Origin of the sequence: Desulfoluna spongiiphila (genome assembly GCF_900101345.1) — a bacterium.
In the GTDB taxonomy this organism is placed as follows: Bacteria; Desulfobacterota; Desulfobacteria; order Desulfobacterales; family Desulfolunaceae; genus Desulfoluna; species Desulfoluna spongiiphila.
The window spans coordinates 57,672-172,098 of record NZ_FMUX01000009.1; the positions used below are offsets into that span (position 1 = coordinate 57,672).

Sequence of the window (114,427 nt, forward strand, 5' to 3'; positions counted from 1 at the left end):
TGTGGGGCCGTCCTTTATCGTGCATGGTGTGCCGGTCCTGTAACCTAAACCAGACCTTTGGCCGCCTGCGCCTGAACGGCGGTGATGGCCACGGTGTTGACGATGTCGGGTACGGTGCAGCCTCGGGACAGGTCGTTGACCGGTTTGTTGAGGCCCTGAAGGACGGGGCCGATGGCAACCACCTGATCGGAGGAGCGTTGTACCGCTTTATAGGTGTTGTTCCCGGTGTTGAGATCAGGGAAGATGAAGACCGTAGCCTGACCTGCAACTTTGCTGTCGGGCAGTTTGGTTCGCGCCACCGAGGGATCGATGGCGGCATCGTACTGAATGGGACCTTCGAGAAGCAGATCGGGGCAACGCTCCTTCGCGATGCGGGTCGCTTCAATCACTTTCTCCACTTCGGCACCTTTGCCGGAAGACCCGGTTGAGTAGGAGAGCATGGCTACCCGGGGATCCACGCCGAAAATTTCGGCGGTCTGGGCGGAGCCAATGGCGACTTCAGCGAGTTGTTCTGCATTGGGGGTGGGGTTGACCGCACAGTCACCAAAGGCCAGGACACGATCCTTCAGGCACATCAGGAAGATGGACGAGACGATGGAGGCGTCGGGCCTGGTTTTGATGATCTGGAATGCGGGCTTGATGGTGTGGGCCGTGGTGTTGACGGAGCCGGAGACCATGCCGTCGGCGTGGCCTTTGTGTACCATCATGGTGGCGAAGTACGTGACGTCGCTGATGAGGTCACGGGCAACGTCCTGGTTCATGCCCTTCTTGTTTTTGCGCATCTCATAGAACTCCGCGACGTACTCTTCGTACAGGGGGCTCTTGGCAGGCTCAACAATGTGGGCGCCGGCAAGGTCGAGGCCGAGCTTGGAGATCTTGGCCTGGATTTCGGACTCTTTGCCGAGGAGGGTCACTTCACAGACGTCGCGACGCAAAAGAATGTCGCAGGCATTTAAGATACGCTCACCGGTGCCTTCGGGAAGAACGATGTGCTGCTTGTTCTTCTTGGCCTTCTGGATGAGGTTGTACTCGAACATCTGGGGCGTGACGTTGACGGATTTGCGCTCGATGAGTTTTCTGCGCATCTCCTGGGTGTCCACATGGGCTTCAAAGAGACCCAGGGCGGACGCGATCTTTTTGGGGTTGTTGGACTCGAGCCGTGCGTGCACGTGGTTCAAGTTTCGCATGGTGGGGTACGTGGGGTCGTTGACGAGAAGGATCGGAACGGGGATCCCTTCCCAGCCTTCCACCAGTCTCTGGATGCTCTCGGACGGGGCGATGCCGCCGGTGAGGAGGATGCCGGAGATGTTGGGGTAGGCATTGGAGAGACGGGACGCCATGGCGCTCAGGATGATGTCCGTCCGGTCCCCTGCGGTGACCACGAGGCTGTCTTCCTTGATGTAGTTCAGGAAGTTGTTGATCTGCATGGCGGCGATGACGTAGCCGTCGATCATCTTGTCCATGGCTTTTTTGCCGTAGATCACATCGGCGCCCAGCCATTTCTGCAGGTCAGCCACCGTGGGCTTCATGAGGTTGCTGTCTTCCGGGATCACGTGGAAGGAGCAGTTCTCCACCTTGATGTCTTTCTGGAGGGTCTCAAGGATCACCTCGGTCTGGGAGGCCTCTGCCCGGTTGACCATGATGCCGAGGATGTCAACTCCCTTGTCCTCGAGATCTTCCATGGCCAGGTGGTTGAGGCTCACAATCTCATCGATGGTGGCGTTGTGCGCGTTGGTGACCACCAGGGCGGGACAGCCCATGTTGGCGGCAACCACGGCGTTGATGTCGAAGGTGAACGCTTCGTTGCCCACCACGAAATCGATGCCTTCGCAGAGAACGAAATCGTACTTCTCTTCAAGCTGCTTGTACTTGTTGAGAATGATCTCGATCATCTGGTTCTGTTTGCCGGCATTTACAAGTTTTTTGGCTTCGTCCAGGGTCATCGCGTAGGTGTCTTCGTATCTCATGCCGAGATAGAAGTGGGAGAGGACCAGATCGGTATCGTAGTCTCGCTCCCCGTCTACGGGGTTGATGATGGGCCTGAAAAAGCCAACGTTTTGCAGATCCCTCAAGAGAAGCTGCATGATACCAAGAACGATGGTTGACTTTCCGCTCCTGGCGTTGGTTGTGCTGATGTAAAGACTCTTTGCCATACGCCTATTTCCTTGATTACTGGTAACGCAACACTATACATGTAAAGGCACGACGTGCCGTATCAATCATATTTTTGCATTGGGAACGGAACCTTAACACGATTGTCCGGGGCGTTTTGACGACGCCGCAAGGGAAAATAGTCTCATACTTCATGTTGTCGAAACAAGCAACAATTTTCCAATGAACTTCCGGTAACTCTCTAAAAAGGCTCGGGATAGTGCGAAAATACGGACACGGAGTCCACCTTTTGGAACACTTTGCAAGCGTTTGTTTCCGTTAATGACAGCCTGATTATTTTTGGCGTCACCGGTAAAGATCTCCGTCGTGTTCGAAAGCCAGGGGGGCTTGCGCAACATGCGGGGAAACGGCATGGAAGCGGTTCTCCACATTAGAGGCAAAGTCCACGCGAGGGGATGCGACCTGCGGATGGTCAACCTGTGGCGCGTTGTGTGCGCTCTACCGGGTCGGCCCAACGGGGGGTTGGGCCGACCCGGTAAAGCAGTCGGGGTCACCTGACGTCACATCCAGCGTCCAAAGGTAAGATATTGAACGTTCGGTAAAATATGCAAATCAGAATCAACCAACGAGGGGCAATTTACCATAAAACGGGGGGATGACCAACCGAAATCGAAGGATAGGGCCCCTTATGCCCGGTGGGGGAACCCGGGGGCGGTTATTGGTGTTTGCGTCGCCGCGCCGGTTGGCATAGAGTGATCGGGGTGCCCTTCTGAAGGAGACGGCGCCTTGAATGTGTATGATCATGATGCCTGCGGACAGGCGCGGGTGGCCCTTTCGGACAGGGGCGAGCCCCGGACGGCAGGGCGAAAGGAGAGGTTGCGGATGAGAGCGATGGTGATTACGACCGGTGAGGAGATACTCAAAGGAGAGGTGGTGGACAGCCACGCGTCCTGGATTTCGGAGCGGCTGTGCGAGCTGGGCGTGGAGGTGGTGCGCCATCTTTCGGTGGGGGATAACCTGGTTTCCCTTAAAGAGGTCTTCTCCCGTGTGGCGGGTGAGTGCGAGGTGGCGGTGGTGACCGGGGGGCTGGGGCCTACCGAAGACGACCTTACCACCCGTGCCGCTGCGGAATCGGCCGGGGTTCCCCTGGTGGAGGACCCCGTGGCTGCAGCTTCCGTTGCCGCATACTTTAAAGGTCGCCATGTGGCTGTCCCTGCGTCAAACCTCAAGCAGGCGCGCCTCCCGAAGGGGGCCACCTGTATCCCCAACCCCGTGGGCACGGCCCCGGCGTTTTGCCTGGAGCTTTCCGGCACCCGGTTCTGGTTTTTGCCCGGCGTGCCCCGTGAGATGCGCTTTCTCATGAACGAGTCCGTGGTTCCGGCCATTGTGGGTCTGCAACCCCGGGGGAGCCGCCTGGTAAAAACCGCCATCACCACTTTTGGCCTCCCCGAGTCCGTGGTGGGGGAGCGGATTGCAGGCATTGAGTCGGGGTTTCCCGGTGTGCATGTGGGCTATCGGGCCTCCTTTCCCGTCATCGAGGTGAAGATCTGGGCCTTTGCCCAGGAGGATGCCGGGGTGGCGAAACGGCAGGAGGCCGCTTCGGCGGAGGCTTTAAAGCGCCTGGAAGGGTATGTGGTCTCGGAGGCCGGTGACTCCATGGCCGAGGCCGTGGCCACCGCCCTGTGCGGGGCCGGGCAGAGCCTTGCCGTGGCCGAGAGCTGCACCGGTGGTCTTATCGGAAACCTGCTTACCGATGTGCCGGGGAGCTCCGACTGGTTTTTGCTTTCGGCCGTCACCTACGCCAACAGCGCCAAGGAGGCGGTACTGGGCGTCTCTGCCGAGACCCTGGAGGCTTGCGGGGCGGTGAGCGGTGAGACCGTTGGGGAGATGGCCCAGGGGGCGCGGCGGGTCTCCGGCGCCGACATCGGCATTGCCACCAGCGGCATCGCCGGGCCCACCGGCGGCACCGATGAAAAACCCGTGGGCACCGTCTGGATCGGCATCTCCACGGAAGGGGGCACCGAGACCCACCGGTTTGTCTCACCCTTAAAAGACCGCCACCAGAACAAGCGGATTTTTGCGTTCAAGGCGTTGGATCTGTTGAGAAGAAAGGTAAAAGTAGGTGATAGGGAAAACGGATGATAGGGAAACCAGGTCATAGGAAAGATTAGGTTATAGGTCATAAGGCCTGGGCGTTCGTTCCCAGGCTCTGCCTCCATGTTTGATATCGTCAGGGTCTGGGAGCGAAAGAACAGGTCATAGGGGAGATGGGCCATAGGAAAAGCAGGTTATAGGGTTTGGGTGTTTGAGCTATGGTCGTGGTGCATTTTGAACGCCGTTGTGCTTTGACCCGAGGCACGAGGGCCAAACGTTTGCCTGATCTTAATCTGAACCATAGGCGAATGTGATTTTCCCTGAGGAACGAAGGGGAAAGCGCATTCGCAATCTGCTTTCGAGGTGGCTCACCTCGCCGTCGGAGGCAAGCTTTTTTCCACCCACTTTAACCATAGAAGGCATGCGTTTTGGCTTTTTCCCGTTTCCAATGGGCCCGGGCTGTGATACAAAAGCGCGTTGTTGTATAGTGAAGACTTCATCTGCCGTGGCCGGGCCATGGTGGTTTTTATGGATGGGGCTTTTTTTAAGGTCCATGCGGACGAGAGGCATCCCGCACAATAAATTCTCCCTCACTGACCGCGCAGCCGGTTGTGGCCCCTTCGCGTAATCCTTTCTTGATACAAGATGGTTTGCCGGGCTCCTATCTGCATGTGTCGCAGTCCCAGTGAAGAAGGTAGCTCATGCTTTCCATTACCAAAGAGTTCCGATTTGACGCAGCCCACAGGCTTTGCCGTCACGATTTTTCCGAAGAAGAGAACAAGGCCCTTTACGGCAAGTGCGCGGCTTTCCATGGCCACACCTACACCCTTCGGGTCACGGTTGCAGGCCCCCTTGATGAGTCGGGGATGATCCTGAATTTCACCGAGCTCAAACGCCTGGTGAAAGAGCGGATCGTGGACCGCTACGACCACGCCAACTTAAACGAGCTTCCCGAGTACGAGAACCTGCCGGTGACAGCCGAGAACATGGTGCTTTATATCTTCAAGACCCTGTCGAGGGCTTCTGAATTCGAGGGCCTGACCTTGAAAGAGGTGCGGCTCTACGAAACCCCGGACTCCTGGGCAACCGTGACGGCCTGATTTTTTCGGGATGGACTCTATGCTGAATCTTCATGAAATGTTTGCCTCCCTCCAGGGAGAAGGTCCCCATACCGGGCGGCCCGCTTTTTTCATCCGGCTGGCAGGGTGCGTGGCCCCCTTGTGCCCCTGGTGCGATACCAAGGGCGCCTGGGAGGACGGCACCGAGGTCTCCGTAGAGAACCTCTTGGACGCGGTGAAAGACAGCGGGCACCGTTTTGTGGTCATCACCGGGGGCGAACCCCTGCGCCAGTGGGACGCGGGCCTTTGCGAGCTGGACACCGCCCTGGCTGAAAGGGGCATCGCCGTGCAGTACGAGACCTCGGGCAAGGTGCCTGTGCCCGAAGGCATCAGGGGGGAGGTGATCCTCTCGCCGAAGTACCTGGACGGCTCCTGGCATGTGGACCGAAAAAGCGTTGCCCGCGCCGGGCACCTCAAGTTCGTTGCCAGTGAAGAGACCCTCCCTGTTATTGACGCCTTTGTGGCGGACCATGCCCTTGAAAAAGAGCGGGTGTGGCTCATGCCCCTGGGCATGACCCGAGACGACCAGATCGAGAACATGCCCGTGGTCTGGGACCACTGCGTCAAGATGGGCTACCGCATGGCAAGCCGCCTTCACATCCTCGCCTTTGATACCAAAAAAGGAATCTGACCCATGTATGAAACCGTTGTGGTCCTCTCCGGCGGCATGGACTCCGCCGTGCTCCTGGCCGATTGCGTCGCCAAAGGCCAGAATTGCGTAGCCATCAGCTTTGACTACGGATCCAAGCACAACGCCAGCGAGCTTCCCATGGCCAAGGCCATGTGCGATCACCTGGGGGTGCCCCACACCCTGGTGCCGCTCCCCTTCATCAACGAGCTCTTTGATTCAAGCCTCCTGCAATCCGGTGACGCGGTGCCCGACGGTGCCTACGACGCCGAGAACATGAAGAGCACCGTGGTCCCCTTCAGAAACGGCATCATGCTCTCCATCGCCGCCGGTTACGCCGAATCCGTGGGCGCACGCCAGGTGGTCCTGGCTTCTCACGCCGGTGACCACGTCATCTACCCGGACTGCCGTCCCGAATTCAACGAGGCCCTTGGCAAGGCCATTCACCTCGGCACCGACGGTCAGGTGGCCATCGCCTTTCCCTTTGCCCGGATGGACAAGCGGGAAATCGGCGATCTGGGCCGCACCCTGGGCGTGGATTTTGCCGCCACCTGGACCTGCTACAAAGGCGGCAGCGCCCACTGCGGCACCTGCGGCGCCTGCGACGAACGCAAGTACGCCCTGCGCTTCGACGAAGGCCTCGATCCGACCACGTACCTGGTATAGCTGAAAAAGATGCCTCCGGCGGCAAGGTGTGCCACCTTGAAAGCAGGTTGCGGATGCGCTTTGTCCCTCGTTCCTCGGGTCAAATCGCATCCGCCTTTAAGATGACATTTGGCCAAGAACGATTCTTGATGCCTGTTTGTTAAACCCGCCTTTATATGATCAGGCAAAAGTTTAGCCCCCGGCAGGGCCGCCGGAGGCTTATTCTGTCCATAATTGGGAGTTTGTATGAGAACGGAAAACCCCTTGGGGAAGAAAATCGGATACACCTTTGCCTACGACCCGTCCCAGCTGTTTCCGGTGGAACGGTCCCTGGGCCGCGGGGCCCTGGGGCTGGACGGAAAGGCGCTCCCCTTTTGCGGGGAGGACATCTGGACGGCCTGGGAACTCTCCTGGCTGGACGGCAAGGGAAAACCCGCCTCTGCGGTGGCTGAAATCAGGTTTCCGGCCACGAGCCGCTGCATCGTGGAGTCCAAGTCCCTGAAGCTCTACTTGAACTCGTTTAATATGAGTCGGTTTGAGAGCCCGGAAAAGGTGAAAGAGGCCATGGTTGCCGATCTCTCCCGGGTTGCGGAGGCGGAGGTGGCGGTCTTGCTGTTCGGATGCGACGACACCGAGGCCTTCAAGGCCCATCGGGCAACGGGCCGTTGCATCGACCACCATGAAGCGGACTCCTATGTCTACGAGGTGGACGCCTCCCTTCTGGCCCACGGGGACGGGGACGTGACGGATGAGACCCTGTGTTCCCATATCCTGCGCACCAACTGCCCGGTGACCGGTCAGCCTGACTGGGCCACGGTGGAGATCACCTACTCCGGGAAGAAGATCGACGAGGCCGCGCTTTTTGCCTATCTCGTCTCCTTTCGGACCCACACCGGCTACCACGAGAACTGTGTGGAGACCCTGTACACGGATATCATGGATCGCCTGGCCCCTGCGGCGCTTACGGTGGTGGGGCGGTTTACCCGACGGGGAGGGCTGGACATCAACCCGTGCCGGAGCAGTGCGCCCACGGCGTTTTCCAACCGTCGTCTTGTGCGACAGTAGGGTGGAAAAACTGCCTTCTATGGTTGAAGTGGGCAGGAAAAGCCTGCATCCGGCGGCCAGGGGATGATCCCCTCTGGCCCCCAGGTTGCGGAAGCCCACCCCCTTCGTTCCTCAGGGTGAGAGCTTCCGCGAAGGTTTCCGTGAAATTGAGCAAGATCTGTTTGTCAAACTTTTTAAACGTTTGGCCCCGGCAGGGCCGCCGGAGGCATCTTTAATTTGGCTGCGGATGTTTTTGTCCCTCATGTCACGGCGTAGCCGCAGGCGAATTCTTCAGGTACGTCATATGTGTTGACGGGATCCCAATACCGACAAAAAAAGGCACCCATCGGAGAACTTCCGGGGGTGCCTTTTGACGTTTGGGGGGTGAATACTTTTCTCACCACGGGGAGACCGCGCCGATGAAGCAGCCGTTGGCGCCGTCCAGGCTGGAGTCTCCGGCATGTTTCCCTGTTATCTTGAGGGCATCATCCTTTACCATGGTAAGGGTCGAGCCGTCTTTGAGGGTGGCCCTCAGGCCGATGTTGTATGTCCCGAGATCCGAGATGGTCACCTCGGCGGTGCCGGTCTCGGTGGTGACGCTGGCTTTGGTCTCGTAGCCCTCATCCAGGGGCCGGAAGACGTCCCATTGCCATCTGATGATATCAAGGACCGCCTCGGATTGATCCGTGAAGGTGACTGTTGCCGAGAGCTTTGCCTCGTTTGGGGTGTGATTAAAATCCAGCACGTCCTCATTAAATACGCGGACGGTGGTTTTGGCGGGTTCCGTGGCGATGCCGGTGAGGGTGACCGTGTTGGTGAATTTCTCTGTGTCCCATGTGGTGTACGGAATAAGGTCTTTGACTTTTCGAAACACCCGGGTCTCGTTATCTTCCGGGTCTGTTTTTACATCGGAAAGGGCCTTGGCGATGTCCGTGGTGGTGGTGATGCCACTGTCCATGGTGAGGGTGACCGTGTTGCTGTCCTCGTTGTAGGCCCATACGGCATGGTTCGTTCCCCCTTCCAGGGTAACGGTTGAGCCGTAGATCTCCATCCATGGGGCTGCGCTGTCTTCGGTGAGGCTGCTGTCCGCTTTAAAAGAGGCTGACGCGATGGTGTCGTTTAAGGTGTTGAGGTGGTCGATGATGGCCTGGATGGTGGTGATGCCGTTACGGATGTGGACAGAGAGCTTATTGCCCAGGGGAGAGAGGGTGGAGGTTACCTCATCCGTGGAGGATGGGCTTATGAGCTTTATTTCAATGTTTCCCTTTTCCCCGGGAGGTGCGGTGATGTCGATGAGGCCGCCGAGCAGGCCCTTTGCAGACTCCGACGCGGGGTCGTCTCCGGCGTCAATGATTTCAACGGTGGTGCCTGTGCCTGTCGTACGGTGTCCGATAATTTTGATCATGCCGTTCAGGTAGGCGACATTTTCCCGGTACACGGTGAGCTTAGGCTCCCAGGTTCCATACCCTTTGAATCGGTGGACGGCAAGGTAATAGGTGTCTCCCGAGGTCTCCTCGTTGATGTAGATGTCCTCGTCGTTGCGTCCCCCTTTGAGCAGGGCGCTGTCGAATCCCTTCGTCGAGACCACCCAGGGGCTGGTGCCGTGGCGGGGGTAGACATACGAGACGGCGTGGCTCTCTTCCAGAAGGGTTTTGATCTGGTTTTGGGTGGTGATCCCGGAGCGAATGGTTACGCGGATGACGTCTTCCGATACATCCACATGGGGCGTACACCCGGAGCAGGGATAGATGCGAAGCTCCCTGTTGCTCTCTTCTCCACCTTCACCGGTGATTTCCAGGGCGGTGTTGGCACCTTCGGGCGTGCTGGAGTAAAGGATGCCGTAGGACGGAACGGGGGCGTTTATGCCATTGTTGAAGACCCATTCGCGTTTCCAGATGTCCCCCAGGGCAAAGTCGTAGAGGATAACCTCATGGGAGGGTGGGTCGTCAGCGCTGATGCCCGTCGGCTGGTCCGCGAGGATGTAGGCGGTGTTGGGATCCTTTTCCGTCATGCGGTACAGGGCGCCCGTGGGGGTGGTCGTGGAATCTGTTGCGAGGTAGGTGGCGGCCAGAAAGCCGTCCGTTGGGACGCTGAGGCCGTTGATGTGGTTCTGTGTGCCCGTGAGCATCTCCTTCCATATGTTCACGTCGGTGTCCAGGTAGTAGGCCTTCCCGTATTCCCCGGCGGCCACGAGGAGTTCATCGTTTCCGGCAATACAAAGGAGGGGAGGGCGCTCATCTTTGTCAATGGCCATGTCCTGCCAGCCATCGGTTTCGTCGTACCGTAAGATGTATCCGTACGTGGCCTCGGCCACAGCATAGAGGGTGCCGCCCGGCTTTTTCCATACACCGCGGAAGTTTACGCCGCTACCAGCAGTTTTAAGAGGCGTGGCCACACGGGAATGGGTGTCCACCTTAACCACAAGTCCTGCGGCACAGGAGACATACGCGCTGGACTCGGAACCCCAGATGGTGTTCATGTTGGGCCACTGGTAGGACGCACCGACAAGGGGGGAGAACGAAGCGCCGTCGTAGGCGAGCAGGATGCCCACCGGCGAGTTGTCGTAGAACGACCGTTTTTTACCTCCGGCCACATAGACGACACCGTTTTCATCCGTCCAGAGACCGGTAAATGAGGACGCAAAGAATTGTGATTCGGGCCCGAACAGCGTGTTGAGTTCTTCCCAGCCTGATCCGTTGTAGCGAAAGATCACGCCGTAGCGGCTCGAGTCGTCGTCGGCATTGATCTGGCCGTCGTTGTCGGAATCAAAGCGGGGGGCGCCAAACCGGAAGCCTGAGGCATAGACGTCTCCTGATGCGGTGCCGTGAACGGCGAAGAGGGCCGCATCGGCAAGGGTGTCGTCGCTGATGTCTTTCCAGGTGCCCCCTTCGTGGCAAAAGGCCGCCCCATTGAACCCCACTGCGTAGGAGGTGGTCCCATCGGACCAGCAGCCCATGAGGGCCGGTGTGGAGTCGGCCGGACGTTCGTAGTTCCAGATCCCAAAGGCGGTTGAGGTATGGAGACAGACGATGGCAGCGATGAACAGGGTGAGGCGTATGTTCACGGATTTTCTCCTTGTCCGATGGGGTTGATACGGAAGCTGTGAAGAAAATCAACTATATAACAATGTTTATTTCAATAAAAGTAGTTTTAGTCCGTGACGGTCGAATTTCCAAGGTTGCTCAAGGGGTTTCCTCGCTTTCATCGGTGACCAGGGTGTCATGGAAGGCTTTGGCGGTGATTCGCGCCACGTGGTACAGGCTTTCACGGTGGGAGGAGGCATCGCTCGACGGATAGTTTCGGAAGGTGATGACGTTGCCGAAAAGGGAGGCAAAGAAGGCGTGGGAGTAGTAGCTCACCGGGTGGGCTTCTCCGGCCCGGGCCAGGGCCCTGTCCAGCATGTCGAGGAAGAGGACCTGGATGACGTTGAACTTGCGAAGGGTCTCCGGGTTTTTTTCGCCCTTGATCATAAAGTGGCTCATCATCTGGAAGATATCTTCGTTGTCCACAAGGAAGTTGACGATGTCGATGGCCATATCGCCAAGCTCGCGACGGCTTTCCCAAAGGCGCGATTTAATCTTGTTGATGTCGTTGGTGAGGATCTCCACGAACAGATCATCCTGGCTGGGAAAGTACTGATAGAGGGAGGCAACAGAGATCCCGGCTTCGTTGGCAATGTCTCTCATACCGATTTCGTGGAATGATTTTTGGCTGAAGAGGGTTTTGGCCGCGTTGATGATCAGTTGTCGTCTGACTTCGCGTTCATGTTCTTTGAGTTGTTTCAGGACAGATTTCGCCATGGTCGGGTTCTCCTGTACCGGTTTCGAATGTACTGACTTTGGTGTCATGTTCTGCAGGTAGGTTTTATCGTCTTTGGTTCGTTATCTCTGGGTTGACCGATTCTTCCAGGTACCCGACACGTTGTCTGCCTTTTGGGGGGGTACCGTCATTGCGGCACTGGGGTGTTGGTGCCGAACCGCTTTATAAGGACGGGATCAGTGGCGGTTGTGATTCACTATATAGGATTCTACGATAGGAAAAAACATAATTATTAAAAACAAACGAAGTAATTTTTCTCAAACACCCTCTGTCCCGGATATGTCATGAGTCGAGTGTACCCATATTCAAGGCCTCGGAGATGCAGAGCCGTGGTTTACCTCAACGCTCTGATAACGCGGAAGATGAGCGCACTCGGCTCGCCCGGAGGGTGAGGGAATCGAGCAGAAAACGGTGAATTGCATTTTGCATTTTTGAAATGTCTAAATAGTTTCGAGCAGCCAGCTGGAATGGGCGCCTATTGATTTGCTCTGGTTGTTTTCTCACGAAATCTCCGGGTTAATCAATAAAGGAAACAGGCTAAGGATGTCAATTGCATTCCCCGGTGGGCTGGCATATAGTACAAAAAGGTCCGCTAATTCGGGGGCCTCCCTACTTATCGACTGATAACCCAACGGGAGAGACAATGGCTGAAGAGACCGTGGTGGTGAAAAAGTACAGCAACAGGCGCCTCTACAACACAAGTGAGAGTACCTACATTACCCTGGAACAACTCGCTGAAATCATCCGCAGCGGACGGGACGTGAAGGTGCTGGAGGCCTGTTCCGGGGATGATGTGACGGCCTACATTCTCACCCAGATCCTCGTAGAGGAGGCAAAAAACAAGAAGTTCTTTCTGCCCGTTCACCTTCTGCACCTGATGCTCCGGTACGGCGACAACATGATGGGCGACTTTTTCGACCTGCACCTGTCCCAGACCATCGACAGCTATGTCAAACAGCGGAAAGCCTTCGACAACCAGTTCAAGAAGGTGCTCCATTTCAGCTCTGAGTTTACGGAGATGGCAAGGCGATCGGTGGACGATCTGGCCAAGGCCTCTCCCTTTCCTTTTTTTCACCCTCCCAGAAAAGATTCCGAGGAGAAGGGGGATTCCTGAAGGGGCATTGCCCGGGCAGCCCGAGAGTGGAGTGATTGCCTATGCAAGGCATGGGGGCTGCAGATGCCGTGGCTCGTCCCAGCGTTCTGATAACGCAGAAGATGGCTGCCCCATCTCTCTTTTCAACCATCTGAAATTATAAATTGTTGCTTTGGACCCATCGCTTTCTCTGACGTACCGGGGCTAAAGAAACCGGCTTTTAACCTTTGCGATGATCCCTTTGATTCCTTCCAGAGGAATCCTGGACAACCTCACGGGATCCGTCTGGCTCCTTGCACCGGACACGGCATCCTGAAGGGATGCGGCAAGGTCCGGGCTCTTTTCAAAGATGTCAGTGCGACCCTTCTGAGGGTTCACCCGGAAGGTGACGTAAAGGGCCTCCACCTGGCCCTGGAACCTCTTGAGCTGTCCGGAAAGCTTCCTTACGTTTTTTTCCCACCGCTTGATCTCCGACGCCACGATTTTTTTCTGTCTGGGGTACGATTTGCCCACCGTCCTGATCCGATCGATCTCATTTTTCATGAGGGCCATCTCCGCGTTGGCGTTGACCATGTGGCGGTAGACCTCAGGCATCTGTGTCCAGGTGAACTTGAGGACGGTTTTATCAAGGTCCACGTAGGCCAGTTTTTCCTTGGGGTAATCGGATTGGAAAAAGGTGGTGTACCCGAACCAGCCCCCTGCGCCGAGCCCCGCAAGGAGCAGCACTCCGGCAGCCAAAAAGAGGATTTTTTTCAGTTTCTTTGGTTTGGGGCTGTCTGTGGTTTCGTTCTGCTCTTCGGCCATGTCTTTTTTTTCCAATGCCTGCGGTTGTCGGTTCGGTTCCCTTTGTTATCATCTCGGCGGGGGAGAGGGCCAGCTTTAGTCCAGAGTTTTTTCCCGGCCTTGTTTCAGCCTGCCATCGACAACCCATCGACCCATAAAACGGCGCCCCCTCCTGCTTTTGGTTTTAGGTCACAGGGCCTGTAGCTTCGTGCGCCCACAGGGGCGCCACAAATCGGGTTGCAGCTTGGATTTTCGGTGGTCGTGGCTTTGAGTGGATGGGTTTGGCTGGTGAGGAGTGCAGTGGATGGTTGACGGGAAGAAAATATATTATGGGTATGGGCCAGACCCTACAGGCCTTTAGGCTGATTGGTAAATCGTGTAACCCACAAATAATATGGGGATTTCATTTTTGCCAAATGTGATAGGTCTGATCCCTTCACTTTCGTACGCGATTAGCAGGTACTTTGAATGAAGCAGTATTCCTCATTTGTAGCGGAAACAGAAAACAGCTGATATCCCATTGATCTGATGATATTTATCGATTTCTTGGTTTCTTTTATGCCAACACCTTCAAATCTATGATGAAATTCCACCAAAAGTTGCACCGGCCGAATATCTGATTTGCAGATATCTTTTATAACGTTGTATTCTGCACCTTCGATATCCATTTTAAGGATGTCTATGTGAGAATGACCTAACTCTTGCATTATAGTACTGAGTTTTTTTACCGGAACCGTTATTGCTTCAGTACTTGTTGATGGCCTATCAAGAATGGTGTGGGAAACATGTTCAGGATTCTCTGGGGGATTAAAAGAAACATTGCCATCAAATGCCGCTATTCCATAATTATACATGGCAAATTTATCCGAAAAATCTTGTCTCTTCACCCAATCAATTGACTTTGGTGTTGGGTCAAAAGCATGGACAGTGAGATTGTATTTTTCAATAAGCGCTGTGTCGAATGATGCATCCTCTCCAACGCCAAATGAGTAAACAACTGAGTTAGAATTCAGATTTGCAGTAACTATATCCCAGCCGCCATAATCTGAACCGAACCTTTCTTTCTTGCAAATTACGTCGTATTTTATAAGTAGTTCCTTACCAAGAGCAACTTTCGTACAGAGTCTTAGTTTTCGAGCAAAACTCATCATGGTTATTTCTCCAGAGAATAATGATTATCCCCATAATTCATGGTTTTTCGGACATCGTGCCATGCTGTTCTGTGTTTTGAAATAACCAGTGTTTCACTCAAAAGTCATAACCCCCCAAAACCGGCAAACCCTGATTATTACTTGGCTGACTATATTTCAGCTATTTATCATCACAGGGTTAAATTTTTACTCTTTGACGCGCATAATTGCAAGGGAGGATGTAAAAGGTCTGGGCAGCAGATATTAAGAATGTGGACCATGCAGGAGGAAGGGGCCCCTTGATCATTTCCGGGCTGCCTGAGGTTGGCACCGGAAACCGAAAGGTGGTTTTGTTGTGACAGAAATCAGTCTTGTGGAATCTGTTGCTCACCGCATAGACATTCATCACGCCCGCCCGAAGCCCATTTTTACCTATCTTTTTTGCAACCCATTCGCCATAGGAGGAGAGGGCTCCATGGAGATCCTGAAGGTCATCAATCCCTCTGGAAAACGTCCGGGAGACGCCAGTTCCTTTCCAGGGGATAGCAGGATACCCCGGCCAGCTCATCTTGGATCATGCCGCGTATCGCCCTGACAAGGTCCAGGGTCATGTTGCCTCCCGAACCTTCAGGAATTTTTCGTACCGCCTGCCAACACCCCAGACCTTACCCATAGCGGTGGCCGCCAGGGCCCGCGCGTGCCAAACCGGGTCGGCGATACCACAAAAGCCGCGAGGGCAGGGCTCCATTGGCAAGGCCGGTGGCCACGTTTTGACGCCCGGGATCGATGACCCTGAGTACCTGCTTTCCATTGTCTCAAAATCGTATGTCCTTGGTTTTATACCAGCTCTTGTGTTATCCTTTAATCATCCCCTTTTATCGCGTTTCTGTCTCTGACGAATCCCCGCTGACTCCGCATGACCGTCAAGCTACCCCATTGTTTCTGGGCGCGCCCGCACTGGTGTCAACGCATACGGGGGACACTTTGGTTAAAAGTGGCTTACAGATGAATATAGATACATTCCAACCGTAACCGACTGTAATGGCGTCTTATTGATATGGCTTGGTCGTTTTCTTATGAAATATTCGGGATAGGGCTCTATCGTGTTGTAAGTTGGAACAATATCACAATATTGTGCGTCTGCTGTAGTGGGGCTTAATCCGCTATGGTTTCCTATGAGGTTTACGATAATATGGATATTTTATCCGATAGCGTCGGAAGACAGGTGAAAACACGGTACTACCGAACACTGGAACTGGCAGCCGTAAAACGCCGCGACTTCGAGCATCTTCAGGAGACGCTCGTCTCGATTCTCTACGATGTGGTGGATATTGATCTCTATCAGGATGTTGCCGAAGATGTGGTGGAGTCCATCGAGGAGTTGATCGAGGGGGTGAAAGGCACCACCCTCCTGCATCGTTACGGTACCCTGCTCGATCCGTCGACCTGCTCCATCCATTCGTTTCGGCCCCTGTGCCGGGAGCTGCTGGAGCTGGTGAACCGGGTGCTGTCCGTGACGCGGGGGAACAAGGGGCAGCGGCGCATGGCCAGGATGCACACCATGGGGATACAGATCATCAAATAGCCGTCCTTCACCCCTCGACACGTGCCACGGGCAAGTGGTATATGGGGGATACGGCTCGTTTTTCTGCTTTGACCCGGACACCGAGAGGTGACGGGTGGTTCGGCCCATGTGGGTGATGAAGGGATAGTGAGGATGAAGATTTCAATTGTCGTTGCGGTGGCGGACAATGGGATTATCGGCAACGGTGCCGATATTCCGTGGCATATCGAAGGGGAGCTTTCCCTGTTCAAGGCGGTGAGCTATCACCACAGCGTGCTCATGGGGCGCAAGACCTGGGAGTCCATCGGGCGGCCCCTGCCGGGCAGGCACATCATTGTCCTGACCCGGAATCCTGCCTACGAGGCGCCGGGATGCACGGTCTGCACCTCCCTTGAGGAGGCCTTTGAGGCGGGCTGCAGAGACGGGCGGCGGCTCATGGTGGCCGGAGGCGGCGAAATTTTTAAAGAGACCTTGCCCTTTGCCGACACCCTGCACATTTCCCACATCCACGCAGAGCCCGAAGGGGACATCCGCATGCCGGAGATCCCCGATACCTTTGCACCGGTTTTTTCCCAGGATTATCCCGCCGAGATACCCTACACCTACACCATCTATGTAAAGGAACCGGGGGCTGCCGGGTCATAACGGGCCCCGGCGTCAAGGTGAGCCACCTTGAAAGCAGGTTACCGCTGCGCTTTACCCCTCGGTCCTCGGGTTAAATCACAGCGGTATTCATGTGTGACGCGTATATTTATTTTATTGTTTGAGCCTTTACCTGCTGGGGATGGCGCGGAGTTCAGCGGTCTGCAAGGGCTCGATGCTGCGATGTTTTGCCGGGTCGATGCCGTCGAAGACGCACTGGAGGATCTGGCCCGGGTCCCCATGGGTAACCAGGATGATGTCCTTCTCGTTGTAGCGTTGCCCGGTGCGCTTTATCACCTCGACCATGCGGGCGGCAACGGCGTTGACGCTCTCCACGCCGAACTCGGTGTGGTCAGGGTTTGTTTCGTCCTGCGTCCAGCCCTTTTCGTACAGCGCGCTCTCCTTCAAATCAAACTCCCCGAAAAATCGCTCCCGCAAATTGCTGTCGGGAAACCGCTCCGCCTTGAGGATTTTTGCGGCGATGGAGGCGGTCTCTAACGCGCGCAGAAAAGGGGAGCAGACCACCACCGGCTTGATCATGGGGTTGAAGAGCCCCTCGTCGGCGGCTCGGGTCATGGACCGGGTCACCTCCTCTTTGCCTGTCTCCGAGAGGCCCCAGTTGCCGATGCCGTGTTCAGGGCTGCTGACAATAAGGCCCTTTTCATTGGCCGTGCTGTGGCCGTGGCGTAAGATGAAATAGCGATTGGTATGAAAGGGAAGGGTGATCATGGGTGTCGCCTTTGTCTTGCGTGATAAAAAGAAGAAGGGCGCGGCACATGGGGTGCCGCGCCCTTGGTGTCTGTGCGTTGGGCCGTGCCTATTTTTCCGAGTCCACCAGGCCCTTGACGAACCAGTTCTGCATGGCCAGGACCACCACGATGGGCGGCAGCATGACGATGAGGGCCCCTGCAAGGGCGATGTTCCACTCGGGGAGGTCGTCGGCCAGGGGGATGAGGTTCTGCAGGCCGATGACCGCCGTCTGCATCTTGGGGTTGGTGGTGATGAGCAGGGGCCAGAGGTACTGGTTCCAGCCGTAGACAAACTCGATGACCACCAGGGCGGCGATGTTGGTCTTGGACAGGGGGAAAAGGACCTTGCGAAAAAAGGTCATGGGCGATGCCCCGTCCATCTTGGCGGCTTCGCAGAGCTCTTCCGGCACGGTGAGAAAAAACTGGCGAAAGAGAAAGGTGCAGGTGGCCGAGGCCACCAGGGGCAGGATCAGGCCCGTGTGGCTGTCCAGAAGACTCCAGTTGAGGGAGACCTCCACATCGTGCCCGGCAAACCAGCTGACCACGATGTTGAGGTGCAGCAGGTCCCAGAGGGGCTGCAGGGGCCCGAATACGTTGGCGGCCATCTCGTAGGTGGGCAGGATGCGCACCTCCACCGGCAGCATCAGGGTGCAAAAGACCGTCACAAAGGCCACGGTGCGAAACCGGTAGTCAAAATAGACGATGGAAAACGCCCCCAGCATGGAGACGGTGATTTTGCCGAAGGTGATGCCCGAGGCCATGATAAAGGAGTTGATGAGCTGGGTGGCCAGGTCCCCCCGGGTCCAGGCCAGCTTCATGTTGACGAGGAATTGATCGCCGGGTACCAGGGGCATGGGCACCAGGGAGACCTTTTCCAGGGGCAGGGAGGCGGCGATGCCCGCATAGAGAATGGGAAAGCCGACGATGATAATGCCCAGGATCAGAAAAACGTAGGTCAGAAAATCAAGTATGGGTGTCTTTTCAACCATGATGTGCCTTTACCCCGCGTATTGAACTCTTTTTTCGATGAATTTGAACTGAAACACGGTGACCCCGACGATGAGGATCATCAGAATCACGGACTGGGCTGCGGACGAGCCCAGGTCCAGCCCCACAAAGCCGTCCTGGTACACCTTGTAGACCAGGGTGTTGGTGGCGCCCCCCGGTCCCCCTTGGGTGACCGCATGGATGACCCCGAAGGTCTCGAAAAAGGCGTAGATGATGTTCATGACGGTAAGAAAAAAGAGGGTGGGTGACAACAGGGGCAGGGTGATGGCAAAAAAACGCCGGAAAGGGGAGGCCCCGTCCATGGATGCCGCTTCAATGAGCGAATGGGGAATGGCCTGGAGCCCGGCCATGAAAAAGACAAAGTTGTAGCTGATCTCTTTCCAGGCGCTGGCGATGATCACCATGGCAAGGGCGTCGTTGCCGTTTAACACCGGGTTCCAGTTGAACCCGAACCATTTTTTGAGGGCCAGGGCAACCACCCCGAAGGAGGGGTGCAGCAGAAAGAGCCAGAGGACGCCAGAGATGGCCGGAGCCACGGCGTAGGGCCAGATCAGCATCGTCCGGATCAGCGCCTTGCACCGCGTGGCCCGGTTGGCCAGGGTGGCGATGATCATCCCCAGGGAGATGGAGACAAAGGCGGTGGTAAGGCTGAAGACGATGGTGATGCCGATGGACTTGAGATAGAGGGGATCGGTAAAGATCGCCACAAAGTTCTCGAACCACACGAAAGTGCTGGACTGGCCGAAGGGATCGCTCAGGAGGAAGGATTGGATCAATCCCTGGGCGGCGGGCCAGTAAAAAAAAGTCAACGTGACCAGAACCTGTGGAAGGATCAGCACGTAGGGCAGGTATTTTGATTTGAAAACCGATCGTTTTTGCATGGGGCCTGTGGCTTTTTTTGTAAAACGTCAACGGATGAACGAGCCGGACCCGGCATGGAGGCCGGGTCCGGCGTGGCAGCCTGTTAAACCGCTGACACGGTTATGAACGTCTTTTGTAGGTTTTGGCAAAGGATTTCAACTTGATGTTGGCGCGTTTAACGGCCGTGTCCAGGGCTTCCTGGGGCGTTTTGTTGCCGTTCCAGACCAGCTCCAGCTCTTCGTTGATGATGTTTCGGATCTGGGTGAAGCTGCCGAGGCGCAGGCCCCGGGAGATTTTGGTGGGATCCCGTCGCTTGAGCTGCTTGATGCCCACTTCCTGCTTGGGATCGGCCTTGTAGTAACCCTTGGCCTTGAGGCTTTCATAGGCGTCGATGGTGGCGGGGAAATAGCCGGTCTGCTTGTGCCAGTACTCCTGGATCTCGTTGGTGGAGATGAACTTCAGGAAGGCGGCCGTGGCCTTGTACTCTTCCGGTGTGTGCCCTTTGAGCACCCAGAGGGAGGCCCCGCCGATGATGCTGTTCTGGGGTGCCTGCATGTCGGCTTCCACGGGAAGGGGAGCAACGCCCCACTCAAACTGGGCCGCTTTCTTCAGCTTGGCGATGCCGCTGATGGAGTCCATGTAGATCCCGGCTTTCTGGGCAAGGAACTCGGCCTTGGGGCCCTGGTACTTCTGACCGGAGTAGACAAATCGGCCGTCTTTGGCCCAGTCCCGGAGGCGGGTGACGTGCTTGACCATCTGGGGGTTGTTGATGGTGAGCTGTACGTCAAGGCCTTCATAGCCGTTGGATTTGGTGGCAAAGGGGATGTTGTGGATGGCGCTGTAGTTCTCCACCTGGACCCAGGACTGCCAGGCGGTGACCATCCCGGCCTTGACGCCTGCGGCACGGAGCTTGCCCGTGGCCACGCCCATGTCGTCCCAGGTGACGGGGACGGTGTCGATGCCCGCTTTTTTGAAGAGCTCTTTGTTGTAGTACATCACAGGGGTCGACGAGTTGAAGGGCATGGAGACCAGGTTGCCGTCGGCGTTCATGTAGTAGGAGAGGATGGGCTGGAGATACCGGGACCAGTCGATGTCGTAGCCGGTGTCCTTCATCAGTTCAAAGACGGGGTAGACCACGCCGGAGAGCATCATGGTCTGGGTGCCCACTTCAAAAACCTGCATGATGTGGGGCTGTTTTTTTGCCCTGAAGGCGGCAATCCCGGCGTTTAAGGTTTCATCGTAGTTCCCCTTGAAGCTGCCCACGACCTGGTACTGGTCCTGGGATTCATTGAACCGCTTGATGATTTCGTTGGCCACCTCGCCGCGAGCAGACCTCATGGCATGCCACCACTGTATGGTGACGGGTTTGGCCATGGCTGCTGCCGGGGCAAGTATCAGCGCCGCAGTGATCGTTGCAAACCATTTTCGAAGAACCATCTCTTCTCCTCCTCATCGTGGATCATTCCAAATAACACCTGATTGATTGTAACCGCTACTGGTTATGACGAGGACAGCCTATGGCGATTTCGGGGGGGCGTCAAGGCATAATCAGTCCCTGAGGGGCCCGGATACCGCAGGGGACGGGTGGCGGCGGCGGGGATTGATTTTAAAATCCGATCCCTTGTTTTGGTGCCCCGGATTTTTCGGCCGCCTGCCCGTTTTTTCGTGGGACCAGGGCCTCAGGCCGCTGAAGCGGCAACCGGCGGAGGGATCGGGGCAGAGCGCGTGATTTTTTTATTGTTTCATTTGCGGCATTCCTGCTAATACCCCTTGGATAGAGATGCGGGATCTCCTTTCCCCATGGCATCGCAGGCCGAGATCGAAGACGCAGGCCACAAGCGGTGAGGGCGACAAGAAACCCCGGCCCGTACGGGGTGCTGACAAAACAGGACAGGATATGGCTCGGCTTCAGATAAACGATGTGGTGAAACGGTATGGCAAGACCGAGGTGGTGCACGGCATCAACCTCGATATCAAGGACAAAGAGTTCGTGGTCTTCGTGGGTCCCTCGGGGTGCGGCAAGTCCACCACCCTGCGCATGATCGCCGGCCTTGAGGAGATCTCGGACGGCACCATGACCATCGGAGACAAGGTGATCAACGAGCTGGCCCCCAAAGACCGGGGCGTGGCCATGGTGTTCCAGAACTATGCCCTTTACCCCCACATGAACGTCTTTGACAACATGTCCTTCGGCCTGAAGATCAAAAAACGGCCCAAGGAGGAGATCAAGCGCCGCGTGGAAGAGGCAGCGGCCATCCTGGGCCTTGAAGAGTTCCTTTACCGCAAGCCCTCCCAGCTCTCCGGCGGCCAGCGCCAGAGGGTCGCCATGGGCCGCGCCATTGTCCGCAGACCCGATATTTTTCTTTTTGACGAGCCCCTCTCCAACCTGGACGCCAAGCTCAGGACCCAGATGCGCATCGAGATGAAAAAGCTCCACCGCCGCGTGGACGCCACCATCATCTACGTGACCCACGACCAGGTGGAAGCCATGACCCTGGGGGACCGCATCGTGGTGATGAAAGACGGGCACATCGTCCAGCAGGGAAAACCCCTGGAGCTTTTTGAAAAACCGGTGAATACCTTTGTGGCAGGCTTTATCGGGAGCCCTCCCATGAACCTTGTCCCCGCCGTGGTCAAAGGCGTTAAAGGGGGCCTTTCCCTGGAGTTTGAAGGGGAGGTCAGCCTGCCCGTCCCCGATAAAGAGGGTGTAGAGATCGCCCCGGGACAGGAGGTGGTTGTGGGCATCCGTGCCGAGGACCTGACCCTTGAAAGCGGAGAGGGCCGCTTCCCCGAAGACTGGAAACTTCCCGGTGTGGTGGACGTGGTTGAACCCCTGGGCAACGAGACCCACGTCCACGTGGACCTGGGCGGTGCCAGGGTCCTTGCAAAATGCGACGGCCGCAGGGTCGTGGCCCCGGGAGATGCCGTCCGCGTGGAGGCCAACCTCAATCAGTTGCATATCTTTGATGCCGAGACCACCATGGCCATTTATTAAAGGGAAAGCAGGTGATTAGGTGAATTAGGTCATAGGTCATAGGTTATAGGGTGCGCCGTGCGCACCGAAGGTGATCCATTATCCGAAACCGCCCGATTTTATGACAACATACCGTTCTGCTTTTGCAATCGACCCCGACGCGCCCCCAGCGCATCGGGGTTTTGTTTTGTGGTGCCACCGAATCAACGCCGGTGGGTTTGCAGAGGGCGGTAGAATGTCCCGAAACCCGGTGGCCCGCGTAGCGAAAACGGTGCGGGAGCCGCACCCTATAAAGCCCGCGAGGCCGGTCGGTGTCCCGTAGGGCGCGCCGTGCGCACCGCAAGCGATTCATTACATGAAATTACGCGATATTATGACAGCATCCCATCCCCCTTTGGGAACCATCCAAACCAAAAAAGCCCCCGGCAGAGCATTCTGCCGGGGGCTTTTGGTTTAAAACGTGGATGTGCTGTCTTTATGCGTCTGCGGGAACGCCCGCTTTTCTGGGGATGAAAAGGGACACCATGGTGCAGATAAAGAGCACCATGCAGTAGTGGACGTTGCCCACCACGGCAAGGGGGGAGATCTTGAAGATGGAGGCGGCCAAAAGGATCTGGGCGCCCCAGGGGATCAGGCCCTGGCAGATGCAGGCGAAGATGTCCAGGGTGCCTGCGGCCCGCTTGGGCTCCACACCGTTGGCCTCGGCGATGTTTTTGGCCACGCTGCCGGTGACGAGGATGGCCACGGTGTTGTTGGCTGTGCAGAGGTTGGTGAGAAAGACAAGGATCCCGATGCCCATCTCGGCGATGGCGGTGCCGCCTTTGCCGGAGGCCACGTTTCGGATGGCGTTGGAGACCACCCGTTCAAGGGCCAGCAGGCCGCCCTGGGCCTTCATGAGTTCCCCTAAGCCACCGATGAAGATGGAGAGGATGAAGATCTCCTGCATGCCGGTGAACCCGTTGTAGATCTCCTTGGCAAAGGTGAGGAGGGTAAAATCCGGGGTGGTCATGAACCCGGCAAGGCCCGCCAGGATGATGCCTGAAAAGAGCACGGCAAAGACGTTGATGCCGGAGACGGCCATCACCAGGATGGCGGCGTAGGGCAGGGCCAGGAGGAAGGAGGCGTCCTTGGCCTCGGCCACGGTGGTCCCCTTGGCCTGGAAGAGGAGCAGCACGATGGTGAAGACGGCTGCCGGAACGGCCACGGCCACGTTGACCCGGAACTTGTCCTTCATCTCGCACCCCTGGGTCCGGGTGGCCGCGATGGTGGTGTCGGAGATGATGGAGAGGTTGTCCCCGAACATGGCACCGCCCGTGACGGCCCCTGCGGTCAGGGCGATGGAGAGGCCCGCTTCACCGGCAACACCCAGGGCAATGGGGGCCAGGGCCGCGATGGTGCCCATGGAGGTTCCCATGGCCGTGGAGATCAGGGCGCCCACCACAAAAAGGCCGGGCAGGAGAAAAGATGCAGGAATCACCGAAATGGCCACCGCCACCACCGCATCCACACCACCGGTTGCCTTGGCCACGGCGCTGAAACCTCCGGCCAGCAGGTAGATCATGCACATGGCCATGATGTTGCTGTGACCGGCGCCTTTTAAAAAGCGTTCAACGGTCTCCGTAAGGCTCTGCCTGGAGAGGAGAACCGACAGGATAATGGCGGGCAGGGCTGCCACCGGAGCTGCCACCTGGTAGAAAGCGAAGCTGGTGCCCACGCTTTGGAAATAGAGCCCGCTTCCCACAAAAATGGCAAGAAAGAGGCCCAGGGGAAGGAGCGCGGAGACGCGCGGCTGGGTGGAGATAATCCTGTTCACTGTCGTTCACCTCGATAACTTCTATATATTTCAGATGATTGCCGTAATTTTAGAAAAAAGACACCTTATCAGCATCGGGAAAGACAGTCAAGGCGTACGGTCAACCAATTTTGCCGATTGGGTTGACAGTCGCGGGGTTGGCCGTGGTTGAAGGCTTTCCGGGTTTGGCTTGGCGATTGACATCCGTCGGTGAATTAGGTATATCGTCAAATTTCTGAGTCCCCTTTTTTACACTTTTAAAGTTTGGGCGGGGGGATATTGAAAGTCTGGATCTGAAAGATGTGCCGTGGATTCGACAGGGCGGGCTTTTTGTTTGACGATACACAATCGATATCCACGACGGAAAAGAGGTTGCATGAAACAGCGAGATCAATGGGGGACCCGTTTGGGGTTTATCCTGGCGGCGGTTGGATCCGCCATCGGCATGGGGAACATCTGGCGTTTCCCTTACATGGTGTACGAAAACGGGGGCGGTGCCTTCCTGATCCCTTACTTTGTGGCGGTCTTTACGGCCGGTATTCCTCTGCTGATCCTTGAGTTCGGGGTGGGGCAGAGACACGCCGGGGCCACCCCGGTGACCTTCCGCTCCCTCAACAAGAGATGGGGGTGGATCGGCTGGTGGCAGCTTCTCGTCTGTTTTGTCATTGCCAGTTATTACGTGGTGATCATTGCCTGGTCCTTCTCTTATTTTACCCTCTCCTTCAACCTCGGTTGGGGCGAGGACACCAGCGCCTTCTTCTTCAAGGAGTACCTGCACCTGTCCGACGGCCCCTTTTCCATGGGCGGCATCCAGTGGCAGATCCTGGCCCCCCTGGCCATGGTCTGGCTTACCTGCTGGGGCGTGCTGATTTGCGGCGTTAAAAAGGGCATCGAAACGGCCAATAAGTTCTTTATGCCCGCCCTGTTTGTCATGGTGATCCTCATCATGGCCCGAGCGGTGACCATGCCCGGCGCGGTGGATGGCCTGAGCTGGCTTTTTAAACCTGATTTTTCCGCCCTTGGAAACATCAAGGTCTGGGCGGCTGCCTTTGGACAGGTCTTCTTCTCCCTGAGCATCGGCTTCGGGATCATGATCACCTACTCCAGCTACCTGTCCGGGGAGTCCGACATCAACAACAACGCCTTCATGACCGCCTTTATCAACTGCGGCTTCTCCATGCTCGCAGGGATCATGATCTTTTCCGTCCTGGGCTACATGGCCGCCCAGAAGGGTGTTCCCATTCAGGACGTGGTCTCCTCCGGCGTGGGCCTGGCCTTTGTCACCATTCCCCAGGCCATTAACTTCATGCCCGGGGCCAGCTTTATCGGTGTGCTCTTCTTTCTCTCCCTGCTCTTTGCCGGGGTAAGCTCCATGATCTCCATCTGTGAGGCCTGTATCGCAGGGATCCTGGAAGGCTTCAAGATCAGCCGCAAGGCAGCCACCACCCTGTTCTGCGGGCTCGGCTTTGTCGTGAGCCTTGTTTACGCCACCGGGGCCGGCCTCTATGTCCTTGATATCGTCGACCACTTCATCAACACCTACGCCGTTCTCCTCGGTGGTCTGATCGAAGTGGTGCTTCTCTCCTGGTTCTTCGACCTGGAGTCCATCAGGGAGCATGTCAACCGCACCTCCGACTTCCTCGTGGGGCAGTGGTGGAGCTTTTGCCTCAAGTTTTTTACCACCTTTGTGGTGGCCTACATGATGGTGATGAAATGCGTTGGTGATATCACCACGCCTTATGAAGGGTACCCCTCAAGCGCTCTGGGGGCCTATGGCTGGGCCGTGGTTGCGGTTCTTCCTGTTCTTGCCATTGTTTTAAGCAAATGCGACTTGCTGGGTCGAAAGGAGTAGCGATATGGAAACATCAGCCGTTTTGATGATGGTCTTCGGGCTGGGGGTTACCTGGGGAGGCGCCTGCTTCTGCATCGGCATTGCCCTGCGAAACCTCAAATAGCATCCCGCTCTATCTCTGTACCTCTTAAAGGGGGCCCTTTCAGGGGCCTCCTGTGGAAAAAAAGTGTGCACCCAACGATCCCGGCCTTGTCCGGTTATCGATTCGCGGTGTAAGATACTCAATGCCGTCGAGGGCTACCCGGCGGCATTGTTTGTTTGATGGTGAGTGTGCACGAATCGCGGGACGCAAGGAAAGGAGACAGGGCATGGAATCGCTTCGAGAGTTATACAGAACAGGGGTCGGACCCTCCAGCAGTCATACCATGGGACCCAGGCTTGCCGCCGAGGTCTTTGCCGGGGACCATCCGGAGGCCGCTTCGTTTCGGGTGACCCTGTTTGCCAGCCTGGCCGCAACGGGCAAGGGGCACCTGACCGATGTGGCGGTGACCGAAGGGTTGGCCCCGGGTTCGGTGGAGATTATCTGGCGCCCTGAAGAGCTCCTTCCCGGCCATCCCAACGGCATGCTCTTCGAAGCCCTGGACAAAGCGGGGAGCACCGAGGCCGAGTGGCTGGTCTACAGCACCGGCGGCGGTGCCATCAGCGAGACCGGGATGCCCCCTGCCAGCTCCCATACCTACGATCTAACCACCATGGAGGCGATCCTCGCCCACTGCCGGAAAGAGGGGATTCCCTTCTGGCAGTATGTGGAGGCCTGCGAAGGGGAAGACATCTGGGACTTCCTGCGGGAAAAACTCCAGGACATGATGGGAGCCCTCGACCATGGCCTTGCAACCGAAGGGGTGCTCCCCGGCGTGCTGGGACTCACCCGAAAAGCCTGGACCTTTCACCAGAAAGCCGTCATGAGCGGCGACCATTTCCGGCGCACAGGCAAGATCAGCGCGTACGCCCTGGCTGTCTCCGAAGAGAACGCCGCGGGCGGCACCATTGTCACCGCCCCCACCTGCGGGGCCTGCGGGGTCCTTCCGGCCGTGGTCCGCTATCTGATGGAGGTGGTGAAGGCCGACGAGATTATTTTCCTAAGGGCCCTTGCCACTGCCGGGCTCATCGGAAACCTCATCAAATTCAACGCCTCCATCTCCGGTGCCGAGGTGGGGTGCCAGGGAGAGGTGGGCACCGCCTGCGCCATGGCCGCCGGAGCCGCCGCCCAGATCCTCGGGGGCACCGTTTTGCAGGTGGAGTACGCCGCCGAGATGGGCCTCGAACACCACCTGGGCCTCACCTGCGACCCCGTGGCTGGCCTGGTGCAGATCCCCTGCATCGAACGAAATGCCTTTGCGGCCACCCGGGCCATGAACTGCGCCGATTACGCCCTTTTTTCCGACGGGTCACATTTTATCTCCTTTGACGAGGTCGTGCGCGTCATGCGGGAAACAGGCCATGACCTTCCCAGCCCCTACCGCGAAACCGCCGAGGGCGGCCTGGCCCGGGCCTACAGCAACCGGATGGGCGAGACAGATTGATTGGGTTATGCCTGATCTTAAAAAGATGGGTCTAACAAACAGGTCTTTATCGTTTGTCGTGAATGGTGCTTGGGCCGCGACCTCCAAAAAACGAGAAAGATCGACCGAAACGGAGCGCCGCACTCCGGTGCGGATTTTTAGTCTGTCGTTACCCGTGCCGCACAGGAGTGCGGCGCTCCAGGGGACAAGGGGCTGATGTACAAATGCCGATCAAGGCCGACGTTTGTTTGAAAGGCGGATGTGATTTGATCCGAAGAAGGCGTTTTATTCTCTCTCGTTCGTTGACCATAGATTAGGACCACATGAAAAAGAAAATTTACATTGCCGACACCGGCGGGACCATCGGGATGAAGCCGGGGGCCAGGGGCTACGAGCCGTCTCCGGGATTCCTGAAGGATCAGATGGCGAAGATGGCCGTGCTCAGGAGCCCCTCCATGCCGGAGTACCATATCCATGAGTACGATCCGCCCCTGGACTCGTCGAGCATGAGCCCTGCGGCCTGGTTCGACATCGCAGAGGACATTGCGGCCCACCACGACGACTACGATGGGTTTCTGGTGATCCACGGCACCGACACCATGGCCTACACGGCCTCGGCCTTGCCGTTTATGCTGGAGGGGCTCCAAAAACCGGTGATTTTAACCGGTGGCCAGATCCCCTTGTGCGAGGTGAGGAACGACTCCCGGGAGAACCTTATCACGGCCATGTTGCTGGCGGGCCGGGAGGATATCCACGAGGTGTGCCTCTTCTTCGACAACCGCCTGTTTCGCGGCAACCGCACCACCAAGTGGAACGCCGGAGGCTTTGACGCCTTTGATTCCCCCAATTTCCCGCCCCTGGGCACCACGGGCATTGATATCGAGATCAAGCGGCATCTGCTGCTCCCGAAGCCGGACGGCCATGACCCCTTGCGGGTGCAGCGGCTTTATCAGTCTCCGGTGGCGGTGCTTCGCCTGTTTCCCGGGATCTCGGCTGCGGTGGTGAAAAACCTCCTGGCCCCGCCCATCAAGGGCCTGGTCCTGGAAACCTACGGGGTGGGCAACGCCCCGGACAACGATCCAGAACTCATGGCGGTCCTTAAAGAGGCCACGGACCGGGGGGTGGTCATCGTCAACTGCACCCAGTGCCTGAAAGGCCGCGTCATGATGGGGGCCTATGCCACGGGCTCGGGCCTTCTGGAGGCCGGTGTCATCAGCGGGTTTGACATGACCCCGGAGGCGGCTCTGGCCAAAATGTTTTTTCTCTTCAGCACCCGTTCGGACACCGCAGAGATCCGGGATCTCATGCAGGCCAGCCTGAAAGGGGAGCTGACAGAGTAAGGTTGCAGAAATAAAATCAATGCCTCCGGCGGCGAGGTGTGCCACCTCGAAAGCAGGCTGCGAATGCGCTTTTGATTTTGATTGGTCTGAATTTGCTCTTTAAAGCCTGTTTATTAAACTTTTTAAAAGTTTAGCTCCCGGCAGGGCCGCCGGAGGCAGTTTGAACTTGGCTGCCTCTGGCGGCAAGGTGTGCCATCTTGAAAGCGGGTTTCCGCAGCGCTTTAACCCTCGTGCCCCGGGTCAAAGCACAGCGGCTTTTTTATGGGGTTCGTACATTTATTTTTGCGTGAGCCCTAACATAGAGAGTTCACGAGTCGAGTGCCTCCATAGTCGAGGCACCAGGGCTGCATATGTAGAGGATGTCGAGCTTGTCTATCGCGAGGGTTGACAGCGCAGGGGAATCTGTCTTATTGGTTGATGTAGTCAATTAAATGAGAGGGCAAGACCATGGCGGAAAACACAGACCGGTTTGTAGGCTATATCGATGACATCGTGTGGCGGTTCGGCATCCATGTTCAGGACAACAGCTGCTGCCACGGTATGTCCTATGCGGACATCCGGGCGTTGAAGGAGATTTCCCTGGAATGCGACTGCTCCATGCAGGGCATTGCGCAGAAGCTTGGGTTTACCAAGAGCGGTGCCACCCGGGTGGTGGACAGGCTGGAGAAAAAGGGGCTCGCCGAGCGGCGACGGAGTGAGGCGGATGGGCGGGTTTGCTGCGTCAGCCCCACGGCCAAGGGGCGGGATGCCCTGGATGAGATCAACAGGAATGCCCATGCCAGGATGGACGAGATCGTGGAAAAAATCGATGAGCCCATGCGGCAGATCATTTTGACGGCCCTGGAGAGTTTTATAAGCGCCACGAACAAATAGCCACAAGGGATTATATGGTGATCATGTGAGGCATCGGCCGTTTTCGTCCGGTGCCTTTTTTGGTGCTGTTGCCGGGGCGAGGGATTTTCCCCGGCCCGGCAACATTGTTTTGGTGGTCTGACGCGCTTTGATAAATGGAGTTGTGGACGCAGGCTCGGTTATTTTTCGGAATTCAGCTCGCTTGCAACACGCTCACCGTAGCGATACGCCTCCATGCCCTCTTGAAACCGGTCGTTCCGGTATGAGATTGATCCGGCCCTTAAAGGTCGGGTCGGTAAATACATGGTTTCAATGAGCGGGTTACCCCGCGAGTTTCCATAGCATTCGCAGGCCCGAGGCCATGAGGGACAAGGCCAGGATCATCCGGATTCTCCGCTGGTCAATCCGGTGCATGGCCCGGGTGCCGAGCATTCCTCCGGCAAGGGCGGAAACCGAAGCCGCCGCGCATGTCTCAAGGGAGAGGGACCCCATGGCCGTATACGCCATGAATCCGGTCAGCGATGAGAAGGGCACGGCAAGGGCCGTCACCATGGCGATCTGTTGAGCGCGGAACCCCATGCCGTGGAGGGCGGGTACGATGACCCCGCCGCCCCCCACGCCCAGCATGCCCGAGATGAGTCCCGACACCGATTCCAGCAAGGCGCTTTCCACAGGCGGGCATGCGTCTCGTGTCGTATCCGGGGATTGTCCGGTGGGCCGGATAATGACCAGCCCGGACAGGATCATGAAACACGCGAACAGCCCCTGGAGGATGAGCTGAGGAATCTGTGAAGACAACCAGGCGCCCATGGGCGCGGCCGGAAGGGAACATGCAATCAGCGGCCACCAGGGGCCGGGTTTGAGCTGTCCGCTTCGAAGGTTGTGGACGGTGGCCCCGCCCAGGCTCGCCACGTTGACCAGCAGCGCCACGGGTCGAGCGGCACCTGCGGGAACGCCAACGGCCATCAGCGCCGGGACCAGGGCCACCGCACTGCCCACCCCGCCAAGGGCAAAAAAGAAGCTGAGCCCAAAGGCAAGGCCTGCAACGGTTATCAGCAGCATGGACGGCATCCGCACTGGGGCCTGGTCTCGGTGGTCTGGTGTACGCCCGCGGCATGCAGGGGGCCGGGTTTGAGCATTTTTGCCATTTCGGGCAACCCCTGGGGAATCATGGAGACCTGATCAAAGCCTTTGGCAATGAGATAGGCCATGGCAACGCTTGGCCGCCAGGGCTCGCCCGCAAAAAGAACCACCGGAATGTCCCCGGGGATTTCATCGAGCCGGTCCGGCAGCTCGTGCAAAGGGATGTGAACGGCAACGGGCAGCGAAAACCCGTCTGCTTCTTCGCGGGTGCGCAGGTCCAGTAAAAATGCCCTGTTTTTGATCAGCCCGGGAAGGGCGGTGGGGGCGGTTGCAAATCCTCCGGTGCCGAAGGCTTCGAAGTCCATCTCTCTGAAGTAGTCTTTCAAGTTATCCATAAAGCGCCTCGTTACATGCTGCAGGGTTGGGTGTGTGTGCCGGTGGTCTCTGCCCGTCGAAGGATTTCTGCGGGGGTAAAAAGCCGCATCATTTCTTCTGAGTTTGCCAGCAGGGTCCGGGCGGACGCGATGCCTTCGGCTTTCAGGTAAAAAGCAGCCATGCTGGCCCGCACCACCGAGGTGCAGAAGACGACAACGGTTTTGTCACGGGGCACCTCGTCGATGCGGTCGGGAAGCTGCTCCAGGGGGATATGAAGGGCATCCCCGAATCGGGCGTAGAGTCTCTCTTCATCTGTGCGCACGTCGAGAAACAGGCACTGTTCGGGGGTGGCAAGGCAGTCTGCGGCCATGGCAAGCGTTATGCCGTGCTGGCCGGTTGCAAAGAAATGAAGATCCATGCTCTTGATGGTCTGGTCCAATCGATTCATGCGTTTCGTCCTGGTTGGGTCCATGCGAAATGGTGTTCAAGGGTTGGCCTCCGGCAGGATCGCCGGAGGCTTTTTTTGTGGTCAGTGGGCTGTTCGAACCTGAAATGGGGCCAATGGCTCAGCACCCGCATCCGCAACAGGGGTTTTTCTTCTCCTTGTTCTCAGGCTGTTTCTCCTCAGCTTTTTCTGCGGGGCCCGGCTCGGTGCCGGAGATCTCTTCGAGCTCCATGGTGCAGCAGCTCTCCGATTTTTTTCCGCCCAGAAGTTTTCCGAAAAATCCTCTTTTTTTATCCTTGGTCATGGTTTTTCTCCTTTTTATGGATGGTTGGGTTGCCTTTTACGGCCCGGCGCGTGCCAGGGGCACGGGCAGGGGTGTTGTCGGTTATGCGGGCATCAGGTTGAAGACGTACCCGCCGATGACCGCCGTGGCGAAGATGACCACCACAATGGAAGCCACCAGTCGCTTGCGGAAGATGCTTGCCAGCATGCTCATCTCCGGGATGGCCATGCCGGCACCGCCGATGATCAGGGCGATGACGGCCCCCATGCTCATGCCTTTCTGGGAAAGGGCAAGGCCGATGGGGATGGCGGTCTCGGCACGGATGTACAGCGGGATTCCGATGACGGCTGCCACGGGGATGGCAAAGGGGTTCTCGGGCCCTGCCAGCCTGGCCACGAATTCCTGTGGAAGGTAGCCGTAAATGGCGGCCCCGATGCCCACACCCACGAGGAGGTAGACCAGCACCCCTCTAAAATCAGACCACGCCGAGAGAAACGAGGCCTTCAGCTTGCCCCCGAAGGTGGGGGGGACCTCCTGGCCGCCGGAGGCCATGCTGTTTTTCAGGCGAACATGCCGGACATGGGCCGCTCCGCCGGTTTTTTCCAGGATCACCCCGAACACAACGGATGCGGCAAAGGTGACGGTAAAGTAGATGATGCTGGCCTTAAGGCCCATCATGGCCGCCACCATGGCCAGGATAATTGGGTTGAGCAGGGGCGAGGCGATGACAAAGGACATCACCGGCCCGAAGGGCGCCCCGGCGTTGAGCATGCCCAGGGTCATGGGGATGGTGGAGCAGGCGCAAAAGGGGGTCAGGGAACCCACCATGGCTGCGATGACATTGCCCAGAACGCCGCGTCGTGAGAGCCACGACCGGAGTTTTTCATGGGGGATGTACATGAGGACCAGGGCCACGATGGTGCTGATCCCCAGGAAGAGAACCGTCAGTTCGGCGGTGATAAAGGCGAAATACCCGAGGGCCTTAGATAATGAGTTCATGGGAAATCCCTTCTTTTGATTGATGCTGTCAACTAATAGGTTGAAATTTTTGCCCGTCCTCGGGCAAGGCCTGTCTATCGTGTATAAAGAATAATCGATAGATCAGAACGAAAGCATGCCCAATTTTTCTGGGGCTGTTTTGTTGATATAGTCAACTATATGCATGTAGGTTGACGGTGTCAACTATTCTGATGTTTTTTTTTGAGGAGAAGGGGAGGGCGTGGTGACCGTGGCTGTGGGTGGGGGACTTGAGGGCATGCTCGGGGGGAGTGTCGGCCTTTTCATGCTGAACCCCCCGTTGTCAGGCCGTCGAAGTGGCTCTGAAAACGGGGGGTTCGAGAGTGTGGGCCGTTTTGCCGTGGAGGCGGCGCCGTCTTTTGCCCGCCTCACGGTTTGTTGATGCGTTTAATCCGCGATTCCCGTTTTCTGGATCTCCGTAAAGGAGTGGAAGGCCTGGGGGCGGCCCTTTTCAGCCTGGATACGATCGTACATGGCCTGGACGCTTTCCGGGACGTCGGGCATCTGGTCCGGGGACCGCTTGGTAAGCTTTGCAGCGCCTTCGGGGCAGGTGGTGGTACAGAGTCCGCAGCCCATGCATTTGTTCGGGTGGATGGAGGCCTTGCCGTCGATGATGCGGATGGCCTTGAACATGCAGCGGTCAAGGCAGGTGCCGCACCCGGTGCATGCGTCCAGGTCCGGGGTGTTGATGTAGGTGGCCTTGGTGAGCTGGTTGTGAAGGCCCAGGTGCACCACGGTGGCCATGATACCGCAGCTGCACTTGCAGCAGTTGCAGATATAGTCCAGGTCCCCTGCCGAGTTCTGGGTCTGGGTGACAAGGCCCTCACGGTCGGCCATATCCATGATGGCCAGGGCCTCTTCTTTGGTGATCTCTTCGGCACGAAGATCGTTTTCGATGAAGAAGTCCGCGCATCGGTTGAGGGAGAGGCAGGTTCGGACGGGGTGGTCGCAGCCCCGGCCCTCGGCCTTGGATTTCAGACGGCAGAGGCAGTCGGTGAGGGCGATGCGGTCCGCTTCCATGATTTTGGTCTTTACCACGTCGTGGGGGAGGATCTCCTGGACGGACTCGACGCTTTTTTCAACGGGCACGATTCGGAAAAGGGAGGTCTTGCCGCCGAATACCTCCAGGCCCATGGCCTCCATCATGTATTGGTTGTGCAGGTCGGTGTACTCTTTGTCCAGGCGGTTGATCTGGTACTCGTAGGTTCCCACGATATAGGGGGCCAAAACGTAGTGGCGTTCATCGTTCACGGTGGTGGTGATGAGAAGGCCCCGCTTTCCCATGCGGTCCAGCTTTGCTTTGCAGCTCCCGGGATCCATCCCCATTTTTTCGGCCATCTGATCTGCCCGCTGGGGGGCGGGGGTGAGGGCCAGGGTCAGTTCGGCCTCTTCGGGTTCGTACATCTTTTTTAAAAGGGCGATGTCCACGCCGCTTTCGGTGGGAGGAAATCCCATGGGGAGTTGGTTTAAGTGTTCCTGGAGCTTTCTGTACACGGAATCCGGCATGGGGTCTCCTCGCATATCAAGGTTTGTTTTGCAGCCGTCAAGGCGATGCCCGGCATCGTTTCTCTGAATTGTCCCTGGCCCGGGTATATTGCTGAAAAAACCACTTGTTTAACGTCATGGTCCGGTATTGCAATCGGTTGGCGTGCGACATTCAGATGGTTCATATGGAACATGCAACCCACGGCTTTCTGCTTGATTTTTTCACCTTCCGGGGGAGCCGGGCTATTACATCAGGGTGCTGGGTAATCTGGAAACGTAGCACTGTTTTAAAGGCTATCGGAAGTGGGGGGACTTTGTCAATATGGTTGATGTACGAACTAATTTTTTGGTGTGAATTGCAACCTGTGGCGGTGTTTTTCGTGTGAGATAGGCCTGCGGTGGGCTTTCGTTTTGATGTTTATTGTGTGTATACAAACTATTTAAATCCGCATGCTTGGGGGGCGGATTGCTGTTTTATGGCGTGTCGCAATGTTTAATTTTGGTTAAAAAATGTTTAACTATTCTGTGCAAAAGTATTAATGATAGAGCACATCATTTCATGAAAAGCTTTTGTAGGGAGGCGGTTCCGACTGTTGACGGAGTTCCCTTGTTGGTAAGTAAAGGCGGTGGGCGTTGGTGGTCGCCGTGCAGGTAAGTCAGTAAAAGGGAGGACGAACATGGCTGTGGAAAATAATGAACGGGAACGCAACGCACAGGTCAATGCGAAGAAATATCTGGATCTCTACGGATTTTCCGCACCCTCGGTGGTGGCCTTTTTTGTGGTATTTTGCATCCTGCTGGCAGTGACACCCATGCTGAAGGAGCACACTCTGGTGACCGGGCTTTTTACCGCGGTCATCGTTGTGATGAGCATTGTGCGGGTTGCGGCTGCCCGGCGGGTGGTGGCAGCCTATCAGGACAATCCCCTGTTCTGGAATCGGTTTCTCCTTGTCACAAGCCTTGTGTCCGGTCTTCTCTGGGGCGGTTTGAACGTGCTGGTCATCGGCTGGTACGGGGTGACCTCGGCCTATAGCGTGTATGCCATGGTGATGACCTGCGGCCTTGTGGGGGGGTGCGTCATCTCCCTTGCACCGGAGCTTAAACTCCTGATGGGGTACGTGGCCTGTCTGCTGGTGCCCACCATTTTCTGGGCTGCGTTGAACGCAGAGTGGGCCATCGGTGTTGTGTTTCTGGTTTACATACTCGGCATGATGGGGGTGGGCAAGAAGACCAACGCCTCCTACCGGTTGAACATGGAAAACTCCGTGCTGCTGGAGGAGCGGGCCGCCGATATCTCCATGCTGGTCCACGAGCTGAGGGAAAAAGCAGGGGAGCTGACCGGTACCTCGGAAGGACTCCGGGACATCTCCGAAGAGATGGTCGGGGCCTCGGAAGAGACCACCACCGAGATCGGCGGGGTGGAGTCGGATGCCTCGTCCATGCGTGAGAACACAGCGGCCATTTCGGCTGCCGTGGAGCAGGCCTCCCACAACATGGAGGTCACCTCCGCATCCATGGAAGAGATGTCCAGGGCCGTGACGGAAATTGCCGGGCAGTCCGCCCGGGCCATGGAGATCTCCTCCCAGGGCGTCAGCCGTTCAGAAGAGGCCTCAGGGGAGATCAAGCGCCTCGATGAAGCAGCCCGGGAGATCGGCAAGATCACCGAGGTGATCACCGAGATCTCAGAGCAGACCAACCTGCTGGCGCTCAACGCCACCATTGAGGCGGCCCGTGCCGGTGAAGCGGGCAAGGGGTTTGCCGTGGTGGCCAATGAGATCAAGGCCCTTGCCCACCAGACCGCCGAGGCAACCAGCGGTATCCGGGGCCAGGTCAAGGGGATCCAGGACGCCACCACCGATTCCACCCGGCAGATTGCGGCCATCTCCGAGGTCATCGGGGATATCAGCACCATCGTCAACGGCGTGGCCGCCGCCATCGAAGAGCAGTCGGCCTCCACCCGTGAGATCGATCTCAACGTGGGCGAGATGAGTGCCGGCATGACCGATATCACCGCCAAGGCAGCGGAGAGCAACCAGGCGAGTGAAACCATCCTGGTCCGCATCGAACGGGCCGCCACCCAGACCCGGGGCAACCTGGAGAACAGCCGCCGGGTCATGGACAGCGCCCGGGAGGTCCTTGACATGGCCGATGCCCTCAACCAGGCCGTTGGACGGCTCTCCGCGTAAAAACAAAGGACACCATGGAGCAGAACAGCGAGGAAAAAACACGTGAACGGATCCTGGCGTTCATGGATCTGGCAGGCAAGGACATCCTTGAAATCGGGTGCGGGGACGGCCGTCTGACCGAATGGCTGGCAAGGGAGACCACGGCCCTTACAGCCATTGACCCGGATGAGAAGAGGGTGGCGCTGGCCAGACGCAAGGTTCAGGGCGCGGAGGTTGCCGTGGGCTCCGGGGAGGCCCTTGGGTTCCAGGACGCCTCCTTTGACATCATCCTTTTCAGCCTCTCGCTTCACCACCAGGACAGCCGGCTGGCCCTCAAGGAGGCGTGGCGGGTGCTCCGGGACGGAGGCTCCTTGCTTGTGCTGGAGCCGTTGAACGATGGGGGCATGGGGCAGATCTTCACGCTGCTTCACAACGAAGACCGGGAAAAAGAGGCGGTGCGCCAGGCCATCAAAGAGAGTGACTGGGTGGTCCGTCGCTGCGAATCATTTGAAAGCAGGTGGGTGTTCGAGGGCCCGGATGAGCTCTTCGAGTGGGCCTTCGGGAATTACAGCATGCCCTTTGACGCGGCGCTGGCAAAGCAGATGGCGGAGCACCCCGATGTGGATCTTGACGCCCGGCCCCTATCCCTTACGGAGGTGCAGGAGCTGTTGCTGCTTCAAAAACCCGCGTAAGCCGTGGGGATATTGCTGTGCGAATTTAAAAAAAGCCCCTGTCATCGGTGACAGGGGCTTTTTTTTGTTATACCGGGGGAGATGGGGTTTCGCTCTCCCTTAGCCGCCCGCTTTGTAGAGGGTCTCCATCACGGCGTCCACATTGAATTTTGCGGGTTTCTGGCGTGGGGGATAGTCTTTCAGGGTGGCGATGAATTTGCCCACCACGTGCTGGGCAGGGGTCAGGAGGAACACATGCTCCACATACCAGCGGCCGTAGTTGTTTGAGTCCGTATCGGCCCGCTCATAGGGGTCGCTTCGGAGGTTGAAGATCTTGGGGGCGCGGAGCCAGATAAAGGGCTCCTGCCATACGTCTATTTTTTTCGCCCGCTGCTCGGCGAAGACAATCTTCCACTGGGCATAGCGAAGGCCCACAAGCTCGGCGTCGTCGTTGAAGTAAAAGAAATCCTTTCTGGGGCCCTCTTTTTCTTTGCCGGTGATGTGGGGCAGAAAGTTGAATCCGTCCAAGTGGACCTTGAACTTTTTACCCGCGGCTTTGTGCCCTTTGAGCAGTTTTTCCGTTATCTTGTCGTCGCCTACGGCTGCCATGAGGGTGGGGACCCAGTCCTGCATGGACATGATTTCGTTGGAGACGGTTGCCGCCGGAATTTTTCCGGGCCATCTCACCATGGCCGGAACCCTGTAGCCGCCCTCCCAGTTGGTGTTTTTCTCACCGCGGAAGGGGGAGATGCCGCCGTCAGGCCACTCGTTGTAGTGGGGCCCGTTGTCCGTTGTGTAGACAACGATGGTGTTCTCTTCCAGGCCCTGGGCTTTCAGGAAGTCCAGGAGCTCTCCCACCATTTTGTCGTGTTCCACCATGCCGTCGGCATAAATGCCCAGGCCCGTAACCCCTGCGCTCTCTTTTTTCAGGTGGGTGTAAAAGTGCATGCGGCTGGGGTTGAACCAGGCAAAGAAGGGCTTTTTGGCTTTCTTGGCCCGGCCGATGAAGTCTTTGGTGGCCGCGAGGAATTCTCCATCCACGGTTTCCATGCGCTTGCGGGTCAGGGGGCCGGTGTCTTCGATCTTGCCGTCTGCCGTGGATTTGATGACGCCCCTGGGGCCGAACTTCTTGCGGAATTCCGGATTCTTCGGGTAATCCTCATGCTCGGGCTCCTCTTCGGCGTTGAGGTGGTAAAGGTTGCCGAAGAACTCATCGAAGCCGTGGGCCGTGGGAAGGAATTCATCCTTGTCGCCCAGGTGGTTTTTCCCGAACTGACCGGTCATGTAGCCGTGGGGCTTTAAAAGTTCTGCCAGGGTGGGGTCCTCTGCGCGGAGCCCGAGGTCGGCACCGGGGAGTCCCACCTTGCTGAGCCCCGTACGCACGGGACTCTGCCCGGTGATGAAGGCGGATCGCCCGGCGGTACAGCTTTGCTCCGCATAATAGTCCGTGAACATCATCCCTTCGTGGGCAAGCCGGTCGAGGTTCGGGGTCATGAACCCCACAAGGCCCCTGCTGTAAGCGCTGACGTTGTGGACCCCCACATCGTCACTCATGATGACAAGGATATTCGGTTTGTCTGCAGCCGCAGCAGGACCCGCAGCTACGATCATCGCAATGGACGTGGCGATAATCGCGACCATCAATTTGCCTGTTCTCATAGTCTGCTCCTTAATTATGTTAGGACATGGGTACAACGGTTTTTGATACATGAATCGCTGGCGGTAAGGCGACATGTTGATGTGGCTGTTACGTATGAAGCGTTTGCTTGTAAGAAAAGGGACAGGCGGGTAAAGATGTAAAATAATATCTTTTTCAAATTGTTTTTTCAACGGTAAACACGTGTTTTGAGACGGGATGCGATATTTAACCCGGTAATTTCACGGGTTGGGTGCGCGTGCCTGCAAGGCAGCAGAGGGACCTTCTGCCTGATGACAGCGGGGATACAGTGAGGCTGTCACAGGCGGTAAGGCGTCGTGACCCCGGGGTTCAGCCCCGGCCTGCCTGGGGCCTTTCTTTCATGTGCCGGATGTAGCGCAACAGCTCGTAGCCGGTCTGGTTGTCCGGGTGTTTCTCGATCATGGCCCGGGCCACCAGGGCGGCGTCGTCATACCGTCCGTTTTTTATCAGGTGGTCCGCCAGGGCGAGGAGGTAATCCGCATGGTCCGGCTCGATGGACAGGGCCGTGAGCAGGGAGGCTTCGGCTTCCGCGTGTTTACCCAGGTGTTGCAGCAGCAGGCCCAGGTTGTAGTGGATGCGGGACCGTTCCGGCAGGCCCCGGGCCGCTTGTCTCAGATACACCGCCGCCTCCGCGTATTGCTTCTCTTCGGCAAGCAAAAGACCCAGGGAGTAGGCCATGTCGTAACGCTCCGGGTGGTCCTTCAAGATGCCTTGAAACAGCGCAACGGCCCCCTTGTTGTTGCCGGTTCGGTTGTAGAGCATGGCCAGGTTGTTCTTGGCCGGGTAAAACTGTGCGTCGATGCGGATGGCTTCCCGGTACTGGGCGATGGCCTGACCTGTGTCGCCCAGGGCATCGTACATGATCCCCAGATTGAATCGCCCCGATGCAAAATCCGAGGCATATTCCATGGCTTCGCGGTATTCGCGGATGGCCGAATGGAAGACGATTTTCTGGTTGTCGCTAAGCTGTTCCTTATACACCGGTGCCAGGCTCAGGGCCGCCTGGATGCGCACGGCTTTTACCGGATCATAGAGAAGGGGCGTGATGAGACGGGTGGTTTGTTCGTGGCCCGTGAGGTTCAGGGTGGCGATCCCTGTGTGCCGAATCAGGGCTTCGTTGTCCGAAAGGGACTCCTCCAGCACGTCGATGACTTTATCGTCCATAAACCGCTGCAGCAAAGAAAGGGCCGTTGCCCTGACCACCGGTGGCCCCAGCTGGTCCCGGGAGAGCCGGATCAGTTCGTCTTTTGCATCGGGATTGCCTGCACGCGCCATGGCAAAGACGGTTCCGTAGTGGGCCCTTTTTCTCAGGCCGTACCATGTTTTGGTCCAGTCGGCGGACCACTGCGTTGTTTTGTCTCCGTGGCAGCCTGAGGCGTTGCAGGCGTTGGGCGTCTGGAGCGCAAGGCTCAAATCGGGCCTGGGGATCCTGATGCTGTGGTCGGCACGCATGTCGATGCCCATGTACGGGGTTTCGGGCATGTGGCAGCTGGTGCAGTCGTCCCCTTTGCTGGGTTTTCCCTTGTCCGTGGCTTTGTGAAAGTGGTGGTCGGATGTGTCGTAGATATCTTTGCGGTGGCACTGGAGGCACAGGTCGTTGCCCTCGCTTTTTCGCTTCAGGCTGTGCACGTCGTGGCAATCGCTGCACTTGACGTCCCTCTGGTACATTTTGCTCTGGGTAAAGGAGCCGTAGACGTAGACCTCATCCAGGATCTGCCCGTCGGGATGGTACAACCCGTCGTTTAAGAGGGTGGGGATGATGCAGTCCATGATGTTGTCGTCCCGGTGATCGAAATCCGCAAAGGAGGCGCGCCGGGAGTGGCATCGGGCACAGATGGCGAGCTGTGCCTCGGGGGTGATATCCCGTGTGTCCACCATCAGGTGGTAGTTTTCTGTCTTTTCCCGGGCCATGTCGGGCTTTTCAGCCCAGGCCACATGGGCGGAACCCGGCCCGTGGCACGCCTCACAGCTTACATCGATTTCAGTCCAGGTCGTGTTGAAGGTATCGGTCTGGTGGTCGTAGCCCTTGCGCAGGTGGGTGGAGTGGCACTCCGCGCACATCCCGTTCCAGTTCTGGGCTGCCTTGGTCCAGTGAAGCCAGTCGTCGGAGTCGTCCGTGTGGTTGGGAAGGGCGTACCACTGTTTTTTATCCACGTCCCAGGCAATGGTAAGGCACTGGAACCGCCCCCCCGGGAAAGGAACCAGGTATTGCTGGAGGGGATAGACCCCGAAGGTATGGGTGACCTGGAAATCCCCGTTTTTGCCGTCCGGTCCCCGGGTGTTGACGAAAAAGGAGTCGTCGGTCCTGTAGAATCGGGTGGTGATGCCGTTTTGAGTAAACACGGCGTTATCAAAATCACCGAGTACCGTGGCGTCGGTGGCCACGTCCATGGCCTGGTCGTGGTCTGAGTTGAGCCATTTGTCATACTCGGGTTTGTGGCAGCTGATGCAGGCCTGCCTGCCCACAAAGGTGGGGGAGGCAGGGAGCGCCTGCGGATGTGTCCTGCGCAGGTACTCTGTCTTGAGAACGTACAGCGGGACACACACGACGATGACCAGCGTGGCGATGACACCGGCTGTGATCCAGCGCTGTCGCTCATGGCGGTTTTGTGTGAGGTCCGAGGGCATGGTTTTGTCTTCAGGCATAGGCGATCTGGGACGCGTCCAGGGTGTTGCGCCGGATGGTCCGGCTCGTGTTGACGGTGATTACGCCGTTTTCAATGGATACGGGGTGAATGTCCAGGGGCCGCGGCGCCGGAGGGCTGATGACATCCCCTGCCATATCAAAGGCCGAGGCATGGCAGGGGCAGATAAATTTTTTTTCCTCGTCGTCCCAGGGCACGGTGCATCCCAGGTGGGTGCACTTGCGGGAGATGGCAAGGACGCCGCCGTCCTCCAGCCGGGAGAGGTAGAACCGGCCCCGGACAAAGGCGGTGACGGATCCGATGGGGAAGTCCTCCAGTTTTCCTGCCTCAATCAATGTCTCCGGCAGGGCCGTCTGTGACGTTTTTTTGCCGGGCTTTAAGAACCCGGAGACGATCCAGAGGAATTCTCCGGCGGCGATAACTCCCAGAAAGGCCCAGATGGTTTTAAGGAAACTCCTTCGGGGCGGGGGCTCCTGATCGCCTGCGGTGTGGGTTGTGTGTGTGGTCATTGGTGTTTTTAATCTCCTGAGATCAGTGACCAAAATGGCTGGGCAAGCCCCATGCCCTCCCCCCTGAACCAGACACCGGTGAGGGTGAGAAGGGCAAATGAGACAACGGCCAGGGTAAAGAGCGCCAGGGTTGTTTCGGTATTCACGGAGGCCACGCGCGTTTTGATGAGCCGGTAAAAAACGGCGATGGCTGCGCACGCCATGCCCGTGGGCACAATGCCGTCGGTGACGATGGGGGGCAGGCCGGGGAACCACCCGGAAAAGCCCGGTGCATATTCGTTTATGACGATGGCTGCAGGCACGAAGAGCCCTGCGGTGATGGCGGCGATAATGCCCGCCCTTTTTCCCCTGGTCGACACAAACCAGATCCCGCTGGGGGGCTCATGGTCACCGGAGGGGTGATCGTAGCGAAAATAGGGCAGGATGAGGCAAAGCAGGAAAAGGGCTGCGGGGATGAAACACACGGCAAAGGAGGGGTGAACATGCAGGAGCAGCTCCTGGAACCCCATGAAGTACCAGGGGGCCTTGGCCGGGTTCGGGCTGAGGCCAGGGTTGGCCATCTCCCCCAGGGGGGCGTTGAATGCCACCGAGACGATGAGGAGCACGGCCAGGAGAATAAGGGCTGTCACCGCCTCCCGGACGGCAAGATTGGGGAGGGTGTCCACCATGGGCGGCTGCCCGGTCTGGCCGTGTGAGGGGGGGAGCACCACGCCTCCGGCTTTTCGTATGCGCCAGAAGTGGTACGCCATCAGGGTCACCATGGCACCGGGCAGCACCGTGGTGTGGAGGGTAAAAAAGATCATGAGGGTGTGGGAGCCGGTATCGTCGCTTCCCTGAAGGGTGGTCTGGATCCAGCCGCCCACAAGGGGGATGTACTCGGTCATGCCCGTGGAGATGGTGACGGCCCAGTAAGACAACTGGTCCCAGGGGAGCAGGTACCCGGTAAAATTGGAGAGGATGATCCCGGTAAAGAGGAACACGCCGATGACCCAGTTGAACTGCCTCACGGAGTGAAAGGCCCCGGTGTAGAAGACCCGCAGCAGGTGAAGGAAGGCTGCCAGGATAAGGAAATTGGCGCTCCAGTAATGGAGGTTCCGGACCAATTGCCCGAAAAGGACCTCGTTTTGCAACGTCAGGACGGACTGATAGGCTTTTTCCGGGAAGGGCTCGTAGACAAAGAGCAGCAGCATCCCGCTTGCGGCAAGGAGGAAGAACAGCACCGCGCACATGCCTCCCAGGCCCCAGGTGAGGGTAAACGTAAGGGACGCCAGGGGGACTTTTCTCGGATGAATATGCAGGATAAGGTTTTCATAGGCCGCCCAGGCCCTTTTCTTTTCGGTTCCCGGGCGCACGGGGGGATAGGAAATGGATCGTCGAAGTCGGGTGAAAACAGTTTTAGCCTCAGCCATCGCTTTTCCGGTGTCGGGGTTGACGTGTCGTGATGGGTCGCCGGTACCCGCGTACAGGGGCCGGGACAAGTCGAATGATGTCTCTGCGCGGGACTCGGCAGGCAGCAGGGGAGATGAGTAAAACGTGTGAGGTTGCTTATCGCACTTGAAATACTACAAGATTTTTTTAGAAAAGCAAGCCCAATAGTTCCTCGCTTGGTCTGTTTTGCCTCCGGCGGCCAAACTTTTGAAACGTTTGACAAACAGCTATTTAGCACGATGCCCTCACCATGACTTGAATAAAGCGCATTCGCAATTTGCTTTCGAGGTGGCTCACCTCGCCGCCGGAAGGCATGTTTTTTTCTGTGCGATCGTCAGGACGGATTCAACGACGGCAACCCGTTTTTTATGCGCCCCGGTTTTATTCTTTTCAACAGGTGCCGCCGGGATGTTGAGAGGGCCCGGAAGAAGGCCCCTGCGTCCCAGGGAGAGGGATCTTTTTCGGGTCCTTGGAAAAGCCGCGACTGCAGGCGGTCTGCCTCTTTGGAGAGAGCCGGGTTTTGGGTCTCTTTACTCAGCCAGGCCAGGGTGGCGGGGGAGGCGCCGGTATGGATGGTGTCCAGCCACTTCAGGAGGCCGGCGTAGGCTGCCATGGGGTCCTTGGCTTGGCAGGCGGTTTGTATCTGCTTGAAACAGGTCTTCTCCGGGTTTTTTCCGGCCTCTTTCCATGGGGCGATCAAGCAGCTGAACGACGCCCGGTACCTGACGCCAGCCCCAAGGCACAGTGCAAGGCCGGTGCCCAGGAAAAGGAGCCACGGCACGGCCCGACTGCGGGGCGAAAAGGACGAGGGGGAATCCGTCCCCGTCATGAGCTTCGGGTTGGCTTTGACCTTGAGGGTTACCGCAGGGAGGGTTTCAGTTTTGAGTTCCTCATTACTCAGGTCCCACCAGTGGATTACCACCTCGGGAAAGGTGACGGTTCCCTTGGCTTCGCACACATAGGTGATGGTTTCCGTCCTCTCCCCGGTAAAGTCCCCCCGGTCGGTTTTGTCGTTGACGAGGGGCTCCTTCGGGTAGATTCCCACGGCGCGTATGTCGGGAACCGGAAGGGGTGGGAAGGCCATGCCCGGGACGTCTTCGGCGCGCATGGTGATGCGGCGCGTAAAGGCATCCCCCACCTTGGCGTCTTCTATGGCCGGGTCCCATGTTTCGGTCACCTCAAGGGCTTCGGTGCAGATGAGGGCGTTTAACCCTTCGGCACCCGGGGGCATGGTGGCGTCGAGGGTCAGGGCTTCTGTTTTCAAGGTGACGTCTCGGGGAGGGGCTGCTCCGGGCCCTGTGGGAAAAAAGCGCACGTTAAACGGCTCGATGGTGCGTTTGCCGGGCCGCTGTGCAAAGAGGGCGAATTCATGCCCCTGGACGCTGTAGGTGATGCCGTCTATGGTTTCCGTGCTGTTGACACCGAAGGTTCCCAGCTTCATGGCGATGACTCCCGGTATCTCCGGCAGGTCAAACTCCGGCGACCCTGAAAACCGGGCGGTGGTCATGAGTTCGATGGCCAGGGTAACCCTTTGCCCCACCCGAACCGTGCCCTCCGGGGTAAAGGTGACCCGGATTTTTTCTGAAGGGGCTTCAGCACCGACACGGAGTGGCAGGAGAAGGGCCATCCCTAAGAGCAGCAGGCAAAAACGCCGGATGCGGAGTTTCGGTGGGATCACCAGGGGCGTGTTTGGCGTGGCAGCGGGCATGATGGTTTCTTTTCTTTGGGGGGTGGACATGGGGCGCCTCTTATGGAGCGCCGCACTCCTGTGCGGCTTTTTTCGTGAGCCGATGCGTTTGCCGCACCGGAGTGCGGCGCTCCAGACGCATTGGGATTCCTTTGCTGTCGGAGGTTTATGCCTCAGCCTGCGTTGACCAAAACGGGCATGGCTTTTCATCTGTTTTCTCTCGCGTGGCATCGTATTTGGAGCGCCGCACTCCTGTGCGGCTTTTTCCGTGAGCCGATGCGTTTGCCGCACTGGAGTGCGGCGCTCTAGGTGCTTTGGGATTCCTTTACCGTGGGAGGTTTTTACCTCAGCCTGCGTTGACCAAAACGGGCATGGCTTTTCATCTGTTTTCTTTCGCGTGGCATCATATTTGGAGCGCCGCACTCCTGTGCGGCTTTTTTCGTGAGCCGATGCGTTTGCCGCACTGGAGTGCGGCGCTCCAGACGCTTTGGGATTCCTTTACCGTCGGAGATTTTTACCTCAGCCTGCGTTGACCAAAACGGGCATGGCTTTTCATCTGTTTTCTTTCGCGTGGCATCATATTTGGAGCGCCGCACTCCTGTGCGGCTTTTTTCGTGAGCCGATGCGTTTGCCGCACTGGAGTGCGGCGCTCCAGACGCTTTGGGATTCCTTTACCGTCGGAGATTTTTACCTCAGCCTGCGTTGACCAAAACGGGCATGACTTTTCATTTGTTTTCTCTCGCGTGGCATCGTATTTGGAGCGCCGCACTCCTGTGCGGCTTTTTCCGTGGACCGATGCGTTTGCCGCACCGGAGTGCGGCGCTCCAAGTGCTTTGGGATTCCTTTGCCGTCGGAGGTTTATGCCTCAGCCTGCGATGACCACAACGGGCATGGCTTTTCATCTGTTTTCTCTCGCGTGGCATCATATTTGGAGCGCCGCACTCCTGTACGGCTTTTTTCGTGGACCGATGCGTTTGCCGCACCGGAGTGCGGCGCTCCAGACGCTTTGATTTTTAAGATCCTTCCACGCTGTTCTGATAGGAAAACTTGGCCCGCAAAAAGTCGGCGGGCCGCGTCTGAACCCGTCTGAGCCAGATGGCCCTCAGCTCTTTGTCCGACATCTGGGCGCTGCCTTCCACTGTCTCTTCCCGGCCTCCACCGGACTTTTCCACACGGTCGCTGAACACGATGTCGTCGGCGCCAAGCTGGTCGCCGCCGATGCCTCCCTGGTCCCCTTCGGGGGGAGCGAGGCTGTCCCGGCGGGCCATGGCGATGGCTTTGTTGGTTTTGGCCTTCTTCCAGTCGGGCCGGGCGAGCAGGGCCCCGTCGTAACTTGCGATGGCCGCGTCATATTTCCCGGCCATCAGCAGGGCGTTGCCCCGGTTGAACAGGCCTTCTTCGGAAGGAACCTGCCCGAAGGCCGCCGCCGCTTCCTTGAACTGGCCGTCGCGGAAATACGCCTCACCCCGGCCCATGGGCTCGCGGAACCGCTCGGCGGCTTGTTTGTACTCTCCCCGGGACATCAGCAGGCGGCCCTGCTGGTCGAGTGTTAGCCAGAGCCCGATAAAGGAGCCGCCGGTCCCGCGCAGGGCAAGGAGGGCCAGCAGCACCGTGACGGAGGAGACGACGAGCAAGGCTGTTTTTTTTGCTGTCATGGCATGGGCCCTTTTATGGTTAAAATGTAAGGAAGAAAGCCTCCGGCGGCAAGGTGTGCCACCTTGAAAGCAGGTTGCGAATGCGCTTTCCCCTTCGTTCCTCAGGGAAAATCACATTCGCCCTTGATTCAGATCAGACTGCCTTTTTTTTAAAACCTGTTTGGCAACCTTTTTAAAAGGTTGGCCCCCGGCAGGGCCGCCGGAGGCACATTGGGCCATGTTACCTCCACCTCACGCGCCAACCCGGCCTGAACCACATGAGGCTGAGCAGGGCAAGGAGGGGCACCAGCCAGTAGCCGCTGTCCTGCCACAACTCGCCTTCCTCGGCAGGGCCGGTGTCCACGGGGGTGCTCTCGATGCGTCGGTTCAGCGCGTTGATATCCCGGTCGTCCGGGCTGATGATGGTGAGGCTGCCGCCCACGGCGTCTGCCGCCTGTTTCATCATCTTCGAATCCAGGGGAGGGGCGGGGGGACTGTCCGGGGGAACGGGGACCCCTTTGTCTGCGGCAACGGCAAGGATATGCACCGGGAACCGGTGTTCGGCGCGATGGGCTTTCAAGGCCTTGAGCTGCCCCGGATTCACGGCGTCGGCAATGAGGAGGATGGAGCCGGGTTGTCCGTTTTTTTCAAGTTGCGCGGCGGCAAGGGCAAGGGCTGCGGCCGCCTGATCCCCCTCTTCGGGCATGATCTCCGGGGAGAGCTCACCGGAAAAGGTGGTGATGATGGCGGCATCCCGGGTCAGGGGCATGACCAGGTGGGCGCTTCCGGCGTAGGCCACCAGGGCTGTCCGCGATCCGGGCCTCAGGGCCAGAAGGTCCCCGATTTTGTGGGACGCCCGATCAAGCCTTGAGGGCTGGATGTCCTCGGCGGTCATGGAGGGGGTGACCTTGACGGCGATGACCAGGGCCGAGGTGTCTTCGGTGAAGGGGGAGGGTGCTTTTTTCCATGACGGTCCGGCCATGGCAAAGGTGGCAAGGAACCAGAAGGCAATGAGCAGCCCGGCGGGGCGTACTCGGTTTTTCGCGTCCTCGCCGGTCATCAGGTGGGTGAGGAGATGCGCGGCGATGACGCCTTCATAGGGGGATCTGGCATCCTGCCGCCTGAGGATCAGGAGTGCAAGGCCCAGCGCCGGGAAAAGGGCCAGGAGCCAGAAGGGCCTGAGGAAATGGAAGGTGTTCAGGATGTGTGTCATGTCCGTACCGTATGTTGGGGGTGGGGCTGCGGGCGCCGGGATCGGGCGGCACGGGATGCCAGTGCCGAAGCTGCGTGGTAGAGAAAGCTCACGATGAGCACTACTCCCAGGGGCCATTGGAAGAGGTCCAGCCGGGGGCGGTGGCTGATGGTCTCCAGATCGCGGGTGCTCATCTCATCCAGGCGCTTGTATACGGCAGAGAGCCCGTCCCGGTCATCGGCATGGAAAAACGTGCCCCCGGTGGTTGCGGCCACGGCCTTGAGGGTGGCCTCGTCGAGTTTTTCTTCCCCCGCCGCCCGGGGATCGCCCACGGCGACGGTGTGGATGGTTACCCCGTTGTCTTTGGCGATGCCTGCGGCTTTGTCCGGGGGAACCAGGCTGCCCGTGTCGTTGCCGTCGGTTAAGATGATGAGCACCCGCTCTTTCATGTCGCTGCGCTCAAACTGGGTGATGGCAAGGCCGATGGCGTCGCCCAGCATGGTTTGGGGCCCTGCCATGCGGACCTGGGCTTCGTCGAGAAGGACCCGGCAGGTTTCCAGGTCTTCGGTGAACGGGGCCTGGATAAAGGCCGCGGATCCGAAGAAGATCAGTCCCACCCGGTCCCCTTCGCGCTTTTCAAGGAACTCGTGGAGCACCTCCTTCACTGCGGTGAGGCGGTCCACCACGTTTCCCTCCCTGTTTTTGAAGTCGGTGGTCTCCATGGATCCCGAAAGATCCACGGCAAGGAGCAGGTCCCTTGAGGGAACGGTTTTGGTGACGGCCTCTTCCACCCACTGGGGCCGCGCCAGGGCAGCAACCAGGAAAGCCCACGCACAGAAGACCAGGGACTTGTGCAGCAGGGACTGCCCATGGACCACAGCCCCGGACGAGGGCGTGAGCCCGGTTTTTTTCACCAGTTCATCAAAAAACGGGATCCTGATTCCCCGCTCCCGCTGGCTGTACGCGGGCAAAAAGCGTTTCAGGAGAAAGGGCAGGGGGAGCAGGGCAAAGACGATGGGGTAGTGGAATTGGAGCATGGGGTTTCCTGTCCTTGGGTGGTTTGTTGCCTTCTCCGGCTAACCTTGGGTGAACCACAGAGGCCCAGAGAAAAAACGAAAAGCGTGTCGTCCATGGTTTGGGCTGAGCAAAGATGCCTCCGGCGGCCAGCTTTTTGAAAAAAGCTGGATCAAAAACTCTCCGGGTACATTCCCTTCAGCCCCGGCAGCTCAGCCAGAATGATGTCGGAGCAACATAGGGCATGTAGGGTGCACTCCGTGCACCAGAACGACGCCGTGTGATGACCGGATGCCTTCATGGACACGAGGACTTCGATTATCCGTTTATGGTGCCGGTGCACAGAGTGCATCCAGCCATAGCCGTCGTGCCGGGTAGGGCTCGTGCAAAAAATAAATATAGACGGCACGCATAAATGCCGCTGTGATTTAACCCGAGGAGCGAGGGTTAAAGCGCGGCGGCAACCAGCTTTCAAGGTGGCTCACCTTGCCGCTGGAGGCATCGCTTCCGCATTGTGCTTTTTTATCCAGGTTTCGACCAGGCGAACCAGGGCTTTTGCCTCGGCCGGGTCACGTGAGGCCAGGGATTCGTTTGGCTGGTACGGGATATCAACCAGAAGGCGTCCGGCACCCTCGGTAAAGTCCGACGTGGGGAGGCTTCGGTCCAGAAAGGCCAGCCAGTTGTCGCTGGTAAGGGAGGCCACGGCCTTTCTGCCGTAGGCCGCCAGGGCGGTTCGTTTTACCAGGGCCGGAAGGAGCGTAAGGTTCTCCCAGGCCGTGTTGTCGCCCCGCGTTATCAGGTCCAACTCGGCCAGGGCCTCCCGCCGGTACCTGTTTTTTCTCCACCGGAGGGTGGCGGTGACGCAGAGCCAGACCGCGGCTGCGGCAGTGACCCAGGCAACCACATACCACCCCGGGGCCGGAGGCCAGAGGGGCTGGGGCGCCATGGGGATGATGTCGTGGAGGTTCTCCAGGCTGGTGGGGTCTGTCATGAGTCAGTGTCCATGTTGGGTGTGGGGGGCTCGTGGGCCGATGCCGTCGGGCTTGGTATAACAGCTTAAAAAAGCCTCCGGCGGCCAAATTTTTAAAACGTTTGACAAACAGGTCTTTGGTCAGCCTTTCCAGGTTTCGCCGTAACAATTTCGATATTTTCACACCGGCGGATGTGATTTGACCCGAGGAACGAGGGGCAAAACGCATTCGCAATCTGCTTTCAAGGTGGCACACCTTGCCGCCGGAGGCTTCTTTTATGGAGCGCCGCACTCCAGTGCGGCTTTTTTCGTGTGGCGGTCAACGGTCCCCCAGGGCTTCGCGGATCTGTTCGGCCGCCCCCCTTGCGGTGTGGATGGGCAGCACCGGGACCCCGTATCGGGTCAATTCATCCGAGAGGAGGTGCAACCGCTCATTGAACACCTCGCGTACGCGGTTCCGTTTGGCCTCATCGCTGCTGTCCAGGGATGCCTGGCGCACGCCGTCGCTGATCACCAGGGTACCGGCGTTTACCGCTTCCTTTGCCGTCGGGTCATGGATCAGGCCGAGGATTATATCGTTGTGGCGGCCCATGAGCTTGATGTATCGGCAGGTGTCGTCGGTATACCCTGAAAAATCGCTGATGATGCAGATGAGGGTGTTGTTCCGGGCGAGGTGGGCCGTTTTCCGGAGGGCCCGGTCCAGTGCGCCGGGGTTCGGGACGATGCGGCCGTCCACCCTCAGGGCGTGGTTTTGTTCGACGATGCGGTTGAGGATCTCCATGACGGTTTTGGCGCTTCGGTGGGGCCGGATGTTCCAGGTGGTTTCATCGTTGAAGACCACCGCCCCCACCCTGTCCCCGGAGCTCAGGACCCGCCAGGCGGCAAGGGCCGCTGTTTCGGCGGCGGTGACCGATTTCATGTTGAGCTGTGTGCCGAAGAACATGCTGAGTCGCTGGTCCACCACAATCAGCACCGGGCGTTCCCGTTCCTCGGAATAGACACGGGTGTGGGGCTTTCGGGTGCGGGCCGTGACCTTCCAGTCGATGCTGCGGATGTCGTCTCCGGGGAGATAGCCCCGGATCTCTTCAAAATCGAGGCCGCGTCCCCTGAGGCGCGAGGCATGCCTGCCCGTGAGCAGGCTGTGTACCGGCTGCTTCGGTAAAAAGCTGAACCCCCGCGCTTTGTGCTTCAAGCGGATCAGGTCGCTCATGCGCACATAGACGCCGGGGTGTTCGTCGGGTCGGCTCATGGGGTTCCCCTTTTCACGCCACCGCCACGGTTTTTACGATCTCGGAGATCACCTCATCGGCGCTGATCCCGTCGGCGTTGGCTTCATAGCTGAGCATGATGCGGTGGCGAAGGACATCGTGGACCACGGCGCGGACATCATCGGGGGTGACGTGGTCGTTGCCCGCGAGCCAGGCGTGGGCGCGGGAGCACTTGTCCAGGCCGATGGAACCCCTGGGGCTGGCGCCGACCTGGATCCATTTTTTCAGCTCACCCTCGTACCGTTCCGGCTGGCGGGTGGCGGAGATGAGGTCCACGATGTAGGCTTCCACGGCCTCTGCGGTGTGGAGGGCGTCGATCTCCTTTCGGGCGTCGAAGATCACCTCCTGGGGGATGGTCTTTGTCTCGGCCTTATTCCCGTTGGAAGAGGCGGCCTCATCCCTCACCAGCCGGATAATCTCCGTTTCCGAGGTTTTATCAGGGTAGCTGATCATCACATGCATCAGGAACCGGTCCATCTGGGCTTCGGGAAGGGGGTAGGTCCCTTCCTGTTCGATGGGGTTCTGGGTGGCCATGACCATGAAGAGGTCGGGAAGCTTGTGGGTGGTTCCGGCCACCGTGACCTGGCGCTCTTCCATGGCTTCCAGGAGTGCTGCCTGGACCTTGGCCGGGGCCCGGTTGATTTCATCGGCCAGGATGATGTTGTTGAAGATGGGGCCAGCCTGGAACTGGAACTCTCCACGGCCCTCCGCGGTGTGGTAGACCTCGGTCCCCGTAACATCCGAGGGCAACAGGTCCGGCACGAACTGGATGCGGTTCATGCCCGCCTCCAGATTGGCGGCCAGGGCTTTGACGGCCCGGGTTTTGGCAAGGCCCGGCAAACCCTCCACGAGGAGATTGCCGTTTGCCAGGAGCCCTAATATAAGGCGCTCTACGATGGTCTCCTGGCCTATAATGGCCTGTGACATCAGGGATTTCAACTCAAGGATGGAGGCTCGGACGCTCATGACGTGATCCTTCCATGGCTGTGGGTGGTAATGTTCCGTATCTGTATGAGAAAAACTGTGGGCGATGGAGAGGCCACCGCTTCCTGAGGCATTGTCGGTCAGGCGCAATGGATGCGCTGATCTTGTTTTGAACGGGGATTCTGTGATGACTATCTGGGTATAGATTAAAGCAAGTACGGCTCTTTTTATATCATAGATATACCGGGTGTTCAATGCGATTTGAATGCCTTGTGGTGGGTAAGTACTCGTCTTGATAGATTAAATGGATGGGGCTGAGGCTTGTTTGTCTCTCCTTTAACATATACCGACAGCGTTGGGCCGCCACCCTGTTTTTTCAGGCTTTGTTTATCAAACGTTTCAAAAGGTTGGCATCCTGCAGGGTCGCAAGGCGTTGTGCCAACTGGATCGTGAATCTGTTATTGTCTGCGATTTTTGGTATACTCAAAACACGGCCCTGCCGAACCCGGATATTTCACGAGTCGAGTGCACCCATAATCCTTCCCCCGATTGCTGCGGGATTTTTTCTTACTGTTTTTGATGCGGAGCAGACGGGACGGAGACTCCCAGTGCTATAAACGTACACGAACTTTTTCCTGATTATCGAACATGGTCAAGCCTTTCAAGGTGGCTCATTTTGCTGAGTCTTTATGGATACCCCAAACGGAAGGGAGGCGGCATGAACGACACAATGGAAGAGTGGGTGAGGCAACTGGCGACCCATGTCAACACCGTGGAAGCCCTTGAGACATTTGTGCGAGTCTCTTCCGGGGAGAGAAAAGGGATTGAAGAGGCCGTCAAGAGGAACATGCGATGGGGCACGACGCCCTATTTTGCGTCCCTCATGGACCCTGAAGATCCGAACTGCCCCATTCGCCGCCAGGTGATCCCTTCCGTGCAGGAAAAGGTGAATCGATACGGGGTGGACAACTACCTGGAGTGGAAAGAAAACCGTCTGACCGATGACGTCCGTCCCGACTGCATCGCCCGCCAGTACCATGATCGCATTGCCTTTCTGGTCACGGATGTCTGCGCGATGTATTGCCGCCATTGCTTTCGTAAAGAGGTTGTGGTGGTGCGGGACCTGCAGCTGCGCTTTGATGTCGAGGAAGGGTTGCGGTGGATCCGTGAACATCCGGAAATCCGGGACGTTCTGGTGACCGGGGGCGATCCCTTTGTGCTCTCCGACGACAAGATCGCATACCTCATCGCCAGCTTGCGTGAGATTCCCCATGTGGAGATGATCCGGTTCGGCACGCGCACCCCCATCGTGCTTCCGCAACGCATCACGCCGGGGTTGAAGAGGGTGCTCTCCGGGTACCACCGGCTCCCCATCTGGATCAACACCCAGTGCAACCACCCCAAGGAGATCACCGAAGAAACCGCAAGGGCGGTCTATGATCTTATCAGTTGCGGGGTCAACGTCGGCAACCAGGCTGTGTTGCTGAAGGGCATAAACGATGACACGGACACCTTTCAGGCGCTTCACCAGAGGCTTATATCCGTTCGCATCAGGCCGTATTACCTGTTCTACTGCGAACCGGCACCGGGGAACGATCATTTCCGCACACCGGTGGAAAAAGGTGCCGAACTGATTCGCGACGCGATTCGGGGCCATACCTCGGGTCTGGCCCAGCCCATGTATGTCGTGGCCACGCGCATCGGAAAGATCATGCTGATGCCCGATTACAGCTATGTTGAGAAAAATGACAGGGAGTACACGCTCCGTAACTACAAAGGGGAGTTCACGACGCTTCCCAATATTGACGGGTAGGTCGTACATTCCTATTCAGCTCAAAATAGCCTCCGGCGGTCCTGCCGGGGGCTAAACTTTTGCCTGATTTTATAAAAACAGGTTTAGCAAACAGGTCTGAATAAAAACACCATGCATGAATTTTGTTTTAAAGGCGGCTATGATTTGGCCCAAGGGGATGCAACAGGAACGTTTTTGCGGAGCTTTTTTCAAAAAACGACCCGCCGGAGGCGCTTTTAATGAAGGACGAGCAACGAGATATTCTAGAAGAGATACTTGAGACCATGACCGACTCCGAGAACCCCGAGCAGTCCCTGGACCGCATCGTGGGGATGATTGCCGGGCGCTTTGCCACGGAGGTCTGCTCGGTGTATGCCTACAACCCTTACGGCAACAGCCTGCACCTGAAGGCCACGGTGGGGCTGAGCAGTGAGTCCGTGGGGATGATCGAGATGGATGTCAACGAAGGGCTCACCGGCATGGTCATCGAGACCATGGCCCCGGTCTTCATCGTGAACCCCTCGGCCCATCCCCGGTACAAGTACTACGAGGGAAGCGGCGAGGAGGTGTACAAGACGTACCTCGGTGTGCCCCTGATCTACCACCGGAAGGTTCTCGGAGCCCTTGTGGTGCAGACCCTGGCCGAAGAGGGGATCCAAAGGGACGACATCCCGGTGTTCCAGAACATCGCAGGTCAGCTCGCCGCCACCGTGGCCTATACCATCTTGTCCGAAGAGCGGAAGAGGGGGGAGGCCACCAGGCCTTCGCATCCCGGTGAGGCCGATGAGCCCGAAGAGGACGTCGCCCTTTCTCACCTTAGGGGGGAGCCGGTGTCGGATCGTGTGGGGTCAGGCCATGCCCACTTCACCTTTGAGACCATGGATTTCAATCAGGTCCATCGGATGAAGGTGGCCGATGCATCGGCTGAGGTCAACCGCCTGAACCAGGCCTTTGAGGCGGCCGAAGTCCAGATCCGTGACGTGGCCGGCCACGCCCGGGGGCTCTCCGATCAGGACAAGGCCATCATCGATGCCCACCTCATGTTCCTGGCGGACCCCTCCCTGAAAAAAAAGATCGTGGAGAAAATTGGCGGCAAGGTCAGCGCGGAATATGCCCTGAAGCAGGTGATCACTGCCTACGCGAAGATGTTCAAGTCCATGGACGACCCGTATTTGAGCGAGCGGTCCGCAGATATCCTGGATATCGGGCGGCGGGTGCTGGCAAACCTCGTGGGCATGGGCGGGGATGGGGGCCAGGCCTTTGCCAGGGACACCATCATCGTTGCCTCGGACATCTCACCGGTGGACCTGCTGGCCATTCGTCAGCCCCATCTAAAAGGCATTGTCCTTGCCAAGGGGGGACGTACCTCCCACACGGTGATCATGGCGCGGTCCCTGGAGATTCCCATCGTCATCGGGGTGGAGGGGCTCCTCGACCATGTGAGGGCAGGGGATTACCTCATTGTTGACGGGGTCTCCGGTTTTGTGTATGCCAATCCTTCTCCTGAGATCCGGGACGAATACACCCGACGGCAGGAGCAGGGGAGGCTGGCCCGCAAAAAACTCGAAGGCCTGCGCGGGCTTCCGGCCGAAACTGCCGACGGCGTTACCGTGGACCTGGGGGCCAACATCGGCCTGCTGTCGGACATGATGCTGGCCAGGCAGTACGGCGCGGACCTCATCGGGTTGTACCGCACGGAGTTCCCTTTCCTGCTGCGCACCTCCTTTCCCTCGGAAGAGGAGCAGGTGGCCCTGTACCGGCGGGTTATCGAAAAGTCCGAGGGGCGTTCGGTCACCATCCGCACCTTTGACGTGGGTGGGGACAAGTTTCTCTCCTACCTGGACTACCCCAAGGAGGACAATCCCTTTCTGGGCTGGCGATCCATCCGCCTCAGCCTGGATCTGGAAGATGTGTTCAGGGTGCAGATCCGGTCGATTCTGCGGGCCTCGGCCTTCGGCAACACCCGGATCCTTTTTCCCATGATCACCAGCGTGGACGAGATCCGGCGGGTGACGGCCCTGGTGGCCGAAGAGAAGGAGAACCTGGACCGTGCAGGCATCGCCTACGACCGGGAGATCAAGCTGGGCATCATGGTGGAGGTTCCGGCTGCGGTGCCCATCCTGGACCGGCTGCTCCGCTATGCGGATTATGTGAACATAGGCACCAACGACCTCATGCAGTACCTGCTGGCCGTGGATCGGAACAACAAAAAGGTGGCCGTTCACTTCAACGCCCTGCACCCGGCGGTGGTAGCCACCGTGGATCGCATCGTCACGGTTTGCAACCAGTTCGGGAAAAATCTCTGCATCTGCGGGGAGGCCGCGGCGGTGAAGGAGAGCATTTTTCTTTTTATCGGCATGGGAGCCCGGCAGATCAGCATGGTGCCCTCGGCCATTCCCGAAGCCAAGCGGTTCATCCGGTCCGTTCGGGCCGCGGACGCGGAAAAGGCCCTGGCGGACTGTCTCGGTATGGAAGACGCCGCAGAGATAAAGGCCTATCTGGATGGGTGCCTTCCGTGATAAAAGCGGGTTTGAGAAGAATGTTAAAACAAATGGTAACTATTCAGCTCAAAAAAACAGCCTCCGGCGGCAAGGTGTGCCACCTTGAAAGCTGGTTACGGATGCACTTTGTCCCTCGTACCTCGGGCCAAATCACATCCGTATTTGTGTCGGCAAAACGTAAAATATGCTCTTAAGACCTGTTTGTTAAACCTGTCGTTATAAAATCAGGCAAAAGTTTAGCCCCCGGCAGGGCCGCCGGAGGCATAAACGAAATGGTTACTCTTTAAATTTAGGATCTAAAATAGATGTCATTTGACCGACTGGGCCTTCGGGCCGAACTTTTGAAGGCTTTAAAAGACAAAGGATATGCCGAGCCCACCCCCATCCAGGAGCGGGCCGTGCCCGTGATCCTTGAGGGGCAGGATATCCTTGCCCGGGCCCAGACAGGCACGGGAAAGACCGACGCCTTTGCCCTGCCCCTGGTGGAAATCCTCAGCCGGAAAAAAGGCTACGGCAGGCATCCCCGCGCCCTGGTCCTGGCCCCCACGCGGGAGCTGGCCCTTCAGGTGGGGGAGTGCATCAAAGGCTATGCCAGGCGGGTCTCCCTGCGGTGCACTGTGGTGTACGGCGGGGTGGGCATCCATCCCCAGATCACCCGTCTCAAGCGCGGTGTGGACATCCTGGTGGCCACGCCGGGGCGCTTGCTGGACCTGGCCATCCAGCGCCACCTGAAGCTCGGCGACATTGAGTTCCTCGTCTTTGACGAGGCGGACCGCATGCTGGACCTGGGGTTCAGCCAGGAGATCTCCGAGATTCTGCAACTGCTGCCTGAAGAGCGCCGTACCATGCTCTTCTCCGCCACCTACACGCCGGAGATCCGGGACCTTGCCGCCCGGATGCTTGAGGCGCCTGCGCAGATCGAGGTCTCGCCGGAAAAGGCGGCGGCAGAGGCCGTGGACCAGCAGGTTCACATGGTGGACAAGTCCAACAAAAGGGCCCTTCTGGTCCATCTCATTACCCGGGGGCGCTGGTCCCGGGGGCTGGTCTTCTGCCGAACCAAACACGGGGCCAACAAGCTCAGGGAAAAACTCAACGAGCGCGGGATCCCGTCGGCCGCTCTCCACGGCAACATGAGCCAGTCCGTTCGAAACCGGACCCTGGGCGAGTTCAAGGAGGGGGGCATCCAGGTCCTCGTGGCAACGGACGTGGCGGCCAGGGGCCTTGATATCAGCGGGTTGCCCTATGTGGTCAACTACGACATGCCCAAGGTTCCCGAGGATTACGTCCACCGCATCGGTCGAACGGGTCGCGCCGGAGAGAAAGGCATGGCCATCTCCCTGGTGGGGGCAGAGGAGATGCCCCATCTTGACGCCATCGAAAAGCTGTTAAAGAGCAAACTCCCCGTGGCGCACGTGGACGGCTACACCCAGGGCCATGAAGTGCCGGATTTCGTTCTCTTCCGTCCGGGCAGCACCGGCGGCGGCAATAAAGTGGACAAAGACTTAAAAGAGATCGTGGAAAAGCGAAAAACTGCAAAGCTGGAGTCCCGAACCCGCAAAGCAAAGTCCGGCGGTTCCGGTAAAAAGGCGGCAGCGAAAACCAAGGCGAAAGCCCGAGCAGGCTCCGGCAAAGGAAACGACTCCCAGGGGAAAAAGAATCCCCGGTCCGGGTCGCGGCCACCCCAGGGCTCCAAGGCCGGAAAGCCTAAAAGGAGGCGGTAGGGCTCAGGCCCCAAGACGCCCCTGATGCGTTTTTTCCTTTTTGTTTTCAGGCATTGTTTCGCCCGTGGCCCGTCCATGGGCAGAACAATCCTGTCCCCAGCATGTGCGAGCCGCCAGACAGATGCCCCTCCTGCAATCCCTTCCCTCGACAACCCTGACGCGATCAAACTCCCTGTAAATTAAGTGGTTTACCAGTTGTTTTGGGTGCGAAAGAAATTGACCCGTGAGTCAGTTTTGTGGTAAACATCGTTAATTAAATGTATCGTCGTTATGGTATCGAAGATGCCACGCTTGCATCGGGTGGCCACGAGCAGATTGTTTATCCATATCAGGAGGTATGATGAAAAAACATTCATGGTTCTTGGCCTTATTGCTTTGTACCACGGCAGTTCTTGCAGGATGTCGCGAAGACACCGCCGTCATCTCCACCACCAACCTGCCCCTCGGGGGCACCGAAGGGCAAACCCTTCTCCTTAATACCAACGATCCCGACGAGGTGGCCCCTGTGGTCATCGACACACCGGGCTGTGCCGTGGTCTCGGTGCGCTCTGCAGATGAAAAGAAGGTCTTTATCGCCCAGCGCCGCACGGGAAACGACGTCATCAGCGTGGTGGACGCAGACTCCAAAACCGTATCGGAGCTGGCCATTGAATCCCACACCCTCCAGGTTCGTCATATCTGGGACATGGTCCTTTCCGGGGACGGCTCAAAGCTTGTGGTGGGCACGCGCAACTCTGCCTTCACCAGCTGCGAGGTGGAGATTTACGACACGGCATCCCTGAATCGCCTCGCAAGCCTCTCCCTGAAGCGTTTCTGGGCCGATTATTACCGCATCGGCCAGAAACTGGCGGTCAACCCCGTAAAAGACGAACTCTATGCCATGGTCAAAGGAGACGAGATCCAGGATGTCCGCATCCGGGCCGTGAGCTTTGACGGCACCTTCCTCGGGGAAGACCTGACCATGAACGCCGACCACTGGGATTACAACTACGGCTTCGGCGTCTCGTCAAACGGCAAGCTTCTTATCGGGGTCTCCGACAAGATCTACCCCTTTGAGGCAACCGACGAGGGCCTCGTTCCCCTGCCGCCCATCGCAGGAGACGACGACGAGGAGTTCGCCTACCACGGCAAGGTCAAGGTCCTCTTTGCAGAGGATTTCAGCGTGGTCTACATCACCTCTTCCGGGGTGTACCTTCCCGGAACCACCAACCTCGGCGGAGTCTGCTCCGTGCTGAACGTCAGAAAGATCCTGGCCGGTGATCCCGACCCCTTTATCCACAGCACCGTGGATTTTATCTACGATGACTTCATTACCTGGGTAGCCGGTAACCTCAGCAGCACCGTGGGCGACCTCCTGGACCCCCTCCAGCTCTACGGCATCGCCGACGCCTGCATGGTGGGCAACACCTGCTACATGGTCATCGCCTCCGTGGCAGGGCTCGGCACGGACATGGCCGACATCACCGACGGCAAGTACATCCTCTCCGCCTTTGAAACCATGCCCCTGGGCGGTCAGGTGTGGCTCGGCGGCAAAGTGCTGACCCGCTACCCCTCACGCCTGAGCGTCAACGGCGCAGGCGACACCCTTGTCATCACCTACCCCTGGGACAAAGCCATCGACATCCTTAAAAAGAGTGGTTCCTGGCTCACCCCCTCGTCCACCCCCGTGGACCTGGACGCCCTGGAAATCCTCGGCGCCGAAACCTACCCGAAAACCGTGGACATGACGGCGGTGGAGCGAAAGTAGGCTAAAAAGAAATGCCTCCGGCGGCAAGGTGTGCCACCTTGAAAGCAGGTTACCGCTGGGATTTTGCCCCTCGTTCCCCGGGTCAAAGCCCAGCGGTATTCAGGCGAATCACTGTAAGACTATGTATTTCCGCGAATATGGGTGCATTCAACTCGTGAAATATCCGGGTTAAGGGAATCACTTTATTTCCTCGTCCACCAATTGCCATGTCAGGTCGTTCTCCCTCAATTTTTTCCATCACAATATCCAACGGAGAGGCAATGCTGTGGATCCCCTTGTCCATGGCATGGAGGGGATAGAGGATAGGAAATAGCTGGTAATAGGGATGCCTCCGGTGGCGAGGTGAGCCATCTCGAAAGCGAGTTTTTTGTCTGGTGGGATGGGCAAAGCGCGAAGCGTGCCCATCATTGATCAACCGCCGCCGGTCATAACCCCCGAAATACAGGCAGCCCGATATCCTGTTTTCGACATAGGCGGATATCATTGCCCGTAGTGGAGGTGCTTTCCGCTATTCACCAATCACGATTAACCACTCATTGGCTTTTTGGGTTTTGTGCATGGATATCCAGCGGGCTTCGGACGGCCAATCCTCCTTTGTTGAGGACGTGGGTGTAGATCATGGTGGTGCTGACGTCCTTGTGGCCCAGGAGGTCCTGAATGGTTCGGATGTCGTAGCCTGCCTCAAGGAGATGCGTGGCAAAGGAGTGGCGGAAGGTATGACAAGTCACCGGCTTGATGATCCCGGCGAGTTTTCGGGCTTTATAAACGGCCCGGTTCAACGTCTTTTCATGGAGATGGTGGCGGCGCCTGATCCCTGACCGCGGATCAACAGATAGACCCGACGATGGAAAGACGTATTGCCAGCCCCATTCTTTGTCTGCGTTTTTGTACTTTATGGCCAGGGCGTTGGGCAGGTAGACACTGCCGACATCATCGGCGAGGTCTGATTCATGAAGCGCTTTTCTCTGAGCCAGATGCTCTCTGAGTTTTTCCTTTGCGACGTCCGGGAAAATGGTGATGCGGTCTTTCTGCCCTTTGCCATCGCGAACGACAATCTGGTTGAGACCGGAATCAACATCTTTAACCCGAAGCCTCAGGCACTCAATGGCCCTCAATCCGCCACCGTACAGCAGTTGCGCCATGATCAGGTATTGGCCGGTCATGGCAGCCAGTACCCTTTGGGTTTCATCCACAGTCATCACGGTGGGCAGGCGCACCGGTTTTTTGGCCCGAAAAGCCTTGATCTCACCATCAATATCGATTTCAAGCACCTCATTGTAGAGAAAAAGTAAGGCGCTGAATGCCTGGTTCTGCGTCGAGGCAGCAACGTTCCGTCTTGTTGCGAGATGGGTCAGGTATGCCTCGATCTCGTTTTTGCCCATGTCCTTCGGGTGCCTCTTGCCGTGGAAGAGAATGTACCGTTTAATCCAGCTTGTATAGGCCTCTTCTGTCCGAATGGAGTAGTGCTTCAGACGAATTTTGTCACGCACTTTGTCAAGCAGCCTGGTCTGGGGAGCAGGGCTCACAAATACCTCCTTGCAATTGTTCAATTCAAAGAGTAAGAATTTGTCAGTATGGCGATAAACGGACAGTCGCCTTTGGGTTGAGCATACAGCTGAATGCCCGAGAGAATGATGTGTGAACCCAAGGGTAACAATGTTAATGAAATCAAACACCAACGACATTATGCAAGGCTGTCTAAAAATGCAAGAAATATAAGAATATGCGACAGATTCGTCCTGTATTCCGACATGGGGTGGATTATGGGACAAGGCTGTCGGTTTATCCCTGTGAGAAGGTATTATGGGACAGATCGGTTCCCAATAAATGGAATACGGGACAGGATGGTCCCATATTCCCAGAGAATGATAGAATATTAGACAATAATGTCCATATTTCCCCCTGAGAGGGTGTTATGGGACAAAAATGTCCACTAATAATTGTTGGGCGATAGGAATTCATCATGTTGAAACTCTTTTCAATCATTATTTTATTAGCTTTTGCTGTACCCAGCACTGTTTTGGCTGGCGTTACAATTCACTTTGAAGGCACTGCTAAGTCTCAAAACTCTGTAACTCAGATACTTACTGAAGCTTCAAAATTTTCCCAAAAGAACAATTGGGTTATAAGGGATGCTTCTGCAACAGAAACTATTCTTGAACGTGTCATCAATGAACAAAATGTAGATTATAAGGGCAAAGTCACAGGCGTTGTTATAGATATTTCTGAAAACTGTGAACCTATCTATATTCAGTTTGGTGAAGATTTATTCATGCAGGACTACGTTAAAACACAATTTGCTGGTGCAGGTGTTCATATACAGATCATCAAACTTTTTGAGTCTATTCGTCCTCACTTTCAAGAATTGGTTATTTTTGATGAAGGCGAATATTGGGAAACACGTGACACAGCAATACTTGAAGGGCATATCTCAAAAATTAACTCTATGATTGAAGGCATAAAAAAAGATAATCCCAAAGCTCAAGGCCCACTAAGGACTGTGTCGGGTCGAATTATTGATATAATTCAATAGGTTCTGCGCCCAACAATTGCTTGCACGCCGACCGGGTGCAAGTGCGGTTTTTTCGGTCGTCTTCATTGAGCGTAGGTTTTCAAATATCAAACACTGTCGTGCTTCGGCACCCGTCGGGTGAAGCATGCGTTATTTTGTATAGGTGATAGATTGAAAATTGCTGATTATGAAAGGAATGTAATCGGTTTGCTATGCAATGAAGCATTGCCAAACTCCATTTTGTATAATGCGCTCAACCATCCCAAAAGAATAGAGTGCAAATTCACTGGGGCTGGTTACTATCTTGATATATATCACAAAGACCTGCCTTTAGATCGAATAGTTTGTGATAAACCGATTGTAACTGGCAAGTATCAAGGTATTGAAGTTGGGTTTATAATATTCATAGAGAAGGGAACCCTATGTCTTGAGTGTTACAATTACGGCAGTAAAGGTGTTCCTCCTGAAATACGCCACGGCATTGTTGAAGTGGCAACAAAATAACAATTGCTTGCACCCGATCGGGTGCAAGTGCGGTTTTTTCGGTCGACTTCGTCGCCCGATGGTCGTCAAATATCAAACTCTGTCGTGCTTCGGCACCCGTCGGGTGAAGCATGCGTTACACTCCTTTTGGAACTACTATCCATGAAACAAAGAAAGAAACCTAAAGAATCATATATAGCCATTAAAGAAATCGCATTTAATTTGGGATTGATAGACTCAGATGTGGAAGAATGGCTGTCGATGGAACAGCCGGAAATAAAGATTGATCACAGACAAAGACAAAAGGTATCTTCACGTTATCTGGAATTGCTAAGCAGAAAAACTGAATACGAATATGCAAAGCGCAAATCATTAGAAAGTGAAAATATCTTACGGAAAAAAGAAGTTGGTAAGCGGAAAGAATATTTAAAAGCTGAGCGTATACGACTATTAAAAATATATGAAGGTTATATTTCTGATCTCGAGACTTTGCATAAAAACTGTCTCGAAAGAGCCAATAACCACCACCACGAATCATGCATAATAGCCGCCTATTTGTTATTTTCAAAGGTTATATCTTGCCTAAAAATGGGGTGCTTAAACATAGAGCATGGGTATTGGTATGGAGGTTCCGTTATAAGAGAGATTGATGAATCTCTTGATTTGGCTACTTACTTCATGATTTCGTATAATTCAGAAGAAGGGAAAACTCATCTTCACAAATGGTTCCGTCATAACCGAGCTCCACAACATTTGGTATGCCGAAAGGCTATTTCTCGGTACATGTCTAACCTTCTGAGTGAAATCGACATGCAGGATCATCAAGATTTAATGAATGAACTTTATCAATCGAAGTCAAAATGGACTCACCCGACTTATTCATCAATACGTGAAGTCACACAGTTCAATACCGATTCAGGTATTAATATCTCAAAAGTTGAATATGGTAGCATAACTTTTGAAACAAAATTGTATGAGCTCACACACTTTTTCCGTTCGAGTATTTGGTCTTCTTTTCAAGTTTTTCAAATTTGTTTTTCTTCAAATTTACCACTTACTGAAGATGAAGATATTTTTATCAAGCAGTATGACGATACATTTAAAGAATGGGATAAAGTAAACTGGTAAAGTGTAACTACACGCTGCAAGGGACGCCAAAAAGCTACGCTCGTTCCTCGCTTCACTTTTTGACGCCCCTGAGCGTAACGTTGAGCCTGTAGAATAAGTAAAATTTCAAGATATCAAGCTGTATTTACAGCTTAATGTTTGCTATGCTCTCTTCAAATAAAACAGCGAGGTGAGTATGGCTCGATACAAAAGTTATTCTCAAGCCCAGTCGATGTTTATTCCAGTCCGGTTCGACGAGCAAATCATTCCCGGCACGTTCGTTCATGCCATTGATCATTTGGTGGATAACGAACTTGACCTTTCGATCTTTGACAAGCATTTCAGCAACGACAAGACGGGGGCTCCGGCCTACAATCCTGCCGTTCTTTTAAAAGTCATTTTGTATGCTTATTCTCTGGGGATTATATCCAGCCGCAGGATTGCATCTTGTTGCGAGTGTCATGTGACGTTTATTGCCTTGGCCGGTGATACCCGGCCCCATTTTACAACCATTGCCAAGTTCGTTTCTTCTTATGGGGATGAGATTTCTGTGCTTTTGACCCGAGTGGTTGCAATCTGTTCCATGGAAAGTTTGATCGGCAAAAAGATGTTTGCCATTGACGGCTGTAAGATCAGCTCAAACGCCTCTAAAGAGTGGAGCGGAACCCGTAAGGATTTCATCCGTAAAAAGGCAAAGATCGAAAAATCTATTCAGTTGATCCTTAAAAAGCACCAGGCCCAGGACAAAGGTGGTGACGAAGGGTCTGATATGACGTCAAAAGAGAAAAAAGCCGTCAAAAACCTGAAGAAGAAAGCGAAAAAGATTCAGGCTTGGCTGGACGAGGGAGAAGAAAAAATCGGAGTTCGTGGCAAGCCTATCCAAAGTAACCTAACGGATAATGAAAGCGCTAAGATGGCCACGTCACATGGTGTAATTCAGGGCTATACCGGCATTGCTGTCGCAGATGAAAAAAAACAGGTCATTATCCATGCTGAGGCCTATGGCTCATCAACAGAGCACTTGTTTTTAAAGGATATGATTGATGGTGCACGAGACACGATGAACCTGGCTGAGGGAGATGCCGATGCCCTCGAGGATACAATCATCACGGCAGATACCGGCTTTCATTCATCCGATGGGCTCGAATGGATCGAAGAAGAAAAAATTAAAGCATACATCCCGGACAACCAGTTCCGAAAACGAGATCCCAATTTTGCCACAGCAGACAGACACAAAAGGCCGATTGATAAGCGGAAAACCGTCAAAAAGGCAAAGTATTTCAAGGCCAGTGAGTTTGTATACGACCCTGAAAAGAAAAAGCTAATCTGCCCGGCCGGAAATGAACTCTATGTCGAAAACAGCAACTTTAAAGACCAGAAAGGTCTTAAAGGAATCACATACGCGGCAAAGAAAACGGATTGCAGGGTCTGTGAGCTTCGAGCCAAGTGCATTCGCGGGAAAAAAGTCGAACACAGGCATGTAACCGTCTTCACCAACACCATGCGTCAGATGGATACGCCTATAAGTCGTATGATTAAGCGTTTTGACACACCCAAAGGCAGATTCTGGTACAGCAGACGTATGGGCACCATTGAACCGGTCTTCGGTAACATCAGAGGCACCCTCGGGCTGAATCGGTTTACCCTGAGAGGACGGGGCAAGGTCGATACGCAATGGAAACTCTTTGCCATGGTTCACAACATAGGGAAGCTGGCTCGATATGCTTGGTGCTGAGCAAGAGGATGCTGGCTGAGAAGCTCTCAGTGAACACTTAATCGCAGTAAAATATGGTCCTGCCCCGCAAGGCGGGGTTACATAAAGTTCAGATATGGCGTGAGTATTTTCGTTGGCTGAATTGTGTTGTCGGCTGAAAACTTTACTTTAAAATCAGCCTGGAGAGGCATTCCTGAAAAAGGGGTTATTCTACAGGCTCGTTATGTGAATAAGAGACAATCTGACAATGAAACAAAACAATAATAAACAGGTACAGTGCATATATTGTGGTAATTATTTTGACCAGTCTGAAATAACCAAAGACCACATACCTCCAAAAAACATTTTTCGAAAACCCCGTCCTAACAACTTGATTACTGTTCCTTGTTGTTCAGGTTGTCACAGTAAAACCACTCAAGATGATGAATACTTCAGGTTGAATGTTGTAATGAAAGATGAGAATCCATCCAAACCTGAAGTGACGCCCTTGTATGAAGCCATATTGAGAGGTTTAAAGCGAGGAAAATCTAAAGGCTTTAAAAAAGACTGGTTAAACCGCCAATTCTTGACAGAAACATACTCACCAACAGGTATTTTTTCCGGGTACAAACATAAATACAATGTCGATTTATCACGCTTAGACAAGGTTGTAGAAAGAACAGTAGCAGGAATTATTTCCCACGAGTCTGGTTCTCGTTTGCCAAATACACATCAAATAAACGTTTTTTCAGTTTCTGGTTTGAATATGCTACGATTGGAATCCAGAAACAGTTTAGATGAAAATATAAAAAAATTACTTAATACACCATATTATTACATTGGCTCAAAAGAAATTTTCTCGTTTTGGCGTTCATACTGCGACAATACACTTACTTCTTTTTGGCTTCTTGCATTTTTTGAAAGTACATTTTTTGTGGCTACTGTAGTTCCAAAAAACACATAACAAGGCAAATTAACTCGGACTGGCTTACAGTGGCGTTTCCTGGAACATACTGGTTTCACAAGAATTATTAACTTTTCAACCGTTTTCGTGATTATCCGCCAGCCGGTTATTTGCGGCGTTGGGTCAATTGGGATATATTGACGCAAAAAATAAGGTTGCAGTGCAAGGAAATTAAATCATGAAAAACAAAACATTAAAAATGTCTCTTAATTTTCTTGAGTCATCTGTTGACTATTTAAGCAAAACCCAGTGTAATTCTTCAGAGCTTCAGTTCTCAATCATTCATTTGGCTTCAGCTGTTGAGTTAATGCTAAAGGCTCGACTTATCGATGAACATTGGTCTTTGGTAGTTGAAAATTCGAAGGATTTGATTAAAACAAAATTCGAATCTGGGGATTTTAAATCGATCAACATTGATGAAGCAATTGAACGAATCGACAACATCTGTAAATTCAAAGTTGATGAAAAAAATAAAAAAATAATTAGTAGGTTAAAAAAGGCACGAAACAAAATTATTCATATTGGAAGCAGTGTAAACCAAGATCAAGCAAAGGCCATTCTTGTGGATACATATAGCTTTATTTATGATTTTTTGGTGGATTCAAATCTCTATTCACAAGGTTCAGATTTAGAATATAAATTCTCTGAAATTAGGGATAAAATTAACAAACTGGAAAAATTTGTTACTACACGTTTAAACCGTATTGGTCATGAATTAAAGAAGCATAAAAATACACTAAGATGCCCAGATTGTTGGCAGCAAGCTATCGTCTTTCCCGACACAAATCGAGATTGCCTCTTCTGCCGAAAAAAATACGAACTTAATGAGTTTTTAGAACTTTATTGTGAGGCCTTCTTGTCATTCGATGAACTGGTTGATGATATTTCAGAGTGCCCAGAATGTGGTGAAAATAGTGTCGTATTTGCAGAAGAACTCGATTGTTCAATTTGTCTATCGTGCGGTTCCAATTTTAATGGTTATCTAAGGTGTATCGATTGTGATATTTTATTTGTTGGAGATTCAAATTATCCCATTTGTCCAGATTGTATTCGTAACAGATTTGACAATGACCAAATGATGCCAGCTCCTGAATACCCCGAGGATGAATATACTGTATAAAATTACTGACCCAACAATTGGCTTATGACCGACCCCAAAAAGCTGGCCACGTTTTTCATAACTTCAACCGTTGCTCTTATCAGCTTTTTGGGTCGGCATAGCCCGTTACAAGGATTTTCATTTTGAAACAGTTGATTATTATATTGATTACGATTCTTGTAATTTTACCGGTTGCTGTTGATGCGCAAGATGAAGTTTGGAAATTAGAGACTAAAGGTAAAATCAATGCATCTGTAGGTGCATTAGCAAAAACCTGGGATATTAATTCTGGAGAAATGAGTTTTTACACAGCTCGACAAATATACATTAAATACGGTGATCAGTTCTTTATTCGCCCATATTTTAGTTGGTGGGGGAATAAATATAAAAGCCCATATGAACAATGCTCGGGAAAGGGGTCGCGTCTTGACATTTGACACAACACCTACTCATTCAATTTATTAGTCGGTGGCTTGAGGCCAATCTGGTTATAGGGCAAGAGCCCTACAAACCAGATAATGGGACCTGCTGTGTCATATAGTGCTAAACCAGAAGGGATTTGACAGAATGTCCAATGTCAAGACGCGACCCCCTTCTCTGTTCCATACTCCTCCTGTCGGATTTATTGTAGCAACAGAGCACATGGTTGCGCCGTTGTTCTTCATGTTCGGTCCTTCGGCAGGGTGAGTCCTCCAGCGATTACCTCGCGGTGTCTCGCGGCTCGTTTCCAAACGTCACTCCGTCAATGACGTATTCCTACACCTACTATGACCTCTGCTGATTCCTGTTCGATCACTGCCTGTGTTGCCACAATCAGCGCTGCCATACGGCCGCAAAGTCGAACAGACCTCCCCGGACTCTTTTCAGTACCCCCTTGAGGGGTGTAAGAACGTAATCTTTCTTTACACAACCGCAGCATTTACCATATCTCTTCGAATCCTGGACTTCGTCATGTTGTGCTGACTCATCCGGAGACTTGGCCTTGTATGCTGTTTCTGTTCGTTGGCTCATAGATTTGCCGTAGACTCCTCCAAACGGAAACTCGCGATGCCGCCCTTGTCTTAGGATAATGCTTATGCTAAACCATTGTTTGGTCGGTAGGATTCACGCACAGAGGACTTCCCGCTTAAACTTCCGGGTCACCTCATAAGATTACGTCCATGCCGGGCGTACACCATCGATTCCAGCCGACGCTCGTACCTCGCGCGGCTGAAGCGTACGTTATACCCCTAAGGACAAGCAATGCCTTCTAAAGAGACGATCGAAGATGCCCTCACAAAAATATTCTCAGGCATAAACCAACTTAAAGATGCCTTTCCCCATAAAGAATTTACAATCGATGGGCGGCTTGTAGGTGATATTGGAGAAGCAATCGTACAAAGTGACTATGAAATAGACCTCTACAAAGGCTTAGCTGTAGACTATGACGGCGAGACCCCTTGTGGCAAAAAAGTTCAAATCAAAGCAACATTTAAAGATTCTTTAACTTTTAAAAAAGTACCTGATTATTATCTCGGTATTAAAATCCATCGAAATGGTGATTACGAAGAAATCTTTAATGGTCCTGGTGAGGTTATTGCATCAAAATATTATCATAGAAAAGGATTTGGTAAGGAACTCTTATCCTTTCCAAATAAAAGGCTAAAAGAGCTTTCAAATAAGGTTGATGCAAACGAACGTATTAAATTAAGGGTATAAACAATTGGCTTATGGCCGACCCCAAAAAGCTGGCCATGTCTTTCATTCCTTCAACCGCCGCACCTATCAGCTTTTTGGGTCGGCATAGCCACGCGTTATATTTCCAACATTAAACCAACATATCGGTGAAAACTTGAATCAGTTAACATCTACTCAATTCGAAGAATTTTTTACAAACTTTGTACATGATATTCCAAATGGTCTTAAGGAGTGGATTAAACTAAGGGCTTCAAACTTTCCAAACCTGTTTCAACAATCGAATTTATCAATGAAGTTGGTAGTTGATACAAATATCATTTTTCAACAAGTAAGAGCAAAAATGCTTACTGGGCAATGTTTTATCGAAAAACTATTTGGAAACCCAGATTTACTTCTTTATGCTCCAAAGCAGTTGAAATTAGAAATTTTTGAAAAAATTGAAAAAAAATTCCCCAGAGAAAAAAAGACACGAAATATTGATATTGCAGAAGCCAAAAACTATGCGAATTCACTTCTAAACAAAATCATAATAAATGACAATTTCACAAAAAATGCTTTATTGAAGGCAAATGCTGAATTAGGAGAAAGAGACCCTAAAGATGTTCCTTTTTTGGCACTAAACCTTTCACAACCAAAACATGGAATAGTCACTTGTGACAAAGACTTAACAGAAATTGAAGAAATTCAAACTTGGTCATTGGCTGGTGTTGGTGAAGTCGTTACCAAGCTAAACAAAGGCGAATTATCTATTGTCATTATTCACGATGTTCTACCTATGATTTTTGAAATTGGAAAAGAGTTAATTGCATTATTGTGGAAGAAGATTATCGATTTTTCAATACAATCAGCTCAGGCCACTTTATACGCATTAAGAGCAGGCACTGAACTTTTTAAAGAGATACCCCCATTTCTAAAACTACTTGTTGTTTTTGGTCTCGGGTATTCAGAAATCAAATATTCAAAGGTAAGCTCTTTAATCAAATCAACAATTGAATCGATAGAAAAAATTATTCACTTCTTAAGACCATTATTTGATTTCTTTGTTAATTTGTTCAAATCAGCTCTATTAACTTCAGCTATGTTGATCGAATATACATATCAAGGTATGGCTGAAATATCAAAATTAGAGCATTTTTCAAACAATCACAAACTATTAGCTGAAACAGAAATATAACAAACGCTTGCACGCCGACCGGGCGCAAGTGCAGTTTTTCGGGTGGTTTCTTGCTTTGGCGGTCGGCATATTTCAAACACTATAACGCTTCCGCGCCCGTCGGGTAAAGCGCGGTGTTAGCTGAATTTTCGAATGTTATATCTTACAGAATTTTAATAAAATACTCAAAAAGTGAGGCTATAGTGAACATACTAAGTTCATTATTTATGGGAATACAATTATCCAAGCTCACAGATATTATAGAAAAAATCGAACATATAAAACTATATGGCTGCATTGGTTCTGGTGGGCTTGATTCTTTCGATCCTTCAACGCAAGATAAATTATACAATGAATTAACAAAACGAATAGAAAAACTCAGAAATTACCAACCTTATGAAATAAACAAAACATTAATTTCAAACCTAAAATTCAATCAATCTACGAGCGATGATAGCAGAGCAAATGCAATTGAACAGTTATACCTTATCTCATTAGATGAAAAGATTGCATTAGATATGGACACATTTAAAAAAGCATTTGGAACGAAAAAATAAGGGGAAAGGGGTCGCGTCTTGACATTTGACACAACCCCTACTCATTCGGTTTATTAGTCGGTGGCTTGAGGCCGATCTGGTTATAAGGCAAGAGCCCTACAAACCTGATAATGGGGCCTGCTGTGGCATATAGTGCTAAACCGGAAGGGATTTGACAGAATGTCCAATGTCAAGACGCGACCCCTTCTTCCCGCCAATAAATCGTATGATTAAGCGTTTTGACACACCCAAAGGCAGATTCTGGTACAGCAGGCGTATGGGCACCATAGAACCGGTCTTCGGCAACATCAGGAGCACCCTCGGGCTGAATCGGTTTACCCTGAGAGGATGGGACAAGGTCGATACGCAATGGAAACTCTTTGCCATGATTCACAACATAGGGAAGCTGGCTCGATATGCTTGGTGTTGAGCAAGAGGATGCGGTTTGAGAAGCCATCAGTGGCACTTGATGGCAGCAAAATATGGTCCTACCCCGCCAAGCGGGGTCACATAAAGTTCAGATATGGCGTGAGTATTTTCGTTGGCTGAATTGTGTTGTCGGCTGAAAACTATACTTTAAAATCAGCCTGGAGAGGCATTCCTGAAAAAGGGGTTATTCTACAGGCTCGTTATGTTTCCTTCACAAATTAGTTGAGAATTGAACTATGAGTGGTTTCGATAAAAATACTGGATGGTGCCACTTCACACCCCAAAAATGGCGAAGATACTATCGGGTTATTGAGAGTGGGCCTCAAGTAATAGAAGATCGCTTCATCAAAAGTGATATTCCATATTATTTTGACCGTAGTGGGGGGCTTCATGCAAAATGCACAGACGGTGAAATGTGGACTATACTTAGTGGGAGAGAAAATACATTCTCTTCCGAAACGGCTAAAATAAATCAACTTCAACCAGAGTATCTCTTAATTTCTGATATTGGTATAAATTTTGACCCAGAACTGTCTGGTATTAAGGTTAATAAAATACTTTCAGAAATGGGCTTTCAAACAAGGCTTGATGGTGCTTGGGAAGCTACTCAAAAGGGCAAAGATTTATCAATTCAGTTTCTAAGTACCGATTCACGATATGGTAACAAACCATATCTAAAGTGGAGTTTTGAAATTATTCACATTATCAAAACAAGCTTACAGGAAAAAACATAACAATTGGCTCATGGCCGAACCCAAAAAGCTGGCCACGTCTTTTGTTACTTCAACCGCTGCCCCTATCAGCTTTTTGGGTCGGTATAGCCACGCGTTATGGATTATAATGGAGGACAAAGTTGGATTCGTTCAACTCACTATTGGAAGAATACAAGGCAAAGGATGGTATAGCTCACTTGTTTGGCGTGATGCTATATACTGATGAACATCCAAATATTAAAAAAGTCTTACGAGATGATGATTATTGGCTCTCATTTAATGAATTAACCGGTGATCGATTCTGTGTTTTTTCGGTAAGACCTCAAAAAGGTAAATATCAGTATCCTTCTTTTCCTTCAGGAACTATGGGGATGATGGTTCCTCTCTGGAGAGAACCCTCAGAAAATACAAAACTACTAAAAGTTTTTGATCTAAAAGATACGCAAACACTCCCTATGCTGTTACTATTTACAAAGGTTGAAGAAGAGTATTTAAAGATTGAAGTTGCTCTTGAGGACAGTAGTATAGATGCAGCATATAGTTCAATTCGAAAAGAATTAGAATCATCGTGTATTGCTATCAATCGTATCAAAAAGGAAAACCTTAATAATCCTGAAGGATTATTTGCAGCGCTTTCATTCAACCAAGACAATAAAAAATCTTGGCAAAGAATCAAAAAAGGCCTTGATATCTTCGGCTATATTAAAGGCTTATTACCATAATCGGGTAGCCGGGGGTTTCTCACCCCCAGCCCCCACACCACCCGGCATGCGGGTCCGCACCGGGCGGTTCACAAATATATCCAGGCCGTAGCCATAACAAAGTGTTAAAAGCGAATCTTATACCAAGATGACGGTTTCCACTTTTAACCCTTCAAGGGCACGTAACCCACGCCGCGCCTGTTCCATACTCCTCCTGTCGGATTTATTGTAGCAACAGAGCACAAGGTTGCGCCGTTGTTCTTCATGTTCGGTCTTTCGGCAGGGTGAGTCCTCCAGCGATTACCTCGGGGCTCGTTTCCAAACGTCACTCTGTCAATGACGTATTCCTACACCTACTATGACCTCTGTTGATTCCTGTTCGATCACTGCATGTGTTGCCACAATCAGCGCTGCCATCCCGCCGGAAAGTCGAACGGGCTTCCCCGGACTCTTTTCAGTAACCTCTTGAGGAATGTACGAACGTAATCTTTCTTTACACAACCGCTGCATTTATCATATTTCTTTGAAAACTGGACTTCGTCATGTTGTGCTGACTCATCCAGAGACTTGGCCTTGTATGTTGGTGACTTGGAACACCCTGTTCTTCGCCCTTCGGGCCCGTATAAATACGGATCAAACCTTCGTTCCTGCGGATTTACTCGTCGGATCTTAGGTTTGCTACAGAGTGAAAACTCTCTTCGGTCGCTCTCGCTAACGCACGTGATTCCGAACCGCTACATATCCTACAAGCGGAACGTCATCATGCCCCCATTGTCTCAAGATAGTGCTTATGCTAAACTGTTATTTGGTCTGCATGGTTCGCGCACAGAGGACTTCTCGGTTAAACTTACGGGTCACCTCATAAGATTACGTTCATGCCGGGCGTACACAAATCGGTGGTAGAGACTACTTACCGCTCCAAGCTCCTTCGCGTAGCTCGGTGGCCTTCCACCTCAGCGTCAATGGCTTTTTTTGGTAATAATAAATTATTGGAGAGTGTTGTGAGTGACGACAAATTAAAGGTCGCAGCAAGTACAACTGCTGCAGGTGCCGCTGGAACAGCAGCTTCTTTGACAGCTGTTTCAACAATGGGTTCTGTCGGTGGATTGTCAGCCGCTGGGATGACATCTGGTTTAGCTGCAGTTGGAGGTGTTGTTGGCGGCGGGATGGCAGCGGGCATTGGTGTCGCTGCAGCACCCGTTCTTGCTGCGGGGGCAATTGCTGCTACATTAACAAGTGATGAAATTGAGACAGATGAAAAAATAGCTGCCGGTGTCGGTGCAGGAGCAGGAATTGCCGGTTCGGTAGCAACCGTTTCAACCGTTGGCGCAGTTGGAGGCCTTTCAGCAGCTGGCATTACGTCTGGCCTTGCCACAGTTGGTGGTGTTGTTGGTGGTGGCATGGCTACCGGAATTGCAGTAACTTGTGCAGCACCTCTTGCAGTTGCAGGAGCAGCATATGGTTTGTACAAATGGCTTAAAGACTAAATGTAATTAGCAAATCAAGTATGCCCGACTGCCAACGCTACGCATGGTTCCCTCGCGTAGCTCGGCGGCGGCATCTCCCCAGTGTTATATTTTCAATTTAAACCTATGACTTCATTAATCTCATGTGTAAGCGTTTTGATCAAAGAGGTCCATCTTTCTGGTTCACATACGTAAAAATCGAGCCTCCTTATAGGTGGATTGTGATCTATTGGGTCGCTACAACTTAAAAACTGTAGTGATCTCAACAGACTCAGGCTTATGCTCATTCAAATACCCTTGCACCATTGCCTCAAGCGCCTGATTCCGCGGTGCCTCCTGCAGGGCATAGCCTGTTTCGATAAGGGGGTCCTCCTGTGCTTCTGCCGCGATCATAACCTCCCACACAGAGTCCCCATCGCGAGTCCAGTCAGCTCCTATAGTGGCGCGCAACTTAAATGCACCTTCACCTTTTTTTCTATTCATCCGGGAGGTGTATACCTGGCAAACGGCCCTATCTGTGTTTATTACAGCCGCGTTGCATACAGCGTCTATGTTCTTCCTCGTCACAAAATCGGGATCAAAATGAAATGACAATGCGTCCCCTTCCTGGACATATTTCATGGTGTCATCAAAAAAACCATGCGCCATGGGTGTACCCGACCCAAGAGGACAAATAAGTGTGCAGACAGTGGTAGCCGATGACTCCCAGATATTATACTGTATCCCCCCCTCTTTAAGGCAGAGGAACGAAGACACCGTATTGGCATTATACTCTCTTTTTATTGCGCATATCCCTCCAGATGACATGGGTGACGCGCCATTCAAACAGACCCCACCTGTATTGAGACTTGCCCCAAAGATTGTGGCTCCACCGTAAAAAGTTCCGCTACTGGTGGTGCTCCCGCTATGCCAATAATAATCCCCCACATCCGGGTCAGGGGGATCACTCGGGCCAGAGCCTTGTGTAAAACGCGTCTCGTTTACATACTCAGTACCGTTACAGTTGCATGCTGTTTGCTCAGGGAAATATACAGGGCCGTCCTCATAGTCATTTATAGGAACAGAATGGAAAGCGTCGTTCACGCTGGGAGGCGATACAGCATTTTGCAGCCAGCCCGATAAATCAGTAACGGTGCTCGGCATCGGAATAACATCACCCACTTCATCATGTATGATGGCCCAATCATCCGTAGCCAAATCCCACACACCGGCAACATCGCCTATCGACATGTAGAGTTTCGGAGGGCACGGTTTGGGGTTGTCTTTGAACCCCACCACCTTTGGTGTGCCCCAGGTCCTCTCGAACATAATCAGAACCTCATCGCCCAATTTAAAGGCTCCCCCATTACAGAACAGATACTCGATGTCGACACCTGATAACGTTGCGGTCTGGTTCACGCTCTGCTGGTTTACATCGGGGGCGCCCTCAAGGTTCACACTACATTCATCGCCGCTTATGGCTGTGATTGTCCCATACCGAAACCGAGGCTTATGTTTCTGGATCCCCGGCATGATGGCCCGGAGGAAAAAGGCTGAAGCCGGCCCCATATTCATGATCGGGTTTATAATCCCGTCCCGTTCAGCGTCATAATCAGCCTGGTCACCATTCACCCCCCCTGGGAAAATATTGACGCCCCTCGCCGGATCGTCCGGCACTTCGACGGTGCCCACTATGCCGCTCAGTTCCTCATTCAAATCCGCAGCCCACACGGAAACCCGCTTTGTCTCAGGGATAGCTTCAAGCATGGCGACTACTTTTTGAAGTGCCGCCATCTGTATTTTCAAAAGCGGCATCCCGGTTTTGTCCTCTGTGAGCTCAAGCTTTTCAATCTCGGTTTGCAGCTCTTCTATCTGGGCCTTGAGCTGGACTATTCTGGCCTTTATACGGTCGAGGTTGTAGACGATATCAGCTTCATAGAGGCCATCCTCGCCGCCGGATATGATTGTGGCTTTACCCATTAGACCTCCGACACTTCCATGGCGCTTGCAACTCGACCGGTCGCGCTCATGCTCACTGTTGTGGTTATGGTACCAGCAACAAAGGACTGTCCAGCCGCATTCACGGTATCGCCGGGGTTAAGATAAAGGTCAGGCACAGCGGTCCTGATCCTATTTTTTCCCGATATGACAGACGATAAAACTGCATGATTAAGAACGACGGCTTTTGCCGATAAATATGTGGATTTCTGGCTGCCGGATAACGTAACAGACTGGCTTTTGCCGCCTTTGTAGTAATCGATGCTATCAAGGCTGACACGGGCTATGGGCTCCTCGAAAACAATGACCCCATCTAATTTATAGGCCATTGCCAGCACTATATCGCCGGCAAGCCTTGCCGATATCTCCTCAAAAAAACCAACGCCAGGCACGACCACCTGAAGGTATGAAGGGTCCCCTGATTTTCGCCTTGATTGGAATGATGATATCGGCACAACGAGGTCAGAAAGGCCGTTTTTTGCCCCTGTAATAGTGCAAAAATAAAGCACCTGGGCCACATTCTGGGACCGGATAAATGCAAGCCATGCCTCAATATCATGTACGAAGGCCGTTATTTTAGGGTTGAGAGTAAAACGCAGGTCGTCAAAAACCGCCCCGGCCTTTATGTGAACTGTCAAAGCCATTGCGAGCGTAAAGACAGGGACATTAAAAGTAATGGTCCCATCATCAGAGATGAGCGTAAGTTCTTGATTCGATACAGTGTCAGTTTCCGGGTGCTCTAAAATTTGCCCATCATAAATCAGTGTAAGGACATCTAAATTCGCCCCATATGTCGTGTCGCTCGATGTGAGTGCTGTCGTTGCGTAATAAATCTTTGTGTCTGCGACCCCTATGTTGGTATCTACGCCGCTATAATGGTAATTATTTATCTTGATTTCATTAAAATCGATATCGTTGTTAAAGACGCATAAAAGCCTTTGGTTTGTGGCTTGGTATGTATTGGAGTTGCTTGCCCATGAGGTATGTGTTGACACGCTGACCTTCGAAAGGCTGGTATCGAAAGCATATTTCGGGTAACGCCCCCCGGTAGAAGCAGTGGATGTGGCATAGGCGACATAGTCTGATTCAGTTAATGGTAATAAAGCCCCGTCCTTATAAAAATCGACGGACCTTATCCCCATATAAAAGGAATTCCCATGGTTGTTCGCAAAATCTAACGCGACTGTTTTAGCTATAGGCAAGACTGACCCTCCCTCCTATATTTCTAACGAAAGGCCTCTTAATATAACTATATTACCGTCAGCCACCTGAATTGGTGCGCCGAGGTCAATATGTCCGAATACGGTTTTATCCACCGTTGTGTCATCATAGATAATTGCGGACTTAAAAGGCCCGATAATGCCACCTGTGGCGGTCCATTGAACGTCATCCCAAGCAATCGTCGCAAGATCCTGTGCATCGTCTTCGATAACAGGTGCGGTTTTAGTCAAGGTCGCTGTATTTTGCGTATAGCCGTTCCCGGTGGCAAGTTGTGAAGCTGTAACGTCAGCAAGAGTGGCATGGCTGTCAGGGTCAAAGACGAAGGTATCGACCATCAATATAACCTTGAAAAGGTCATTATCCATATCGATAGCGTTAGTAAGAAGCATATACTTATAATGGTTTGACAACGTTGTTGTTACTGCCATGACACTCCCTTACAGCCCCGATATTTCCATACCGCTTGTGATGGTCCCGTTTGCACTGATGCTGACCGTCGTGGTGATCAACTCAGCGGTAAATGACAGCCCGCCGACGGCAACCGTATCCCCGGGGTTAAGGTCTAAATCAGGCACAGCCAACCCCACACGCAGAGTGCCTGAATTGAAGGAGGACCAGGTGACGTTGGACAAGGGAACTGTTTTGCCTGAGGTGTAGGTGGTCTGTTTGGACCCCGACAATGTAATAGATCCACTTTGAGAGCTCTTTTGATAATTCACGGTGCCCATATTGACGCGGGCTATTTCCCCTTGTGAAATGATGACCTCCCCCATGCTGTATGTCATGTTGATCACCACATCCCCGGCAGGCCGCAACACGATGTCATCGTATCGGTCAAGGCCCGGCACCACGACTTGGAGGTATGAAGGAGATCCGGACCTCCGCCTGGACCGAAAGGAAGATATGGGGACGACGAGATCAGAGAGGTTGTTTTCGGTCCCTGTTATCGTGCAAGCATAAAATGCCTGCGCCAGTGCTATTGGAATGTCAGGGCCGCTATCTGTGGAGTCGCCCAACAATATGAGTGTTTCCGGGTCTTCGACATCACCTTCAACATGCTCCCGGAATGTGCCATCGAAAATTAGTTTCGAGTCAGTGATGGGTTCCCCATACACAAGATCAGAGTCATGATCAAAGGCGACTAAAGCAGTATAGATTTTTACATCCCTAACTCCGAAAATAGTACCATAGCCCTCATAATGGCCGTTATTTATGACTATTTGGTCAAATTCAATGGGGTTCATAAAGGTGCATACTAAACGGATATTTTCAACCGCATAGTCGGTAGCGAACCCTGCCTCTTCGCTCCAGCTAACCTTCGGCAGAGAAGTGATGAACGCGCATTCTGGTAAATTGTCTTCGTAATAGTCACTCGCACCACAGAAGCGAATGCCCTCTATACCGATTGGTATCAGTTCTCCATTCAGGTAAAAATCGACACTTCTCAACTCTACCCAGTCCCCGCCATAGTTGTTCGCAATATCAAGGACCACAGTTTTAGCTGTATGAACGGTCATAGCGCCCCCCTATACTGATTTAGCTCTGACCAAAAACGTCAGCTTCAGGACACCGTTATCATACGATATGCCATCAATGGCCCCGTAATAGAACCCATTCCTGGTAGACATGTTGACCAATGGGCTGCGAGCTCTCATTGCCTCCAGTGCTATGCCCTGAGCCTCCGTGATTTCCGCCTCGATTGTGATTGTACGGTCCGATTCGGAAACACCTGAATTTACCATAACGCTGCCACCGTCCAGGGTAGCGACACGCGACACCCTGGAGTTGAGGGTCCCGTGGCTTGACGAGGGCAACTCCTCCACGACAAAGGGAGGATCACTGCCGGCGATTATGTGGGTTATGCTGATCATTGTCTAACCTCCGAGGATCATCTCAACCCCTTCAGCGTTCGCTTCGAGCTGTGCCATTTTTAAGATTTCGTGAAAGATCATTTCAAGGGCAGGGGTAAGCCCCTCGGCGTGGACTGTCAGTGAAACATCGCCATCCTGCAGGGCCTTTGTCTTCGCTTCATTATATTCGATCTGTGACTCTGTTAATTTCTTCTGTAAATCAAAGGACTGCTTCCTGAGCTCATTTTCTTTTTCGATCTGTCTTTCGATGTCCCACTGGTCCAATTGAGATGCCCCGTCCCCCATGCTTTCAAATAAGCTGGCGATAAGGCCACCCGTACTTTCGATGCCCACATTTATTGACGCAAATGCCGCCTCCATAACCTTCGCGGAAGCCTCAGCCTCGGCGATGTCAAGCTTGGCCTGCCACTCCACCTCTGACTGCATCAATTCAAACTCGCCTTTTATGATAGCAAGCCTCTCGTCGATATCCCCCTGGAGCTGGATTTCAATTTGTTTTTCAGTTGGAACGGCCTCGTCAATTTCTTTCAGTTTTTCGCTGGCTTTTGAAGCATCAGCATCCACAACCATCATGATCGGAGAGCCGTCGGCCTTTTCACCGACTTGTTCCATAACAACCTCGACGGCTTCTATTGCCCCGGTAGGGTCGACATCTGTGGCCAGGACGAGGACGCCACTCTCCGCGAGTTCGGCGGTGAGCTCTTCATGGTCAATCTGGGCCTGGAGGGATACAGGGCCTATTTGCTCCGCAAAATCCTCACCACTGAATGGATCGGCCTCTATTTTTGCGAGGATTTCAAGCTGCCGGTCGCTCTCCGCAATCTCCTTGTCAAGTTTTGCAATGGCGCGCTCAGTCTCAGCTATTTTGGCAAGGGCTTTTGCTGTATCAATGTCCATCTCTGGGGCCTGGGTACCGGTCCAGTTAAACAGCTTGTCGGAAAACTCAATGATTTTATACGCGGCTTCATCAAGGACAGGAAACAGGTCTCTCAGGATATTACCCGTATAGACCCCAATCGCCCCTGCCGCGACCACCATGGCGGCGGGGGAGGCGTAGAAGGCAGCGCTCAGACCCTTTACACTCGAGATTGCTGGGGCTATCTTGCCAGGCAAACCGATCGCAACGCTGGAGAGAACACCAAAGCTTTTGACGACGCCACTCACTGCTGAAACGCCCCCGCCTATCGCACCGATTGCTGTTCCTATCCCGAGAATGTACCCAAGGCCGGTTTTCGTTTCACTGCTGAGGCCGTTGAACTCCTCAACCACATCAACTATTATGCCGACGATAGGAGAAAAGGTTGTAACAATACCCTCCGTGACATCAACGACACTCTGAAAACTATCAACAACGAACTGGATAGCGTTCTCCAACCCCTCCAATGTCGTTAGGTCAAAATCATTATTGGCGAGCACATCCCCGAGAGCTCCCCAAAGTTCATTAACGCTACCCATCAAGCCCGAAAAATCCACGTTATTGAGTGCTTCTGGCGCTACCTCCGCAATATCTGTAAAAAGATTCGATATCTTTTCTTTTGCGGCCTCCCACATTTCTAAATCGCCAAAACTACTTGAGACAGTTCGCCACGCGGAAACCATCTTGACCTCAAAAGATTCGGGATCGACCGCCAATAACGACTTTTTAAAATCCTCCAATTTAACGATAGTGGTGTCTATCGATAGGACCGCATCTGTACCAAGATCTTCAAACTGTGTCCCGATCAACCCAACGCCAGCCTGCATAACCGTTGAGGCATCGGTTGTTTCATTCAGTTTCTGAATAACAAGGTTGAAGGCGTCCGCAACAGTCACCTTGCCGGAGTTCAAATTTTCCTGTAGCGCCTCATTATCAATCCCGATTGAGGCAAGGGATTCTGCTGTCAACTTACTGCCATCTTGTATCCGAACACGGAATTCTTTGAACGCGTCTGCGGCCTTATCAGTCCCGAGCATCCCCTCCGAGAAGCCGGTTTTTATGACAGAGAAAAACTCAGCTGCGCTCATTTCACCGTTAGCAAATTGAGTTGAGTACTCATTTATCGTTTCAGTGAAGTCCCCAGCGTTATCAAGACCCTCTTGGAAACCCTTGGCAACAAACCCAAACGCCTCCTCAGATGAAAGCCCAAAGTTCTCCATCAAGGTTTTTGCCGCTGCCATGGACTGATCGATGTCGACACCAAACACGGAGGAGATTTTCATAGCTTGCTTAACAACTTTACCGACATCTACCTCTGCGTTATCACCAAACCGCTTTTGTGCAAGCGTCACCGCGTCAAAGGTGTCAACAAGTTCTTCGCCAAAACCTGCGGAATAGACCTCTTTTGCTATTCCTGCAAACTTTTCAGCCTCTTCCGCTGGGAGCCCCAGGGATGCGGTCATACGCTTGGTCTGCGTCTCTATGTCGCTACTTGCCTTTACTCCAGCGATAGCAATCCCAGCGATAGCCGCATTGAGAGCCATAACCTGCTTAGTAGCATTCACAAACGGCTCGCCAAAATCTTGCATCCCCTTACCGGCAGCGTCGAGATCATCAGAGATCTTGTCGATTTCCTTGGAGACGTTGTTTTCGGCGTTAAACAAAACCGCCACTGTGCGAGTCAAATCGGCCATTTACGTTCCTATTTGAGCGTCTTGTAGTACAGATCCCAAAGGTTTAACTCGGTGTCCGTCAAATACCCCTGAGGGAAGATATCCGGCCGGGCCTCATACATAAACCGACCGCTGACTTTGCATATTGCTAAGCTTGCCCTGATGCTTCCATCGCTCCAGAGCCTTTGGGCTTTCCCGGCTCCATGCCCTTTCCGGTCAGCTCAAGGATTTTGTTGGTCAGGGTGTAGAACTCCACGGGGAAACGCTCACAGAGCATCAGGGCAAGGTCGGTATCGCATGCCGGTTCAACACTCCCGAGAACAAGCTGTTCGATCCTTTCCGCTATGTTCTGGGGGACCTCATCGACACCGAGGGCCTTCTTGAGCCCCTGCACCTTCTCGTTCTTAGTCGATGCCTCTATCGCCTCAAGGATCGCGGCAAAATTCTTGTTTCTGGCCGCTGCCTCTTTGGTTTGGCCGAGCTCCTGGCCGGTCAATCCCCGCACCACCCACACGGGGTTTTCTCCCTCCTCAAAATAGGCAGACAGGTCTTTCACGGGAACGTCTTCTGTTCGGGTTTGAAACTTGGTTTTTTTGAACTTTTTTACATCGAAACTCATAAGCCCTCCAGCTCGAGGCCAGCGAATAAAGGCAGGGGAAAACAGGTGCTGGATTCCTGTGGTTCAGTCTCGGTTGCTGCCGGGACTTATCCCCCGCACTGGATTTTAACTGGTAACCTCAACTGCGCCCTCAGTGGCGGACACGGTGCAAGCCGCCGTGATGTTGTCCCCGGCCGGAAAAGACCGGGCCACGCCGAGCTTCCCCTGGCACAGGATGTAAGGGGTTTTCAGGCGGTCAGGCTTGAACTTGAAAAAGATGTTCTCGTTCTTTTTGGACAAAAGCGCATCTGTGACGCCGTCCTTGAGATACGCAGTGAAAGACCCCTGGCCCAGGGTAGAGGAAGCGGCGCCCAGGGTCTTGCCGTAGATCTGCGTCGAGCTGGTGCTGTGGGTCGTCTCGGGCGGGGTAAAATCGGATGAGTCCGGGACCTCGGCAAAATCAGGCTCGAAATAGGAGGCGTACACCGTCTTCGAAACTCCGCCCGTGTGAATTGGCGGGAGGGCCGCGGTAAACTCCACCCCTGCCGCTCCAGCAACGTTGTTGACGACATTCATTCGCTTTTCGGTCCAGGTAGGGAAATCGAACCGCTCCATATGAACACCAACGATCTGTTTGATCTCAGAGGCGGTATAGACGCCGCTATCTGCCGATGTGATGTGGATTTGGCCGATTTCGATCTGACCAACCGGGATCAAGGGAGGCCCGCCTTCCGCACCGCGCACATCGGAAACGGCCGAGGCAGATTCGGTGCCTTTGATGGCCGTGACGGCCTGGCTGCCATCAATCACGATTGAGTATTTTGCGTTTGCGAGAGTGGGCCGGGCCACGTCCAGGGCCTCAACTGCCGAGATAATCCGGAGCGCCCCGCCCTGGTAGCATGTCAGGGCGGCAACGGCTACCTGATCCGCCGCACCGGGGGTGATTGCGCCGCCTGAGGCGACACCGTCCGGCCTTACCACGGCCTCGGCGCCGGACGCATTCGACCAGAGCTCGCCCGCTGATTCAAAAAATTTATGATCGCCTGAGTCCATCAGGGCGGCCATAGTGACAGCCGTCTGGCTTGCCTCGTAATAAATTACCGCATTGTCATTTGCCATGATCTATCCTTATTGCTCGTAAGGGTTGCCGATTTTGTATGAGTATTTGACCTCAAAGGTTGCCACTACTGCCGTGATTTTTTCGCCTGCCTCCGGTTGCCCAGCCGGCCCGCCTTCTTTATAAAAAAGGTCATCAGCAAGGGTGGTGACGGGTTCCCCCGGGCCCGTTACGCATTTGACCAAGTCACCGAGCATCTGTTCCTGAGCCATAGACGGGTTGACCGAACCAAATGCCATGTAGGTTTCGACCTTGACCTGGGTGGTGCAGATATTCCGCCCTGACCTGCGTTCCACCTCCTCGGGTTGGGGCCACACAACAACCGCCGGGAGGTCCCCGGGCTCAAGGTCTTTTGCCGCCCGCTTGACTTCCTGGCCGCATTCGGTGTTGTAGCCATTCGCAGTCCGGATGGATTCCACCCGGGCGATGATTGCCGAAATTACCTGCTCCCTGATTGTCTCCATCACCCGAACCTCCGAAGGGTATCTGCAATCCCCTTGTCGATGTTTCGGGCAAGGAGATGCGCGGCCTGGGTTTCAAGTGGCTTTCGGACTTTATCAGACGCGAAAATATCTTCGATTCTGGGCCCGTGGAGCGTTCTGACCTGGTACCGTGCCACCCTTTTCCCGCCTTTCATTTGCCGAAAAAACACCTGCCGGTTTCCACGGCTGCCAGGTGTATTCCCCCTCATCCCGTCAAGGATAAAGGCATGTTTCAGTTTGGCCCTGCTGCCGCTGCGCTTCACTTTCACGGCAATGCCCTTGCCTCGCCCGCCCCCGTATTTTTTCGCGCCGAAGCTTACCAAACCGACCGGCCGCCCCCTTGCGATGACGGCCCCCGAAAGGTGGCCGAACGACGCCTTTTTGGTAGTCAGGTCCTTGGATATCCGAGCGGCCGTGAGATTTAGTTCATTGCCGATCCTCATGCGAGTCTGGGTTTTCATGGTCTTGACGGTTGCATTGATGGCCTGAGTCAGGACACGCTCTGTGCCGTTTTTTATCCCGGACATTGCGGTCTGGAGCCCTGCCATATCACCCTGATCAATAGTGATTTTCATTAACCACCACCTTTACAAATTGGCCGTCGTTTTCCACGATTTTGCGCACGGTATAACTCATACCGCCCGCCTCAAACACATCCCCGCGCTTGGGCTCCCCAACCTCAACCACCATGGCCTCGACTGTGATGCCGCGCTCGATCACCGTTGCCTCGTAAGAATCAGGCTGCAGCTCAACGTCGCGCTCGACTTCGATCAGGCAGGGGACCGGTGTGCCGCCGACGGGGCGAAACATAGCCTCGCTCCCGACAATTGCCCACATATCGGCCGCCGCCTGATCGAATACATCATCGAGTGCCATGGTTACGCCGCCGTCAGCTTCACGAGAATACCGGGGCGCTTGCACAGGGGCAGAGGGTTGCTCTGCGTATGGAGATCAACGCCACGGTTGAATTTCCTGGGCTCCTGTTTCGCGTAGAACGGCAGGCCGATGGTATTGGCCGTCTCCACGAAATCGGCAGGGGCAACGTAGGTTGAGAAGGTGCTCATGGTCCCGGTGGGGTATGCGTGGGCCTCGCCGTCGGCGATGAATTTCCGGCTGACGCCATCGGCATCGGGGGCGTTCCCGATGTATTCGGAAAAAACGAGTCCGCCGAATTTAAACCCCTTTCTCGGATCACCGCCCAGCCGGTCTTCTGCCTCGGCATAGTTCGCATAGGCAGCCTTCACATTGTCCTGCTCGATCAGGCTGTCAAAAAAGCCCTCCGAACACTCAACCCTGACCCCGGACATCGTCTCGCCCATAAGGCTTGCCTCGATGTGACGGGAGACAGCCAGGCATTTGGTCCTGACCTTGGTGGTCGATGAACCAAGGGTAAAGGGCACGATTTTCTGGGTGATCTCAAACTCGGAGTAGAGGTCGTACAGCGTGGACCCATCGCCGTCCAAGATGACGCCTTTCAGCGCGCCCATGCGAAGGTGCTCCAGGGTAATCGCGTGCTTGTTTTTCATGGTCTGGAGCTTGTCGTTCATGATGGCAACGTAGGGGGCAAGCTCGTTTTCGGTGCCAAAGGCCCGTACCCCTTCGTACTCATCCGGCAGCAGGGTGTCATCAAGGGGCAGGTGCGGAATAACAAAAGACCGTACCTTTCTCTTGCCTGTCTCGTTCTGTGCGCCGGGAGACCCGGGGGGCTTGGAGGTGATCAGGTTGAGGACACCGTTTTTTTCCTCGACCATGATGGTGCGGGTTCTCACGCCTTTGACGGGCATGAGGTTCATCGCACCGATTTTGCCGTAGTTGTTGGGGATGATGTTGATCGCATCCGTCAGGGATGCCATGGAAAAGGCATCGTTTTCCCAGGGGTTCAGCATATTATGATTCCTCCCGTACAATGATTCCGAGGGTTTTCAGGGTGGCGAGTGCTGCGGCGATCTCGCCTGCGTCGATGTCAGCAGGCCACACAAGGTTACTGGCCGTGATGATCGCATCACGAGCGATAACCACGCCGCGGACATCGGCCGCGGATGCGTCGTAATTGGCAATAGCGATACCGGCGGCAGTCTCCGTGCCATCAGATCCGTCCTGGTTAAAGGCGGCGTGCTTGCCGCTTGCAGTCACCTTGCCAACGACCTGGGCGAGCTTAACCGCTGTGCCGGTCAGGGTTACCTCTTCGCGGGAATACCCACGCTCCTGCTCCCAGACCAGAAAATCCTTGAGGTTGTTCGGTTCTGTGAAAGCTGTCATTTACGCCTCCGCCCTTTTTTTGGCATCAGCAACGAGCGGGTTTTCACCGCCATCGCTCATGGGGTTAACGGTTGAAAAGATTTCTGCCGCGTTGGCTCCATCCGCCTGGGCGTCAAGGATCTTTGCCCCGGCCTCTTCGGGAGTGAGCGCCAACATTTCGGCCGTAAACTTGGCGCTGGTGACGCCTGCAAGCTGGCATTTTTCCATGACAAGCTTGGTGTTTTCCAGCGCCTCGGCCTTGCCCTGCTCTACCCCTGCCGCCGTTGCGTCTTCCTTGATTTTCGCCACGTCGACCTCACCGACACCCTTTTCGGCTGCGGGGAGATAGCCCATGGCCGCCAAGGCCGTCTTGATTTCGGTTTCATCTTTGCCGGCAACCAGTGCCTGCAACTCTTCCCTGAGTCCCATAGACCCTCCGTGTGTCGATTTATGCTTTGCCTGCAGTTCTGCGATCAGGCCCTCAAGGCTGCCAATCCGGTCAGCCATGCCGGCATCGATTGCCGCCTGGGCGATGAGCATGCCGCCCTGCCCAAAATCTTTTTTTACTTTTTCTGCTGTAACCCCCCTGTATTTTGCGACCTGTGAAATGAATATGTCCGCCAGGGCATCAGCCCTTGTCAGGATCTCTTCCCGCCCCTCCTTGGATTCGGGGTCGAGCCTCTTTTTGGGGCTGACCGTGGAGACAATCTCAATGGTCTGCTCCTTGCCCTTCCGGTATCCAAACACCGCCCCGATAGAGCCGAGTTCAGCCGTTGCATCCACCACGATTTCGTCCGCCGCCGAGGCCAGCCAATACGCCGCCGAGGCCGCCATACCGCCGACATACGCCACCACGGGGGTTTTTAAGTTCCGGATGATTTCCGCCATCTCATTAATTCCCGTGGCCTCGCCTCCATGGGAGCCGACATCTAAGATGATTGCTTTGACATCAGGGTTTTGGTCTGCCGCTGGGATGTCTACGGCAAGGTCCTCTGTGGCTGTGCCACCGGTGATGTAATTATAAAAAGAGTCGTATCTGGCGATGGTCCCTGAGATTGCGACAATTGCCACATTTCCGCGAAGGGTGGCGGTCCATGTTCGCTCAAGTCGCTGCGCCCTCTTCGTCGCCAGCATTTCGGGTGTTGGGATAATCTCAACTACGGATCGCAAGGCGCCTTCCGACATCAACCATGGCCTGTCAAGTACGTTAATTCTCATCACCCTCTCCTTGCTCGGGCTGCAAAACACCCGTTCCTGCTGTATTGCGGGGGTCAGTGTCAAAAATCAGTCTGAGCTTATCGATTATTGAGAGCTCTTCGGCCCATTCGTTAAATATTGATTCGACATCAAGACCACGGTCCGCCAAAGCCATCCCGTATGTTTTAAGCCCGGCCCGCATCTCCCTGATTTCGCCCTTCATATCTTTGTCGGGGTCAATCCATTTCCACGGCTGAGGCTGCCAGTGAATACCCCGCCAATATCGGCGCTTGTTTTGCAAATAGTCAGGGATGGAAAGCGCCCCCGCCACAATTGCGGTGGTGAGCCAGCGCTGGATAACCGGTCTGCAAAACTGAAAAATCAGGGTCTTGTTCTGCAACTGAATAATCCTCCGGCGAAACTCAAGAAGGCCTGCCCGGATAGAGGAATAATTGACATCAGCGAGATCGCCGGTGAGTTGGTCGTAGGTGATGCCCATGCCCGTGGCCACATCCATGAGTTGCTGTTTCATCCAGGCCACGTAATTGCCACTAACGTCTCGGGGCTGTGAAAGTGTCACTGTCTGACCGGGCAACAAAACCGGGAATGTGCCGGGTTCCAGAGCCACAACGTCAACTCCGTTGCCTGCCCCTTGGCTAAACCCCAGCGGGTTGGGATCATCCGCGTTGTATTCGTTTATCTGCGTGATAAAACCGCCGAACATGGCCGTTGTTTTCCGGCGAACAAGCTCGGCATCGACACACTGGTCAATCTCATGGAGCTTGGCGAGTATAGACGCCATCCCCGGTAAGCCCCTTTGTTGCCCGGGCCTCATTGGATCGAAAATATGGCAGATATTTTTCGCGGGGATCCTCGTCCGCACCGCAGAATTATCATTCATGAAATACTCGCCGGGGTGGTCTTTATGCAGATGGTACGCCACACGCTGCCCGGTCCGGCTGAATTCAATCCCCATGCGGATCTTGTTGCCGTTTGGCAGGGTCGTGCTGTATGCAACATCCAGGTGGTCAGCCTCAAGGAGTTGGACTTGGAACGGCACGGCCAAATCAGCATAGGAGTTGCGGGGGCGGAAGAGGGCCAGGACCTCACCGTCAGAGAATAGAGCGTTTGACGCGACCGCCTGGAGACCGTAGAAATCGGCATTGCCGTCAAAATCGAACTCGGGCACAGAGTCGAGCCATAACTCTTGAACCTGCTCTTTCAAATCCGGATCTTTGAATTGAAACCTTGGAGTGATGCCGGACCCCACCATGTTGCTGGTGAATGTCCCCTGCCCTCCCTTGGCGAGAGGGTTGTTCCGGATCGCCTGCCGAGAGCGCCCCCGAAGGGATGCCAGGGAGTTACCCACGGCCGTATTCGGGCCGATGGTCGGGGCCATAAACGACGACATGCGAGGTGACTGACTTGCCCCCTCAAAAGCCCCACTCCTGGCATACGGTATCCCTGTACGATCGAGAATCATCACAACCCCTTGCTTGTTACTGTTCGGAAAAACCGCCGCTTCCCGGCCGCCGCATTGAGCTCCGCTTGAATTTCTGACCGCAGCGTTTTTAAATCCTTCAGCCCCGCGGTGTCGTACTCAATCGTTTTGCCGCTGGAGAGCATGACCCGCACCACCCTTTTCCCTGTCGCCAAGCTGATAATGGCTGTTTGCACTGCGCTTAAATCGTCTTGTGTGTACGCCATTGCTAACTCATCCATTTGCTGCGGATTACCTGTCTTTGCCGCGGCTTTGATTGCTGAGGCTCCGGGTTGCCGCCTCTGTTCTGGAGCTGTTCTTTCAACCGATCAAAATCAATCCTGTTTACCCCGGCCCTGAGTGCTGCGTGATAACAGTAGACCTCGCAGTCGATGGCTTCGTTTCTCTCTCGGGTCTTGATCCACTCTTTTATGGGGAACCCCTTGTTAAACTTGGTGATGAGTTTTTCAGCCGTGAGCTGCTCGAAATACTCATCCGATGTACCCACCGGAAAATGGTAGTAGCCTGGTTGCGCCTCTTTTCCCGGATCTATCTTGTTGTTCAGACGGCTGTAAATGATGCCTTTCGCTGTGTCTGTGCCAACCGGCCAGAGTTGCACCCCTCTTTCAATCTTCTTCCCCTTGTAATCCACATCCTGGAGGCTCGGGGGGTTTACAATCGGCTTGTTTTTTGTGTTGGCCCCCTTAATAGCGACCACACCCTGCGCCGCTCTTTTCCGGCAGTATCGTTTGACCGCCTCGTCCTTGTGGCCCCCGGTGTCGATGGACATAGAAACGATCTTGAGATCTGCTCCTGATTCGTGGCGAAAGTCATAATTCAGGATTTCATCAAGCTGGTCCCATACTTCCGGTAAGTCTGGGTCGCCGTAGAGCTCGTTATGATAGACAAGCCAGTTTTCTTCCTCTTTGCCCCAGGCTCGAACCACAACAGCTAGACGATTGTCCTGCGTATCCACCCCTGCGGTGACCAGCATGCCCCCGGTTGGAACGGTCATGGCCTTATAAGGCTCGCACCTTGCGGCAAGTACGGTCCATTCAGGACGGTCGCCGCCTTCTTCCCAGGTTTCCCCTAAAACCGTATTCACGAACGTTTTGAGAAGCTCCGGATCATCCTTTGCATCAAGGAACTCTTTCGCAAGCTTCCCCCAGGTTGAATTTGGGCTGTAAGAATACCCGGCCCAAATATGGAACCCTGCATGTCCGTTAAAGGGGGCGGTCGCTCTCCACTCACCCTTTTCATCCATTTGCCGCTTCATGGAGTGGGGGATCAATTTTTCACAGAACTCACACTTATATTGTGCCTTTTCCGGCTCACCCTTGGGCCACACGATCCCTTTCCATTTCAGTGTTTGAAACCCACCGCAAAAAGGACAGGGCAAGAACCGATACCGCTTATCTGACTTTTCAAAATTTGCCTCTACCCGAGAGGCGCCTTTGATTGTTGGCGTGCTCCCCAGGATGATCTTTCGATCCCAGAAGGTTTCGGACCGCTTGCTTCCAAGCTTGATCTGGTCCCCTTCTTTCCCGGCGGCCGGCGGGTACCCATCCACTTCATCGAACTTGACCCTTTTTACGGTGATTCGCCGGAATCCCCTGGGGCTGTTTGCCCCAGTCAGATGGAGCGCCCCGCCAGGGTAAGACTTTTTCAATATTGTGTTTGAGCTGTCCCTGGTTTTTTCATCTGCCACCTTGCCCTGCAGGCAAGGTGTGTCTCTCAACATTGGGGTGATCTCGTCTTTGGAGTATCCCCCGGCATCTTCCACGGTCGGTTGGACAATTAACTGTGAGCATGGTTCCTGCTCGATGTGATAGCCCGTGTCCCAATTCACCATCTTGGTGTAGCCGATTCGGGCGGACTTCATGACCGTAAGCTGCTCTATTGTCGGGTCGGTGAAGGCGTCGAGTATTCCGATTTGGTACGGGTAAGATTTCCAGCGCCCTATTTCCGCGCTCGACTCTGGCGACAAGTAGGCTTTTTGATTCGCCCATTCCGACAGCGAGAGCTTGGTGGGGGGCCGCCATATATCGTTTACCTCTCGGAATACCTGTAGGACGCGCTCACTGTACTTCACCTCTTTGCAAGTCCTTTAGTACCTCAAATTCAATTTGCTCCACTTCGGACATGAGGGTATTGAAATTCTTGCTATCTCCGATAAATTCCTTGAGTAGCGGCCCTATCTTTCCTTTCAAGCTCAATATTTTTGACCGCGCTGCTGTTATGCTTTCCGACCAAATCTTTCTAACCTCATCTGCGGGCAGCAACTCGCGTTCTCGCTTTTCATAATCCAGTTTCTTGAGAGCGGCCTTGTACTGCTCGTGTATTGTTTGCGCCTCGGTTAGGTTTAGCCCCCCGAATTCAGCCAAATCGATAATGCGATAAACCTCTTTCCCACTGGATGCGTCGGTTTGTTCTGTTTCGGCTTTTTTGGTGTTCCGTTTTTGTGTTTTGTTTTTTGGTTTGTTTTGTTTTGTTTTCTGGCTCTTTTTGTTGACGTGTGAAACATTATTTGCAAGGTCAGTCCGAGCTTTTTCAGGATGAATCAGTTTTCGTTTACCGCTTGTTTTCAATGAGCTTTTTGTAATTTTTCCGGTTTTGATGAGTCGGCGGACATACTCGGGGGTCATGCCGATTTGCTCCGCGAATTGGACAACTCCTATGTACGTGCTTTTCGCCACCGATTACCTCTCAAACAAAACAACTTTTTTGGGCCTGAAACTGGAGACAAATCGAGCCTTGCCTACCCGTATATATAATTATTTTTTATAAGGACCCAAAACGCTGAGAGCCCCTATTGCCAGGGCTTTCAGTGGCTTTGTGCTCATTTTCCGCCCAAAATCCGAAACCCATTACTCAAATCATTTTTTTTGTTCTTGGCACGTATTCTGCTGTGACATTTTTTCCGCTGGAATTTCCCCACATCCCACGAAAACCTGCGCTTTGACTGATCTTCCCCAGTGACTTGCATGACCCCCTTGGTTGCCTCACCTGCGCCACTCACAACGCGCAACCGCCAATCGAAGAGGCTCAAGTCAAGCCCTCTATCCCGATCCAGATTCACCAACATCCGTTGCGTTGACCGTCTTCTCTGATTTCTTCGTTTCATGGTGCTCCCTCCTCCTTCGCCGCCTTCCGCGCACAACACGACTCACAAAGCCCTTGATGATTCGACCGTCGCCAGAACAGGGGATCATCCTGCCCACCGACAACCGGCGTGATGTGGACCACCTCAACCGCCGGGCTCATCGTGCCCATGCTCTGACAGCGAACACAGAGTGGGTTTAGGTGTAGATACGTCTTGCGATAGGCTTGCCATCTTTGGTCATGCTGGGTCATCACATCGTTTCCTCCAGCCTCATCACCCGGCCCTTGAGTTCGGTCATGTCCTCGCGGGTATCAGCCACGTCCTTCTCCACTGCAATCAGACGCGTGGTGGTCCTGAGCTCCAGCCGTGTGAGTTTGTCGTTGAGATTCTGTACCGATGTGGTGAGTGTTTGGATTTGAGAGGTGAGGTGTTCGATGGGCTGGGAGACCGTAGTGGAGAGACTGCGTTGTGTAAGCCAGGAGTTGTAACCGAGGATGGAAATAAAGAGGGCCGTAATGATAGCTGTAAAGATCGCTACAAAAAATTTGATGCTCTGCTTCTGCTGAGTTTCGGGTTGGGTCATTACGGCCCTCTTGTTTGTGGGTGGCGGCCCGAGCCAAGCGAGGGAGGTGAGGGGATAAACCCCGGGCCGCCGATCAGGAGAATTACCATGCACAATCATCGTGACATAATGCCAATTATCGGTCAACTATTATTTGACTGTTATGTCAAATTATTTGACTGGCTGTCATCTCAACGGCTCAGTGGCTGTACTTGAGGTGCCTCTCGGAGGTAACCCGCATCACATAGGCCCGGACCGGCTCGACGCCAGGGCAATTCCAGGGTGGGGTTTCAAGGGTTTTGACGGTGTAAGAAGGGCTGTTATGAAAAAGGCTTTTTCAGTGGGTCGCAACTGAAAAAGCCTTTTGGATGGGAATGGGACTTATAGAATGGCAGAAGGTTTATCGTTTCCTAATTATACAATTTTTAAGTGCGGGGGCTGCTTGAAACTTTCTGGTGGATTGGGCTCCACGGGTTTCCCACCCTCAACGCCTGTCATGGTAAGTCCAAACATTAAGGCATCGATCTCTTTTGCAGATACCCGAAGCCCCTTTGCAATATGGTATTTTGTTATTCCATCATCTTTCAAAAGTTTAAAAATCATTGGGAGCAGCTTGGATGATTCTCTTTGTTCTAAGGGGTTTGGCTCTCTTTTCAAGCACCCATGTTTTGATAAATCGATATTCAAAGTTCTATATTGCCACTCAGTTAATATTGATAAATCTTTCATGCGTCTTACTAAAGCTGCCGCAGAGACCAACCAGTATCGCTTCGCTTTGATGATATCTTCTAAATTCATGAATGAGCTTGTATTAGCCTTCACCGTACCTTCCGACATTAACAATGCTGATGCAAAACTGTTTGCTTGCATTTCAGCCTCTTTACCCTTGGGACCACCGTGCTTGTGCATAACAAGATGACCTAATTCATGGGCAGCATCAAAGCGTCCTCGTTCAACAGATTTGTTCATGTTTAAAAAAACATATGGTTCCTCATCCTTCCAAAAAGAAAAGGCATCTATATCTGTGGATCGGTCATATAATGAAAAAACTCTGATGCCTTTAGACTCCATCTGGTGAACCATATTTCTAATAGGCTTTTCTCCAATGCCCCATTCATTTCGGATGATAGCTGCGGCGGCCTCAGCTGTATCATTACCTAAATCGGGCAAATCGACCTTTGGAAGTTGTATCCTAAAGTTAACATAGCCCATAAACTCTAATGCGAGTTGACCCGCACACAGACATTTATCCCGAACAGTTGCAGTCATTCTCGCAAGAGACCTGAAACTGACAGTATCCTTCTCAAGCGAAGGCATATCCTCCTGAAAAAAAAACGCTTCGGGAAAATTTAGACACTTTTGAAGTGCTTCTAATGTTGGTCTGATTGTGTCGTCTTTTTTGTGTCCATTTTCAATACTGGATAAGGTCCGAGATGAAACACCTATTTTTTCACTTAATGCTTTTATCGTTAAGGCCCGATACTTACGTGCATATGTGAGCCTATTTTCATTGAATAATTCTATTTCTACCATCGGTTTTATTTTTTCCATTCTATATCAAACTCAACCTCGGGGCCAAAGTCAGGCGTAAAATCATCAGGGGTCGGCTCGAATTTCAACGCAGGAAGAAGTATCCTTTTCTTCCACTTCCCAATTTTTTGTGAGTTGCTGTCTATACCATCTGGAAAGGATAACTCCATCCTTATTTCTCCAAGTTTGTTGTCGACATGATGAAGAAGTACCCAAGTCGGGACTTTTTCAGTATCGTGATTTTCTTTTTGAGGTTCCCAATCAGGAAACAAATATAGCTCGTTGTTCTGTTTGACGATTATTTCTGTTTCCCCGCCTTTTGGATTCCTGGTTTTAGGTTGCTGCCCTCTTTCATTTCCAGTGTTTTTATCGCCACTTGAAACCATAATTTGAACATTTAGGGCCTTGTTAAATACCAATTCAATGTGTGCGTCACAACGTTTTTCCCATCCATACGGTCTCAACTCCTCTCGGACAGATCTTACAGCTGCATAGTATGCTTGACTTCCTGCAGCGGTCTTAGCGTCGTTTTCTGTAGTTGATCGATAAGCGGTCAAGATTTTAAGCCCAACATCCATCAACAGTTCTTGCTTAAGGCTTAAACTTTCTAATACAGAGCGGTGCTCTGCGGTATTCGGAATCATGGTATTGTTTAACAATGTAGAATGTCCTTATCAGCTCTGGGGGTTAAGGGTTATGGTTTCTTGTTTTATTACATCATTTGAGGTGAAAAATCAAGAAACGATGTACCCAGGGCATATCTTTTATTTCTATGTTACCTCCCATGGAAGTTTTGACTGCTTTTGATTCTCCCGCAACGTGCGCTCCTTGCCGATGATATTTTAAATCTGAGCCGTAGTCATCCCGGTTCTCCGAGATAGCTCCCGATGGTTGCGCCCATCAAATACCCGGTAAATGCTCGCATCCTGTATGGCCATCTTCAACCGGTCATCCATAGGCAGGTAAACATTGCGCCCCCAGGTGATGGGCAATCACCACAATGACGTCCTGAGCGTTCTCCACAGCCTCCTCCGGCTCCATCTTCCCACGCCCCTCGTAATGGTCGGCCAGCACATCCACCACCAGCGAAATTGTCAACAATGAGCTCATTTCGAAAATTGAGATCGTATTGTTGTCTTTTCATGCAGCGCCCCCTTCCTCCGAGATCTGCTCCGACACCTTACCAACCAATCCACGCACCGAGGCCGGGGCCGCAACCCCCAACCTCACCACCTCTTTTTTGATCCCAACGCGATCCCGCACAGAGTTGAAAAGCTTCTCGAACTGCCCCTTGTGGTAAGATTCGTCGGATTCATCTGAGAGGCCAAACGCCTTCCAGTCGAACTTTCCAGCCGTTTCCCTGGCGATGGGACAAGTGATACTTGCAAGGACCGCATCCCGGTCCTCAGGATTTGCGTAGGGGTGAGATACCGCCGACATCTTGCGCTTGATCTCTGACCAGACCTCCAGGGCCTGCTGGGGCTTGCCGTGCATGAGATCCAAGCAGCGCTGTCGAACCTCGGCAAACGCCGGGTAAAATGTCAGCTCACATGACAGGGATTTGCAGGCGGCGATGAATACACCCACGGGCACCTCGGTGAGGTTTTCAGCCCAAACGGAAACCATTCTCTCAAAGTCTTCCCGTTTCTCGATATTCGGTCGGCCTCTTAAGCCGTTCAGGGTGAAGTACTTAAACCCCGTCTTTATTGCCGCAGCTGCCTCGTGTGGCTTCATAGCCTTCCTCCAACTCGTCGCATGCTTCGTTTACCAAAGTGTCGAACATTGATCCCCTGGGAGCACCGGATGTCCTTGGCCCCGCCCTGGACGCGGTATAGATTTTTTGAAACTTTGTCGTGCCGTCCTCACCCTTTTTCCGCAATGCGGCAAGTGACTTGGCGTTGGGCCCCCAAAAGTCGTCCCTGCATGCCCACCACACGGACTGCTTGATCTCTTCGAGTGTAAAACCGTCGGTTCTGATGAGCCTGTCTACAGCGTCACATGATTTCAACACGTGGGACGCCGTAGCCTTCGGTGCGGACTTTCCGTACTTAGCCAGGATGTGAGAATCGAACCCCTTGACGAATTCGACAATCTCAACAGAAAAAGTCTCCAACGGGTCGGCAGGTGATTCGGAAGAATTGCCGGTATCTTTCTTGAATCCGGATTCAGGATTCAGGATTCCGGTATCAGGATTCAGCCGGGCTCGGTTAGGCCTGGGTTCGCCCCGAGCCTGTCCTTGGTCGTGCTCGGGACTGCCCTTGGCCTGTCCTTGGCCAGACCCGGGACCGTCCTTGGTCTGTCCTTGGTCATACCCGGGACCGTCCTTGGCCTGTCCTTGGTCATACCCGGGACCGTCCTTGGCCTGCCCTTGGTCGTGCCCGGGACTATCCGTGGACGGACCTTGTTCTGTATTTTCCCCTTCCGGTTCCGTCCTTTTCTCGGCATCTTCAGGATGTGGCGGGATTTTTGAGGGTTTCTCGCGCCTGTGGGGGTTCTGATGGGATCGAAAACTGGGGATCCAAATGTATTTCCCATCATCACCCGAATAGCGCGCTATGAGTTTCGCGGCGCTCAGCTCGCACAGAAGAGCCTCACAATCCACAGAATCAGCCGGAAAGATTTGGATCTTGATTTTCTTCGGGCGGTCTTCGAGGTACCCCTCTCTGTCCGCTAAGCACCACAGCCCTGCAAACAATATCCGTGCAGGGAATGAGCATTCGGCCAACTCCTCGTTACAAAAAAAACCCGGCTTTATATTCCGTGCTCGCATTTACCTCCCCTCAACCTCTGTGCGCACCTCACCACAAGCAGGGTTTGCACAAATCCATTTGCGGACAACTTTGTCAGGGGCCGTAGAGACGTGTTTCGGCATTGTGTAAACCCCGCACACCGGGCAGATTGTGTAGTTGTACTTGGTCTGATGTTGGATGCTATTTTCCATGGGCTCCTCTGACTTAAAGCCAGTTATCTCCTGGTATTCTTCGAGGTCGTCTTGAAGGTCGTCATAGGGACCGACGCAATACCCGGCTGCATTCAGATTGAAAAAGATCTCACCGCAGGCTTCGCACAGGTAATGTGTTGCAAGCGGCACCTCTTCCCCCTCAATGCGTTCCTCGATATCGGATTCGGGAGGCCTGAAGCGGATAAACGAAATACAGACCGAACCAATGTCAATCAGTAGGCCGCATGATTGGCAGGGCTTGCGTCTCACCACCCACGGCATCACGGTGAAATCATCTGGCCAATACCAAGCGGGGCCGTCACCGTCCCAGTCATTGCATGTACACGAAAGCATGACTCATCTCCTTTGGTGTTCACGGGGGTGGAGAGTCCCACCACCGTCTTTTGTACTCATGGACAACCTCCCTCCAGTTTTCCCCATAGGTTTCCCAGAATGTTTCCCGGCCCATACCGGGGGCATGACGCAGCAAGTGGCATTCAGGGCAGAGCGGCACAGCTTCGTCATCGGGGCCCTTGATGCTTGTCCCTTTCCCGCTTAACGTTTCGTGGTGATGCTCAGCCTTTGCCCCGCAGAGGTGGCAAGGGAGGTTTCGGAACCATTCCCGGCACGCTGCAGATCGGTAAAAGGGGGTCTTGGGACAGGCAAAGCCGGTCCAATCGACTTTGTTCTTAGCCATAGCCCCTGCGCTGGAGCTCCCTTATGAGCTCGTTTTTGTTAACGCCCAGCCAACCGGCGTGAACGCCAAGGGCGCGATCCATGAACGTCATCATCTCGGGGTGTTTCAGCTTTTCAAATGCAATGGAACGAACCTGGATGATGATTTTTTCGCCGATCACCGCCACACGGTCGGGATCCACAAACCGGAGCTGTACCCGGGTATGCCAGTCCACAGCCTCTTTGCTGCTCAGCTTCGGATCAAATGCGTTTTCAGCGACGGTGTTACAGGAGCCCCAATACAGGCGGAGTTGGCGGAGGCTTCGGGCGCTCCGGCATTCTGTGAGCTTGCCTCGGATAATCTGGTTCGGTTTGTGGGCCGCAGCGGCCTTGTCCTGTTCGGCCAGGGTGGCCGGCGCATAGATGCCGTTTCGGTACTGGAGGGCGATTTCAATCATGGCTGGTGAACCTGTCGGGGACGCGACCAAGCGCCCCGATAGAATTTTTTTGACCCACCAGGCACATTTTCAAACCCATGTCTCCTCCTGCTTCTGAAGCGATCTGGTTTAAAAAGAGCCGTTTCGACAGACCAAAACACATGCCGATTCACATAGACTCAGTTGACAAGATGTCAACCCTGTATTAAATTATATCCAGATCATTGATATCGACACCGAATGTTTTAGCCAAATGATTGGCATCTGAAAAAGCAACACGGCGGCTCTTAGTGTTCCAGCGGGAGATTGTAGATTTGTCTTTTATCGGAGTGAATGTGGCGCCCAAGTCTGTGTAAGTGATGCCCTTCTTTTCGGCCAGATCTTTAATCGTCTGTTTTTTCTTTCGCTTATGCATAATGTTCCTTTTCAAGGTGTCCTTTGACAAAACTTGACACTGGGTTGATTAGATGTCAACCACAAATTTCGACATTTTAATCAGGGAGCTGATAAATGGTTAATATCTTAGATGAATTGTCGCTTGAAGAAATTGGCGCCCGCATCAAGTCCATCAGGGAGTCGCGCCACATGACCATGGCTGCCCTGGGAATGGCTCTCGGCCGCCCCACAGACAACGCGGGTGCGAGCCTAATAAAAAATCTTGAAGCCGGCAGACGAAAAAGACTTAAAGAAAACGAACTTGAAAAGATTCTCAACTATCTCGAATTGTCCAAAACTGATTTTATAAACATCCTCCCGCTTGATAAATCCAGACATACCGATATCCATCCCCTGTACAAAGCTGTGCCGGGGATCGAGGAGTTTGTCGATGCTCTGGGCCTTGCCCAAAGAATGGATGATACCGTAATGGAAAAAATGGTTCTTGGACATATCAAGGACCAGATTGATAAGATTATCAGCAAATAAGACAGACCCCACATTCCAAACGCAAAAAGCCCGCTTTTAAAAAAAGCGGGCTTTTTTTTGTTTTAATTAAATGCCTTACGACATTTAAAGCAAATTTATGTTATTTTTATGTTGACCACATGTCAATAGCATGTCACCCTTGATCATAAATCAAGGGCATCACTTCTCTTCATCCCCCCCCATCCCCCTCTCGCCGCCTGCCCTCATAAAAACCGTATCAAGGAGGCAGACCATGACATCCCAACGCGTTTTCGAAATCACCCTCAAGTCCAACAGCATCGAACACTACAAGGCGGCAATACGGTCCATGCCGCAAAATCACCGGGCCCTCAATGTTTGCGGATGCCCTGTTTTTGTAAGCCCTTCGGGCGGCTCCGCGGTCCTGATCCCGACAAGCCGTACCCATGTGGCCATCGGCTGCGAATGCCCGGACCAAAAAGCGAGGCGATAACCATGGACTCAGTCACCTGTATCTGCGGGCGCGACATAACGCCCCAATTAAACATCGGCGACACACCCGTGGATGGCGTGCGGGTGATTGAAAAGGCGGTTTGCCTGCCAACCGAGCCCAACAGGCACATTGCCAACGTCACCTGCCGCTGCGGCATGGTCCACGAAATCAGAGGATTCGCATCTCTCATCATTACAGCTGACCGCATCGTGGATCAACGACGACCACCCACCACCAAACCCAAAGGAGGTGATCTCAATCATGATCTTTCATCCCATTACGAGCCCTACGCACCCTGACATCAGGGCCCCCACTGCGTAACCCACATGGATGGTCCCGGCGGGTCGGGTGTCAGGTCCCGGCCCGCCACACACTAATCGTCAGAGATCAAAGCACATGACAAAAAGAAAAATTGAAAGGATCGATACACCAATAAACCTCGCGGCAGTCCGGGAGTTTGCACCCGAAGCGACCACCGCACGCGATGGCATCCGTAAACTGGCCCTTGAAGGCCGCGCAGCCTACACCATCACGCGGCTCATCAACGTCTACGGCGGCGTCATCAGCGATGATCAAGTCAAAGAGTACCTCACGAGCATCGGCATCAACGTCACCAAGGCACTTGTGCGTGACTATGACAAGCTGTGTACAGGTTGCGGATATCGCGAAAAGGACGGCCACTTCCTCTGCAGAGTCTGCAGCAGAAAGAATTCCGATGCCCCCGGGCAGATGGTGAATTTAGGCAAGGGGCATGGCTGAGAGACCCAACCGCATCGAACAGGCCCACCTCGCTGAGGCAGAACGCTGGAATTGCACGGCCGAGACCGGCCGACGCCCACAGACACACTGTCAGTACTGTTCGATATGGGGAGGAGATTGGCCGGTGTGCACGGGGTGCCCGTTCGGCCCGGGATGTAAAACCTTTTATCGGTGGTGCAAGGCAGGGCCTGCAGAAAGGCGGGTAATTGCCGTGGAAATGACACAGAAAGCATGTGAGGCAAGATGAACCCCAAACTTCTCAACCCAATCACAATTTCAGAAGCGGTGAAGAACCGTGGAGACGTTATTTTTGAGAACCCCGCCGGCTACGATCTCAACATCGTGGGTATCCGCTCAAACGACATGACGGCCAACACCTTCAATGATTTTCTCAGCATCTTCTACAAGCTCAGGGACCGATGGATTTTTTTCGCCTTCCCGGCCACCACCGACCCCGGACTGTTCTGGCGCAAAAACCCCATGAACGTGAGAGGCACAGCCATCATCGTGCCGGGCCAATACCGGAGCGCTTACAGTATTGGCACCCATCACGACTACCCTGCCCTCCAGCAAACCGGTGAGCTTACTGTCTGGAGGGATGCCGATAGAGACAGAGTCCTGGATACGGGCCCTGACGTTTACAAAGAAACCGGCCATTTCGGCTGCAACATCCACCGAGCCAGTTTTCACCTCCTCAGCAGCCGTGTGGACAAGTGGAGCGCCGGGTGCCAGGTAATCCAAGACCCCACACACTTCATGTTTTTTATGAAGCTCTGCGAGATGGCCGCAGCCTCTTTCGGCAACTCGTTCACCTACACCCTACTCCTTGAGGATGAGATATGAACCTCAAATCCATCATTACCAAAGTCGGATCCAGTCTTGTCCGTGAAGTGGTCCCCGGTGGCGGCCTGTTCCTCGATGCCGTCAACGCCTTCCTGCCCGACGACAAACAACTCGGCAAAAATGCCACGGGCAACGACATCCAAACCGCCGTCGGCGCCCTGCCCCCTGAACAACGCGCCCAGCTCCTCAGCCGTGAGTATGACGTGGAGATTGCCGAGATCGAGACACATGGACGCACCCAGGAGGCCATGGCAAAAGCGGACATCGCCCGGGCCTCCACCCGGCCCCAGGTCGCCATCATGATGGCAAAGGTCGTGGCCTTTGCCATTATCACCATGGTTTCCATCTGGGCCGTGGCCGTCCTCCGCAACAACACCGAAACCCTTATGGTTCTTGCCAATTCAAGCGCACTGGTCCTCACAATCCTCGGAACCCCCACCCTGCTCCTGCGCTCCTATTTCGGTATGCGGACCAAGGAAAAAACCGCCGGCCAGGAAGCCGGCCCTGCTCGCAACCCTCTGGTGGAGATGATCGGGGCATGGCGGGCAAAATGAACACACTCAAAATCGTAACCGCCGCTCTCACCATTACGGCCTTCACCATAGGCGATGGAATTCTAACGGCCCTGGTGATCCTGGCGGCTATATCAAAATGGGGGTGACCCATGGAACAGCACAAAATGGATATAGAGGTTATCGGCTGGCTGGCGTGCTTTGTTATCGGGATCATCATTTTTATCATAAGTAACGGAGCACCAATCCAATGAAATTTATAGATTATCAATCGGCTGCAGCCGCCACATGCCTGCCCCTGTGTTTTTCAGGCGCCTACCTCCGCCCCGGCCTTCTTAATGAGGCTGGTGAGATCTGCGGTCAATTCAAACGCCTCGTAAGGGGTGACATCCAATTCGACACCGCCAAGCACCTGGCCGCCAAGGAGATCGGAGACGTGTTGTGGTATGTCGCCATGTGGGGCGCTTTTAAAGGCATCGACACAGAGGACATCTCATTGCGGGCCGAGCTGTACCACCCGCGTATCGATTCGGTTTCTGAACTGGAAGAGCTCGCCGCCGACATTGTGGCCGATGTCTGTATTTTTCGTATGGCACCCACCCACTCGCAGCTCACCGGCCTTCTTCTGAAACTCGAAAAACTGGCCAATGCCATCGGCTTTTCGTTGCACGAGGTTGCCGTGCTCAATCAGAAAAAGCTGAAAGACCGCAAACACAGGAATGTCATCCAGGGGATGGGTGATGTCCGGTAAGGGAAAAGCGCCCCGGAAACCATGGCCGCCTGTCGGCAAGCTCCGCACCTTCACCCTGGAACAGGGCGAATTCATCCGTACGCATTGCTCCGACTATACAAACGCTGAGCTTGCCGATCTTGTAAACGAAAACTTCGGCACGTCTTTCACGCCGACACAGGTCTCATCCTTCATAAGCAACCGCGGGTTTCATACAGGGCGGGACACGACATTCAAGAAGGGGCAGCGGCCATGGAACGACGGGACCAAAGGTCAAGGCGTTTCTCGTCCGAACTCAGGCTCATTCAAGGCGGGCATCATTCCAAAGAGCAGGCGCCCCATCGGCTCAGAACGGATCGATTCAAAGGACGGCTATACCATTGTCAAAACGGCAGAGATCAACCCCAAAACCGGCATGCCATGGTGGAGACCAAAGCACGTTCTTCTCTGGGAACATCACCACGGCCCCGTACCACCCGGTCACAACGTGCAATTCATCGACGGCGACCGTTCAAACATCGTCATCGAAAACCTTGAGTTGATCAATAAGGCGGTCAACGCCATTCGCAACAAGATGGGATTTTCCCGGGTTGAGTCGGAACTCAAGCCCCTGGTGACGACCACAGCCAAGCTGCTCCATGCCACTTATAAAAGAAAGAAGGAAAATGAAAAATAAACTCACAGATTTGAACGACCACCTGTTTAGACAGCTTGATCGGCTGAGTGACAACGGACTCAAAGGCAAGGACCTGGACAGGGAGATTGTCCGGTCCAATGCCGTCTCGACACTCGCCAAGGAGATCATTGCAAACGGCGACCTGGTACTCAAAGCCCATGTTGCCGTTGGGAGAAAACTGCTGCCGAGCACCAAGCTGCCAGCCATGATTGGAGATAGAAACGATGTGGAATGAAGAACCCAAGCCCGAAGAGGACGAGGAGACGGACCCCTGGGAAGAGTGGAGCGAGCTGTATTTTTAGGAGGGTGACGATGACAAGCCGACCGGCGCACCAAGCCCTCTCGCGCAACATGCGAATCAAGATCACCCGTGCACTCCTCTGAGGCTATTCGACCAGCGCCGCCGGGAAGCGGTACGGGATATCTAAAAGCGGTGCATGGTGGGTGTTCCTGAAAACCGTCAATGGTCTGTTTCTGGACCATGAGCGGGAGGGGCTTTCCACCATGGATGATTACCGCAAAAAGTGGAAGGCCGTTGGCGGGCACTGCCTCAATCTCTGAACGATCGTCTAGCGGAAAACGCTCAAGCGCCCCATTAATAAAGGATGCAGCGTATCATTTTTTATAAGGAACGAATCGATGCCTGATTTTAAGAACAAATTGATCGAAGTGTGCACCGAATGTGGCCGGGCTTGCTGCTGGCAAGGTCAGTTCATGTGCTCAGAAAGTCTCGGTGCTGACACCGAACTAAAAACTGTAGCTGAACTCCAGGCCAAAGATTACGGCGAAAGCGAAGACTATTGGAGTGATGAACGCCTCTCCCTCTTGTTTGGGGATCCGGCACCGCATGGATACCGGGAAGACGCAAGGCTGGAGAAAAACCAATGAAAGAACGACCTATCCTCTTCGGCCCTGCCATGGTCAGAGCCATCCTTAATGGACGAAAGACGCAGACACGCAGAATCGTCAAGCCGCCCTTTGAGCTCCATGCCAACGGGTACCTGACGCGCCCCGGAAAAACTGAACGCCTGCAGCCCTACCCTTGCCCGTATGGACAGGTGGGTGAACGATTATGGATCCGGGAGCGATTCCGGCTTTGGGAGCCTGATAACTGTATATGCGCAGGCCCCTTCTGTGGTTGCCCTTCGCCTGGCACGCCAATCTATTTCGCTGACACGGGCGACGACGAGGGGGCGTTCCAGTGGAAGCCATCAATTCATATGAACAAAGAGTTCTCTCGGCTCACTCTGGAACTGACAGGGATACGGATACAATACCTTCAGGATATTTCCACAAAAGACGCCATCTCTGAAGGGTTGGAGCCCACCCTTGTCGGTGTCTATGACAACCGCTGGAAAAATGGTGGGTACGGCCCACGCCAAATCTACGCAGACCCCAGGTGGGCTTTCAAGTGGCTTTGGAATGGTATCAACCAGAAACGCGGCTACGAATGGGAAAGCAACCCCTTGGTTTGGGTTGTGGATTTCAAGGTAATGGAGATGGAGGGGTGAGGAGAAGAAAGCGAGATGTACGATGGACGAACGCCCGTACCTATTGGCGAAGCACGATGTCGGTCGAAGTGTGCAATTTTTCGATGGTAGAGTGGTTCTACAAAGCTGAAAAACAATACCCCCACTTCAAGCGTTGGCCCTGGGACATGATCGCCGAATATTTCACCCACGAATAAGGGCGATGCCTCCCATACAACATATGCTCGGTCGATTGGGCGGTTTGTGTTGAGATGAGGCCGTTTTCTCAGAGTGACCTTATAAGGACGAATAAGATGGAATTAGTCACGCTCAATAACGATAAGCCGGTAACAACATCTTTAAAAATTGCAGAGAAATTTGGAAAGAGGCACGACAACGTCACTCGCGCAATTGAGACTTTGCTTGCCAGCAAATCGGTCCAAGAGAAAACAAAATCAGGGCTCCTCAAAATTGAGGGCGTTGAAATCATAAAGAAAAACGCTATTGGCGGCGAGGTAAAACGCTTATTCTACCACCTTGACCGCGAGGCTTTCACCCTCCTGGCCATGGGCTTTACGGGAGAGAAGGCTCTCAACTTTAAACTCGACTACATGGCCGCCTTTAACGCCATGGAGGAGCGGGTGAAAAGCCTTACACCCGCACTCCCGGACTTCTCCAACCCTGTAGATGCTGCCCGTGCTTGGGCCGATGCCAAAGAGGCTGAGCAAAAAGCCATCACCCACGCCGAAAAACTCGAAAATGAGAACCGGAAGGCTCGTCCCAAAGTGATCTATTACGACTGGGTGGCCAACGCCCCCGACACCATGAGCATGAACCAAGCCGCGAAGTTGATGAACATTAAGGATGTCGGCAGGGTTAACCTCTATAAAAAACTCAGGGAGTGGGGAATCATCATGCCGGGTGGAACCGAGCCCTACCAGAGATACATCAACCAGGGCTGGTTCAAAATGGAAGATGTGACGAAGGAGACCAGCAGGGGGATCCGGCTATTCCCCACCACGAGGGTTACCAGAAAAGGGCTTCAGAAGATTTACGGGATGTTTCTGGAGGAGGGTCAGCTTGACTTGGTAATTGTGTCGGGGAAGCCAATTTCATTGGGCCATAAATTTTAATCATAGCATACCACCCTTTTTACGATTAATTTTTATTTCTATATTTAACAATACCCTCAAATTCATCAACAGTAATGATTTTGACGTTTCTCTCTTTGGCCTTTTGAAGCTTTACGGGTCCTGCATTGGGGCCCACACACAAATACTTGAGATGTTTCGTTACAGATCGGACAGGGTTAAAACCAACAGAAACGGCCCGCTCTTCAAGGGCGTACTTTTCTTTAATTGAAAAGCCGGTAAAGCAGATTTCTTTTAACCGTGATTTGGGCATATATGTATCGTTATTATAAAGCCAACCCCACCCTTTTCCGTCTGGTAAAGATTTCATCTCTTCCTCGGAAAATTGGGCACCTTTAACCTGCAATATTCTTTTGGCCAATTCGCTTGGCATAGGTCCTCCGTGTGTATTTAAAGGGTTAACCACAAGCGGCAGTATGACCGGCTTTCTGATTTAATATTTTTAATTGGATAATCAATAGGATACCACAACAAAATGACAGGCGCGATAAAAAAAACCGTTGAAATATCAAGGGGCTGCTGGTATTCTAAAGATGCTGAAAACCTAAGTACGTCAAAGCGGACGTTAAGCGCTTTTTTTGTTGTCGCATCTAAAAACCCGATTTGCGTCAAGATGCCGGTATCCGTGAGGACCGGGAATAACCTATTTAGGTTTTCAGCACATCTTGGCGCATTTTTGTTTTTGGAGGACATCATGCACAAGAAACAAGATTCAAGCCTAACCCCCTCCCCACCTGTCTCTCAGTTTCAATTTGGCGTTCACGGTGTCAGGGTCGTGATCATCAACGGTGAACCCTGGTGGGTCGCAAAAGATGCTTGTGACGTGCTGGAAATTAAAAATGCACGAAGTTCCTTAGCTCTCCTCGACGATGACGAAAAAAATAGCGTCCATATTATGGACGGTACTCCGGGAAACCCCGAAAAAACAGTCATCAACGAACCCGGCCTTTATACCCTCATCCTCAAATCCCGCAAGCCCGAAGCCAAAGCCTTTAAACGGTGGATCACCCACGAGGTCCTTCCCCAAATCCGAAAAACCGGTCGCTACGCCGTAGCCGATAATTATCCGCCCATGAGCCTCGATCCCATGGCAGTGATTCGAGCGGCCGAGGAGGCGTGCGCAGAGATCGGGCTGGGTCCGCGGGCAAGCCTGGTGGTCGCCCGAAAATTCGGGGTCAAAATTGGGACGCCGAAAAAACTGTTGCCCGTGATCCCTCCGTACACCCGCAAGGTGTATGAAATTACGGGCCCCGCCCCCCCCAGCCGTAAACAGCAGGGAGAAAAAATCGGTGCTTCAATCCGGGCCCGGCGGAAGCGTCTCAAAATGACAGCTGTCGAGCTGGGCCGGCAGGCTTTCCCGGGGCGTACCCGTGATTCGTCTGCAGGCCTGATCTGCCGTATGGAAAAGGGGCAATCACTTTCCGAAAAAAAACTCGCCGCAATCAATGCCGTGCTGGGCGATGAGATGCCACCGGAGTTACGAACCCAGGAGCTGACCGTCGCCTCCTCTATCATTGACCGATTCCCTTTTATCCCCGACCTCTGCAAAATCGATCTGTACTGTGACAAACATGCGCGGAACGAAAGGGAGCGGTTAATGCCGGTTCGGAAGCTCGCAGTAGATGTATTCGAGGCGTGGGTGTAGCAGCACAAAAAAAACAAAATCGTGAGGTGAACCATGGATTCGACAAACGAAGAACCCCGAACCGTTTCACGTATGGTTTTTGAGAGGATGCACAGCGACCTGTCTTCCAGCCTTGCCTGTATCGACTACCTGGCTTCGCTGCTGAGCAGTGACAAGCCCCCTGAGGACGTCGATATCATCGTTTCGATCATGAAGGAGCTTATGATGTATGCCCAAGATCGAATGGATGTATACCGGACACATGCGATCCACTGATTTCTTAAAGAAGTATCACCACGACCAAATGATTCATGCGCCCTGCCCCGTGATACGGGGCGGGGCTTGATTGAAAGAGGAAGTCCACAGATTGGCCTGCACACCCAGACATATGATATTATATTCACGTAACCCATACCGGTTACGGGGAGGTGAATATATGTCAGGGAGTGTGCACAAGGGCGGGGACGGCAGCGTCTTTATTCGCTGGTACGATCCATTAGCCAAAAAACAGACCAATATATACCGAGACCGGCGCGGGGAAAAATTTTACACGAGAAAACAGGCGAAGAAAGCCCTGGCCATCATGCAGGGAGAGGTGGAGAGGGGACAGTTTGATATCCGGTTATACGCAAATAAAACCTCGCCGGTCGTGGAGTACCTTTATAAATGGCATGAAGTTGAGCGGCCAAACTGGTCGCGGGCCACGACCAAAGGGTATATGAGCTACATCAAAAATCACCTGGCACCATTCTTCGCCCAGTCCGACCTGTCCCTTCATGAGGTCAGGCTGTCCACCCTCAAGCAGCTGCTCAACGGCCTGAAATCAATTTCCGGCGATCCGTTATCGGGAAAAATGAAATTCAACATCATGACCTGTCTCCACACCTGCCTGGACTATGCCTGGAGAGACGGCGAAATCCCTGCCATACCGCCATTCCCTAAACGTCGGGACTACAGAATCCAGAAAAAGACCATCAAATGGTTGCCGGAAGACCGCCAGGCCGTGGTGATGGAGCATATCCCAGAGGCGCACCAGCCGATATTCAGGTGGATGCAGATGCACGCCCGCCGAAACGCCGAGGCCATCGCCCTCCACCGGGAGGATTACCAAGACGGTGTCTTTTATGTGTGCCGTTCGGTGTCGGCTAACAGGGTCGTGAAATCAACCAAGACCACCACAGAATATGTTACCCCCATGGTCGACGCATACCGGCCCTACCTCGACCAAGCCCTCCACTCACCCATCATATCAAAATACATGTTCACCAACCGGCTCTCCCGGTCCGAGGGGAAACGTTATACACATGGTGTTCTGACGAGAATCTGGAAGGCTGCATGCGCAAAGGCGGGGGAAGATATCCCGCTGTATGATGGTACACGCCACAGCAGGGCATGCCAGCTACTCAATGAACATGGTCTATCCCTGACGGATGTGCGGACTGTTCTGGGGCATGCTGATCTGAGGTCAACCGAGCAATATGCACATACTACCATCGCACGGAAAAAAGAATTGATGGAGGGAAAAGTGGTTCGAATATCAGTAATTAAGGATGGATAAAAAGTATCCAATCAACGCAAAAAGGGCACCGATTTGGTGCCCTTTTTTGTGCAGTTTTTGAGCTGTTTCTGAGCTGTATTTCAGTTTGTAACAGCCTGAAAACATTAGATATATGGCGGAAGCACATGGGAATCGAACCCACCCGGGACGGTGTTAACGCCCCACACCGGATTTGAAGTCCGGGAGCATCACCAGAACGCTGCGTGCTTCCATGCGTTTCAGTGTGTGTTTTCGTGCGAGACCTTACCCGCAATATGGTGACGTTGTCAACGTTTTTCAAGGGCCCTGCCGGGCTTTTTTCCCGTTGAAACGCGGCCGCCCATCGGGTAATGTCGAGGGATATTGTTAAGGGAGCTGAAGGGCCCGACCCGACAGGATGCTTTGTACCCATCATGACAGCCCGCCTTACCCAGACAGTTCGAAAGCCCGACGACGTTGCAACCCTCGCCGACACAGGCTCTTTTTCTGTGACACAAAACCTACCACATGGGAGCATGACATCCATGATCAATACAGACCGATTGACCGAACGATTTATCCGCTTTGCCGAAACCGACAGCCCCTCACGCAGTGAAAAAGCCATGGCCGATATGCTGGCAGAGGAGCTCAAGGCCCTGGGTGCCGAGGTCTCCTTTGACGACGCCCACGCCGGGTGCGGAAGCCAGACCGGCAACCTCTTCGCCCGGTTTTCCGGCACCGTGGACGCGGCTCCCATGCTGCTCAGCGGCCACATGGACACCGTGGTTCCCGGTGAGGGCATCCAGGTGGTCCTTGAAGACGGGGTATTTCGAAGCGCCGGGGATACGGTTCTGGGAGGGGACGACAAGAGCGCCCTTGCCATTATCCTGGAAGTGATGGAAACCCTCACCGAAAAAAACCTGCCCTGCCCCCCCGTTGAAATTGTCTTTACCGTCTGCGAAGAGATCGGGCTCCTGGGGGCCAAGCATTTCGACACCAAGAAGCTAAAATCGGACATGGGGTACATCCTGGATTCCAAGGACACCGAGGCCGTGGTGACCAACGCCCCCTTTGCCGTGCATTACACGGTTACGGTCCACGGAGTATCCGCCCACGCCGGGATGGAACCTGAAAAGGGAGTCAGCGCCATTGCCGTGGCATCAGACGCCATCACCCGCATCACCTGCGGCCGCATCGACTCGGAGACCACCTGCAACATCGGAAAAATCGAAGGGGGCTCTGCCACCAACATCGTGCCGGACCGTGTGGAAATCACCGGTGAAGCCCGAAGCCACAGCAAAGAAAAGCTCGATGCCATCGTGGAGAGCATCCACACCGCCTTCCGTGAGGCCGTTGTCCATGCAGGCGGAGGCGACGACGAGACCCTTCCCCGCTTTGAAATCGATGTGAACGAAGATTTCCCCGGCACCAGCGTGCCCCACGACCACGCCGTGGTCGCCCTGGCCCAGGAAGCGGGCAAGGCCCTGGGCCGCACCATCGTCACCCAGCGTGTAGGCGGGGGCTCCGATGCCAACGTCTTCTTCGGTAAAGGGATCACCGCAGGGGTCCTGGGCACGGGCATGACCGATGTCCACACCGTCAACGAATCCATCACCCTCGCAGACATGACCGCATGCGCCGAGCTTCTCTGCACCATTCTCGGCAACCACGCCAAGCAGGGAGCCTGATCATGCACCTCCACATGGACTGTTTTTCCGGCCTCAGCGGAGATATGGCCCTGGGCGCCCTCATGGACCTGGGGGTGCCGGTGGACTGGCTCAAGGAGCAGCTCACCCCGCTCCTTGAGGACCGGTTCGACATCACCTGTGAACAGGTTCTCAAACGAGGCATCCACGCCGTGAACGTCACCGTGCACGATCACAGCCATGCCCACCACCACGGGGACCATCACCATCATCACGCCCTGGATTACCGAAAAATCCGGCACCTCATCCAGGGGTCTCCTTTAAAGGGCGCGGTAAAGGAGCGGGCCCTTTGCGTGTTCCACCGCATTGCCGTGGCCGAAGCCAAAATCCATGGATGCGACATCGACACCGTTCACTTCCACGAAGTGGGGGGCATCGACGCCGTAGCAGACATCGTGGGCGTGATCCTGGCCCTGGATTACCTGGCCGTGACAACGGTCTCCTGCTCTCCCCTGCCCCTGGGAAGCGGCACAGTGACCTGCGCCCACGGCGAGCTGCCCGTACCGGCCCCGGCCACCCTGGAGATCCTCAAAGGGATTCCTGTCTACGGAAACGATGCCGGATGCGAGGTCCTCACCCCCACGGGCGCGGCCCTGGCCGCCGAGCTGACAGACCACTTTGGCCCCATGCCCGAGCGGGTGATGGCTGCCGTGGGCTACGGAGCGGGAAAACGTGAGACCAAGGGCCTCCCCAACCTTGTGCGCATGGTGCTCTGCGAGACGTCCGAATCGGCCGACACCGTGGTGGAGCTCTCCTGCAACATCGATGACATGAGCCCGGAGATCCTCGGCCATGCCATGGAAACCCTGCTACATGCCGGGGCACTGGATGTCTGGTTCACCCCCATCCAGATGAAAAAAAACCGGCCCGCCAGCCAGCTTTCCTGCCTCTGCCGGGAAGAGGACCGAAAACACCTCACGGAAAAGATCCTTTCCGAGACCACCACCATCGGGATCCGCTGGCAGCGCCTCAGCCGCACCACCCTGACCCGAAAGGCCATCACCCTGGCCTGCCCCTCCGGGGAAGTGGCCGCCAAAGAGGTGACGCTCCCGGGTGGTTCACGTCGGATCACCCCGGAATACGAGGCATGCAAAGCCCTGGCCGAACAAAAGGGATGCTCCCTGGCTGAGATCTACACCGAAGCCTCTGGTGCCGCACAGGCCCTGCTGGGCTAAACGATGCCTCCGGCGGCCCTGCCGGGGGCCAAACTTTTAAAAAGTTTGACAAACAGGCCTTGCAAACGATTATGTCTTATAGAACGTTGTCGACAAGCCGAGTGCTTCACATTTAACAGACATGAACCGCCTTCTGCGGCCCCCCGCCTAAGGGGCTGAGCCGCAGAAGGCGGTGCAATCGAGAAGTTTTTACGGCCTGTGGCGCCGTAGCGTTCTTACCGTCACGAGGGTTATGACGTCTGGGTAAACGAAACCAGACGAATAAACGCGCAGGCGGAAGATCTTTAAAAAGCGCCCCGCCAAAGGCAACGGAACAGTTGCACGAAACAGGTTATACAACCATCACAAAAGGACTGACATGATGCGGCTCTCTGACAAGCACATTCTCTTACTTGCCACGGGCTTCGGCTCCGGCAAAGCCCCCTTCTCCCCCGGAACCTTCGGCAGCGCCGCCGCCCTGCCCTTCTGCGCCCTCATCTGGCTCTCCGGCCTTGCCTTTGGTACGCCCTTTTCGTTCCTCCTCGTCACCGCCCTTGTGATCATCTCTGTGGTGGTGGCCGAAGAAGCCGTGAAACTCCTGGGGGAAAAAGACCCCTCCTGCGTGGTCATCGACGAGTTTGCAGGCATGTTCGTTACCTTTGCAGGGGTTACCCTCACATGGAAAGTGGCCCTGGCCGGTTTTCTTCTCTTCCGATTCTTCGATATCCTCAAACCCGTCCCCGTCCGCACCCTGGAAAAGGTCCTGCCCGGCGGCGCCGGTGTGGTCATGGATGACGTGGCTGCAGGCATCATGGCAGGCCTTGTTCTTCAGATCGGGATCCGGGTGCTGGGATAAAATCAGGGTATGGGTCGTCACATGTGCCTCCGGCGGACCTGCCGGGGGCCGAACTTTTGAAAAGTTTGCCAAACAGGTCAAACGACCTGAATCGGTGCATTCAAACGTGTTTGTTTTGCAGTAGATTCTGCTTCAGGTTGGTGGAAGCCGTCGCTTACCAGAACACCGCCGGGATTTGACCCGAGGAACGAGGGGCAAAGCCCGGGGGTAACCTGCTTTCAAGGTGGCACACCTTGCCGCCGGAGGCATGCTTTTGACTTTTTCTCATACGTATCCTGGACTCTGTGGGTCGTCCAACCATCGAAGGCACAAGCCGGGCAGTTAGCGGTTTATTCACCCAAACCCCTTGTGCACCAGCGTTGTTCATTTGCAACGATGATCGCCCTGCTCCTTTACCCAGCAGCACCTCCCCTGTGACGTAGTACTTCTTCCCTCACAGAGAACCCCTAATTTGGCATTTCGAGGTGAAATCCATTCTGATATGATGGGCCAATAATACGGCCCCTATGCGCCGCACACGACGCAGCTGAAAACATATTAACCGGTGGAAACCCTTGATTTCCGCACAAAGGACTGACCATGAAATCACAACTCGACGCCACGGATCGTACCCTGATCAAACAGCTCAGCATCGACGGCCGCATGCCGGTAAACAAGCTGGTGGAGCACCTGGGCGTCACCCCGCCCACCCTTTACTCGCGGATGAAGCGCATGCTCAACTCCGGGGTGCTCAAAATCGCCGGGCTCATCGATATTTTCAAAACCGAAGACCTCATCATGGCCATTGTGGCCTTTAAGATCGTCGACGGCACCAAACTGGAAGAGAGGCTGGAACAGATCTCCAAGCTCAAACAGGTCCACTCGGCCATGGTGGTCACAGGACGGTTTGACATTTTCATTGAGGTGGTGGTGCCGGAAATGCCCGCGCTGTATGAGTTCATGACCAAGGACCTTCCCGCCCTGGGGGATATCGAGTCCTGCGAATCCTTTGTGGTGATGAAGGCCAAGAACAAATGGGTCCTTCCCAAAAGCACCAATGACTGGTTTGACCAAGTGTGAGCCCCACGGCTGCACAAAAGAAAAAACACTGAGAGGCGGATCCGTAAAACGGTCTGCCTTTTTTGTTTTGTAAGCAGGCAGCTGTCTCAGGGGGTCAAGGTGCCCTCCTTGCCTGCTGGAGCGCCGCACTCCTGTGCGGACTAGAAAGCCGCACCGGAGTGCGGCGCTCCGTTTCGGTCGATCTTTTTTCGGTTTTTGTAAAGATCGCGGACGAATCGATCCCCCCCAGCGTCATTCAAGGCGAACGATGAAAGCCTCTTTATTAAACCCGGCGCTATAAAATCGAGCAAACGGTTGCTCCCGGCAACGTCGCCGGAAACTGAGTTGAACTGAATCGCTTCTTATAACTGCGTCATGCCCCGGCACACCAGCCGTCCCACAACTTTTGCGTTGACAGAAAATTCCGTCGGGTTCATATTAACTACCATGGTAGTTAACAATATTATCCCACAAATCACAGCCCTGGGATTTTCCGAGTACGAAGCCAAAGCTTACGTGCATCTCTTGTCCGTGCAACCGGCCTCAGCGTACGAACTTTCCCAGGCATCAGGTATTCCGTCTTCCAAGATCTATGAGATCCTGGGGCGCCTTGTTGAAAAACGCGTTGTCT

Annotated in this window: 114 protein-coding genes and 1 tRNA gene (1 of these 115 running past the window's edge); 54 read left to right on the plus strand and 61 right to left on the minus strand. The window is 54.1% G+C overall.

Annotated features, from left to right (window positions below):
- Positions 1–44: 44 nt before the first annotated feature.
- Positions 45–2,153, minus strand: a complete 2,109-nt coding sequence (gene pta, locus BLQ12_RS13100) for a phosphate acetyltransferase (RefSeq protein WP_092211113.1) — start codon at positions 2,151–2,153, stop codon at positions 45–47.
- A 751-nt stretch (positions 2,154–2,904) separates the two neighbouring features.
- Between pta and BLQ12_RS13105 the strand changes: the two genes are divergently transcribed.
- On the plus strand, positions 2,905–4,254 hold the full coding sequence (locus BLQ12_RS13105) for a CinA family nicotinamide mononucleotide deamidase-related protein (RefSeq protein WP_254782054.1): 1,350 nt from the start codon (positions 2,905–2,907) through the stop codon (positions 4,252–4,254).
- 240 nt (positions 4,255–4,494) lie between these two features.
- Here the strand turns inward: BLQ12_RS13105 and BLQ12_RS13110 are convergent, their stop codons facing one another.
- Positions 4,495–4,761, minus strand: a complete 267-nt coding sequence (locus BLQ12_RS13110; protein WP_139163966.1) for a hypothetical protein — start codon at positions 4,759–4,761, stop codon at positions 4,495–4,497.
- A gap of 146 nt (positions 4,762–4,907) precedes the next feature.
- Here BLQ12_RS13110 and BLQ12_RS13115 point away from each other — a divergent pair, with 146 nt between their 5' ends.
- The 4 genes from BLQ12_RS13115 (at position 4,908) to queF (ending at position 7,662) form a co-directional block, all read left to right on the plus strand.
- A complete protein-coding gene (locus tag BLQ12_RS13115; RefSeq protein WP_092211116.1) occupies positions 4,908–5,306 on the plus strand; it encodes a 6-pyruvoyl trahydropterin synthase family protein in 399 nt (132 codons plus the stop codon).
- Positions 5,307–5,325: 19 nt separating this feature from the next.
- Positions 5,326–5,955 carry a 7-carboxy-7-deazaguanine synthase QueE gene (locus BLQ12_RS13120; RefSeq protein WP_175469748.1) on the plus strand — a complete coding sequence of 210 codons (630 nt, stop codon included), beginning with the start codon at positions 5,326–5,328 and terminating at the stop codon, positions 5,953–5,955.
- Positions 5,956–5,958: 3 nt separating this feature from the next.
- Complete coding sequence (gene queC, locus BLQ12_RS13125) at positions 5,959–6,618, plus strand: 7-cyano-7-deazaguanine synthase QueC (protein WP_092211118.1); 660 nt, start codon at positions 5,959–5,961, stop codon at positions 6,616–6,618.
- Between the two features lie 225 nt (positions 6,619–6,843).
- The gene (gene queF / locus BLQ12_RS13130; RefSeq protein WP_092211119.1) at positions 6,844–7,662 is read left to right on the plus strand and encodes an NADPH-dependent 7-cyano-7-deazaguanine reductase QueF; all 819 of its coding nucleotides are present in this window, start codon (positions 6,844–6,846) and stop codon (positions 7,660–7,662) included.
- A 376-nt stretch (positions 7,663–8,038) separates the two neighbouring features.
- Here queF and BLQ12_RS13135 read toward each other — a convergent pair whose 3' ends face one another.
- Positions 8,039–10,705, minus strand: coding sequence for a hypothetical protein (locus BLQ12_RS13135; protein WP_092211120.1), 2,667 nt, complete (start codon positions 10,703–10,705; stop codon positions 8,039–8,041).
- Positions 10,706–10,823: 118 nt separating this feature from the next.
- Complete coding sequence (locus BLQ12_RS13140) at positions 10,824–11,441, minus strand: TetR/AcrR family transcriptional regulator (protein ID WP_175469750.1); 618 nt, start codon at positions 11,439–11,441, stop codon at positions 10,824–10,826.
- Between the two features lie 662 nt (positions 11,442–12,103).
- Between BLQ12_RS13140 and BLQ12_RS13145 the strand changes: the two genes are divergently transcribed.
- Positions 12,104–12,574 carry a polyhydroxyalkanoate synthesis regulator DNA-binding domain-containing protein gene (locus BLQ12_RS13145; RefSeq protein ID WP_092211122.1) on the plus strand — a complete coding sequence of 157 codons (471 nt, stop codon included), beginning with the start codon at positions 12,104–12,106 and terminating at the stop codon, positions 12,572–12,574.
- Positions 12,575–12,757: 183 nt separating this feature from the next.
- Here BLQ12_RS13145 and BLQ12_RS13150 read toward each other — a convergent pair whose 3' ends face one another.
- The 3 genes from BLQ12_RS13150 to BLQ12_RS28350 form a co-directional block, all read right to left on the minus strand.
- The gene (locus BLQ12_RS13150) at positions 12,758–13,357 is read right to left on the minus strand and encodes a hypothetical protein (RefSeq protein WP_139163967.1); all 600 of its coding nucleotides are present in this window, start codon (positions 13,355–13,357) and stop codon (positions 12,758–12,760) included.
- A gap of 431 nt (positions 13,358–13,788) precedes the next feature.
- Positions 13,789–14,487, minus strand: coding sequence for an FkbM family methyltransferase (locus BLQ12_RS13155; RefSeq protein WP_092211124.1), 699 nt, complete (start codon positions 14,485–14,487; stop codon positions 13,789–13,791).
- A gap of 178 nt (positions 14,488–14,665) precedes the next feature.
- Positions 14,666–15,010 (minus strand): DinB/UmuC family translesion DNA polymerase, encoded by a 345-nt coding sequence (locus tag BLQ12_RS28350; protein ID WP_367888782.1) that lies wholly within the window; start codon positions 15,008–15,010, stop codon positions 14,666–14,668.
- A 648-nt stretch (positions 15,011–15,658) separates the two neighbouring features.
- On the opposite strand from BLQ12_RS28350, the gene BLQ12_RS13160 reads away from it, so the two are divergent.
- Both BLQ12_RS13160 and BLQ12_RS13165 read left to right on the plus strand, forming a co-directional pair.
- Positions 15,659–16,051, plus strand: a complete 393-nt coding sequence (locus tag BLQ12_RS13160; RefSeq protein WP_139163968.1) for a hypothetical protein — start codon at positions 15,659–15,661, stop codon at positions 16,049–16,051.
- Between the two features lie 132 nt (positions 16,052–16,183).
- Positions 16,184–16,675: a dihydrofolate reductase gene (locus BLQ12_RS13165; RefSeq protein WP_092211126.1), complete on the plus strand. Its 492-nt coding sequence runs from the start codon at positions 16,184–16,186 to the stop codon at positions 16,673–16,675.
- A 126-nt stretch (positions 16,676–16,801) separates the two neighbouring features.
- Here the strand turns inward: BLQ12_RS13165 and BLQ12_RS13170 are convergent, their stop codons facing one another.
- From BLQ12_RS13170 to ugpB, 4 genes are all read right to left on the minus strand, one after another.
- The gene (locus BLQ12_RS13170) at positions 16,802–17,401 is read right to left on the minus strand and encodes a histidine phosphatase family protein (RefSeq protein ID WP_092211127.1); all 600 of its coding nucleotides are present in this window, start codon (positions 17,399–17,401) and stop codon (positions 16,802–16,804) included.
- An 88-nt stretch (positions 17,402–17,489) separates the two neighbouring features.
- Positions 17,490–18,410, minus strand: coding sequence for an ABC transporter permease subunit (locus BLQ12_RS13175; protein ID WP_092211128.1), 921 nt, complete (start codon positions 18,408–18,410; stop codon positions 17,490–17,492).
- Between the two features lie 9 nt (positions 18,411–18,419).
- Positions 18,420–19,310 (minus strand): sn-glycerol-3-phosphate ABC transporter permease UgpA, encoded by an 891-nt coding sequence (gene ugpA / locus BLQ12_RS13180; RefSeq protein WP_092211129.1) that lies wholly within the window; start codon positions 19,308–19,310, stop codon positions 18,420–18,422.
- Positions 19,311–19,410: 100 nt separating this feature from the next.
- Positions 19,411–20,727, minus strand: coding sequence for a sn-glycerol-3-phosphate ABC transporter substrate-binding protein UgpB (gene ugpB / locus BLQ12_RS13185; protein ID WP_092211130.1), 1,317 nt, complete (start codon positions 20,725–20,727; stop codon positions 19,411–19,413).
- A gap of 460 nt (positions 20,728–21,187) precedes the next feature.
- Between ugpB and BLQ12_RS13190 the strand changes: the two genes are divergently transcribed.
- Complete coding sequence (locus tag BLQ12_RS13190; RefSeq protein WP_092211131.1) at positions 21,188–22,285, plus strand: ABC transporter ATP-binding protein; 1,098 nt, start codon at positions 21,188–21,190, stop codon at positions 22,283–22,285.
- A 454-nt stretch (positions 22,286–22,739) separates the two neighbouring features.
- On the opposite strand, the gene BLQ12_RS13195 is transcribed toward BLQ12_RS13190, so the two are convergent.
- Entirely contained in the window at positions 22,740–24,077 is a 1,338-nt protein-coding gene (locus tag BLQ12_RS13195; protein WP_092211132.1) for a Na+/H+ antiporter NhaC family protein, read from the minus strand.
- A 355-nt stretch (positions 24,078–24,432) separates the two neighbouring features.
- Between BLQ12_RS13195 and BLQ12_RS13200 the strand changes: the two genes are divergently transcribed.
- From BLQ12_RS13200 to BLQ12_RS13215, 5 genes are all read left to right on the plus strand, one after another.
- Positions 24,433–25,908: a sodium-dependent transporter gene (locus BLQ12_RS13200; RefSeq protein WP_092211133.1), complete on the plus strand. Its 1,476-nt coding sequence runs from the start codon at positions 24,433–24,435 to the stop codon at positions 25,906–25,908.
- A 4-nt stretch (positions 25,909–25,912) separates the two neighbouring features.
- Positions 25,913–26,011 carry a MetS family NSS transporter small subunit gene (locus BLQ12_RS27010; RefSeq protein ID WP_139163969.1) on the plus strand — a complete coding sequence of 33 codons (99 nt, stop codon included), beginning with the start codon at positions 25,913–25,915 and terminating at the stop codon, positions 26,009–26,011.
- A 205-nt stretch (positions 26,012–26,216) separates the two neighbouring features.
- Positions 26,217–27,431 (plus strand): L-serine ammonia-lyase, iron-sulfur-dependent, subunit alpha, encoded by a 1,215-nt coding sequence (locus BLQ12_RS13205; RefSeq protein ID WP_092211134.1) that lies wholly within the window; start codon positions 26,217–26,219, stop codon positions 27,429–27,431.
- Between the two features lie 302 nt (positions 27,432–27,733).
- Positions 27,734–28,750, plus strand: coding sequence for an asparaginase (gene ansA / locus BLQ12_RS13210; RefSeq protein ID WP_092211135.1), 1,017 nt, complete (start codon positions 27,734–27,736; stop codon positions 28,748–28,750).
- 447 nt (positions 28,751–29,197) lie between these two features.
- Complete coding sequence (locus tag BLQ12_RS13215) at positions 29,198–29,623, plus strand: MarR family winged helix-turn-helix transcriptional regulator (protein WP_092211136.1); 426 nt, start codon at positions 29,198–29,200, stop codon at positions 29,621–29,623.
- A gap of 300 nt (positions 29,624–29,923) precedes the next feature.
- On the opposite strand, the gene BLQ12_RS13220 is transcribed toward BLQ12_RS13215, so the two are convergent.
- The 6 genes from BLQ12_RS13220 to BLQ12_RS13250 all read right to left on the minus strand — a co-directional run bounded on the left by BLQ12_RS13220 (position 29,924) and on the right by BLQ12_RS13250 (position 34,311).
- Positions 29,924–30,664, minus strand: coding sequence for a sulfite exporter TauE/SafE family protein (locus BLQ12_RS13220; protein ID WP_175469752.1), 741 nt, complete (start codon positions 30,662–30,664; stop codon positions 29,924–29,926).
- Entirely contained in the window at positions 30,655–31,080 is a 426-nt protein-coding gene (locus tag BLQ12_RS13225) for a rhodanese-like domain-containing protein (RefSeq protein ID WP_092211138.1), read from the minus strand. Before BLQ12_RS13225 ends, BLQ12_RS13220 begins: the two co-directional genes overlap by 10 nt.
- 11 nt (positions 31,081–31,091) lie before the next feature.
- Entirely contained in the window at positions 31,092–31,508 is a 417-nt protein-coding gene (locus BLQ12_RS13230) for a rhodanese-like domain-containing protein (protein WP_175469753.1), read from the minus strand.
- Between the two features lie 118 nt (positions 31,509–31,626).
- Positions 31,627–31,809, minus strand: a complete 183-nt coding sequence (locus tag BLQ12_RS13235; protein ID WP_092211139.1) for a hypothetical protein — start codon at positions 31,807–31,809, stop codon at positions 31,627–31,629.
- An 81-nt stretch (positions 31,810–31,890) separates the two neighbouring features.
- The gene (locus tag BLQ12_RS13240) at positions 31,891–32,787 is read right to left on the minus strand and encodes a permease (protein WP_092211140.1); all 897 of its coding nucleotides are present in this window, start codon (positions 32,785–32,787) and stop codon (positions 31,891–31,893) included.
- Positions 32,788–33,192: 405 nt separating this feature from the next.
- Positions 33,193–34,311 carry a 4Fe-4S dicluster domain-containing protein gene (locus BLQ12_RS13250; protein WP_175469755.1) on the minus strand — a complete coding sequence of 373 codons (1,119 nt, stop codon included), beginning with the start codon at positions 34,309–34,311 and terminating at the stop codon, positions 33,193–33,195.
- A 656-nt stretch (positions 34,312–34,967) separates the two neighbouring features.
- On the opposite strand from BLQ12_RS13250, the gene BLQ12_RS13255 reads away from it, so the two are divergent.
- Complete coding sequence (locus BLQ12_RS13255) at positions 34,968–36,476, plus strand: methyl-accepting chemotaxis protein (RefSeq protein ID WP_092211143.1); 1,509 nt, start codon at positions 34,968–34,970, stop codon at positions 36,474–36,476.
- 14 nt (positions 36,477–36,490) lie between these two features.
- Positions 36,491–37,147, plus strand: coding sequence for a class I SAM-dependent methyltransferase (locus tag BLQ12_RS13260; RefSeq protein WP_092211144.1), 657 nt, complete (start codon positions 36,491–36,493; stop codon positions 37,145–37,147).
- A gap of 99 nt (positions 37,148–37,246) precedes the next feature.
- On the opposite strand, the gene BLQ12_RS13265 is transcribed toward BLQ12_RS13260, so the two are convergent.
- The 11 genes from BLQ12_RS13265 to BLQ12_RS13315 all read right to left on the minus strand — a co-directional run bounded on the left by BLQ12_RS13265 (position 37,247) and on the right by BLQ12_RS13315 (position 52,117).
- Entirely contained in the window at positions 37,247–38,785 is a 1,539-nt protein-coding gene (locus BLQ12_RS13265) for an arylsulfatase (protein WP_092211145.1), read from the minus strand.
- Between the two features lie 328 nt (positions 38,786–39,113).
- On the minus strand, positions 39,114–41,450 hold the full coding sequence (locus tag BLQ12_RS13270) for a tetratricopeptide repeat protein (RefSeq protein WP_217640310.1): 2,337 nt from the start codon (positions 41,448–41,450) through the stop codon (positions 39,114–39,116).
- Entirely contained in the window at positions 41,443–41,958 is a 516-nt protein-coding gene (locus BLQ12_RS13275; protein WP_092211146.1) for a QcrA and Rieske domain-containing protein, read from the minus strand. Before BLQ12_RS13275 ends, BLQ12_RS13270 begins: the two co-directional genes overlap by 8 nt.
- Positions 41,959–41,966: 8 nt before the next feature.
- Entirely contained in the window at positions 41,967–43,367 is a 1,401-nt protein-coding gene (locus tag BLQ12_RS13280) for a cytochrome b N-terminal domain-containing protein (RefSeq protein WP_092211147.1), read from the minus strand.
- 353 nt (positions 43,368–43,720) lie between these two features.
- Entirely contained in the window at positions 43,721–45,124 is a 1,404-nt protein-coding gene (locus BLQ12_RS13285) for a BatD family protein (RefSeq protein WP_175469757.1), read from the minus strand.
- Between the two features lie 962 nt (positions 45,125–46,086).
- Positions 46,087–46,728, minus strand: a complete 642-nt coding sequence (locus tag BLQ12_RS13290; protein ID WP_092211149.1) for a tetratricopeptide repeat protein — start codon at positions 46,726–46,728, stop codon at positions 46,087–46,089.
- 220 nt (positions 46,729–46,948) lie between these two features.
- The gene (locus tag BLQ12_RS13295; protein WP_175469758.1) at positions 46,949–47,920 is read right to left on the minus strand and encodes a VWA domain-containing protein; all 972 of its coding nucleotides are present in this window, start codon (positions 47,918–47,920) and stop codon (positions 46,949–46,951) included.
- On the minus strand, positions 47,917–48,936 hold the full coding sequence (locus tag BLQ12_RS13300; RefSeq protein WP_092211151.1) for a VWA domain-containing protein: 1,020 nt from the start codon (positions 48,934–48,936) through the stop codon (positions 47,917–47,919). The genes BLQ12_RS13295 and BLQ12_RS13300 overlap by 4 nt, the downstream gene beginning before the upstream one ends.
- A 458-nt stretch (positions 48,937–49,394) precedes the next feature.
- Entirely contained in the window at positions 49,395–49,904 is a 510-nt protein-coding gene (locus BLQ12_RS13305) for a DUF4381 domain-containing protein (protein WP_092211152.1), read from the minus strand.
- A gap of 298 nt (positions 49,905–50,202) precedes the next feature.
- Complete coding sequence (locus BLQ12_RS13310; RefSeq protein ID WP_092211153.1) at positions 50,203–51,132, minus strand: DUF58 domain-containing protein; 930 nt, start codon at positions 51,130–51,132, stop codon at positions 50,203–50,205.
- 13 nt (positions 51,133–51,145) lie between these two features.
- Entirely contained in the window at positions 51,146–52,117 is a 972-nt protein-coding gene (locus BLQ12_RS13315) for an AAA family ATPase (protein ID WP_092211154.1), read from the minus strand.
- A 676-nt stretch (positions 52,118–52,793) separates the two neighbouring features.
- Here BLQ12_RS13315 and BLQ12_RS13320 point away from each other — a divergent pair.
- The 4 genes from BLQ12_RS13320 (at position 52,794) to BLQ12_RS13335 (ending at position 59,836) form a co-directional block, all read left to right on the plus strand.
- Positions 52,794–53,888, plus strand: coding sequence for a KamA family radical SAM protein (locus BLQ12_RS13320; protein ID WP_254782053.1), 1,095 nt, complete (start codon positions 52,794–52,796; stop codon positions 53,886–53,888).
- A 218-nt stretch (positions 53,889–54,106) separates the two neighbouring features.
- The gene (ptsP, locus tag BLQ12_RS13325; RefSeq protein WP_092211155.1) at positions 54,107–56,386 is read left to right on the plus strand and encodes a phosphoenolpyruvate--protein phosphotransferase; all 2,280 of its coding nucleotides are present in this window, start codon (positions 54,107–54,109) and stop codon (positions 56,384–56,386) included.
- A 287-nt stretch (positions 56,387–56,673) separates the two neighbouring features.
- The gene (locus BLQ12_RS13330) at positions 56,674–58,089 is read left to right on the plus strand and encodes a DEAD/DEAH box helicase (protein WP_092211156.1); all 1,416 of its coding nucleotides are present in this window, start codon (positions 56,674–56,676) and stop codon (positions 58,087–58,089) included.
- 340 nt (positions 58,090–58,429) lie between these two features.
- Positions 58,430–59,836, plus strand: coding sequence for a hypothetical protein (locus BLQ12_RS13335; RefSeq protein ID WP_092211157.1), 1,407 nt, complete (start codon positions 58,430–58,432; stop codon positions 59,834–59,836).
- 533 nt (positions 59,837–60,369) lie between these two features.
- On the opposite strand, the gene BLQ12_RS13340 is transcribed toward BLQ12_RS13335, so the two are convergent.
- The gene (locus BLQ12_RS13340; protein ID WP_092211158.1) at positions 60,370–61,521 is read right to left on the minus strand and encodes an integron integrase; all 1,152 of its coding nucleotides are present in this window, start codon (positions 61,519–61,521) and stop codon (positions 60,370–60,372) included.
- 278 nt (positions 61,522–61,799) lie between these two features.
- Between BLQ12_RS13340 and BLQ12_RS13345 the strand changes: the two genes are divergently transcribed.
- The 14 genes from BLQ12_RS13345 (at position 61,800) to BLQ12_RS27795 (ending at position 74,390) form a co-directional block, all read left to right on the plus strand.
- Positions 61,800–62,369: a hypothetical protein gene (locus BLQ12_RS13345; protein WP_092211159.1), complete on the plus strand. Its 570-nt coding sequence runs from the start codon at positions 61,800–61,802 to the stop codon at positions 62,367–62,369.
- A gap of 150 nt (positions 62,370–62,519) precedes the next feature.
- The gene (locus tag BLQ12_RS27015; protein WP_139163971.1) at positions 62,520–62,852 is read left to right on the plus strand and encodes a hypothetical protein; all 333 of its coding nucleotides are present in this window, start codon (positions 62,520–62,522) and stop codon (positions 62,850–62,852) included.
- A 141-nt stretch (positions 62,853–62,993) separates the two neighbouring features.
- Positions 62,994–63,959 carry a hypothetical protein gene (locus BLQ12_RS13355; protein WP_092211161.1) on the plus strand — a complete coding sequence of 322 codons (966 nt, stop codon included), beginning with the start codon at positions 62,994–62,996 and terminating at the stop codon, positions 63,957–63,959.
- A 175-nt stretch (positions 63,960–64,134) separates the two neighbouring features.
- Positions 64,135–65,673 carry an IS1182 family transposase gene (locus BLQ12_RS13360; protein ID WP_092211162.1) on the plus strand — a complete coding sequence of 513 codons (1,539 nt, stop codon included), beginning with the start codon at positions 64,135–64,137 and terminating at the stop codon, positions 65,671–65,673.
- Between the two features lie 226 nt (positions 65,674–65,899).
- A complete protein-coding gene (locus BLQ12_RS13365; RefSeq protein ID WP_092211163.1) occupies positions 65,900–66,595 on the plus strand; it encodes an HNH endonuclease in 696 nt (231 codons plus the stop codon).
- 178 nt (positions 66,596–66,773) lie between these two features.
- Positions 66,774–67,715: a hypothetical protein gene (locus BLQ12_RS13370; RefSeq protein ID WP_092211164.1), complete on the plus strand. Its 942-nt coding sequence runs from the start codon at positions 66,774–66,776 to the stop codon at positions 67,713–67,715.
- 122 nt (positions 67,716–67,837) lie between these two features.
- A complete protein-coding gene (locus BLQ12_RS13375; RefSeq protein ID WP_092211165.1) occupies positions 67,838–68,131 on the plus strand; it encodes a hypothetical protein in 294 nt (97 codons plus the stop codon).
- 805 nt (positions 68,132–68,936) lie between these two features.
- Positions 68,937–69,392, plus strand: a complete 456-nt coding sequence (locus BLQ12_RS13380; RefSeq protein WP_092211166.1) for a DUF6998 domain-containing protein — start codon at positions 68,937–68,939, stop codon at positions 69,390–69,392.
- Positions 69,393–69,525: 133 nt separating this feature from the next.
- Complete coding sequence (locus BLQ12_RS13385; protein ID WP_139163972.1) at positions 69,526–70,545, plus strand: PIN domain-containing protein; 1,020 nt, start codon at positions 69,526–69,528, stop codon at positions 70,543–70,545.
- Between the two features lie 113 nt (positions 70,546–70,658).
- On the plus strand, positions 70,659–71,081 hold the full coding sequence (locus tag BLQ12_RS27020; RefSeq protein ID WP_139163973.1) for a hypothetical protein: 423 nt from the start codon (positions 70,659–70,661) through the stop codon (positions 71,079–71,081).
- Between the two features lie 205 nt (positions 71,082–71,286).
- Positions 71,287–71,490, plus strand: coding sequence for a transposase (locus tag BLQ12_RS28355; RefSeq protein ID WP_175469760.1), 204 nt, complete (start codon positions 71,287–71,289; stop codon positions 71,488–71,490).
- Positions 71,491–71,725: 235 nt separating this feature from the next.
- Entirely contained in the window at positions 71,726–72,223 is a 498-nt protein-coding gene (locus BLQ12_RS27025; protein ID WP_139163974.1) for a hypothetical protein, read from the plus strand.
- A gap of 119 nt (positions 72,224–72,342) precedes the next feature.
- Positions 72,343–72,924, plus strand: a complete 582-nt coding sequence (locus BLQ12_RS27030) for a hypothetical protein (protein WP_139163975.1) — start codon at positions 72,343–72,345, stop codon at positions 72,922–72,924.
- 941 nt (positions 72,925–73,865) lie between these two features.
- The gene (locus BLQ12_RS27795; protein WP_217640311.1) at positions 73,866–74,390 is read left to right on the plus strand and encodes a hypothetical protein; all 525 of its coding nucleotides are present in this window, start codon (positions 73,866–73,868) and stop codon (positions 74,388–74,390) included.
- A gap of 216 nt (positions 74,391–74,606) precedes the next feature.
- Here the strand turns inward: BLQ12_RS27795 and BLQ12_RS13405 are convergent, their stop codons facing one another.
- The 29 genes from BLQ12_RS13405 to BLQ12_RS13545 all read right to left on the minus strand — a co-directional run bounded on the left by BLQ12_RS13405 (position 74,607) and on the right by BLQ12_RS13545 (position 98,802).
- The gene (locus tag BLQ12_RS13405) at positions 74,607–76,328 is read right to left on the minus strand and encodes a hypothetical protein (protein ID WP_092211170.1); all 1,722 of its coding nucleotides are present in this window, start codon (positions 76,326–76,328) and stop codon (positions 74,607–74,609) included.
- On the minus strand, positions 76,328–77,548 hold the full coding sequence (locus BLQ12_RS13410; RefSeq protein WP_092211171.1) for a hypothetical protein: 1,221 nt from the start codon (positions 77,546–77,548) through the stop codon (positions 76,328–76,330). The genes BLQ12_RS13405 and BLQ12_RS13410 overlap by 1 nt, the downstream gene beginning before the upstream one ends.
- A gap of 15 nt (positions 77,549–77,563) precedes the next feature.
- Positions 77,564–77,995, minus strand: coding sequence for a hypothetical protein (locus tag BLQ12_RS13415; RefSeq protein ID WP_092211172.1), 432 nt, complete (start codon positions 77,993–77,995; stop codon positions 77,564–77,566).
- 9 nt (positions 77,996–78,004) lie between these two features.
- Positions 78,005–79,084, minus strand: coding sequence for a hypothetical protein (locus BLQ12_RS13420; RefSeq protein ID WP_092211173.1), 1,080 nt, complete (start codon positions 79,082–79,084; stop codon positions 78,005–78,007).
- Positions 79,085–79,093: 9 nt separating this feature from the next.
- Positions 79,094–79,438 (minus strand): hypothetical protein, encoded by a 345-nt coding sequence (locus tag BLQ12_RS13425; protein ID WP_092211174.1) that lies wholly within the window; start codon positions 79,436–79,438, stop codon positions 79,094–79,096.
- Between the two features lie 3 nt (positions 79,439–79,441).
- Complete coding sequence (locus tag BLQ12_RS13430) at positions 79,442–82,048, minus strand: phage tail tape measure protein (RefSeq protein WP_092211175.1); 2,607 nt, start codon at positions 82,046–82,048, stop codon at positions 79,442–79,444.
- Between the two features lie 127 nt (positions 82,049–82,175).
- On the minus strand, positions 82,176–82,646 hold the full coding sequence (locus tag BLQ12_RS13435; RefSeq protein WP_092211176.1) for a hypothetical protein: 471 nt from the start codon (positions 82,644–82,646) through the stop codon (positions 82,176–82,178).
- A 105-nt stretch (positions 82,647–82,751) separates the two neighbouring features.
- Entirely contained in the window at positions 82,752–83,744 is a 993-nt protein-coding gene (locus BLQ12_RS13440) for a hypothetical protein (RefSeq protein WP_092211177.1), read from the minus strand.
- A 9-nt stretch (positions 83,745–83,753) separates the two neighbouring features.
- Complete coding sequence (locus tag BLQ12_RS13445) at positions 83,754–84,206, minus strand: hypothetical protein (protein WP_092211178.1); 453 nt, start codon at positions 84,204–84,206, stop codon at positions 83,754–83,756.
- The gene (locus BLQ12_RS13450) at positions 84,206–84,799 is read right to left on the minus strand and encodes a hypothetical protein (RefSeq protein ID WP_092211179.1); all 594 of its coding nucleotides are present in this window, start codon (positions 84,797–84,799) and stop codon (positions 84,206–84,208) included. The genes BLQ12_RS13445 and BLQ12_RS13450 overlap by 1 nt, the downstream gene beginning before the upstream one ends.
- Positions 84,783–85,100 (minus strand): head-tail joining protein, encoded by a 318-nt coding sequence (locus BLQ12_RS13455; protein WP_092211180.1) that lies wholly within the window; start codon positions 85,098–85,100, stop codon positions 84,783–84,785. Before BLQ12_RS13455 ends, BLQ12_RS13450 begins: the two co-directional genes overlap by 17 nt.
- Before the next feature lie 2 nt (positions 85,101–85,102).
- The gene (locus tag BLQ12_RS13460) at positions 85,103–86,110 is read right to left on the minus strand and encodes a major capsid protein (RefSeq protein ID WP_092211181.1); all 1,008 of its coding nucleotides are present in this window, start codon (positions 86,108–86,110) and stop codon (positions 85,103–85,105) included.
- Position 86,111: 1 nt separating this feature from the next.
- The gene (locus tag BLQ12_RS13465; RefSeq protein WP_092211182.1) at positions 86,112–86,483 is read right to left on the minus strand and encodes a head decoration protein; all 372 of its coding nucleotides are present in this window, start codon (positions 86,481–86,483) and stop codon (positions 86,112–86,114) included.
- Positions 86,484–87,680 (minus strand): S49 family peptidase, encoded by a 1,197-nt coding sequence (locus BLQ12_RS13470; protein ID WP_092211183.1) that lies wholly within the window; start codon positions 87,678–87,680, stop codon positions 86,484–86,486.
- A complete protein-coding gene (locus BLQ12_RS13475) occupies positions 87,670–89,142 on the minus strand; it encodes a phage portal protein (protein ID WP_092211184.1) in 1,473 nt (490 codons plus the stop codon). The genes BLQ12_RS13470 and BLQ12_RS13475 overlap by 11 nt, the downstream gene beginning before the upstream one ends.
- Positions 89,142–89,381 carry a gpW family head-tail joining protein gene (gene gpW, locus BLQ12_RS13480; RefSeq protein WP_092211185.1) on the minus strand — a complete coding sequence of 80 codons (240 nt, stop codon included), beginning with the start codon at positions 89,379–89,381 and terminating at the stop codon, positions 89,142–89,144. Before gpW ends, BLQ12_RS13475 begins: the two co-directional genes overlap by 1 nt.
- Positions 89,369–91,231 (minus strand): phage terminase large subunit family protein, encoded by a 1,863-nt coding sequence (locus BLQ12_RS13485; RefSeq protein ID WP_092211186.1) that lies wholly within the window; start codon positions 91,229–91,231, stop codon positions 89,369–89,371. The genes gpW and BLQ12_RS13485 overlap by 13 nt, the downstream gene beginning before the upstream one ends.
- Positions 91,218–91,784, minus strand: coding sequence for a hypothetical protein (locus tag BLQ12_RS13490; protein ID WP_139163976.1), 567 nt, complete (start codon positions 91,782–91,784; stop codon positions 91,218–91,220). The genes BLQ12_RS13485 and BLQ12_RS13490 overlap by 14 nt, the downstream gene beginning before the upstream one ends.
- Positions 91,785–91,978: 194 nt before the next feature.
- Positions 91,979–92,263 carry a hypothetical protein gene (locus BLQ12_RS13495; protein ID WP_092211188.1) on the minus strand — a complete coding sequence of 95 codons (285 nt, stop codon included), beginning with the start codon at positions 92,261–92,263 and terminating at the stop codon, positions 91,979–91,981.
- A 229-nt stretch (positions 92,264–92,492) separates the two neighbouring features.
- Entirely contained in the window at positions 92,493–92,825 is a 333-nt protein-coding gene (locus BLQ12_RS13505; RefSeq protein WP_092211190.1) for a hypothetical protein, read from the minus strand.
- A gap of 393 nt (positions 92,826–93,218) precedes the next feature.
- Positions 93,219–94,355 carry a helix-turn-helix domain-containing protein gene (locus BLQ12_RS13510; RefSeq protein ID WP_092211191.1) on the minus strand — a complete coding sequence of 379 codons (1,137 nt, stop codon included), beginning with the start codon at positions 94,353–94,355 and terminating at the stop codon, positions 93,219–93,221.
- Entirely contained in the window at positions 94,343–94,993 is a 651-nt protein-coding gene (locus BLQ12_RS13515) for a hypothetical protein (protein WP_139163977.1), read from the minus strand. The genes BLQ12_RS13510 and BLQ12_RS13515 overlap by 13 nt, the downstream gene beginning before the upstream one ends.
- Before the next feature lie 183 nt (positions 94,994–95,176).
- Entirely contained in the window at positions 95,177–95,290 is a 114-nt protein-coding gene (locus tag BLQ12_RS28360; protein ID WP_092211193.1) for a Mor transcription activator family protein, read from the minus strand.
- A complete protein-coding gene (locus BLQ12_RS27455; protein WP_175469764.1) occupies positions 95,283–95,435 on the minus strand; it encodes a hypothetical protein in 153 nt (50 codons plus the stop codon). Before BLQ12_RS27455 ends, BLQ12_RS28360 begins: the two co-directional genes overlap by 8 nt.
- Positions 95,436–95,474: 39 nt before the next feature.
- A complete protein-coding gene (locus BLQ12_RS13525) occupies positions 95,475–96,068 on the minus strand; it encodes a hypothetical protein (RefSeq protein WP_092211194.1) in 594 nt (197 codons plus the stop codon).
- A complete protein-coding gene (locus tag BLQ12_RS13530) occupies positions 96,025–97,104 on the minus strand; it encodes a phage replication protein O (RefSeq protein WP_092211195.1) in 1,080 nt (359 codons plus the stop codon). The genes BLQ12_RS13525 and BLQ12_RS13530 overlap by 44 nt, the downstream gene beginning before the upstream one ends.
- Positions 97,105–97,629: a hypothetical protein gene (locus BLQ12_RS13535; protein WP_092211196.1), complete on the minus strand. Its 525-nt coding sequence runs from the start codon at positions 97,627–97,629 to the stop codon at positions 97,105–97,107.
- A 335-nt stretch (positions 97,630–97,964) separates the two neighbouring features.
- Entirely contained in the window at positions 97,965–98,408 is a 444-nt protein-coding gene (locus BLQ12_RS13540) for a hypothetical protein (protein ID WP_092211197.1), read from the minus strand.
- A gap of 184 nt (positions 98,409–98,592) precedes the next feature.
- On the minus strand, positions 98,593–98,802 hold the full coding sequence (locus BLQ12_RS13545; protein WP_092211198.1) for a helix-turn-helix domain-containing protein: 210 nt from the start codon (positions 98,800–98,802) through the stop codon (positions 98,593–98,595).
- Between the two features lie 95 nt (positions 98,803–98,897).
- Here BLQ12_RS13545 and BLQ12_RS13550 point away from each other — a divergent pair, with 95 nt between their 5' ends.
- The 12 genes from BLQ12_RS13550 to BLQ12_RS13610 all read left to right on the plus strand — a co-directional run bounded on the left by BLQ12_RS13550 (position 98,898) and on the right by BLQ12_RS13610 (position 105,884).
- Complete coding sequence (locus BLQ12_RS13550; protein WP_092211199.1) at positions 98,898–99,311, plus strand: helix-turn-helix domain-containing protein; 414 nt, start codon at positions 98,898–98,900, stop codon at positions 99,309–99,311.
- 232 nt (positions 99,312–99,543) lie between these two features.
- Positions 99,544–99,762, plus strand: a complete 219-nt coding sequence (locus BLQ12_RS13555) for a hypothetical protein (protein ID WP_092211200.1) — start codon at positions 99,544–99,546, stop codon at positions 99,760–99,762.
- Between the two features lie 2 nt (positions 99,763–99,764).
- Complete coding sequence (locus tag BLQ12_RS13560) at positions 99,765–100,061, plus strand: hypothetical protein (RefSeq protein WP_092211201.1); 297 nt, start codon at positions 99,765–99,767, stop codon at positions 100,059–100,061.
- A 97-nt stretch (positions 100,062–100,158) separates the two neighbouring features.
- The gene (locus BLQ12_RS13565; RefSeq protein WP_092211202.1) at positions 100,159–100,521 is read left to right on the plus strand and encodes a hypothetical protein; all 363 of its coding nucleotides are present in this window, start codon (positions 100,159–100,161) and stop codon (positions 100,519–100,521) included.
- A 243-nt stretch (positions 100,522–100,764) separates the two neighbouring features.
- Positions 100,765–101,364 (plus strand): hypothetical protein, encoded by a 600-nt coding sequence (locus BLQ12_RS13570; protein ID WP_092211203.1) that lies wholly within the window; start codon positions 100,765–100,767, stop codon positions 101,362–101,364.
- Positions 101,361–101,918, plus strand: coding sequence for a hypothetical protein (locus BLQ12_RS13575; protein WP_092211204.1), 558 nt, complete (start codon positions 101,361–101,363; stop codon positions 101,916–101,918). The genes BLQ12_RS13570 and BLQ12_RS13575 overlap by 4 nt, the downstream gene beginning before the upstream one ends.
- Positions 101,919–102,126: 208 nt before the next feature.
- Positions 102,127–102,627, plus strand: coding sequence for a nucleoside triphosphate pyrophosphohydrolase family protein (locus tag BLQ12_RS13580; RefSeq protein WP_092211205.1), 501 nt, complete (start codon positions 102,127–102,129; stop codon positions 102,625–102,627).
- Positions 102,617–103,282: an HNH endonuclease signature motif containing protein gene (locus tag BLQ12_RS13585; RefSeq protein ID WP_175469766.1), complete on the plus strand. Its 666-nt coding sequence runs from the start codon at positions 102,617–102,619 to the stop codon at positions 103,280–103,282. Before BLQ12_RS13580 ends, BLQ12_RS13585 begins: the two co-directional genes overlap by 11 nt.
- Positions 103,272–103,517, plus strand: a complete 246-nt coding sequence (locus BLQ12_RS13590; RefSeq protein ID WP_092211207.1) for a hypothetical protein — start codon at positions 103,272–103,274, stop codon at positions 103,515–103,517. The genes BLQ12_RS13585 and BLQ12_RS13590 overlap by 11 nt, the downstream gene beginning before the upstream one ends.
- A 404-nt stretch (positions 103,518–103,921) precedes the next feature.
- Positions 103,922–104,170 (plus strand): hypothetical protein, encoded by a 249-nt coding sequence (locus BLQ12_RS13595; RefSeq protein ID WP_092211208.1) that lies wholly within the window; start codon positions 103,922–103,924, stop codon positions 104,168–104,170.
- Positions 104,167–104,793: a hypothetical protein gene (locus tag BLQ12_RS13600; RefSeq protein ID WP_092211209.1), complete on the plus strand. Its 627-nt coding sequence runs from the start codon at positions 104,167–104,169 to the stop codon at positions 104,791–104,793. Before BLQ12_RS13595 ends, BLQ12_RS13600 begins: the two co-directional genes overlap by 4 nt.
- Positions 104,794–105,065: 272 nt before the next feature.
- Entirely contained in the window at positions 105,066–105,884 is an 819-nt protein-coding gene (locus BLQ12_RS13610; RefSeq protein WP_175469768.1) for a Rha family transcriptional regulator, read from the plus strand.
- 25 nt (positions 105,885–105,909) lie between these two features.
- Here BLQ12_RS13610 and BLQ12_RS13615 read toward each other — a convergent pair whose 3' ends face one another.
- Positions 105,910–106,275 carry a BRCT domain-containing protein gene (locus BLQ12_RS13615; RefSeq protein WP_092211212.1) on the minus strand — a complete coding sequence of 122 codons (366 nt, stop codon included), beginning with the start codon at positions 106,273–106,275 and terminating at the stop codon, positions 105,910–105,912.
- Positions 106,276–106,377: 102 nt separating this feature from the next.
- On the opposite strand from BLQ12_RS13615, the gene BLQ12_RS13620 reads away from it, so the two are divergent.
- The 3 genes from BLQ12_RS13620 (at position 106,378) to BLQ12_RS13630 (ending at position 109,084) form a co-directional block, all read left to right on the plus strand.
- A complete protein-coding gene (locus BLQ12_RS13620) occupies positions 106,378–107,547 on the plus strand; it encodes a BRO family protein (protein WP_217640312.1) in 1,170 nt (389 codons plus the stop codon).
- A gap of 33 nt (positions 107,548–107,580) precedes the next feature.
- Entirely contained in the window at positions 107,581–107,802 is a 222-nt protein-coding gene (locus BLQ12_RS13625; protein ID WP_139163979.1) for a hypothetical protein, read from the plus strand.
- Between the two features lie 160 nt (positions 107,803–107,962).
- Positions 107,963–109,084 (plus strand): tyrosine-type recombinase/integrase, encoded by a 1,122-nt coding sequence (locus BLQ12_RS13630; protein WP_175469770.1) that lies wholly within the window; start codon positions 107,963–107,965, stop codon positions 109,082–109,084.
- Between the two features lie 113 nt (positions 109,085–109,197).
- Here BLQ12_RS13630 and BLQ12_RS13635 read toward each other — a convergent pair.
- Positions 109,198–109,295, minus strand: a tRNA-Sec gene (locus tag BLQ12_RS13635).
- Positions 109,296–109,587: 292 nt separating this feature from the next.
- Here BLQ12_RS13635 and BLQ12_RS13640 point away from each other — a divergent pair.
- From BLQ12_RS13640 to BLQ12_RS13660, 5 genes are all read left to right on the plus strand, one after another.
- Entirely contained in the window at positions 109,588–110,730 is a 1,143-nt protein-coding gene (locus tag BLQ12_RS13640; protein ID WP_092211215.1) for a M20/M25/M40 family metallo-hydrolase, read from the plus strand.
- Between the two features lie 2 nt (positions 110,731–110,732).
- Complete coding sequence (gene larC / locus BLQ12_RS13645; RefSeq protein ID WP_092211216.1) at positions 110,733–111,923, plus strand: nickel pincer cofactor biosynthesis protein LarC; 1,191 nt, start codon at positions 110,733–110,735, stop codon at positions 111,921–111,923.
- Between the two features lie 358 nt (positions 111,924–112,281).
- Positions 112,282–112,758 carry a phosphatidylglycerophosphatase A family protein gene (locus tag BLQ12_RS13650; protein ID WP_092211217.1) on the plus strand — a complete coding sequence of 159 codons (477 nt, stop codon included), beginning with the start codon at positions 112,282–112,284 and terminating at the stop codon, positions 112,756–112,758.
- 579 nt (positions 112,759–113,337) lie between these two features.
- Positions 113,338–113,817 (plus strand): Lrp/AsnC family transcriptional regulator, encoded by a 480-nt coding sequence (locus BLQ12_RS13655; protein ID WP_092211218.1) that lies wholly within the window; start codon positions 113,338–113,340, stop codon positions 113,815–113,817.
- Positions 113,818–114,243: 426 nt separating this feature from the next.
- Positions 114,244–114,427 carry the beginning of a TrmB family transcriptional regulator gene (locus tag BLQ12_RS13660; RefSeq protein WP_175469772.1) on the plus strand. 632 nt of this gene lie beyond the right edge of the window, so only the first 184 of its 816 coding nucleotides appear in the window; the start codon lies at positions 114,244–114,246; its stop codon lies off the right edge, out of view.

Bases quoted from the DNA above. Each gene is read 5' to 3' on its own strand.
- BLQ12_RS13615 (WP_092211212.1), bottom strand. From the start codon at position 106,275: ATGCCAAGCGAATTGGCCAAAAGAATATTGCAGGTTAAAGGTGCCCAA.
- BLQ12_RS13600 (WP_092211209.1), top strand. From the start codon at position 104,167: ATGAAAGAACGACCTATCCTCTTCGGCCCTGCCATGGTCAGAGCCATC.
- BLQ12_RS13175 (WP_092211128.1), bottom strand. From the start codon at position 18,410: ATGGTTGAAAAGACACCCATACTTGATTTTCTGACCTACGTTTTTCTG.
- BLQ12_RS13110 (WP_139163966.1), bottom strand. From the start codon at position 4,761: ATGGACCTTAAAAAAAGCCCCATCCATAAAAACCACCATGGCCCGGCC.
- BLQ12_RS13305 (WP_092211152.1), bottom strand. From the start codon at position 49,904: ATGACAGACCCCACCAGCCTGGAGAACCTCCACGACATCATCCCCATG.
- ptsP (WP_092211155.1), top strand. From the start codon at position 54,107: ATGAAGGACGAGCAACGAGATATTCTAGAAGAGATACTTGAGACCATG.
- BLQ12_RS13435 (WP_092211176.1), bottom strand. From the start codon at position 82,646: ATGAGTTTCGATGTAAAAAAGTTCAAAAAAACCAAGTTTCAAACCCGA.
- BLQ12_RS13335 (WP_092211157.1), top strand. From the start codon at position 58,430: ATGAAAAAACATTCATGGTTCTTGGCCTTATTGCTTTGTACCACGGCA.
- BLQ12_RS13280 (WP_092211147.1), bottom strand. From the start codon at position 43,367: ATGGCTGAGGCTAAAACTGTTTTCACCCGACTTCGACGATCCATTTCC.
- BLQ12_RS13115 (WP_092211116.1), top strand. From the start codon at position 4,908: ATGCTTTCCATTACCAAAGAGTTCCGATTTGACGCAGCCCACAGGCTT.
- BLQ12_RS13320 (WP_254782053.1), top strand. From the start codon at position 52,794: ATGAACGACACAATGGAAGAGTGGGTGAGGCAACTGGCGACCCATGTC.
- BLQ12_RS13425 (WP_092211174.1), bottom strand. From the start codon at position 79,438: ATGATCAGCATAACCCACATAATCGCCGGCAGTGATCCTCCCTTTGTC.
- BLQ12_RS13455 (WP_092211180.1), bottom strand. From the start codon at position 85,100: ATGGCACTCGATGATGTATTCGATCAGGCGGCGGCCGATATGTGGGCA.
- BLQ12_RS13365 (WP_092211163.1), top strand. From the start codon at position 65,900: ATGAAACAAAACAATAATAAACAGGTACAGTGCATATATTGTGGTAAT.
- BLQ12_RS13355 (WP_092211161.1), top strand. From the start codon at position 62,994: ATGAAACAAAGAAAGAAACCTAAAGAATCATATATAGCCATTAAAGAA.
- larC (WP_092211216.1), top strand. From the start codon at position 110,733: ATGCACCTCCACATGGACTGTTTTTCCGGCCTCAGCGGAGATATGGCC.
- BLQ12_RS13440 (WP_092211177.1), bottom strand. From the start codon at position 83,744: ATGGCAAATGACAATGCGGTAATTTATTACGAGGCAAGCCAGACGGCT.
- BLQ12_RS13595 (WP_092211208.1), top strand. From the start codon at position 103,922: ATGCCTGATTTTAAGAACAAATTGATCGAAGTGTGCACCGAATGTGGC.
- ugpA (WP_092211129.1), bottom strand. From the start codon at position 19,310: ATGCAAAAACGATCGGTTTTCAAATCAAAATACCTGCCCTACGTGCTG.
- BLQ12_RS27025 (WP_139163974.1), top strand. From the start codon at position 71,726: ATGAGTGGTTTCGATAAAAATACTGGATGGTGCCACTTCACACCCCAA.
- BLQ12_RS13220 (WP_175469752.1), bottom strand. From the start codon at position 30,664: ATGCTGCTGATAACCGTTGCAGGCCTTGCCTTTGGGCTCAGCTTCTTT.
- BLQ12_RS13475 (WP_092211184.1), bottom strand. From the start codon at position 89,142: ATGATTCTCGATCGTACAGGGATACCGTATGCCAGGAGTGGGGCTTTT.
- BLQ12_RS13360 (WP_092211162.1), top strand. From the start codon at position 64,135: ATGGCTCGATACAAAAGTTATTCTCAAGCCCAGTCGATGTTTATTCCA.
- BLQ12_RS13145 (WP_092211122.1), top strand. From the start codon at position 12,104: ATGGCTGAAGAGACCGTGGTGGTGAAAAAGTACAGCAACAGGCGCCTC.
- BLQ12_RS13555 (WP_092211200.1), top strand. From the start codon at position 99,544: ATGACATCCCAACGCGTTTTCGAAATCACCCTCAAGTCCAACAGCATC.
- BLQ12_RS13155 (WP_092211124.1), bottom strand. From the start codon at position 14,487: ATGATGAGTTTTGCTCGAAAACTAAGACTCTGTACGAAAGTTGCTCTT.
- BLQ12_RS13140 (WP_175469750.1), bottom strand. From the start codon at position 11,441: ATGGCGAAATCTGTCCTGAAACAACTCAAAGAACATGAACGCGAAGTC.
- BLQ12_RS13610 (WP_175469768.1), top strand. From the start codon at position 105,066: ATGGAATTAGTCACGCTCAATAACGATAAGCCGGTAACAACATCTTTA.
- BLQ12_RS13590 (WP_092211207.1), top strand. From the start codon at position 103,272: ATGAAAAATAAACTCACAGATTTGAACGACCACCTGTTTAGACAGCTT.
- BLQ12_RS13265 (WP_092211145.1), bottom strand. From the start codon at position 38,785: ATGAGAACAGGCAAATTGATGGTCGCGATTATCGCCACGTCCATTGCG.
- BLQ12_RS13380 (WP_092211166.1), top strand. From the start codon at position 68,937: ATGCCTTCTAAAGAGACGATCGAAGATGCCCTCACAAAAATATTCTCA.
- queC (WP_092211118.1), top strand. From the start codon at position 5,959: ATGTATGAAACCGTTGTGGTCCTCTCCGGCGGCATGGACTCCGCCGTG.
- BLQ12_RS13120 (WP_175469748.1), top strand. From the start codon at position 5,326: ATGCTGAATCTTCATGAAATGTTTGCCTCCCTCCAGGGAGAAGGTCCC.
- BLQ12_RS13415 (WP_092211172.1), bottom strand. From the start codon at position 77,995: ATGGCAGTAACAACAACGTTGTCAAACCATTATAAGTATATGCTTCTT.
- BLQ12_RS13315 (WP_092211154.1), bottom strand. From the start codon at position 52,117: ATGAGCGTCCGAGCCTCCATCCTTGAGTTGAAATCCCTGATGTCACAG.
- BLQ12_RS13255 (WP_092211143.1), top strand. From the start codon at position 34,968: ATGGCTGTGGAAAATAATGAACGGGAACGCAACGCACAGGTCAATGCG.
- BLQ12_RS13205 (WP_092211134.1), top strand. From the start codon at position 26,217: ATGGAATCGCTTCGAGAGTTATACAGAACAGGGGTCGGACCCTCCAGC.
- BLQ12_RS13250 (WP_175469755.1), bottom strand. From the start codon at position 34,311: ATGCCGGATTCCGTGTACAGAAAGCTCCAGGAACACTTAAACCAACTC.
- pta (WP_092211113.1), bottom strand. From the start codon at position 2,153: ATGGCAAAGAGTCTTTACATCAGCACAACCAACGCCAGGAGCGGAAAG.
- BLQ12_RS13450 (WP_092211179.1), bottom strand. From the start codon at position 84,799: ATGAAAATCACTATTGATCAGGGTGATATGGCAGGGCTCCAGACCGCA.
- BLQ12_RS13370 (WP_092211164.1), top strand. From the start codon at position 66,774: ATGAAAAACAAAACATTAAAAATGTCTCTTAATTTTCTTGAGTCATCT.
- queF (WP_092211119.1), top strand. From the start codon at position 6,844: ATGAGAACGGAAAACCCCTTGGGGAAGAAAATCGGATACACCTTTGCC.
- BLQ12_RS13510 (WP_092211191.1), bottom strand. From the start codon at position 94,355: ATGGAAAAAATAAAACCGATGGTAGAAATAGAATTATTCAATGAAAAT.
- BLQ12_RS13465 (WP_092211182.1), bottom strand. From the start codon at position 86,483: ATGACAGCTTTCACAGAACCGAACAACCTCAAGGATTTTCTGGTCTGG.
- BLQ12_RS13275 (WP_092211146.1), bottom strand. From the start codon at position 41,958: ATGACCACACACACAACCCACACCGCAGGCGATCAGGAGCCCCCGCCC.
- BLQ12_RS13585 (WP_175469766.1), top strand. From the start codon at position 102,617: ATGTCCGGTAAGGGAAAAGCGCCCCGGAAACCATGGCCGCCTGTCGGC.
- BLQ12_RS27795 (WP_217640311.1), top strand. From the start codon at position 73,866: ATGGCTTTTTTTGGTAATAATAAATTATTGGAGAGTGTTGTGAGTGAC.
- BLQ12_RS13640 (WP_092211215.1), top strand. From the start codon at position 109,588: ATGATCAATACAGACCGATTGACCGAACGATTTATCCGCTTTGCCGAA.
- BLQ12_RS13215 (WP_092211136.1), top strand. From the start codon at position 29,198: ATGGCGGAAAACACAGACCGGTTTGTAGGCTATATCGATGACATCGTG.
- BLQ12_RS13290 (WP_092211149.1), bottom strand. From the start codon at position 46,728: ATGACAGCAAAAAAAACAGCCTTGCTCGTCGTCTCCTCCGTCACGGTG.
- BLQ12_RS13530 (WP_092211195.1), bottom strand. From the start codon at position 97,104: ATGCGAGCACGGAATATAAAGCCGGGTTTTTTTTGTAACGAGGAGTTG.
- BLQ12_RS13575 (WP_092211204.1), top strand. From the start codon at position 101,361: ATGAACCTCAAATCCATCATTACCAAAGTCGGATCCAGTCTTGTCCGT.
- BLQ12_RS13270 (WP_217640310.1), bottom strand. From the start codon at position 41,450: ATGCCTGAAGACAAAACCATGCCCTCGGACCTCACACAAAACCGCCAT.
- BLQ12_RS13525 (WP_092211194.1), bottom strand. From the start codon at position 96,068: ATGAAGCCACACGAGGCAGCTGCGGCAATAAAGACGGGGTTTAAGTAC.
- BLQ12_RS13505 (WP_092211190.1), bottom strand. From the start codon at position 92,825: ATGACCCAACCCGAAACTCAGCAGAAGCAGAGCATCAAATTTTTTGTA.
- BLQ12_RS13545 (WP_092211198.1), bottom strand. From the start codon at position 98,802: ATGCATAAGCGAAAGAAAAAACAGACGATTAAAGATCTGGCCGAAAAG.
- BLQ12_RS13580 (WP_092211205.1), top strand. From the start codon at position 102,127: ATGAAATTTATAGATTATCAATCGGCTGCAGCCGCCACATGCCTGCCC.
- BLQ12_RS13295 (WP_175469758.1), bottom strand. From the start codon at position 47,920: ATGACACACATCCTGAACACCTTCCATTTCCTCAGGCCCTTCTGGCTC.
- BLQ12_RS13160 (WP_139163968.1), top strand. From the start codon at position 15,659: ATGGATATTTTATCCGATAGCGTCGGAAGACAGGTGAAAACACGGTAC.
- BLQ12_RS13560 (WP_092211201.1), top strand. From the start codon at position 99,765: ATGGACTCAGTCACCTGTATCTGCGGGCGCGACATAACGCCCCAATTA.
- BLQ12_RS13330 (WP_092211156.1), top strand. From the start codon at position 56,674: ATGTCATTTGACCGACTGGGCCTTCGGGCCGAACTTTTGAAGGCTTTA.
- BLQ12_RS13165 (WP_092211126.1), top strand. From the start codon at position 16,184: ATGAAGATTTCAATTGTCGTTGCGGTGGCGGACAATGGGATTATCGGC.
- BLQ12_RS13150 (WP_139163967.1), bottom strand. From the start codon at position 13,357: ATGGCCGAAGAGCAGAACGAAACCACAGACAGCCCCAAACCAAAGAAA.
- ugpB (WP_092211130.1), bottom strand. From the start codon at position 20,727: ATGGTTCTTCGAAAATGGTTTGCAACGATCACTGCGGCGCTGATACTT.
- BLQ12_RS13630 (WP_175469770.1), top strand. From the start codon at position 107,963: ATGTCAGGGAGTGTGCACAAGGGCGGGGACGGCAGCGTCTTTATTCGC.
- BLQ12_RS28360 (WP_092211193.1), bottom strand. From the start codon at position 95,290: ATGGATGACCGGTTGAAGATGGCCATACAGGATGCGAGCATTTACCGG.
- BLQ12_RS13620 (WP_217640312.1), top strand. From the start codon at position 106,378: ATGACAGGCGCGATAAAAAAAACCGTTGAAATATCAAGGGGCTGCTGG.
- BLQ12_RS13200 (WP_092211133.1), top strand. From the start codon at position 24,433: ATGAAACAGCGAGATCAATGGGGGACCCGTTTGGGGTTTATCCTGGCG.
- BLQ12_RS13625 (WP_139163979.1), top strand. From the start codon at position 107,581: ATGGATTCGACAAACGAAGAACCCCGAACCGTTTCACGTATGGTTTTT.
- BLQ12_RS13540 (WP_092211197.1), bottom strand. From the start codon at position 98,408: ATGATTGAAATCGCCCTCCAGTACCGAAACGGCATCTATGCGCCGGCC.
- BLQ12_RS13285 (WP_175469757.1), bottom strand. From the start codon at position 45,124: ATGTCCACCCCCCAAAGAAAAGAAACCATCATGCCCGCTGCCACGCCA.
- BLQ12_RS13430 (WP_092211175.1), bottom strand. From the start codon at position 82,048: ATGGCCGATTTGACTCGCACAGTGGCGGTTTTGTTTAACGCCGAAAAC.
- BLQ12_RS13460 (WP_092211181.1), bottom strand. From the start codon at position 86,110: ATGCTGAACCCCTGGGAAAACGATGCCTTTTCCATGGCATCCCTGACG.
- BLQ12_RS13190 (WP_092211131.1), top strand. From the start codon at position 21,188: ATGGCTCGGCTTCAGATAAACGATGTGGTGAAACGGTATGGCAAGACC.
- BLQ12_RS13650 (WP_092211217.1), top strand. From the start codon at position 112,282: ATGATGCGGCTCTCTGACAAGCACATTCTCTTACTTGCCACGGGCTTC.
- BLQ12_RS13240 (WP_092211140.1), bottom strand. From the start codon at position 32,787: ATGAACTCATTATCTAAGGCCCTCGGGTATTTCGCCTTTATCACCGCC.
- BLQ12_RS13235 (WP_092211139.1), bottom strand. From the start codon at position 31,809: ATGACCAAGGATAAAAAAAGAGGATTTTTCGGAAAACTTCTGGGCGGA.
- BLQ12_RS28355 (WP_175469760.1), top strand. From the start codon at position 71,287: ATGATTAAGCGTTTTGACACACCCAAAGGCAGATTCTGGTACAGCAGG.
- BLQ12_RS13300 (WP_092211151.1), bottom strand. From the start codon at position 48,936: ATGCTCCAATTCCACTACCCCATCGTCTTTGCCCTGCTCCCCCTGCCC.
- BLQ12_RS27010 (WP_139163969.1), top strand. From the start codon at position 25,913: ATGGAAACATCAGCCGTTTTGATGATGGTCTTCGGGCTGGGGGTTACC.
- BLQ12_RS13445 (WP_092211178.1), bottom strand. From the start codon at position 84,206: ATGGAGACAATCAGGGAGCAGGTAATTTCGGCAATCATCGCCCGGGTG.
- BLQ12_RS13405 (WP_092211170.1), bottom strand. From the start codon at position 76,328: ATGGGTAAAGCCACAATCATATCCGGCGGCGAGGATGGCCTCTATGAA.
- BLQ12_RS13340 (WP_092211158.1), bottom strand. From the start codon at position 61,521: ATGTCGTTGGTGTTTGATTTCATTAACATTGTTACCCTTGGGTTCACA.
- BLQ12_RS13420 (WP_092211173.1), bottom strand. From the start codon at position 79,084: ATGACCGTTCATACAGCTAAAACTGTGGTCCTTGATATTGCGAACAAC.
- BLQ12_RS13170 (WP_092211127.1), bottom strand. From the start codon at position 17,401: ATGATCACCCTTCCCTTTCATACCAATCGCTATTTCATCTTACGCCAC.
- gpW (WP_092211185.1), bottom strand. From the start codon at position 89,381: ATGGATGAGTTAGCAATGGCGTACACACAAGACGATTTAAGCGCAGTG.
- BLQ12_RS13260 (WP_092211144.1), top strand. From the start codon at position 36,491: ATGGAGCAGAACAGCGAGGAAAAAACACGTGAACGGATCCTGGCGTTC.
- BLQ12_RS13470 (WP_092211183.1), bottom strand. From the start codon at position 87,680: ATGAGAATTAACGTACTTGACAGGCCATGGTTGATGTCGGAAGGCGCC.
- ansA (WP_092211135.1), top strand. From the start codon at position 27,734: ATGAAAAAGAAAATTTACATTGCCGACACCGGCGGGACCATCGGGATG.
- BLQ12_RS13495 (WP_092211188.1), bottom strand. From the start codon at position 92,263: ATGAAACGAAGAAATCAGAGAAGACGGTCAACGCAACGGATGTTGGTG.
- BLQ12_RS13230 (WP_175469753.1), bottom strand. From the start codon at position 31,508: ATGAATCGATTGGACCAGACCATCAAGAGCATGGATCTTCATTTCTTT.
- BLQ12_RS13310 (WP_092211153.1), bottom strand. From the start codon at position 51,132: ATGAGCCGACCCGACGAACACCCCGGCGTCTATGTGCGCATGAGCGAC.
- BLQ12_RS13225 (WP_092211138.1), bottom strand. From the start codon at position 31,080: ATGGATAACTTGAAAGACTACTTCAGAGAGATGGACTTCGAAGCCTTC.
- BLQ12_RS13345 (WP_092211159.1), top strand. From the start codon at position 61,800: ATGTTGAAACTCTTTTCAATCATTATTTTATTAGCTTTTGCTGTACCC.
- BLQ12_RS13570 (WP_092211203.1), top strand. From the start codon at position 100,765: ATGAACCCCAAACTTCTCAACCCAATCACAATTTCAGAAGCGGTGAAG.
- BLQ12_RS13655 (WP_092211218.1), top strand. From the start codon at position 113,338: ATGAAATCACAACTCGACGCCACGGATCGTACCCTGATCAAACAGCTC.
- BLQ12_RS13490 (WP_139163976.1), bottom strand. From the start codon at position 91,784: ATGACCCCCGAGTATGTCCGCCGACTCATCAAAACCGGAAAAATTACA.
- BLQ12_RS13565 (WP_092211202.1), top strand. From the start codon at position 100,159: ATGACAAAAAGAAAAATTGAAAGGATCGATACACCAATAAACCTCGCG.
- BLQ12_RS13550 (WP_092211199.1), top strand. From the start codon at position 98,898: ATGGTTAATATCTTAGATGAATTGTCGCTTGAAGAAATTGGCGCCCGC.
- BLQ12_RS13535 (WP_092211196.1), bottom strand. From the start codon at position 97,629: ATGCTTTCGTGTACATGCAATGACTGGGACGGTGACGGCCCCGCTTGG.